The organism is Microvirga sp. P5_D2, from assembly GCF_054049475.1.
The window spans coordinates 1-107,211 of the sequence record NZ_JBFUMH010000006.1 but is presented as its reverse complement, the minus strand read 5'-3'; the positions used below and the strand labels follow the sequence as shown (position 1 = coordinate 107,211).

At 62.6% G+C, this 107,211-nt stretch carries 93 protein-coding genes, 2 other RNA genes and 1 pseudogene; 23 read left to right on the top strand and 73 right to left on the bottom strand.

Translation table 11 applies throughout. The features are described 5' to 3' along the window. The first annotated feature begins 192 nt into the window (after positions 1-192). Together ACXJKO_RS04265 and ACXJKO_RS04260 are read left to right on the top strand one after the other, a co-directional pair. Entirely contained in the window at positions 193-348 is a 156-nt protein-coding gene (locus tag ACXJKO_RS04265) for a hypothetical protein (RefSeq protein WP_457089837.1), read from the top strand. A gap of 94 nt (positions 349-442) precedes the next feature. After that, positions 443-796, top strand: a complete 354-nt coding sequence (locus ACXJKO_RS04260; protein WP_457089836.1) for a hypothetical protein — start codon at positions 443-445, stop codon at positions 794-796. A 75-nt stretch (positions 797-871) separates the two neighbouring features. On the opposite strand, the gene ilvC is transcribed toward ACXJKO_RS04260, so the two are convergent. Then, positions 872-1,891: a ketol-acid reductoisomerase gene (ilvC, locus tag ACXJKO_RS04255; protein WP_457089835.1), complete on the bottom strand. Its 1,020-nt coding sequence runs from the start codon at positions 1,889-1,891 to the stop codon at positions 872-874. A 271-nt stretch (positions 1,892-2,162) separates the two neighbouring features. Here ilvC and ACXJKO_RS04250 point away from each other — a divergent pair, with 271 nt between their 5' ends. Then, a complete protein-coding gene (locus ACXJKO_RS04250; RefSeq protein ID WP_457089834.1) occupies positions 2,163-2,708 on the top strand; it encodes a DUF924 family protein in 546 nt (181 codons plus the stop codon). Here the strand turns inward: ACXJKO_RS04250 and ilvN are convergent, their stop codons facing one another. From ilvN to ACXJKO_RS04230, 4 genes are read right to left on the bottom strand one after another with little or no spacing between them, the layout of a single operon-like run. After that, positions 2,709-3,251 carry an acetolactate synthase small subunit gene (gene ilvN, locus ACXJKO_RS04245; RefSeq protein ID WP_457089833.1) on the bottom strand — a complete coding sequence of 181 codons (543 nt, stop codon included), beginning with the start codon at positions 3,249-3,251 and terminating at the stop codon, positions 2,709-2,711. A 27-nt stretch (positions 3,252-3,278) separates the two neighbouring features. Continuing rightward, a complete protein-coding gene (locus ACXJKO_RS04240; RefSeq protein WP_457089832.1) occupies positions 3,279-3,959 on the bottom strand; it encodes a glutathione S-transferase family protein in 681 nt (226 codons plus the stop codon). Positions 3,960-3,961: 2 nt separating this feature from the next. Further along, positions 3,962-4,360 (bottom strand): endonuclease domain-containing protein, encoded by a 399-nt coding sequence (locus ACXJKO_RS04235; RefSeq protein WP_457089831.1) that lies wholly within the window; start codon positions 4,358-4,360, stop codon positions 3,962-3,964. Between the two features lie 56 nt (positions 4,361-4,416). Next, positions 4,417-6,189: an acetolactate synthase 3 large subunit gene (locus ACXJKO_RS04230; protein ID WP_457089830.1), complete on the bottom strand. Its 1,773-nt coding sequence runs from the start codon at positions 6,187-6,189 to the stop codon at positions 4,417-4,419. A gap of 288 nt (positions 6,190-6,477) precedes the next feature. On the opposite strand from ACXJKO_RS04230, the gene ACXJKO_RS04225 reads away from it, so the two are divergent. Beyond that, on the top strand, positions 6,478-7,305 hold the full coding sequence (locus tag ACXJKO_RS04225; protein WP_457089829.1) for an RMD1 family protein: 828 nt from the start codon (positions 6,478-6,480) through the stop codon (positions 7,303-7,305). Here ACXJKO_RS04225 and miaA read toward each other — a convergent pair. Beyond that, complete coding sequence (gene miaA / locus ACXJKO_RS04220; RefSeq protein ID WP_457089828.1) at positions 7,283-8,215, bottom strand: tRNA (adenosine(37)-N6)-dimethylallyltransferase MiaA; 933 nt, start codon at positions 8,213-8,215, stop codon at positions 7,283-7,285. The genes ACXJKO_RS04225 and miaA overlap by 23 nt on opposite strands. 14 nt (positions 8,216-8,229) lie before the next feature. On the opposite strand from miaA, the gene serB reads away from it, so the two are divergent. Further along, positions 8,230-9,135: a phosphoserine phosphatase SerB gene (gene serB / locus ACXJKO_RS04215; RefSeq protein ID WP_457089827.1), complete on the top strand. Its 906-nt coding sequence runs from the start codon at positions 8,230-8,232 to the stop codon at positions 9,133-9,135. Here the strand turns inward: serB and acs are convergent. The 9 genes from acs to ACXJKO_RS04170 form a co-directional block, all read right to left on the bottom strand. Next, a complete protein-coding gene (gene acs, locus ACXJKO_RS04210; protein WP_457089826.1) occupies positions 9,125-11,071 on the bottom strand; it encodes an acetate--CoA ligase in 1,947 nt (648 codons plus the stop codon). The genes serB and acs overlap by 11 nt on opposite strands. Positions 11,072-11,245: 174 nt before the next feature. Then, positions 11,246-12,757 carry a DegQ family serine endoprotease gene (locus ACXJKO_RS04205; protein ID WP_457089825.1) on the bottom strand — a complete coding sequence of 504 codons (1,512 nt, stop codon included), beginning with the start codon at positions 12,755-12,757 and terminating at the stop codon, positions 11,246-11,248. 87 nt (positions 12,758-12,844) lie between these two features. Then, complete coding sequence (locus ACXJKO_RS04200; protein WP_457089824.1) at positions 12,845-13,036, bottom strand: DUF2065 domain-containing protein; 192 nt, start codon at positions 13,034-13,036, stop codon at positions 12,845-12,847. Between the two features lie 6 nt (positions 13,037-13,042). Next, a complete protein-coding gene (gene hflC, locus ACXJKO_RS04195) occupies positions 13,043-13,966 on the bottom strand; it encodes a protease modulator HflC (RefSeq protein WP_457089823.1) in 924 nt (307 codons plus the stop codon). Further along, complete coding sequence (gene hflK / locus ACXJKO_RS04190) at positions 13,963-15,105, bottom strand: FtsH protease activity modulator HflK (RefSeq protein WP_457089822.1); 1,143 nt, start codon at positions 15,103-15,105, stop codon at positions 13,963-13,965. Before hflK ends, hflC begins: the two co-directional genes overlap by 4 nt. Positions 15,106-15,243: 138 nt before the next feature. Further along, the gene (locus ACXJKO_RS04185; protein ID WP_457089821.1) at positions 15,244-15,753 is read right to left on the bottom strand and encodes a dihydrofolate reductase; all 510 of its coding nucleotides are present in this window, start codon (positions 15,751-15,753) and stop codon (positions 15,244-15,246) included. After that, positions 15,750-16,232: an N-acetyltransferase family protein gene (locus tag ACXJKO_RS04180; RefSeq protein WP_457089820.1), complete on the bottom strand. Its 483-nt coding sequence runs from the start codon at positions 16,230-16,232 to the stop codon at positions 15,750-15,752. Before ACXJKO_RS04180 ends, ACXJKO_RS04185 begins: the two co-directional genes overlap by 4 nt. Before the next feature lie 37 nt (positions 16,233-16,269). Further along, positions 16,270-16,575 carry a DUF2293 domain-containing protein gene (locus ACXJKO_RS04175; protein ID WP_457089819.1) on the bottom strand — a complete coding sequence of 102 codons (306 nt, stop codon included), beginning with the start codon at positions 16,573-16,575 and terminating at the stop codon, positions 16,270-16,272. 5 nt (positions 16,576-16,580) lie between these two features. Continuing rightward, a complete protein-coding gene (locus tag ACXJKO_RS04170) occupies positions 16,581-17,375 on the bottom strand; it encodes a thymidylate synthase (protein WP_457089818.1) in 795 nt (264 codons plus the stop codon). 77 nt (positions 17,376-17,452) lie between these two features. Between ACXJKO_RS04170 and ssrA the strand changes: the two genes are divergently transcribed. Next, positions 17,453-17,808, top strand: a transfer-messenger RNA (tmRNA) gene (gene ssrA / locus ACXJKO_RS04165). Between the two features lie 23 nt (positions 17,809-17,831). After that, positions 17,832-18,449 carry an SspB family protein gene (locus ACXJKO_RS04160; protein ID WP_457089817.1) on the top strand — a complete coding sequence of 206 codons (618 nt, stop codon included), beginning with the start codon at positions 17,832-17,834 and terminating at the stop codon, positions 18,447-18,449. A gap of 17 nt (positions 18,450-18,466) precedes the next feature. Here ACXJKO_RS04160 and ACXJKO_RS04155 read toward each other — a convergent pair whose 3' ends face one another. After that, entirely contained in the window at positions 18,467-19,858 is a 1,392-nt protein-coding gene (locus tag ACXJKO_RS04155) for a cytochrome P450 (RefSeq protein ID WP_457089816.1), read from the bottom strand. A gap of 88 nt (positions 19,859-19,946) precedes the next feature. Between ACXJKO_RS04155 and fumC the strand changes: the two genes are divergently transcribed. From fumC to ACXJKO_RS04140, 3 genes are read left to right on the top strand one after another with little or no spacing between them, the layout of a single operon-like run. Then, complete coding sequence (gene fumC / locus ACXJKO_RS04150; RefSeq protein ID WP_457089815.1) at positions 19,947-21,335, top strand: class II fumarate hydratase; 1,389 nt, start codon at positions 19,947-19,949, stop codon at positions 21,333-21,335. A 17-nt stretch (positions 21,336-21,352) separates the two neighbouring features. Next, positions 21,353-21,541 carry a DUF4169 family protein gene (locus tag ACXJKO_RS04145; RefSeq protein ID WP_457089814.1) on the top strand — a complete coding sequence of 63 codons (189 nt, stop codon included), beginning with the start codon at positions 21,353-21,355 and terminating at the stop codon, positions 21,539-21,541. A 1-nt stretch (position 21,542) separates the two neighbouring features. Next, positions 21,543-21,773, top strand: coding sequence for a ribbon-helix-helix domain-containing protein (locus tag ACXJKO_RS04140; protein ID WP_457089813.1), 231 nt, complete (start codon positions 21,543-21,545; stop codon positions 21,771-21,773). Between the two features lie 97 nt (positions 21,774-21,870). Here ACXJKO_RS04140 and ACXJKO_RS04135 read toward each other — a convergent pair whose 3' ends face one another. Both ACXJKO_RS04135 and ACXJKO_RS04130 read right to left on the bottom strand, forming a co-directional pair. Then, positions 21,871-25,434, bottom strand: coding sequence for an AsmA family protein (locus ACXJKO_RS04135; RefSeq protein ID WP_457089812.1), 3,564 nt, complete (start codon positions 25,432-25,434; stop codon positions 21,871-21,873). Between the two features lie 83 nt (positions 25,435-25,517). After that, complete coding sequence (locus tag ACXJKO_RS04130) at positions 25,518-26,933, bottom strand: FAD-binding oxidoreductase (protein WP_457089811.1); 1,416 nt, start codon at positions 26,931-26,933, stop codon at positions 25,518-25,520. A 192-nt stretch (positions 26,934-27,125) separates the two neighbouring features. Between ACXJKO_RS04130 and ACXJKO_RS04125 the strand changes: the two genes are divergently transcribed. After that, positions 27,126-27,668, top strand: a complete 543-nt coding sequence (locus ACXJKO_RS04125; protein ID WP_457089810.1) for a thioesterase family protein — start codon at positions 27,126-27,128, stop codon at positions 27,666-27,668. On the opposite strand, the gene ACXJKO_RS04120 is transcribed toward ACXJKO_RS04125, so the two are convergent. Continuing rightward, a complete protein-coding gene (locus tag ACXJKO_RS04120; protein ID WP_457089809.1) occupies positions 27,665-27,937 on the bottom strand; it encodes a hypothetical protein in 273 nt (90 codons plus the stop codon). The two genes, ACXJKO_RS04125 and ACXJKO_RS04120, sit on opposite strands and share 4 nt — an antisense overlap. 148 nt (positions 27,938-28,085) lie before the next feature. Between ACXJKO_RS04120 and ACXJKO_RS04115 the strand changes: the two genes are divergently transcribed. From ACXJKO_RS04115 to ACXJKO_RS04100, 4 genes are all read left to right on the top strand, one after another. Then, entirely contained in the window at positions 28,086-30,461 is a 2,376-nt protein-coding gene (locus ACXJKO_RS04115) for an ATP-dependent helicase (RefSeq protein ID WP_457089808.1), read from the top strand. A gap of 235 nt (positions 30,462-30,696) precedes the next feature. Next, positions 30,697-31,971 carry a class I SAM-dependent methyltransferase gene (locus ACXJKO_RS04110; protein WP_457089807.1) on the top strand — a complete coding sequence of 425 codons (1,275 nt, stop codon included), beginning with the start codon at positions 30,697-30,699 and terminating at the stop codon, positions 31,969-31,971. 214 nt (positions 31,972-32,185) lie between these two features. Continuing rightward, a complete protein-coding gene (locus ACXJKO_RS04105; RefSeq protein WP_457089806.1) occupies positions 32,186-33,868 on the top strand; it encodes a sensor domain-containing diguanylate cyclase in 1,683 nt (560 codons plus the stop codon). Between the two features lie 43 nt (positions 33,869-33,911). Next, positions 33,912-34,835, top strand: coding sequence for a 50S ribosomal protein L11 methyltransferase (locus ACXJKO_RS04100; protein WP_457089805.1), 924 nt, complete (start codon positions 33,912-33,914; stop codon positions 34,833-34,835). 178 nt (positions 34,836-35,013) lie between these two features. On the opposite strand, the gene ACXJKO_RS04095 is transcribed toward ACXJKO_RS04100, so the two are convergent. Beyond that, positions 35,014-35,238: a hypothetical protein gene (locus tag ACXJKO_RS04095; protein ID WP_457089804.1), complete on the bottom strand. Its 225-nt coding sequence runs from the start codon at positions 35,236-35,238 to the stop codon at positions 35,014-35,016. Between the two features lie 299 nt (positions 35,239-35,537). Here ACXJKO_RS04095 and ACXJKO_RS04090 point away from each other — a divergent pair, with 299 nt between their 5' ends. After that, positions 35,538-37,355 (top strand): aminopeptidase P family protein, encoded by a 1,818-nt coding sequence (locus tag ACXJKO_RS04090; RefSeq protein ID WP_457089803.1) that lies wholly within the window; start codon positions 35,538-35,540, stop codon positions 37,353-37,355. Between the two features lie 129 nt (positions 37,356-37,484). Here the strand turns inward: ACXJKO_RS04090 and ACXJKO_RS04085 are convergent, their stop codons facing one another. From ACXJKO_RS04085 to ACXJKO_RS03965, 25 genes are all read right to left on the bottom strand, one after another. Then, positions 37,485-37,784, bottom strand: coding sequence for an AzlD family protein (locus ACXJKO_RS04085; RefSeq protein WP_457089802.1), 300 nt, complete (start codon positions 37,782-37,784; stop codon positions 37,485-37,487). After that, positions 37,781-38,491, bottom strand: coding sequence for an AzlC family ABC transporter permease (locus ACXJKO_RS04080; RefSeq protein WP_457089801.1), 711 nt, complete (start codon positions 38,489-38,491; stop codon positions 37,781-37,783). The genes ACXJKO_RS04085 and ACXJKO_RS04080 overlap by 4 nt, the downstream gene beginning before the upstream one ends. 64 nt (positions 38,492-38,555) lie before the next feature. Then, complete coding sequence (locus tag ACXJKO_RS04075) at positions 38,556-39,422, bottom strand: AraC family ligand binding domain-containing protein (protein WP_457089800.1); 867 nt, start codon at positions 39,420-39,422, stop codon at positions 38,556-38,558. 47 nt (positions 39,423-39,469) lie between these two features. Further along, on the bottom strand, positions 39,470-41,629 hold the full coding sequence (ligA, locus tag ACXJKO_RS04070) for an NAD-dependent DNA ligase LigA (RefSeq protein WP_457089799.1): 2,160 nt from the start codon (positions 41,627-41,629) through the stop codon (positions 39,470-39,472). Between the two features lie 69 nt (positions 41,630-41,698). Next, positions 41,699-43,375: a DNA repair protein RecN gene (recN, locus tag ACXJKO_RS04065; RefSeq protein WP_457089798.1), complete on the bottom strand. Its 1,677-nt coding sequence runs from the start codon at positions 43,373-43,375 to the stop codon at positions 41,699-41,701. Between the two features lie 12 nt (positions 43,376-43,387). After that, positions 43,388-44,284 carry an outer membrane protein assembly factor BamD gene (locus ACXJKO_RS04060; protein WP_457089797.1) on the bottom strand — a complete coding sequence of 299 codons (897 nt, stop codon included), beginning with the start codon at positions 44,282-44,284 and terminating at the stop codon, positions 43,388-43,390. A 246-nt stretch (positions 44,285-44,530) separates the two neighbouring features. Further along, positions 44,531-45,475, bottom strand: a complete 945-nt coding sequence (lpxC, locus tag ACXJKO_RS04055; RefSeq protein ID WP_457089796.1) for a UDP-3-O-acyl-N-acetylglucosamine deacetylase — start codon at positions 45,473-45,475, stop codon at positions 44,531-44,533. 282 nt (positions 45,476-45,757) lie between these two features. Next, positions 45,758-47,437: a cell division protein FtsZ gene (ftsZ, locus tag ACXJKO_RS04050; protein ID WP_457089795.1), complete on the bottom strand. Its 1,680-nt coding sequence runs from the start codon at positions 47,435-47,437 to the stop codon at positions 45,758-45,760. A 103-nt stretch (positions 47,438-47,540) separates the two neighbouring features. Then, on the bottom strand, positions 47,541-48,863 hold the full coding sequence (gene ftsA / locus ACXJKO_RS04045) for a cell division protein FtsA (RefSeq protein WP_457089794.1): 1,323 nt from the start codon (positions 48,861-48,863) through the stop codon (positions 47,541-47,543). After that, positions 48,860-49,828, bottom strand: coding sequence for a cell division protein FtsQ/DivIB (locus ACXJKO_RS04040; protein WP_457089793.1), 969 nt, complete (start codon positions 49,826-49,828; stop codon positions 48,860-48,862). The genes ftsA and ACXJKO_RS04040 overlap by 4 nt, the downstream gene beginning before the upstream one ends. After that, positions 49,795-50,718, bottom strand: a complete 924-nt coding sequence (locus ACXJKO_RS04035) for a D-alanine--D-alanine ligase (protein ID WP_457089792.1) — start codon at positions 50,716-50,718, stop codon at positions 49,795-49,797. Before ACXJKO_RS04035 ends, ACXJKO_RS04040 begins: the two co-directional genes overlap by 34 nt. A gap of 70 nt (positions 50,719-50,788) precedes the next feature. Continuing rightward, on the bottom strand, positions 50,789-51,709 hold the full coding sequence (gene murB / locus ACXJKO_RS04030) for a UDP-N-acetylmuramate dehydrogenase (protein WP_457089791.1): 921 nt from the start codon (positions 51,707-51,709) through the stop codon (positions 50,789-50,791). A gap of 159 nt (positions 51,710-51,868) precedes the next feature. After that, positions 51,869-53,284, bottom strand: coding sequence for a UDP-N-acetylmuramate--L-alanine ligase (gene murC / locus ACXJKO_RS04025; protein WP_457089790.1), 1,416 nt, complete (start codon positions 53,282-53,284; stop codon positions 51,869-51,871). Beyond that, entirely contained in the window at positions 53,281-54,399 is a 1,119-nt protein-coding gene (gene murG, locus ACXJKO_RS04020; protein ID WP_457089789.1) for an undecaprenyldiphospho-muramoylpentapeptide beta-N-acetylglucosaminyltransferase, read from the bottom strand. Before murG ends, murC begins: the two co-directional genes overlap by 4 nt. Further along, positions 54,396-55,541: an FtsW/RodA/SpoVE family cell cycle protein gene (locus tag ACXJKO_RS04015; protein ID WP_457089788.1), complete on the bottom strand. Its 1,146-nt coding sequence runs from the start codon at positions 55,539-55,541 to the stop codon at positions 54,396-54,398. Before ACXJKO_RS04015 ends, murG begins: the two co-directional genes overlap by 4 nt. Before the next feature lie 4 nt (positions 55,542-55,545). Beyond that, positions 55,546-56,937 carry a UDP-N-acetylmuramoyl-L-alanine--D-glutamate ligase gene (murD, locus tag ACXJKO_RS04010; protein ID WP_457089787.1) on the bottom strand — a complete coding sequence of 464 codons (1,392 nt, stop codon included), beginning with the start codon at positions 56,935-56,937 and terminating at the stop codon, positions 55,546-55,548. Between the two features lie 4 nt (positions 56,938-56,941). Next, entirely contained in the window at positions 56,942-58,027 is a 1,086-nt protein-coding gene (gene mraY / locus ACXJKO_RS04005; RefSeq protein WP_441983733.1) for a phospho-N-acetylmuramoyl-pentapeptide-transferase, read from the bottom strand. Positions 58,028-58,033: 6 nt separating this feature from the next. Further along, complete coding sequence (locus tag ACXJKO_RS04000) at positions 58,034-59,464, bottom strand: UDP-N-acetylmuramoylalanyl-D-glutamyl-2,6-diaminopimelate--D-alanyl-D-alanine ligase (protein WP_457089786.1); 1,431 nt, start codon at positions 59,462-59,464, stop codon at positions 58,034-58,036. Then, the gene (locus ACXJKO_RS03995; protein WP_457089840.1) at positions 59,461-60,924 is read right to left on the bottom strand and encodes a UDP-N-acetylmuramoyl-L-alanyl-D-glutamate--2,6-diaminopimelate ligase; all 1,464 of its coding nucleotides are present in this window, start codon (positions 60,922-60,924) and stop codon (positions 59,461-59,463) included. Before ACXJKO_RS03995 ends, ACXJKO_RS04000 begins: the two co-directional genes overlap by 4 nt. Beyond that, complete coding sequence (locus ACXJKO_RS03990) at positions 60,924-62,672, bottom strand: peptidoglycan D,D-transpeptidase FtsI family protein (RefSeq protein WP_457089839.1); 1,749 nt, start codon at positions 62,670-62,672, stop codon at positions 60,924-60,926. Before ACXJKO_RS03990 ends, ACXJKO_RS03995 begins: the two co-directional genes overlap by 1 nt. 23 nt (positions 62,673-62,695) lie before the next feature. After that, positions 62,696-63,091 (bottom strand): cell division protein FtsL, encoded by a 396-nt coding sequence (ftsL, locus tag ACXJKO_RS03985; RefSeq protein WP_457089785.1) that lies wholly within the window; start codon positions 63,089-63,091, stop codon positions 62,696-62,698. After that, positions 63,088-64,137, bottom strand: coding sequence for a 16S rRNA (cytosine(1402)-N(4))-methyltransferase RsmH (rsmH, locus tag ACXJKO_RS03980; RefSeq protein WP_457089784.1), 1,050 nt, complete (start codon positions 64,135-64,137; stop codon positions 63,088-63,090). Before rsmH ends, ftsL begins: the two co-directional genes overlap by 4 nt. Beyond that, positions 64,134-64,631, bottom strand: coding sequence for a division/cell wall cluster transcriptional repressor MraZ (gene mraZ, locus ACXJKO_RS03975; RefSeq protein ID WP_457089783.1), 498 nt, complete (start codon positions 64,629-64,631; stop codon positions 64,134-64,136). Before mraZ ends, rsmH begins: the two co-directional genes overlap by 4 nt. A 310-nt stretch (positions 64,632-64,941) precedes the next feature. Beyond that, positions 64,942-65,321: RNase P RNA component class A (rnpB, locus tag ACXJKO_RS03970), an RNA gene on the bottom strand. Positions 65,322-65,368: 47 nt separating this feature from the next. Next, positions 65,369-66,160: a transglycosylase SLT domain-containing protein gene (locus ACXJKO_RS03965; RefSeq protein ID WP_457089782.1), complete on the bottom strand. Its 792-nt coding sequence runs from the start codon at positions 66,158-66,160 to the stop codon at positions 65,369-65,371. A 290-nt stretch (positions 66,161-66,450) separates the two neighbouring features. Here ACXJKO_RS03965 and ACXJKO_RS03960 point away from each other — a divergent pair, with 290 nt between their 5' ends. The 6 genes from ACXJKO_RS03960 to ACXJKO_RS03935 all read left to right on the top strand — a co-directional run bounded on the left by ACXJKO_RS03960 (position 66,451) and on the right by ACXJKO_RS03935 (position 71,796). Next, complete coding sequence (locus ACXJKO_RS03960) at positions 66,451-66,729, top strand: hypothetical protein (protein WP_441983726.1); 279 nt, start codon at positions 66,451-66,453, stop codon at positions 66,727-66,729. A 106-nt stretch (positions 66,730-66,835) separates the two neighbouring features. Further along, the gene (locus ACXJKO_RS03955) at positions 66,836-67,561 is read left to right on the top strand and encodes a TerB family tellurite resistance protein (protein ID WP_457089781.1); all 726 of its coding nucleotides are present in this window, start codon (positions 66,836-66,838) and stop codon (positions 67,559-67,561) included. A gap of 4 nt (positions 67,562-67,565) precedes the next feature. Then, positions 67,566-68,333 carry an N-acetylmuramoyl-L-alanine amidase gene (locus ACXJKO_RS03950; protein ID WP_457089780.1) on the top strand — a complete coding sequence of 256 codons (768 nt, stop codon included), beginning with the start codon at positions 67,566-67,568 and terminating at the stop codon, positions 68,331-68,333. 81 nt (positions 68,334-68,414) lie between these two features. Further along, on the top strand, positions 68,415-69,830 hold the full coding sequence (locus tag ACXJKO_RS03945; RefSeq protein ID WP_457089779.1) for an efflux RND transporter periplasmic adaptor subunit: 1,416 nt from the start codon (positions 68,415-68,417) through the stop codon (positions 69,828-69,830). An 11-nt stretch (positions 69,831-69,841) separates the two neighbouring features. Beyond that, the gene (locus ACXJKO_RS03940) at positions 69,842-70,567 is read left to right on the top strand and encodes an ABC transporter ATP-binding protein (RefSeq protein ID WP_457089778.1); all 726 of its coding nucleotides are present in this window, start codon (positions 69,842-69,844) and stop codon (positions 70,565-70,567) included. Beyond that, positions 70,564-71,796 (top strand): ABC transporter permease, encoded by a 1,233-nt coding sequence (locus ACXJKO_RS03935; protein WP_457089777.1) that lies wholly within the window; start codon positions 70,564-70,566, stop codon positions 71,794-71,796. Before ACXJKO_RS03940 ends, ACXJKO_RS03935 begins: the two co-directional genes overlap by 4 nt. A gap of 55 nt (positions 71,797-71,851) precedes the next feature. Here the strand turns inward: ACXJKO_RS03935 and metH are convergent, their stop codons facing one another. The 6 genes from metH to ettA form a co-directional block, all read right to left on the bottom strand. Further along, positions 71,852-75,607 (bottom strand): methionine synthase, encoded by a 3,756-nt coding sequence (gene metH / locus ACXJKO_RS03930; RefSeq protein WP_457089776.1) that lies wholly within the window; start codon positions 75,605-75,607, stop codon positions 71,852-71,854. Positions 75,608-75,706: 99 nt separating this feature from the next. Beyond that, complete coding sequence (gene metF / locus ACXJKO_RS03925) at positions 75,707-76,612, bottom strand: methylenetetrahydrofolate reductase [NAD(P)H] (protein WP_457089775.1); 906 nt, start codon at positions 76,610-76,612, stop codon at positions 75,707-75,709. Next, a complete protein-coding gene (locus ACXJKO_RS03920) occupies positions 76,612-77,625 on the bottom strand; it encodes an ArsR/SmtB family transcription factor (protein ID WP_457089774.1) in 1,014 nt (337 codons plus the stop codon). The genes metF and ACXJKO_RS03920 overlap by 1 nt, the downstream gene beginning before the upstream one ends. Positions 77,626-77,692: 67 nt before the next feature. Continuing rightward, a complete protein-coding gene (locus ACXJKO_RS03915) occupies positions 77,693-78,574 on the bottom strand; it encodes a DMT family transporter (protein WP_457089773.1) in 882 nt (293 codons plus the stop codon). A gap of 11 nt (positions 78,575-78,585) precedes the next feature. Further along, positions 78,586-80,064: an AMP nucleosidase gene (locus tag ACXJKO_RS03910; RefSeq protein ID WP_457089772.1), complete on the bottom strand. Its 1,479-nt coding sequence runs from the start codon at positions 80,062-80,064 to the stop codon at positions 78,586-78,588. Between the two features lie 165 nt (positions 80,065-80,229). Then, entirely contained in the window at positions 80,230-81,882 is a 1,653-nt protein-coding gene (ettA, locus tag ACXJKO_RS03905) for an energy-dependent translational throttle protein EttA (RefSeq protein WP_457089771.1), read from the bottom strand. 651 nt (positions 81,883-82,533) lie between these two features. On the opposite strand from ettA, the gene ACXJKO_RS03900 reads away from it, so the two are divergent. After that, the gene (locus tag ACXJKO_RS03900) at positions 82,534-82,824 is read left to right on the top strand and encodes a GIY-YIG nuclease family protein (protein WP_457089770.1); all 291 of its coding nucleotides are present in this window, start codon (positions 82,534-82,536) and stop codon (positions 82,822-82,824) included. A 146-nt stretch (positions 82,825-82,970) separates the two neighbouring features. Here the strand turns inward: ACXJKO_RS03900 and ACXJKO_RS03895 are convergent, their stop codons facing one another. From ACXJKO_RS03895 to ACXJKO_RS03790, 22 genes and pseudogenes are all read right to left on the bottom strand, one after another. Next, positions 82,971-84,314, bottom strand: coding sequence for an erythromycin esterase family protein (locus ACXJKO_RS03895; RefSeq protein ID WP_457089769.1), 1,344 nt, complete (start codon positions 84,312-84,314; stop codon positions 82,971-82,973). Positions 84,315-84,380: 66 nt separating this feature from the next. Next, complete coding sequence (locus ACXJKO_RS03890; protein WP_457089768.1) at positions 84,381-86,129, bottom strand: M14 family zinc carboxypeptidase; 1,749 nt, start codon at positions 86,127-86,129, stop codon at positions 84,381-84,383. Beyond that, complete coding sequence (locus tag ACXJKO_RS03885) at positions 86,126-86,983, bottom strand: ABC transporter permease (RefSeq protein ID WP_457089767.1); 858 nt, start codon at positions 86,981-86,983, stop codon at positions 86,126-86,128. The genes ACXJKO_RS03890 and ACXJKO_RS03885 overlap by 4 nt, the downstream gene beginning before the upstream one ends. Positions 86,984-86,988: 5 nt before the next feature. Continuing rightward, positions 86,989-87,909: an ABC transporter permease gene (locus ACXJKO_RS03880; RefSeq protein ID WP_457089766.1), complete on the bottom strand. Its 921-nt coding sequence runs from the start codon at positions 87,907-87,909 to the stop codon at positions 86,989-86,991. 95 nt (positions 87,910-88,004) lie between these two features. Next, complete coding sequence (locus ACXJKO_RS03875) at positions 88,005-89,531, bottom strand: ABC transporter substrate-binding protein (RefSeq protein ID WP_457089765.1); 1,527 nt, start codon at positions 89,529-89,531, stop codon at positions 88,005-88,007. Positions 89,532-89,557: 26 nt separating this feature from the next. Further along, positions 89,558-91,441 carry an ABC transporter ATP-binding protein gene (locus tag ACXJKO_RS03870; protein ID WP_457089764.1) on the bottom strand — a complete coding sequence of 628 codons (1,884 nt, stop codon included), beginning with the start codon at positions 91,439-91,441 and terminating at the stop codon, positions 89,558-89,560. 169 nt (positions 91,442-91,610) lie between these two features. Continuing rightward, on the bottom strand, positions 91,611-92,876 hold the full coding sequence (locus ACXJKO_RS03865; protein WP_457089763.1) for an aminopeptidase: 1,266 nt from the start codon (positions 92,874-92,876) through the stop codon (positions 91,611-91,613). Positions 92,877-92,945: 69 nt separating this feature from the next. Continuing rightward, the gene (gene modC, locus ACXJKO_RS03860) at positions 92,946-94,052 is read right to left on the bottom strand and encodes a molybdenum ABC transporter ATP-binding protein (protein ID WP_457089838.1); all 1,107 of its coding nucleotides are present in this window, start codon (positions 94,050-94,052) and stop codon (positions 92,946-92,948) included. Then, the gene (modB, locus tag ACXJKO_RS03855; RefSeq protein ID WP_457089762.1) at positions 94,049-94,747 is read right to left on the bottom strand and encodes a molybdate ABC transporter permease subunit; all 699 of its coding nucleotides are present in this window, start codon (positions 94,745-94,747) and stop codon (positions 94,049-94,051) included. Before modB ends, modC begins: the two co-directional genes overlap by 4 nt. After that, positions 94,744-95,556: a molybdate ABC transporter substrate-binding protein gene (gene modA / locus ACXJKO_RS03850; protein WP_457089761.1), complete on the bottom strand. Its 813-nt coding sequence runs from the start codon at positions 95,554-95,556 to the stop codon at positions 94,744-94,746. Before modA ends, modB begins: the two co-directional genes overlap by 4 nt. A 57-nt stretch (positions 95,557-95,613) precedes the next feature. Beyond that, positions 95,614-96,258 carry a protein-methionine-sulfoxide reductase heme-binding subunit MsrQ gene (msrQ, locus tag ACXJKO_RS03845; protein WP_457089760.1) on the bottom strand — a complete coding sequence of 215 codons (645 nt, stop codon included), beginning with the start codon at positions 96,256-96,258 and terminating at the stop codon, positions 95,614-95,616. Next, complete coding sequence (msrP, locus tag ACXJKO_RS03840; RefSeq protein WP_457089759.1) at positions 96,258-97,202, bottom strand: protein-methionine-sulfoxide reductase catalytic subunit MsrP; 945 nt, start codon at positions 97,200-97,202, stop codon at positions 96,258-96,260. Before msrP ends, msrQ begins: the two co-directional genes overlap by 1 nt. 87 nt (positions 97,203-97,289) lie before the next feature. After that, positions 97,290-98,360, bottom strand: a complete 1,071-nt coding sequence (locus ACXJKO_RS03835; RefSeq protein WP_457089758.1) for an ABC transporter ATP-binding protein — start codon at positions 98,358-98,360, stop codon at positions 97,290-97,292. Between the two features lie 49 nt (positions 98,361-98,409). Then, positions 98,410-99,090: an N-acetylmannosamine-6-phosphate 2-epimerase gene (locus ACXJKO_RS03830; RefSeq protein WP_457089757.1), complete on the bottom strand. Its 681-nt coding sequence runs from the start codon at positions 99,088-99,090 to the stop codon at positions 98,410-98,412. 1 nt (position 99,091) lies between these two features. After that, positions 99,092-99,943, bottom strand: coding sequence for a carbohydrate ABC transporter permease (locus ACXJKO_RS03825; protein WP_457089756.1), 852 nt, complete (start codon positions 99,941-99,943; stop codon positions 99,092-99,094). Then, positions 99,940-100,872: a carbohydrate ABC transporter permease gene (locus ACXJKO_RS03820; protein ID WP_457089755.1), complete on the bottom strand. Its 933-nt coding sequence runs from the start codon at positions 100,870-100,872 to the stop codon at positions 99,940-99,942. The genes ACXJKO_RS03825 and ACXJKO_RS03820 overlap by 4 nt, the downstream gene beginning before the upstream one ends. Before the next feature lie 59 nt (positions 100,873-100,931). Further along, complete coding sequence (locus ACXJKO_RS03815; RefSeq protein ID WP_457089754.1) at positions 100,932-102,182, bottom strand: extracellular solute-binding protein; 1,251 nt, start codon at positions 102,180-102,182, stop codon at positions 100,932-100,934. Positions 102,183-102,266: 84 nt separating this feature from the next. Continuing rightward, the gene (locus ACXJKO_RS03810; protein WP_457089753.1) at positions 102,267-103,136 is read right to left on the bottom strand and encodes a hypothetical protein; all 870 of its coding nucleotides are present in this window, start codon (positions 103,134-103,136) and stop codon (positions 102,267-102,269) included. 83 nt (positions 103,137-103,219) lie between these two features. Next, positions 103,220-104,389, bottom strand: coding sequence for a 4-hydroxybenzoate 3-monooxygenase (gene pobA / locus ACXJKO_RS03805; RefSeq protein ID WP_457089752.1), 1,170 nt, complete (start codon positions 104,387-104,389; stop codon positions 103,220-103,222). A 297-nt stretch (positions 104,390-104,686) separates the two neighbouring features. Continuing rightward, positions 104,687-105,751: a 3-carboxy-cis,cis-muconate cycloisomerase gene (locus tag ACXJKO_RS03800; protein WP_457089751.1), complete on the bottom strand. Its 1,065-nt coding sequence runs from the start codon at positions 105,749-105,751 to the stop codon at positions 104,687-104,689. A gap of 11 nt (positions 105,752-105,762) precedes the next feature. Beyond that, positions 105,763-106,968 (bottom strand): 3-oxoadipyl-CoA thiolase, encoded by a 1,206-nt coding sequence (pcaF, locus tag ACXJKO_RS03795; protein ID WP_457089750.1) that lies wholly within the window; start codon positions 106,966-106,968, stop codon positions 105,763-105,765. Between the two features lies 1 nt (position 106,969). Next, positions 106,970-107,211: pseudogene (locus ACXJKO_RS03790) on the bottom strand (CoA-transferase subunit beta); the annotation flags it as partial.

Here is a 107,211-nt window from a genome sequence, read left to right as displayed (position 1 = left end):
ACTTCCGCTGATCGCCGGCATCTTCGTAATGCCGCGCATCGTCTTCCAGGCCGCCAACATGGCCTCGGCCTCGGTCTGGGCCTTCGCCCTGCTCGCCCCCGGTGCGGGGCTGGCGCATTACCTGATCTGGTAATTTGATCGGAACCGCTTCCGCGAGGGGTCATTGACTCCCATCAACGAAGGAGATCCCCCATGGGCAAAGGCAAGATGAACGGCGACAATTCCGGTGAAAGCAAGAAGCATCCCGACGATCATGTCCGAGGCTCGGGCGGCACGATGAAGAACCGCGTAAATCCGGGCAAGCAGGACAACAACAAGGCCCAAAATACGAAGGATAATCAGCAATAATCCTACGTCTCGGCCACCCTTCCTCCCCGTTTCCATAGGTGGCAACCAGCATCCGTAATGTTATGGTCAAGATATAACATTACGGATGCGAATTATGCCGCAGAATTCCCGGCGGTCTTACGCCTATTTCGACACGGACGATTCCCTCGACGAGCAGGTCCCAAGGGACCCCACCATGGCCGGCTTGCCCGAAACCTGGCGCCACTATGGCTGGACGGCCGCGGCCATTCTCTTCGCGGGCCTTTGGATCCTCGAAAGCCTGACATCGGGCGCCAGGCTCAATGGTGCGATGGGCCTCAACCATGTCGCCAAGGGGATCTGGGTGTTACTGGTCGTGCTTACGGCTTGCATCGGCCTTTTCCACTTCTGGAATCGCCGCAAGCCCAGGCTGGGCCACTCCCTGTGCTTCCTGATCGCCTTAACTGCCCTGCTGAACTACACATCCTGAAGGCTACTTCGCTAGTCGAACCACAACAAAAAAGGGGCGGAATGATCCGCCCCTTTTAGCTGTCTGCTGTCAGGCTCAGTTCCGGCTCTTGTCGACCAGCGCCTTTTCCTTGATCCACGGCATCATGTCGCGAAGGCGGGCGCCGACATCCTCGATGGGGTGCGCGGCGTTGCGGGCGCGGGTTGCCTTGAAGGAGGTCTGATTGACCTTATTCTCGAGCATCCAGTCGCGGGTGAACTTGCCGGACTGGATGTCTTCCAGAACGCGCTTCATCTCGGCCTTGGTCTCGGGCGTGATGATGCGCGGGCCGGTGACGTACTCGCCGAACTCGGCGGTGTTCGAGATCGAGTAGTTCATGTTGGCGATGCCGCCCTCGTAGATGAGGTCGACGATGAGCTTCACTTCGTGCAGGCACTCGAAATAGGCCATCTCGGGAGCGTAGCCTGCTTCGGTCAGGGTCTCGAAGCCGGCCTTGATGAGCTCGACCAGACCGCCGCAGAGCACGACCTGCTCGCCGAAGAGATCGGTCTCGCACTCTTCCTTGAAGGTGGTCTCGATGATGCCGGCGCGGCCGCCGCCGTTGGCGGAGGCGTAGGACAGCGCGATGTCATGGGCGTTGCCCGTGGCGTCCTGGTGGATCGCGATCAAGGTCGGCACGCCGCCGCCGCGCTGGTACTCGGAGCGCACCGTGTGGCCGGGACCCTTGGGGGCAACCATGAGCACGTCGAGATCCTTGCGGGGCTCGATGAGATTGAAATGCACGTTGAGGCCGTGGGCGAAGAGCAGTGCCGCGCCCTGCTTCATGTTATCATGAAGATCGGTGCGGTAGATGTCGGCCTGCAGCTCGTCCGGGGTCAGCATCATGACCACGTCGGCCCACTTGGCGGCCTCGGCCACTTCCATGACCTTGATGCCGGCCTTCTCGGCCTTGGCTGCGGAGGGCGAGCCCTTGCGCAGGGCCACGACAATGTCCTTCACGCCGGAATCGTTAAGGTTCAGCGTATGGGCATGGCCCTGGCTGCCATAGCCGACGATGGCGACCTTCTTGCCCTTGATCAGATTGATATCGGCGTCGCGATCGTAATATACGCGCATGATGCTCTAGTCCCTTATGTCTGAGGGCTCCCGCCCCGTCTTCGTTGGCGTTGCGGTACAGCTTGGGGCCTTTTCGCAACATTCATTTTGCCTAGCGCCGCTTTTAGCGAACAAAACTGCGCTGACAAGTCGTTGTTTGTAGGAAAAGTACGAACTACGCCGAAATGGCTTTGTTCTCCCCTCCTCCAAACACTCCGAGCCTAGAGAGTGCAAATCGCTCTCCACAGCCCTAGATTGGCTTCAAACAATCCCTTCCCGAGAGACAAGCCGTATGGAACGCCTCGCCACTGCCGATGAAGTCCTTGCCTTCTGGCGGGATGCTGGACCCGAGAAGTGGTTCTCGAAGGATGAAACCTTCGACCAAACCTGCCGGGACCGTTTCCTGCCGACCTACGAGGCCGCCGCGAGGGGCGATCTCAACGAATGGGAACTCACCCCGGAAGGCGCGCTCGCCGTTATTCTTCTTCTCGACCAGCTCCCGCGAAACATGTTCCGGGGACAGCGCGAGACCTACAAGACCGATCCCGTCGCCCTGATGGTCGCGGACCGCGCCATCGAGAGAGGGTTCGACCACAAGGTGGAACCGGAGTTCCGCCGTTTCTTCTACCTGCCCTTCATGCATTCCGAGTCCTTGCGGCATCAGGAACGCTCGGTGACTCTCAACGAAACTCTCAACGAGGATTCCGCCAAGTGGGCGCGCCACCATCATGAGATCGTCGCCCGTTTCGGCCGTTTCCCTCACCGCAATGCCATTCTCAAGAGAGAGACGACGCCGGAGGAGGAAGCTTTCCTCAAAGAGAACGACTTTAGGGGCTGATCACACTCCCTCGGCGCCACGCGCCATGGCAGCGACACCGGTGCGCGAAACCTCGACGAGGCCGACCGCCGTCATCAACTTGATGAAGCGCTCGACCTCATCCGTCGTGCCGGTGAGTTCGTAGACGAACGAGGTGAGCGTCGCATCCAGCGTGCGCGCGCCGAAAGCGGAGGCGAGGCGCATCGCTTCGACGCGATGATCGGCCTTGCCGACCACTTTCACGAGGCACAACTCGCGCTCCACCGCTTCGCCGGTGAGCGTAAGATCCACGACGCGGTGCACGGGCACGAGGCGTTCCAGCTGGCTCTTGATCTGCTGGATGATGCTGTCCGTTCCCGTGGTCACGACGGTAATGCGGGAAATATGCGCCTCATGCTCCGTCTCTGTGACGGTGAGGCTTTCGATGTTGTAGCCGCGACCAGAGAACAGGCCCGCGATGCGGGCGAGCACGCCGGGTTCATTATCGACGATGATGGCAAGGGTGTGCCGGTTGACGGGCTCGACGCGGGTGGCATCGGGGTAATGGGTTTTCATCTGCAGCATGGTGTTGTTCCCGGATGATCCTTGGCCTCAAGGAGCCTTGCGATAGTTTTCGATTGCGTCCTCATCGACCTCGTCGGCAGCGACGATCCAGCTTTCCTCAAGTGCTGCGGCACGCCATTCCCAGAAGGCCGGAAGCGTGAGGATCGTGTCCACGTAGGCTTGCGTGGTTGCATCGAGTTCGATGGAATAGGTATCGAGCCGCGTTACGAGCGGAGCGAACATGGCATCCGCCGCCGAGAAGCGGCCGAACAGGAAGGGACCGCCTGCGCCGAAGCGCTCACGCGCCTGACGCACGATTTCGGAGAAGCGCGCCACGTCGCGCGCGACAGCCTCGCCACGATCCTTGCGCGTATACTTCTTGCCGAGATTCATCGGGCAGGCACTGCGCAATCCTTGAAAGCTCGAATGCATCTCCGCCGCGACCGAACGCGCCATGGCCCGCGCCTTGGGATCCTGCGGCCAGACATTCTTGCTTAAGCCATCGCCCACATATTCCATGATCGCGATGCTTTCCCACACCGTCACGTCGCCGTCGATGAGGATCGGCACCTTGCCGGCGGGCGAGTGTTTCAGCACCTTCTCCCTGGTGTCGGGAAGATCGAGTGGAATCGTGATCTCATCGAAAGCGACACCGAGCTGCTTCAGCAGCAGCCAGGGGCGCAGCGACCAGGACGAGTAGCACTTGTTGGCGATGACGAGGGTTAACATAGCTAGGCGCTTTCCCCCTCTCTCATATGGGAGAGGGGCCAGGGGTGAGGGAATGCAGGTGCAGGAGGCACAACGGCCTCTGCAATCCTGATCAGAACAGAATCCAAATCGTTCATCACATCACCATTCATGACTCGAATGATCGCAAAGCCATGGCTCTCGATCTCTTCCGTTCGGCGAGCATCATATTCTGCGTACCAATCGTGCTGCTTTCCATCGACCTCGACGATCAGTTTCCGTTCCACGCAGAGAAAATCGACAGTATAATTCAGCAGCGGCACTTGGCGTTTGAACTTGAGGCCTTGGAAGCGCCGTCCACGAAGAGCCTGCCACAGCACGTCTTCCGCAGACGTGGACGTCTTGCGAAGGCTGCGTGCGAATTGGCGCGGCTCTTTAATCATGAAGCGGCATTCCCTCACCCCGGCCCCTCWCCCACTCGGGAGAGGGGTTCTCCTTTTTAAACCAGCATCTTGCCCTTCTCGTCGATCACGGAGCCGATATCGGCTCCGGTCTCGCCGAGATAGTCATTGAGCAACATCTCGTTATGCGCCTTGCCCGACGGGATCATCGGGAAGCAGTTCTCGGTCTTGTCGACGAGGCAGTCGAAGATCACCGGACGGTTCACGTTGATCATCTCAAGGATCTTCGCGTCGAGGTCACCGGGATTATCACAGCGGATGCCGACACCACCGTAAGCCTCCGCGAGCTTCACGAAATCGGGCAGCGATTCCGAGTAGCTTTGCGAATAGCGCCCGCCATGCAGAAGCTCCTGCCACTGGCGTACCATGCCCATGTATTCGTTGTTGAGGATGAATACCTTGATCGGCAGTCCGTATTGCAGGGCCGTCGACATTTCCTGCAGCATCATCTGGATCGAGGCTTCGCCGGCGATGTCGATCACCAGCGCGTCGGGATGCGCGAGCTGCGCACCCACGGCGGCCGGCAGGCCGTAGCCCATGGTGCCGTGGCCGCCGGAAGTCATCCAGCGGTTCGGCTCATCGAACCTGTAATACTGGGCCGCCCACATCTGGTGCTGGCCGACTTCGGTCGTGATATAGGTCTCGCGATCCTTGGTGAGTTCGTAGAGGCGCTGGATCGCGTGCTGCGGCTTGATGGTCTCTGTCGAGTTGCGGAATGCGAGGCAGTTGCGCGAACGCCAACCCTCGATCTTGTCCCACCACTCCTTCAGCTCGACCTTGTCCGCCTGCTTCGCGCCCTGACGCCACAGGCGCACCATGTCCTCCAGCACATGCGCGCAATCGCCGACGATCGGAATGTCCACCTTCACGGTCTTGTTGATGGAGGACGGATCGATATCCACGTGGATGCGCTTGGAATACGGCGAGAAGGCATCGAGACGTCCCGTGATGCGGTCGTCGAAACGCGCACCGATATTGATCATCACGTCGCATTCATGCATCGCGAGATTGGCCTCGTAGGTGCCGTGCATGCCCAGCATGCCGAGCCAATGCTTGCCCGAGGCCGGATAAGCACCGAGGCCCATCAGGGTGGAGGTGATCGGGAAGTTCGTGAGCTGCACCAATTCGCGCAGCAGCGCCGCGGCATTGGGGCCGGAATTGACGACGCCGCCGCCCGTGTAGAACACGGGACGCTTGGCATTAGCCATCAGCTCGATGGCGGCGCGGATGTGATCCATGTCGCCTTTCACGGTCGGGCGATACGTCTTGTGCTGGTTGCTGAGCGGGCGCGCGTAAGTTCCGGTCTTGAACTGGATATCCTTTGGAAGATCCACGACCACTGGGCCTGGACGTCCATTCTGCGCCACATAGAAGGCCTCGTGCAGCACGCGCGGCAGGTCCTCGATGGATTTGACCAGATAGTTATGCTTCGTGCAGTGGCGCGTGATGCCGACCGTGTCGCACTCCTGGAACGCGTCCGAGCCGATGAGATGGGTCGGCACCTGACCGGTGATGCAGACCAGCGGGATCGAGTCCATCATGGCATCGGCCAGACCCGTTATCGCGTTCGTCGCACCCGGACCCGAGGTCACCAGCACCACGCCGGGCTTGCCGGAGGAGCGGGCATAGCCTTCCGCCGCGTGAACCGCGCCCTGCTCATGGCGAACGAGGACGTGGCGCACTTTCTCCTGGTGGAAGAGCGCATCGTAGATCGGAAGCACCGCGCCGCCGGGATAACCAAAGATATGCTCGACTCCCTGGTCATGCAGGGCTTGGATCACCATTTCGGCGCCGGTCATCGTCTCGCTCATGGTCTTCGCTCCGTCGGGTCTTTAAGTGCTTTTGTCTGCGTTGTTCTGGTAATTTGGGCAATAAAAAAGGCCCCTGAGGGGGCCTGTGCGCCATCGCCGGACCTGCGGGGATCAATCCCGCTCCGTCGATGGCGTTCGTACTACGAGAATAAGCTTGCGCATTTTGGCGGTTCTCGGTTCAAAAGTTGCGCAGACGCTATATGATCCATTTCATTCGGTCAAGCGGGGTCTAGTTGGCAGAATGCAGCTTAGCTTCTAAGGTGCGCACCCTATTTTAGTCGCATGGCCATGACCGATACGCTCTCCTCGACCGGCACTCCGATGCAAAACCAGCGCTTGACCGCCCGCGCCCTTCTTCTGGGCGACCGCCTCGAACTGGCCGGTCTGGAGCGCAGCGACGTTCTGTCCACCACTCCCCTCGCCTTCCGGGCGGGCCAGGACGGGTTCGTGGCCCTGTTCCGCTATGGCGTGGCGGTTCTGGTCGGCCTGACGCCGCTCGAAGAGGATGAGGTCATCCGAGGCCTGCGCCAGCGCATCAAGGGCGAATTCGCGCGGCACGAGGAAGAGACCGCGATCATCGAGATCTCGCCCGAGAGGGACGATCAGATCCCGCCGGGCGGGCCGATTTACGTGAAAATGCTCTCAACCGAGCGACTGATCGTGATTGCCGACGCCCTCTCGAAAAGCGCGACGCTGGCCCGCGACGAGCGCGAGGCGACCGCTGCCTTCGAGCTAGTGGAACCCTCCGTCCAGCACCTAGCCGAAAGAGGCCGCCGTCCGCGCGACCGGCGCAAGATCCTCAAGCAGGTCGGCCAAGCCCTGCTCGTGCGCCAGCGCATGTCCGGCGGCGTCGCCGTGGAGGAAAAGCCCGACGTGCTGTGGGATCGCCACGATCTCGAGCGCCTCTATGCGCGCCTCGAGGACGAATACGAATTGAAGGAGCGCGCCGCCGCCCTTCACCGCAAGCTCGAGGTGCTGGGCGACACGGCCCAGGCGCTCACCGACATCATCGATACGGAGCGTTCGCTTCGCCTCGAACTGATCATCGTGTTGCTAATCGTGTTCGAGATCTTCATCACTTTCTACCAGATGTTCACGGGCGCCCCAGGGCATTAAGCCCAGCCATCGCAGCCTCGAAACCCCGTTCCGGTTCCACCCATTCCCAATCCGGCAACTGGTGGCGGAACCAAGTGAACTGGCGCTTGGCATAACGGCGCGTGTCGCCCTGCCCCTTGGCAATCGCTTCATCCAGCGAAATCTCGTCCCTCAAATGAGCGAGCAGGCCGGGCACGCCGTGCGCCCGCATGGCAGGCAGCATCGGGTCAAGATGGCGCTCGCCGAGGCTACGCACCTCGTCTAGGGCGCCCTGCTCCATCATGGCAAGAAAGCGATTGTCGATGCGGCGGCGCAGCTCATCGCGCTCGGGAGCGAGGAAGAGTTTGATCAATCGCTTGTCGTTCAAAGGCCCCGGCTGGCGGCTTCCGTGGAAGGAAACCAGGGGCTGCCCGGTCGCGGCGAAGATCTCCAGGGCGCGCTGGATGCGTAGGCGGTCGGAGGGACGAAGCGTCCGGGCGGTTTCCGGGTCGCGCTCCTCCAGCATCCGGTGAAGCTCGGGCGTTTCCAGCCCCTCGCTCTCGCGGCGAACCTGATCACGCACCTCATCCGGTACGGCGGGCATATCGGAGAGCCCTTCGGTCAGCGCCTTGAAATAGAGGCCCGTCCCGCCGACGAAAATTGGCAGCTTGTGCCCCTGGATCTCGTTCAGGAGGGCAACGGCATCGGCCATGTAGCGCCCGACGGAGAAGTTCACGGCGGCGTCCACATGGCCATAGAGCCGATGGGGAGCCTGAGTTTCCTCATCGGGCGTGGGGCGGGCGGTGATGACGCGAAGGTCCCGGTAGACCTGCATGGAATCGGCATTGATCACCACGCCGTTCAAGGCCTGCGCCAGTTTGATGCCCAATGCGGACTTGCCTGAAGCGGTCGGTCCTGCAATGAGAACCGCACCGATCTCAACCTCATTCACAGGCCGGTCTCCCCATGGCGTCCTCCCCCAATCTTCTCGTTGCGACCCTCGTTGCGAACCCGGATATCGGGCTCGACTCGGCAAGGGTGGATCTTGCCGCAACGCTGCTGGGACCAGAGACAAAACGCTCCGTCCTGGCAAGCGGAATCGCAGAGGACCTGATCTTCCCCGATCCGGGCTCCATCAAGGGTGTCTACAACCTGCTTGAAGCGCCCCTGGGAGATCAACAAGTCGATATCGTGGTGCAATCCCTGGCCCATCGGCGCAAGCGCCTGTTCCTGGCGGACATGGATTCCACCATGATCGGGCAGGAATGCATCGACGAGCTCGCCGATTACGTAGGTCTGAAGGCCGATGTGGCGGAGATCACCGAGCGCGCCATGCGCGGCGAGATCGCCTTCGAGCCGGCGCTTCGCGAGCGCGTTGCTCTGTTGAAGAACCTGCCGGTCAATGTGGTGGATGAGATCATCGCTAAGCGCATCACGCTCACCGAGGGCGGCCGGGAGCTGGTGCAGACCATCCGTGCCAATGGCGGCTATGCATGCCTTGTCTCCGGCGGCTTCACACTGTTCACCGGCCCCATTGGCACCATGATCGGCTTCAACGAAAACCGCGCCAACCGCCTGCTCATCGAGGGTGAAAAATTCTCAGGCCTCGTCGAGGAGCCAATTCTCGGCCGCGAAGCGAAGCGCGCTACCTTGATCGAGCTGCGCGAGAAGCTCGGCCTCGCCGCGCACGACACCATGGCCGTGGGCGATGGCGCCAACGATCTCGCCATGCTCGGCGAAGCAGGCCTCGGCGTCGCCTACCGCGCCAAGCCTGCGGTTGCAGCGGCGGCCCATGCCAAGATCGAGCACACCGACCTGTTCACGCTGCTTTACGCCCAGGGGTATCGGGACGACGAGATCGTCAGGTCCTAGCTTCGGCCTGAATGCGCCTGACGATCTCCGCCACCACCGCCGGGTCGGCGACGGTGGATGTGTCGCCGTGGTTCTCGTAGTCGCCGGCGGCGATGCGGGTGAGGATGCGGCGCAGGATTTTTCCTGAGCGGTTCTTCGGCAGTTGCGGCGCCCATTCGATGCGGTCGGGCGTGGCGATGGGGCCGATGCGGGTGCGCACGACCTGGATGAGCGCGCGACGCAGTTCCTCCGTTTCGGCGACGCCTTCCTTCAGTGTCACGAAAGCGAAGATGCCCTGTCCCTTGATCTCGTGCGGAAAGCCTACGACCGCAGCTTCTGCGACGGATGAATGCGAGGCGATTGCCGCCTCGACTTCCACCGTGCCGAGACGGTGACCAGAAACGTTGATGACGTCATCGAGACGGCCCGTGATCCAGTAATAGCCATCCTCGTCGCGGCGTGCGCCGTCGCCGGTGAAGTAGTAGCCGGGGAACGTGCTGAAATAGGTTTTGAGGAAGCGCTCACGATCTCCCAGAATGGTGCGCGCCTGACCGGGCCATGAATCGGCAAAGCACAGATTGCCCTTGCCCTCGCCTTCCACCACCGTGCCGTCGCTTTCGAGCAATGCCGGACGCACGCCGAAGAAGGGCTTCGTTGCGGAGCCGGGCTTGAGATTCACCGCGCCGGGCAGCGGGCACAGAAGCACGGCGCCGGTTTCCGTCTGCCAATAGGTATCGACGATGGGGCAGCGTCCGCCGCCGACGACATCATGATACCAGAGCCAGGCTTCCGGATTGATCGGCTCGCCTACTGAGCCCAGGACGCGCAGGCTCGACAGGTCGTGCTTGCGCACGGGCGCTTCGCCATCGCGCATCAGCGAGCGGATGGCGGTGGGTGCGGTGTAGAAGATGTTGACCTTGTAATGCTCAATGATCTGCCACCAGCGCGACACGTCGGGCCATGTGGGCACGCCTTCGAACAGCACGATGGTCGCGCCGTTCGCGAGCGGGCCGTAGATCAGGTAGGTGTGGGCTGTGACCCAACCCACATCCGCCGTGCAGAAATGGATGTCGCCCGGGCGGTAATCGAACATCGCGCGAAAGCTCGCCGCCGCATGCACAAGATAGCCGCCCGTGGTGTGGAGCATGCCCTTCGGCTTGCCGGTGGAGCCGGAGGTGTAGAGCACGAAGAGCGGATCTTCCGCACCGACCGCGACGGGCTCGCAATCAGCATCAACCTCGGCCAGGGCTTCGTGATACCAGCGATCTCGTCCTTCCGTCATCGGAACGTCGGCGCCGGTGCGACGCACGACGAGCACATGCTCGATAAAGGGCAGGCTCTCGAGCGCGGCATCCGCGTTCTTTTTGAGCGGCACATGCTTGCCAGCGCGCAATCCCTCATCGGCGGTGATGAGAACCCGCGAGCGGCAATCCTCGATGCGTCCGGCAAGCGCTTCCGACGAGAAGCCGCTGAACACCACTGAGTGCACCGCGCCGATGCGCGCGCAGGCGAGCATCGCGGCAATGGATTCATGAATGACCGGCAGATAAACGCTGACGAAGTCGCCCTTCTTCACGCCGAGTTTCTTGAGCGCATTGGCAAGCCTCGACACCTCGGCGTGAAGCTCTTTCCAGGTGATGCGCTTGCGATCTCCGGGAGTATCCCCCTCCCACAGGATCGCCGCATCATTGCCGCGCTCGGCTGCGTGACGGTCGAGACAGTTGTAGGAAGCGTTCAGCTTGCCGTCCGCGAACCACTCGATGGTGACATCGTCGGGCGAGTAACGCGTGTTCTTCACCGTCGTGAACGGCTGCGCCCAGTCCAGGATTGAGGCCTGTTCGCGCCAGAAGCCCTCCGGGTCATCGATGGAATGCCGGTACAGCTGCTCATAGGTCTCGGCATTCACACGAGCTGAGGATTTCAGGGCGTCCGGAACGGGAAAGACAAGCTGCGACATGATGATCCGCGAGAATGCGCGAGGCCTTGGCTCAAGCCCCGCTCAGGCAATGATCATCCCAATGCCGAACAGATACCTTTATGTCAACCAAAACGTTCTTTATTTAGAACGATGCCACGCCAACAAAAAAGGCGGCCCGAAAGCCGCCTCTCCTGATTGGCTGTAGAAAAGCCCTTACTCGATCGTCAGGGCAACGAAGCGCACTTCACCCTGCGGGTTGGAGACCAGCAACAGGGCGGACTTGCGGCCTTGCGACTTTAGGTCCTCGATCCGCTTGGTCACATCGGCGGGGCTTGTCACCGGTTCCTGATTGACCTCGACGATCACCTCACCGGCCTGGATCCGCTTGTCGGAGGCCGTGGAGTTGGGATCGACGCGGGTAATCACCACGCCCTTTAGATCGTCCTTGAGGCTGTAGCGGCGGCGAAGTTCGTCCGTCATTCCGGACATGTTGAGGCCGAGCGCTTGGCGGGTCACGGTGGGAGCTTCCGCCGGAGGTTGCTGCAGGCTGGCCTGCTTCTCGCCATCCTCGAGGCGGCCCAGGGTGACCTGCTTGGTCAAGGACTGGCCTTTACGGACGATCGCGACATCGACAGCCTTGCCGACCGGCGAGGACGCCACGATGCGTGGCAGGTCGCGAGAGTCCTTCACATCCTTGCCGTCGAACTTGACAATCACGTCGCCAACCTCAAGGCCTGCAGGCTTGGCAGGACCCTTATCGTCGATACCGGCGATGAGCGCGCCACGGGCCGTTCCGAGGCTCAGGGCCTCGGCGGTGGCGTCATCCACGTTCTGAATGCGGACGCCGAGCCAGCCGCGACGGGTCTCGCCGAACTCGCGGAGCTGCTCGATGACCGGCACGGCCGTGGAGGCCGGGACGGCGAAGCCGATGCCCACCGAACCGCCCGTGGGCGACAGGATGGCTGTGTTGATGCCGATCACCTCGCCGTTCATGTTGAACAGCGGGCCGCCGGAATTGCCTTTATTGATGGAGGCGTCGGTCTGGATGTAGTTGTCGTAGGGACCGGACTCGATGTTGCGGCCACGGGCCGAGACGATGCCCGCCGTGACGGAGCCGCCGAGGCCGAAGGGGTTGCCGATGGCCATGACCCAGTCACCGGCGCGCAGGGCATCCGAGTCGCCGAACTTCACCGCCTTGAGGGGCTTGTCGGACTTCACCCGCAGAACCGCCAGATCCACCTTGGAATCCTTGCCGACGATCTCGGCTTTGAGGCGGGTGCCGTCGGAGAAGATCACGCTGATGTCATTGGCGTCACCAATCACGTGATTGTTGGTGACTACGATACCGGACGGATCGATGACGAAGCCTGAGCCGAGTGAGTTCGAACTGCGTGGACGGGAGGGCGCATTCTCGCCGTTTCCGCCTTGGCCGCGACGGTTGAAGAACTCCTCGAACAGGTCCTCGAAGGGGGTGCCTGGGGGAAGCTGAGGCAGGGTCCGGTTCCGTGCCTCAACGGTGGTCGATGCCGAAATGTTGACCACGGCGCCGGTTACCTCATCCGCCAGATCGGCGAAGGATTCCGGAGCCGAACGGGCAAAAGCGGGCAGCGGCAGCGCCGTTGCGACAATCGTGATGACCGCAAAACAGGATGCGGCCAGTCGGCGCAAGGGACGCAGAGACGGTGCCGTCCCGGAAAGCGCCAGCGCGTTCGTGGCTTGATTCATCGAAAATCCTCTCTTGGAGAATGGAATATAGATTGTCGCTCTCGTCCGCCATTCAAGCGCCGAATGCGGCGGAAGCGGGGCCTTGCATCAGTTGAGCCAGCGCACGAGCCAGATGATACCCACGCCGATCAGCGCGGAAATGAGGCCCACAACCCGCATGCGATCGCTCGGGCTATGGGCGGCCTCGTACATGGCGCGCCGCATCCCGTCGGGGAAGGCTGCAAACAAAATGCCCTCGACCGCGAGAGCGAGGCCGAGGGCTGCGATCAAATCCAACATCAGGTCTTACTGTGCAGGAGCCGGCCGGGGGGCCGGGGTTGATGGGGCTCCCCCATTGGGCGTGCTTGAGGACCCGTTGAAGTAGCGGAAGAATTCGGAATCCGGGCTGRTAACCAGGCGGGTTCCTGTTCCCTTCAGGCCGGCTTCATAGGCCTGCATGGAGCGGTAGAAGGCGAAGAACTCGGGGTCCTTCCCGAAAGCTTCCGCCAGGATGCGGTTACGATCGGCATCCCCCTGACCGCGCAGCTCTTCGGCCTTGCGATTCGCCTCGGCGCGGATGATCGTCGCTTCGCGCTCGGCGCGGGCGCGGATTGTCTGCGCCTGCTGGTTGCCGTTCGCGCGAAGGTCCGCCGCCTCGCGCTCACGCTCGCTTCGCATGCGCTGGTAGACCGCCTGGCTGTTGGCGTTGGGCAGATCGACGCGGGTCAGGCGGACGTCGATCATTTCAATGCCGAGGCTCTGGGCCTGACGGTTCACGTCTTCTTGAATGCGGTTCATCAGGTCCGAACGCTCGGTGCGGACGATGGCATCGCGCGAGGCGCTGGCGAGCACGTTACGCATGGCCGAGTTCGTGAAGCTCGAGAGCCTCTGGTTGGCCAAGGCAACGTTGCCAACAGCTTGATAGAACCGGAGCGGATCGATGATCCGGTAGCGCGTGAAGGCGTCCACCTCGAGGTTCTGACGGTCAGCGGACAGGAGCGTCTGGACCGGCAGATCGAGATCGAGCACGCGCTTCTCGAAATAGGTGACGTTGTCGACGAGCGGCAGCTTGAATTTCAGGCCGGGCTCGGAGATCGCCGATTGCACCGCGCCGAACCGCAGCACCAGCGCATACTGGGTCTGCTGCACGATGAAGATCGATGCATAGAGAACGATGGCGACGAGCCCCACGAGGATCAGGAGGCCGGTGCGAAGGGTCGTGCCGTTCATCGCGTGGCTCCCTGAGTGTTGGTATTCGCCTGGGGCTGATTGGGCTGGTTGGGCTGGCCGAGCGGCAGGAAAGGCACCACTCCCTGGCCCTTCTGGTCCACGATGATCTTGTCGGTCCCGCCGAACACGCGCTCCATGGTCTCGAGGAAGATACGCTCGCGGCTGATGTCTGGCGCCTTGCGGTATTCCTCGTAAACCTGGCTGAAACGCGCGGCCTGACCGGAGGCATCCGCCACCGACTGCTCACGGTATCCTTCCGCCTGCTGGACGGTACGGGCCGCTTCACCACGGGCTTCGGGCACGACGCGGCTGGCGAAGGCGCCGGCCTCGTTCTGCACGCGCACCGCGTCCTGCTGGGCCGCGTTCACGTCGAAGAAGGCCTGACGGACCTCGGACGGCGGCTGAACCGCCTGGAGCTGGACCACATTGATGAGGATGCCGGCGCCATAGCCATCGAGCGCTTCCTGCATGATCTGGCGCACTTCCTGGGCGATGCTGGCCTGCTCGGTGGTCAGGATGGCCTGAATGTTGCGGCGGCCGACGACCTCGCGCATGGCGCTCTCGGCCACGGACTTGATGGTGCCGTCGGGATTCTGAAGGTTGAAGACGTAATCCTGCGGACGCGCGGGATTGATCTGCCACACCGCATCGAAATCGATATCGACGATGTTCTCGTCGGCGGTGAGCATCAGGCTCTCCTCGATCACGTCGCGGGCCCGGCCCTGGCCGGTCGCCGTGGAACGGTAGCCGACCTCGACGCGCTGCTGCGCCGTGACGTTGGGCTTGAGCACCCGACCGATCGGGTAAGGATAGTTGTAGCGAAGGCCTTCGCCGCTGGTGCTGGCATACCTGCCGAATACCATGTTGATGCCGACCTCGTTGGGCCGCACGGTGTAGAAGCCGGTCAGAAGCCACACGGCGATGACGCCGAGCACGAGAATGATCAGGCCCTTGCCGCCCATGGAGCCGCCGGGGATGAAATCCTTCAGGCGATCCTGGCTGCGGCGCAGGATGTCTTCCAGATCCGGGGGCGTTCCATTGCCCTGTGGGCCGCCCGAGCCCCAAGGACTCTTGCCGCCACCCGATCCGCCGCGTTGCCCCCAGGGGCCACCGCCGCCGCTTTGGTTACTCCAAGGCATAGGACGCCTTTCCTTAACTATGAAAGCCCGGCCAGAAAAGCCGATATGAATTCAAGACGGTTGTGGGTTGCGCCTCTTCCGCCTGTCAAGCCTGCGAATTGGGGATTCGAAGAGCTTTCGTCAAGCTTAAGCGGACGATCAACGCCTTTCGAGATCAATAAAGGTAAATGCGTGCTCGTCATCCGCGCTCTTGTCATGGTCCACTCGCGACTTTTCTCGAAAAAGTGAACGGTCGACGGAGGGAAATACTGCATCGCCTTCGGGCGCCGCATGAACTTGCGTTAGGTAGATCTTCTGCACATGCGGAAGCGCCATCCGGTAAATCTCGGCTCCTCCCACAACGGCCACCGCATCGGCCTTCATGGGGCCGGCCAACTCCTCACCCTTCGCCACAGCCTCATCCCAGCTGTGGACAACATGGACGCCCGGCGCCGCATAGGAGGTATCACGCGTGATCACGATGGTCTCGCGCCCCGGCAGGGGCTTGCCGATCGATTCATGGGTCTTTCGCCCCATGATCATGGGCTTAGCCATGGTCAGCTCGCGAAAGCGCTTCAGGTCCGTCCTGATCCGCCAGAGAAGTTGATTGTCCCGTCCGATCACGCCGTTCTCTGCGACGGCGACGACGAGGATGAGAGGAAGGGTCATGGGGCCTCCGCGAGTTTATTAAGGGCTTCACCCGTCACACGCTGGACGGTCCATTCGTCCATCGGAACGGCGCCGATGGAACGATAGAACTTCAACGCCGGCTCGTTCCAGTCCAGCACCCACCATTCGAGACGGGATAACCCCTCTGCGACGCAGCGCTTCGCCAAATACTGCAGCAGCGCCTTGCCGAGCCCTTTCGAGCGAAATTCAGGGCGAACGAACAGGTCTTCCAGATAGATGCCGTGGCGGCCCCGGAAGGTGGAAAAATTGTAGAACCATAGGGCAAAGCCCGCAGGCTCGCCGTTCCATTCGGCAATATCGGCGAAGACGCGGGGCTGCGGGCCAAAGAGAGCTTTGGCGATGTCGGCCTCGGAGGCATCGACCTCATGGGCTAGGCGCTCATACTCGGCGAGTTCGCGGATGAAGGAATGGACCAGAGCGGCATCGCGCTCTTCGGCTTTGCGGATGGAGAGTGTCATGGATCGCTTGTGACCGAACCGCGAGGGCCTGTCGAGTTCACTCCGCCTCTTCCTCGGCCTCGATGCGACGCGGCGAGCCCCATTCCTCAAGGATGGCATTCATGTCTTCGAGAACGAAGAAACGGGCGCTGTCCACATCGTAGCCCTCGTCGAGCAGGCTGTCGTAATCGGTCAGCCGGTGCCGGATATAGGCCGTGATCGAAAGCCATGAGGCGGCTTCGGGAGAGGCCATGTGAAGCCCCCGGCTTCCCAGGGCGTGATCGATGACGGACTCGAACTCGTGGCGCGGAATGCGCGGAGCGAGGATCCGGACGGCGCTCTCGATAGCCTCACGCCTGTTCATGAAGGCTACACCGCGACAGGGGCCTTGATAGCGGGGTGCGGATCATAATCCTCGATGGTGATGTCGTCGTAGGTGAAATCGAACAGCGACCGCACAGTGGGATTGAGCCGCAACTTCGGCAGCGCGCGCGGCTCCCGCGAGAGCTGCAGGCGCGTCTGCTCCAGATGGTTCAGGTAGAGATGCGCATCACCGAAGGAATGCACGAAATCGCCCGGCTGAAGCCCCGTGGCCTGTGCCATCATGTGGGTCAAAAGAGCGTAGGACGCGATGTTGAAGGGGACCCCTAAGAACACATCCGCCGAGCGCTGGTAGAGCTGGCAGGAGAGCCTGCCCTCGGCGACGTAGAACTGGAACAGGCAATGGCAGGGCGCGAGCGCCATCTTGTCCAGTTCCGCCGGGTTCCAGGCGGAGACGACGAGGCGGCGGGAATCGGGATTGCGGCGGATTTCGTCGAGCACCCATTTGATCTGGTCCACGGTGCCGCCGTCGGGCTTCGCCCAGGAGCGCCACTGTTTACCGTAGACGGGCCCGAGATCGCCGTTCTCGTCGGCCCATTCGTCCCAGATGGTGACGCCGTTTTCCTTGAGGTAGCGGATATTGGTGTCGCCCTTAAGGAACCAGAGCAGCTCATGGATGATGGAGCGCAGATGCAGCTTCTTCGTCGTCACCATCGGGAAGCCCTGGCTCAGGTCGAACCGCATCTGGTGGCCGAAGACGGAAATCGTGCCGGTTCCGGTCCGGTCGTCCTTGCGGACGCCCTCGTCCATGATGCGGCGAAGAAGGTCGTGATAGGCTTGCATGGGGTGCTCCTAGTTTAATTATAGGTCAGTGGTTCCCCCTCTCCGAGTCGGAATTAACCCTGGCCGAGGTTATCCCCGCTCTTTCAAATTCGATCTGTGCCGCTTATATTGAAGGTGCTGGTCGCAAGGCCGGCTATGGCGATAAACGGCTATCGGAATAAACCTTTCGGACCCGGGGGCGGTACCCGGCGCCTCCACCAAAGCCCAAGCCCAGCTTGGGTTTCGGCGGGGGCGAAATAGGATCGACGAGGGTGTAAAGGGTAGGCTTTTGCTCGGCATGGTTCCGCCGATATCGGGCCATTCTATAGTTGCCAACGACAACTATGCTCCGGTTGCAGTGGCTGCGTAAGCGGTCCCTAACACCGACTCAAAGTCCTGGCGGGTAGCACTGTCAGGCGGGGTCCGGAGGCACCTGGCAACAGAAGCCTCCACTTTTGTTTCTGCAAGGGCTCGCATATGGCCGGTAAAGACCTAATCCGTTACGATCTTCTGGTGCAGGAGGCGCTCAAGGGCGTCGTGCGCAAGGTATTGATCGACTGCAAAGACGGGTTGCCCGGCGAGCACCATTTCTACATCTCCTTCCAGACGGATTTTCCCGGCGTTCGCCTCTCGAACCGCCTGCGCGAGAAATACCCTCAGGAGATGACGATCGTTCTCCAGCACCAATTCTGGGATATGAACGTTACCGAGCACACCTTCGAGGTCGGCCTCTCGTTCTCGGGCGTGCCCGAGCGGCTGCTGATCCCGTTCGATGCACTCACCGGCTTCTTCGACCCTTCCGTCCAGTTCGGCCTCAAGTTCGACGGACAGGAGGACGACGAAGAGGACGATATGATCGAGGCTCCGCAGGCCCCGCAGCCGCTCCGCGGCAGCTCCGAGCCCGTGGAACTGAAGCAGCCGCGCAAGACCGCGCCGGCCGAGAAGAAACCCGCTCCCGAGAAGATCCCTGCCCCGGCAGCGGAAAAGCCCGAGATGGAAATCTCCGACGATTCCGATCCTGAGGATGAGGAAGAATCCGGCACGGCCGGCAGCGCCGAAGTCGTCAGCCTCGACGCGTTCCGCAAGAAGAACTGAGGCTTCTCGTTACCGCCCTACCTGCGACTGCTTACACGCATCGGAATCCCCGTCTCCGGCCGCAGGGTGATCCTGTGCAGGGGCCGTACCTCGTGTCCTTCCTTCAGATCGAGCCGGACCGCGCGGACGATGCTTGCGAGCACAATCACGGCCTCCTGAATCGCGAAGCTCGCGCCGATGCAGACGCGTGGGCCTGCTCCGAAAGGTAGATAGGCGAAGCGGTCGATCCGCGCTTTCTCCTCGGGCAGGAAGCGCTCGGGCCTGAAGGCGTCCGGCTCGTCCCACAAGGTATGGTGGCGGTGGAGCACATAGGGAGCGATGGTCACCATGGTCCCGGCCGTGATGTCGAGCTTGCCGATCCGGTCGTCCTTGATCGCCGCGCGGCTTAAGAATGGCGCTGGTGGGTAGAGCCGCATGGCCTCGTCGAGAACGGCCCTCGTATAGACGAGGCGGTCCAGATGTTGCGGCTCGATGGGCCTGTCGCCCAGAACCTCGTCCACTTCCCGCTCAATCCTGGCGCGTGCCCTTTCGTCCTGCGACAGAAGATAGATCGACCAGGATAGGGCATTGGCCGTGGTCTCGTGGCCGGCTCCGATGAAGGTCACGATATTGGCGCCGACTTCGTGATCGCTCAGGCCCTTCCCTGTCTCGGGATCGGACGCCTCCAGCAGAAGCGTCAGGAGATCGCGCGGGGCAGGCTCGCCCCGACTCAGCAGGTCCTTGCGGTTGCGGATAAGCTCGCTCACCAGATCCTCGAAGAACCGGATGGCGGGCCTTGCCCGCCAGCGTCCGATCCGGGGAATCCAGTTGGGCAACCCGAAGATATCGACCGGATCGACCCGGCCCAAGCCTTCGAAATAGCGGGTGATGGCGCGGCCCATGGCGTCAGGGTCGCGGGCCACGCCTTGCGTGAAGATCGTCTGTTCCAGCACGTCCAGGGTGACGCGGGTCATCTCCAGCGAGATATCGACCTCGCGCCCCTCGGGCCGCCTCTGCCAGCGCCGGACAAGGCGATCCGCCGCATCGACCATGGCAGGAAAGAAGCCGGCGACCGTGCGGGGCGTGAACAGGGGTGCGATGGTGCGGCGCTGGAGACGCCATTCCTCCCCTTCCGCCGTCAGCAGGCCTCTGCCTAAGCCGGGGGCGAGAACCCGGAGCTGGAGGTCGTCCTTCCGGTAATTGGTGGCATTGTCGAGGAGCACGTGGCGGATCACTGTCGGATCGCTCACGACCATTATGCGTCCGAGCACCCCGTCACCCTCGATGACGGACTCGCTGAAATGGCGCTCCGTCCAGGTGGTCAGGGGGTTCCGGCGCAGCGCGAGGAAAAAGGCGAAAAGGCCGGGAGGCTCCTGCAAAGGCTTGGGAACAGGGGGGCGAAACAATGGAGCATCGAGAAGGTCGCCCATCCGATTTTACATAGCCTCCATGCGCCTTCGCTGTTGCGAGCGCCATCATTTGAGATAAGAACACCCAACTCCATCGAAAGAGGTCAGGATGTCGCCCACCCGCACCGAAACAGATACCTTCGGCCCCATCGAAGTCGCCTCCGAGAAGCTCTGGGGCGCCCAGACGCAGCGCTCCCTCCAGAATTTCCGCATTGGCACTGACCGGATGCCGCTCCCCCTCGTCCACGCGCTGGCCATCGTGAAGCAGGCCGCGGCTCTCGTGAACAAGGATCTGGGCAAGCTGGACGCGAAGCTGGCTGAGGCCATCTCCGCCGCCGCCGCCGATGTGGTGCAGGGCAAGCACAACGAAGAATTCCCGTTGGTGGTCTACCAGACGGGTTCGGGCACCCAGTCCAACATGAACATCAACGAGGTTCTCTCCAACCTCGCCATCGAGCGCCTGGGCGGCGAGCGCGGCAGCAAGAAGCCGGTTCACCCCAACGACCACGTGAACATGGGCCAGTCGTCCAACGACGTCTTCCCGACCGCTATGCACATCGCCGTAGCGCGTGAGATCAACGCCCGACTGGTTCCGGCCCTCAAGCACCTGCTGAAGGCGCTCGAAGCGAAGTCCGAGGAGTTCAAGGACATCGTGAAGATCGGCCGCACGCACCTTCAGGATGCGACGCCCGTGACCCTCGGCCAGGAATTCTCTGGCTATGCCGCGCAGGTCCGCCTCGGCATCGCGCGTATCGAGCAGACGCTGCCCGGCATCTATGCGCTGGCTCAGGGCGGCACCGCCGTCGGCACGGGCCTCAACGCCCATCCGGAATTCGCCGATCGCTTCGCCGCGAAGGTGGTTGAGCTGACCGCTCTTCCCTTCACCTCCGCCGCCAACAAGTTTGAGGCGCTCGCCTCCAACGACGCCCTCGTCTACACGCACGGCGCGCTGGCTGCTCTTTCCGCCGGCCTGTTCAAGATCGCCAACGACATCCGCCTCATGGGCTCCGGCCCGCGCTCGGGCATCGGCGAGATTTCGCTGCCTGAGAACGAGCCTGGCTCGTCGATCATGCCCGGCAAGGTGAACCCCACCCAGGCCGAGGCCATGACCATGCTGTGCTGCCAGGTGGCAGGCAACCAGACCACGGTGACCTTCGCCGGCAGCCAGGGCCATTTCGAACTCAACGTGTTCAAGCCGGTGATCGTGAACGCCGTGCTGCAATCGATCCGCCTGCTCGCGGACGGCGCGATCAGCTTCACGGACAACTGCGTCGTCGGCATCGAGCCGAACCGCGAGCGTCTGCAGGATCTGATGGGCCGCTCGCTCATGCTCGTGACGGCGCTCGCGCCCACCATCGGCTACGACAAGGCGGCCCACATTGCCAAGACCGCGCACAAGAACGGCACGACGCTGAAGGAAGAAGCTCTCAAGGCCGGCGTGTCGTCGGAAGACTTCGACGCCATCGTTCGTCCCGAGACGATGCTTCAGCCGGGCTGATCTGTTACACTCGCGCCATGGCTGAGATCATCAATCTGCGCCAGGCGCGCAAGCACAAGGCGCGGGCCGACAAAGAGGCCCGCGCCGACCAGAACCGGGTCACCTTCGGCCGCACCAAGGCGGAGAAGGACCTGACGAAAGCCGAGCGCGGCATGGCCGAACGCCGCCTCGACGCTCACAAGCGCGACGATAGCGAGAAATCCTGACATGGGCGCCGGCATCGTCAAACGCTCCGTCTCGATTGCCGGCCACCGGACCAGCATTTCCCTCGAAGAACCGTTCTGGGAAAGCGTCCGCAGCATCGCCGAACGCGAAAAGATTTCCCTTCAATCCCTGATCGGGCGCATCGACAGCGAGCGTGGCGAGCAGAACCTCTCGTCCGCCATTCGCGTCTTCGTGCTCATGGATGCGCGCGACCGCCAGCAGAGCGGCGTCTAAGCTCTGGAGCTGTTTCCACTTGCGTGGAACCATCTCTCTTCTTTGTTGAGCCGCATTTTTTTGACGGCGAACCGGATCCACTTCGCCGAAAAATGCTCTAGCGCTCGGGCACGCCCGTCGCCGAGGGCGGCGTCATGTTGAAGGGTGGGAGCGTGGACGGCACGGTGTCCGGCGCGGGCGTTTCTTCCGGTTCGTCCGGCGTTCTCTGCTGCTCCGATTGAAGCCGCTCCGCATCACGGCGGGCACGGTCGGCCTCGGCCTGCGCGCGGGCCTGCCGCGCTGCTTCTTCGGCGGCGGCTTTGGCGCGCTGGCGTTCCGCATCCTGCTGCGCCTGGATCTGGCGCTGGCGCTCGGCGGCTGCCCGCTCGAAGGCCTCGATCTTTTCAAGTTCGCGCTYGAGCACGATGGCGGCAAGGCCGTTGCGGAAAGGCCCCGCATCCACCTCACGCACCGGAGCGGCGAGCGAGCCACGCCAGTTCAGGCCGATGGAGGGCGGCGCCCCGGTCCAACCCTGGGGAGAGGTTTTGGCCACGAGGAACCCACGGGCATCGAGCTGAAGCGTCTTGAGGTCATAGGCGACCGCCCCCTGCCAAGTGGCTGGACCGCCTTCCACGACGAAGGGCGAGAGTCTCAAGAGGCCGCCGACGAGTGCCGCCGAGGTGTTGACCGTCGCTGCTGCAAGCGACGCCTTTCCGAGCTCAGTTCCGACGATCGTTTCCGCCTTGCCCTCGATGAGGGGCTCGTTCTCAGCCAAGGCGCGCTTGAGCGCCCTGTCGAACACGGAAGGGTCCGCCGACGGAACACGCAGTCTCGTCACGCGCCAATCGCCGGCACCGCCCAGGGCTGAGACCAGCTCCGAGACGTTCGCGCCCGCCGAGCCGAACCTGAGTGAACCCGATAATGTCGCCTCGAACGGCGAGGCCCCGCCGAGCGCCCAGAGCGGCACATCCTGCAAGGCGCCCTCGCCCACCACCGTGGCCATCTCGCCCTGACGGGTGATGGTCGTGGAGCCCGTCATGCGGCCGTTGCCGATGCCGGTCTCGAGATTGCGGATCGAGATGCCGTCCGATTGAGCCTCAAGGGTAAAGCTCGCCCGCGTGCCCTGAAGGCCGCGTCCAAGATCGAGCGTTCCGGCGCGGAACACCACCTGCCCGCCGCTCACAAGGCGACCGCTCTGGCCGAACTTGGCCGTTGACCAGATCGATGTGGCAGTGGGGTCGCCGGGAACGTTGAGGGCAAGCGCCGCCGTCAGCCACGGCAGGGACAGCTTGTCGACGGAGATTTCGCCGCCGATCTCGGACCGCGAGCGCGCATTGAGCTGCGCCTGCACATCGTTGCCGGCGATCTTGCCCGTGACGTTGAAGGAGCTCGAATCCCGCAAGCGCCCCAACGCCACGCGGGCATTGACGGGCACCGGCGGCTTGACGCCCGCGCCGTCGCCGAGCAACAGCAGGAAGGGCGTGATGTCGGCGGTGTTGATCTCAGCCTCGCCGCTATCCACCACTTCATCGCTCTCGCTGAGTGCAAAAGGCCGCTGGGTGGTGAGCTGAACGCCGGCAACGTCGCCCGTCACGGTGACGTTGAACAGCCCCGAGCCGACGCGCGTGCCACGAAGGGTCACGTTGGATGGCTGGTTCAGGCCCGTCACATTGGGCCTGTTGACCCAGCGCCCCGTCGTGGGGGTCGCGAGCATCAGGTCGAGGTTCTGCGTGCGCCCATCCACGGAATCGACGCTGCCATCGATGGAGCCGCCTGCGGCCATTCCCTTGGCCGTGGTGCGCAGGCGAACCTCGGAGGAGCCGGGCGGCGGGGCGACGCGTTCGGTCGCCACCTGCACATCGAGCGCGCCTTCCCGCAGGAAATACGGAACGAGCTTGGACACGCCGCCGATCCAGACGCTTCCGATGAGATCGACGAGGGGCGCTGCGCGCTGGGCCGTGACCTTGCCGGTGATGCGGCCCGAACCATCCGGCGCGATGCGGCCGCTCACGCGGGCATTGGCGCCGGCAAGGTCCACGATATCGAGGGCTTCGACCAGGAGGGCCGGACCATCCGAAAGGACGCGGGCCGAGATCCGGCCTGTCTGCCGGCTTTTACCGGCACTGACGCCGCGCGCTTCGAGAATGAAGCCGACATCCACATTCTGCGTAGCCTCGAAGACGCTGGAGAGGTGCGGCAGCTGATCGAGATTGAGGTTCTGGATCGCCACCTGCGCTTCGAGCTTGCCGCGCTCGTTGCCCTCCGGCGCGGTATAGCGCGCATTGCCGGTGGTGACGGCATCCCCGAGTTTCAGGCGCATCCGGCTCAAAGAGAGGATCGGATTGTTGAAGGCGATATCCGACGAGATCTCGACCGGGCGCCCGTCCAGCACCGAGAGGAAGGGCGAGCGGATGTTGATGCGGTTGAGATAGCGCGCCAGCCGGTCGGATGCGTTGGAGGCGAGAGCCACTTTGCCCTCGATGCCGCCCTGCGTGGTCAGGCCGAGTTCACCCTCCAGTCCCACCCGCGTCTCGCCGGGGGCGTTGAATTCAATGCGCTCCAGCCGCGCCTTGCCGCGCTCCAGCGACAGGTGGAGATTGGCGTTGGTCAGGTCCTCTTGCCCTAAGCCGATGCTGTCGAGCCTGAGATCGAGATCGATGGGAACGGAAATTGGTGGAAGAGACCATGCCTGAAGGCGGGATTTGAAGTCTTGCCCGTTCGAGGACAGGATGAAGCTGTCCGCATCGAGCCGCCGTCCCTCCAGCTTCAGGGCGATGCGCGGCACGTCGAGGCCAATGCTGCCCTCGCCCGTCATGCGCAGGCTCGCCCCGCCCTCGCCCGCCTCGACGCTGACCGGGGACAGCGCCACCGCGCCGGCCTGCGTCTTGAAATCGGTCTCGACCGTTATGGGAATCGGGATGCCTGCCGCCGCGATCTGAGCTGGCGGGCCGAACAGCACCTTGGCCTTGCCTGAAATGGCCGGCATGGTCGTGCCGCTGCTGACCTCATCGAGAGCAAGCCGGGCATCGATGTCGAAACGCGGATAGATATCGCCGCCGCCCGAGAGCTTGACCTGAACCTTCTTGTCCTCGGTCAGCTCGCCGGTGACGAGGCGAAAGGGGACACCGGACGTGGTGCCCTCCACGCGCCAGGGTCCGATCAGCCTCTGCCCCTCGATATGCACGTTCTCGGCAAAGGCCTGGTTGGTGCGGCCCGTATCGGCGCTCTGGGTGGTGACGAGAAGCTGCCCGACATTCAGGCTCTCGATGGCCCATTCACGGCTGCGCCCGCTGCCGGACACGAGATCAGGAGGCAGTCGCCAGCTGCCGCTGCCGGAGACCGGAACGCGAATGTCCGCGCGGCCGATCCGTGCTTCCTTAAACCGTACATCGCCGCTCATGAGTGGCGACAGGGCGATTTCGGCATGGACATTATCGGCCGTCAGCGTCGGAGAATCCGCCGTCTTGCCGCCGAGCCTGAGCCGATCCAGCAGGATCCGCGGCTCGGGCAGAAGCCGGATGCCGATGGCACCCTCGGTCCGCGCCTCGGTGCCCGACGCGCGCGAGATCATCCCGTCGATCGTCTCGCGGTGATCCTCCCAGCTGATGAGCGGAGGAGCCGCGATGGCGGTCGCCAGGATGAGGATCACAATGGCTGCGATGATCGTCAGGATATCGCGCAAGAGGCTTATTGTCTCCGATTCACTAAGGGCTCTTTAGACCATGACTCATGGGATCGGGAGCGTCCCGGACGCTCCGTCCACCATCAAAGTGCAACGATCTTGCCGGGATTCATGATGTTGTGCGGATCGATGGCCTGTTTCAAGACGCGCATCAGGCCAAGGGCCGCCGGCCCATGCTCGACTTCCAGATACTTCATCTTCTTCTGGCCAACCCCATGTTCGCCCGTGCAGGTGCCTTCCATGGCAACGGCGCGGCGGACGAGGCGATCCACGAAAGCCTCGCAGGCGGCGATCTCGGCCGGGTCATCCGTATTCACAAGCGGTTGAACATGGAAGTTGCCGTCACCCACATGGCCGACGATGGGAGCGATGAGGCCGCTTTCCAGAATATCCCGCTTCGTCTCGTCCACGCATTCCGCAAGGCGCGAAATCGGCACGCACACATCGGTCGCGACCGATTGCGCGCCGGGACGCAAGCCACGAGCAGCCCAATAGGCGTCGTGACGGGCCTGCCAGAGGCGCGAGCGCTCCTCGGGCTTTGTCGCCCATTCGAACGGCCCACCCTCGAACTCGACGGCGATCTCGCCGAAGCGCTCAGCCTGCTCCTGAACTCCGGCATCTGTGCCGTGAAATTCCACTAGCAGCAGCGGGCTTTCCGGCAGCGCGAGCTTGGAGTGCAGGTTCACCGCCCTCACCTGCACCTCGTCGAGCAACTCGATGCGCGCGACCGGAATGCCGGACTGGATCGTCATGATCACCGCGTCGCAAGCGGCCTTCACGCTGGGGAACGGGCAGATGCCTGCGGAGATGGCCTCAGGAATGCCGTTCAGCTTCAGGGTGATCTCGGTGATGATGCCGAGCGTGCCCTCGGATCCGATCATGAGGCGGGTGAGGTCATAGCCGGCCGAGCTCTTCTTGGCCCGGCTCGCGGTTTTCACGATCTCGCCGTTGGGCAGCACCACCGTGAGCGCCAGCACCACGTCCTTCATGGTTCCGTAGCGCACCGCATTGGTGCCCGACGCACGGGTGGCCACCATGCCACCGATGGAGGCATCGGCGCCTGGATCGATGGGGAAGAACAGGCCCTTGTCGCGCAAGGATTCGTTGAGCTCCTTGCGTGTCACGCCCGCCTCGACGACGCAGTCCAGATCCTCCTCATGCACGGCGATGATGCGCTTCATGATGCTCAGGTCGATGGAAACTCCGCCGAAGGGCGCGTTGATGTGGCCCTCGAGCGACGTGCCGGTGCCGAAGGCGATGACCGGGACGTCCTGTGCGGCGCAAAGCTTGACGATGTCGGAAACCTCCTGCGTCGTCCTGGCATAGACTACGAGATCCGGCGGCTGGTTCTTCACCCAGGTCAGGGTGTGGCCATGCTGCTCGCGCACCGCGGCGGAGGTCACGACCCGATCCCCGAAACGTTGGGAAAGCTCAGACGACAAGGCGGCGATGGCGGCTTCCGTGGCTCGAGGACGGCCGGAAGCGAGAGGGGCGTTCATATTGGCTTCAGTTCCGATTGTGATGCTCGTTATCCATACCTACCAAAACCTGCCTGAACGCAATACTCTGGATGATAGATCAGGCAATAACGCGATTTACGGCGCTGAAGAACGTGCTAACGTTCTGCCTTCAGGCCAGGATGAGGCAGAGATGAGGATCGTCGTGACCACGGCTGAGAGACAGAGCTGACCATGGAGAAGCGGGCTCCCGTGTTTTTTTTCGCCCCCTTCGTGTCGTCCACGATGAGGGTGGAGCCGGCCTGGATCGATTTCAACGGCCATCTGAACATGGCCTACTACCATGTGCTCTTCGACCGGGCCCTGGATGAAGGCTTTGGCCTCCTCGGCATCGGACCGGATTATGTGGAGAAGCGGAAGGGCTCCTTCTTCACCGCCGAGGTTCACACCGTCTACAAGCGCGAGCTGAAGCTGCACGACCCGGTGCGCGTCACCGTCCAGCTCGTCGATTACGACGAGAAGCGCCTTCACTATTATCTCGAAATCCGCCACGCGACGGAAGGCTGGGTGTCCGCCACCATGGAGGGCCTCTCCCTCCACGTGAACATGGAAACCCGCAAGGTCGCCCCCTTCCCCGACGATATCGGCGCAAATCTCGCTGTCATGAAGGCAGCCCATGGCCGTCTCGCCAAGCCGCAGGCCCTGAGCCGGGTCATCGGCATTCCTCGGAAGTCGGAAGCACCTGAAGCCCTGCTTGCCTCGGGCACGCGGCACTAGCAGCCAATCGCACTCGGCGGGCATCTGGGCCTGAAGGTCGAGGGCGAATTATCAAACGTCCTCTGCCGGTCGATGTTCTGCCGGATCTGGTTGTTATCCGTCTGAATCTGCTGTTCGATTCCCCGCACGCGCTGCTCCTGCTGCAGGTTGCGGTTGATATCGTCCACCTGCCGTTCCGACCGGGTCGTGCGCGGCAGGCGCGTCTGGGCCTCCGCTAGGGACGCCATGACGAAGCTTAAGCAGAGAGCGGCCGTCAACACTCGGAGCATGGGACATTTCCTTTGCGGCTCACCATACCCATATGGGCTTGAGACCCTTTCCCGACAACGCCGGCAGGTTGAAGCCATTGCCCAATGAGCCCTTTGGCAGGCATTTACGGGCTCGACGCCGTTCGCCTTTTGATCCATGGTCGCGCCGATGAATCAGCCTGACAACAGCCCCGATCCCAACGACGATCTGGCGCACCAGCCCTCCGCCGGTTCCTTGAGCGCCCGCGCCCGGGCGGCGGTGGCGCCGCAGACGCCTTATCTGAACGGCCTGAACCCAGAACAGCGCGCCGCCGTGGAAGCCACGGAAGGCCCCGTTCTCGTGCTGGCCGGCGCAGGCACCGGCAAGACCCGCGTTCTCACCACCCGCATCGCCCACTTGATCGCCACCAGCAAAGCCTGGCCGTCGCAGATCCTGGCCGTGACCTTCACCAACAAGGCCGCCCGCGAGATGCGCGAGCGCATCGGCCGCGCCATCGGCGAGGTGGCCGAGGGCATGCAGTGGCTCGGCACCTTCCACTCCATCGGCACCAAGATCCTACGCCGCCACGCGGAGCTCGTGGGCCTGCGCTCCGACTTCACCATTCTCGGCACCGACGACCAGCTGCGCCTGATGAAGCAGGTGATCGAGGCCGAGGGCATCGACGAGAAGCGCTGGCCCGCGCGCCAATTGGCCGGCCTCATCGACGGTTGGAAGAACCGCGGCCTCGGCCCTGATCAGGTCGCCGCCGGCGAGGCGGGCGCTTACGCGAACGGCAAGGGCGGCAAGCTCTACCGCGCCTATCAGGAGCGCCTGAAAGTTCTCAACGCAGTCGATTTCGGCGATCTGCTGCTCGAATGCCTGCGTCTCTGGCGCGAACATCCGGATATTCTGGAGAGCTATCAGGAACGCTTCCGCTACATGCTCGTGGACGAGTATCAGGACACGAACGTCGCGCAGTACCTCTGGCTGCGTCTGCTTGCGCAGAAGCGCAAGAACCTGTGCTGCGTCGGCGACGACGACCAGTCGATCTATGGCTGGCGCGGCGCGGAGGTGGACAACATCCTGCGCTTCGAACACGACTTCCCCGGCGCGACGGTGATCAGGCTGGAGCGTAACTACCGCTCGACGGGTCACATCCTGTCCGCAGCTTCCGTGCTTATCGCGAAGAACCAGGGCCGTCTCGGCAAGACGCTTCGCACCGAGGACGAACTCGGCGAGAAGGTGTCGATCACCGGCGCATGGGATTCCGAGGATGAGGCGCGCCTCATCGGCGAGGAGATCGAGGCGCTGCATTCCAAGCAGCATCCGCTCTCCGAGGTCGCAATTCTCGTGCGCATTTCCGCACAGATGCGCGAGATCGAAGATCGCCTCGTGCAGCTCGGCGTTCCCTATCGCGTCATCGGCGGCCCGCGCTTCTACGAGCGCGCGGAAATTCGCGATGCGCTGGCATACCTGCGCGTCGTCAACCAGCCCGCCGACGATCTCGCTTTCGAGCGCATCGTGAATGTGCCCAAGCGCGGGCTCGGCGATGCCACAATCCAGGTATTGCACAACCATTCGCGCGCAGCCCGCGTGCCGCTGATGGAAGCCGCACGCTTCATCGTCGAGACCGACGAGCTGAAGCCGAAGCCGCGCGGGACCTTGCGTGATCTGCTGATTTCATTCGGTCGCTGGGCGAAGCTCTCCGAGACCATGTCGCAATCCGAAGTCGCGCAGACGGTGCTGGAGGAATCCGGCTACACCGACATGTGGCAGAAGGACAAATCCGCCGACGCTGCGGGCCGCCTCGAAAACCTGAAGGAACTCGTGCGCTCCATGGAGGAGTTCCCGGATCTTCAGAGCTTCCTCGAACATGTCTCGCTCGTGATGGAAGCGAACGAGAGCGACACGACCGAGCGCGTGAGCCTGATGACGCTGCACGCGGCGAAGGGACTGGAGTTCAACACGGTGTTCCTGCCCGGTTGGGAGGAAGGCCTGTTCCCCAATCAGCGCGCGCTAGATGAAAGCGGACGCGCGGGTCTGGAAGAAGAACGCCGCCTCGCCCATGTGGGCCTCACCCGTGCGCGCCGCAGCGCGAAGATCTATTTCGCCTCCAACCGCCGCATTCACGGCCTCTGGAATTCGACGGTGCCGAGCCGGTTCATCGACGATCTTCCCGAAGCCAATGTGGAGATCGTGGAAGCGCCGGCAAACTTCTCCTATGGCGGCGGCTACGGCGGCTCACGTTTCGACCGCATGCAGCCCTTCAGCGGCTCATCGTATCAAACCCCCGGCTGGCAGCGCGCACAGGCGCATCGCGCCAGCACGGATGACGGCGGCTATTCCGCGCGCCGTTCCGGCGACAGGCGCGGACCGATGATGATCGAAGGCGAGTTGGTAGCGAAGTCCACCGGCAGCTCCGGCTTTGCCGTCGGCGGGCGCGTGCTGCACACGAAATTCGGCCCCGGCACCATCGAGGCGGTGGACGGCAACAAGCTCACCGTCGAATTCGACAAGGCCGGACGCAAAATGGTGCTCGACAGTTTTGTGGAAGCGTTGGGTTAAGCACGTATCAATTCAAACAAGCCTCATCCTAAAGCCTGACTGATGAAGCGTTGACAGCCCTCACGTCATCGCCGGCCTTGTGCCGGTGATCCCGTTTGGAAGAGCACGGCGCTTTTCGGATCGGGATGGCCGGGACAGGCCCGGCCATGACGGCAAGGGAGACACCTGCCCACTAGCCATATGCCTGCAACTGTGGAACCATCCGCCGCAAATCGCTTAAGCTTGAGAGGCTGCCATGTTCCCCCTGTCCCACATGCTGAAATCCTTTATCCGTTCGGGCACGTTGAAGGTGATCGATGCCGAGGGTGGCGTGCATGTGTTCGGCGGGGAGAAGCCCGGACCCAGTGTAACAATGCGGCTGACGGACAAGTCGCTTTATCACAAGCTCGTCCTGAACCCTGAGCTGCATGCCGGCGAAGCCTATATGGACGGGCGCATGAGCTTCGAGGATGGCTCGGGCCTGCGCGACTTCCTGAACCTATTCTCGATGAACCGCTCGACGCTGGCGAATTATCCGTTGCAGAGCGTGCTCAAGCGCATCTCGCGCACCGTGAAGCGCTTCCAGCAGGCGAACCCTGTCGGCAAGGCGCAACAGAACGTGGCGCATCACTACGATCTGGGCAACGATTTCTACAAGCTCTTTCTCGACAAGGGCATGCAGTATTCCTGCGCTTATTTCATCAACGATGACGATACCCTCGAAGAGGCGCAGCAGAACAAGCTGCGCCTCGTCGCATCGAAGGCGCAGCTCAAGCCGGGACTGAAGATCCTCGACATCGGCAGCGGCTGGGGCGATCTCGCGCTTTATCTCGCCTCGATGGAAGACGTGGACGTTACCGGCGTCACGCTCTCCAAGGAGCAGTACGAGTTATCGAACGAGAAGGCGCGACGAGCAGGGCTTTCCCATCGCGTGCGTTTCGAGCTGCTCGATTACCGCAAGATGGACAGGCGCTTCGACCGCATCGTGTCTGTCGGCATGTTCGAGCATGTGGGCGTGCATCATTACGGCGAGTTCTTCGCCAAGGTGAACGCGCTGCTCGACGATGACGGATTGATGGTGCTGCACTCCATCGGCAAGATGAGCCCGCCCGGCACCGCAAGCCCGTGGCTGCGCAAGTACATCTTCCCCGGCGCCTATTCTCCGGCATTGTCGGAGGTGTTCCCCGTCGTCGAGCAGAACCAGCTCTGGGTGACGGATCTCGAATTCTTGCGCCTGCATTACGCCAAGACACTCAACCACTGGCACCGCCGCTTCGAGGCGAACCGCGAGAAGATCGCGGCCATGTACGACGAGCGCTTCTGCCGCATGTTCGAGTTCTACCTGATCAGCGCGGAGACCATGTTCACCACGGGCAGCCAGCTCGTGTTCCACATGCAGCTCGCCCGCAAGCGCGATGCAGCCCCCATCGTGCGCGACTACATCACGGATACGCAGCGCGCTTATAAGGAAAAGGAAGCGGAGAAGCTTCAGGCTCTCAAGGCTGCAGAGGCGGAAGTGCAGGCTCTCTGAACCGGATGGACTTGGGCCGGCCCCGCGCATATCCGGAAGGTATCCCTCGTCCAGCCGTCAAGCTTGGCCTTTAGTGGCCTCTTCTCAGCGTGAACGTTGTTCTGTAAGAGTTTAAAGAAATCGCGGTTGCGATCAGTGTCGGTGTGCAGGCGTCCGAGCAAAGAAATGCCGCACCGCATGGGAATGGGGCCTTCCGACGATGATGAAGACTGGAATGCGGCGTCTGTCTTTGCAGAAGCAGATATCGATTCTGGTAGGCCTTTTGTGCCTCGGCCTCGTCTGCGGAGCCGCCATCGGCGCGGCCTATATCGCCCAGCAGCGCATTCGCGAGGCAGTGATGTCGGATGCGGCCCGCACGGCGGCGACCATGGCCTCCCTGCTCGACCGCGGTATGTTCGAGCGCTTCCGCGAAGCCCGCAACATCGCTTCCTTCGAGGCCCTGCGTGACATCTGGGCAGGCGACCCCGCCCAGATCCGGCAGGTCATCGACCAGCTTCAGAAGTCGTTCCCCGACTATGCCTGGATCGGTTTCGCCACCACCGACGGAAATGTGAAGGCCGCGACGCAGGGAATGCTCGAAGGCATGTCCGTTCAGACGAGGCCCTGGTTCCAGCATGGCCTGAAAGGACCCACCGTCGAGGACGTGCATGAGGCCAAGCTTCTCGCCGGGCTTCTCGGCGCCGCGCCGAACAACGAGCCGTTCCGTTTCGTGGACGTCGCGACCTCTGTGCGGGATGCGAACGGGCAGATCATCGGCGTGCTCGGAGCGCACTTGAGCTGGACTTGGGCAGATGAGGCGCGACAGACCCTTCTCGACCACTCCAACCGACAAGAAGAGTCGCTCTGGATCCTCGCCAGCGACGGAACCATGCTGCTCGGTCCCCAGGTTGGCCAGAAGCCGTTCTCAGATGAGCAGATCAAGCGGATGCGCGAGACCAAGCAGGGAGCGTTCGAGGACGATTCCGCGCCGGACCAGTTCCTCACCGGCTTTGCCGTCGCCTCGGGCTATCGGGATTATCCCGGCTTCAACTGGATCATCATTTCCCGGCAACCCGACAGCGTTGCCTTCGCCGCCGCTTACGGCATTGTCTGGACGATCCTGGGCTTTGGTCTGGCAGTGGCCCTCGCCGGCCTCATCTGCGCCTTCTTCATCGCGCGGGGCATCGCGCGTCCCCTGCATACGATCACGGAAGCAGCCGACCGGATCGGGCGCGACCCGAACATGACCCTCCTCCCCCGCGTGGAAGGATCGGCGGAGATCGCGCGTCTGTCGGCCGCCCTGCGCTCGCTCCTGCGTCGCGCCGGCGCAGCGGAGCAGCGAGTGGTCGATGCCTCCACCCAGCACGAGAAGAACATGTCCGCCCTGCGCCATTTGGCGGAGACCGATGCCCTGTCCGGCCTCCTCAACCGGCGCGGCTTCGACGCCATGGGCAACGAGGCCTTCCACCAGTTCCGGCAATACGGACGCGTTTTTGCCGTGCTCGTGATCGACATCGACTTCTTCAAGAAGGTGAACGACACCTACGGCCATGCGGCCGGTGACGAAGTAATCCGCGCCGTCGGCGCGACCATGACCAAGGTTCTGCGCTCCAGCGACACCATCGCCCGTTTCGGCGGCGAGGAGTTCATCGTTCTCCTGCGCGAGATCGGCCATGACGTGATCATGGGTGTGGCCCAGGATCTTCGCCGCGCCGTCGAGGTTGCGGCAATCTCCCACCAAGGACAGGCCCTGCCCGTGACCGTGAGCATCGGCGGTGCCCATGCGCGCGACAGCGACCGGGATATCCAGGATCTGATCGAGCGGGCCGACACTGCCCTCTACAGGGCGAAGTCATCGGGAAGAAACCGCGTCTCCATCGACGGCCTACACCTCCAGCTCGCAGCGGCTGCGGCGTAACAAGGCGCGTGACCTCCGGCGCACGATGCGCTAAGGCGGTTCCATGCTTGAAGGTCTGCACCCCAATCGCCCCACCCACGTCTTCCGGATCACCACCGACGAGCGCTCCGCGCGCGTGATGACGGATCTGATCGGAGAAATCTTCGACCCTGCTGAGACGGCCGTTGCCGCTTTCGAGACGGTGGAGGACGGCCCCTGGCTGCTGGAGGCCTATTTCGCCCACGAGCCGAACGAAGCCGCGATCCGCGACCTGGTGCGCCCGATCGTCGGGGCCGAAGCGGATAAGGGCGTGTTCCTGCCCCTCGAGCAGAAGGATTGGGTGAAGTCCTCACTGGAAGGCCTCAAGCCCGTTCGCGCGGGCCGCGTTCTCGTGCATGGCTCGCATGACCGGGACGATCGCCGGACCAACGACATTGCCATCGAGATCGAGGCAGGCCTTGCCTTCGGCACGGGCCATCACGGCACCACGCTGGGATGCCTTCGCGCTTTCGTGGATGAGTTGAAGATCCGCACGCCGCGTCATGTTCTGGATGTGGGCACTGGCACCGGCATCCTGGCCTTTGCGGCGGCTAAGGTTCTGAAGCGGACGGTGATCGCGGGAGATATCGACCCCGAAGCGGTGCGGGTGGCGAAGGAGAATGCGCGCCTCAACGGCATCGCGCCCTGGATGAGGCTTTATGTCGGCCCTGGCACGCGCCATGCGGATGCCGACCGTCCCGGTCATTTCGACCTGATCTTCGCCAACATCCTGGCAAAGCCCTTGCGGATCCTTGCACCCTCGCTGGCGCGGGTGGCAGCTAATGATGGAACGCTCATTCTGTCGGGCCTTCTGGCCCATGACGTTCCCGGCGTGCTCTCAGCCTATGCGCATCAGGGCTGGTATCTCCAGCGCCGGTACGATCTGGAAGGCTGGGCGGCGCTTGTGCTGAAGCGGGGCAGCACACGTCCGCAACCCCACCAGCATTGAACAATTCTCTTTCGCGCTCGGCGCGAAAGAGCAGGCTTACTCGGCCATCACGCCCGGGTAGCGCTTTGCCAGCTCGCGGCGGAGCTTGACGGCTTCGACGAAGATTTCACGGGCGGCCTTGAGGGCGACGACGATGATCATGATTTTTGCTTTCTCTTAAGCGGTAAAAAACAGGTTCTTAGACTTTGAACGGCAGGGATTTATCCTGCATCAAGAAGACCGGGGAGTGCTCCTGCCGGCGATCCAGATCACGGAGGAAGGCCTCGTGACGGCGCAGCTCGCGCGCAGCGGTACGGACGCGGCTCTCGATGAGCGCATTCAGGAATCTCGACATCCAGCCTGAAGACTTGGACGGGGCATTGTCGGCATTGACGAAGGTGGAAGCAAAAACGGCTGTGGTCATTGGTTCATCTCCAACAGATCGGTGGCGAGACCCTTCGGCTCAGCGTTCCTCTGTTTTCTTGTTATGTTGGATATAAGCGACCATCGACTTTAGTAGTAGACAGGGCTGTCGCATGCGAGCCATGCATATTTTGCAGCGCATCGTCACTAAGCGTTAATGATTAGGCGCAGGATGCATAACAAGCGGGCAACAGGGTTTCTTTCTAGGCAGGTTTTCAGCGCTTGATCGCAGTTGCAGGCTGCATCGCTCCGTTTTAGCGTGCTGCCAATCTTCCAACCTGATGATCGGTGCTGCCTCGGATGGCCCAGTTTCAATTCTTCGATGACACGACCACTCCTTCCCAGGGTCCGGCCCATATCGCCAAGCTGCGGGCCGAGCTGAGCCGTAGGGGCTTCGATGGCTTCATCGTTCCCCGCTCCGACGAGCACCAGGGCGAGTATGTGCCGAAAAGCGCCGAGCGCCTGTCCTGGCTCACGGGCTTTACCGGTTCCGCCGGCATGGCCGTCATTCTCAAGGACAAGGCGGCCCTCATGGTGGACGGRCGCTATACGGTCCAGGCCGCCGAGCAGGTGGATACGTCCGTCATCGCCCCCGTCCAATTGGCGGATCTGTCGCCGGAAGATTGGATCGCCGTGAACCTGCCGGAGGGCGGCATCCTGGCCTATGACCCCTGGCTGCACACCAGTGACGGTCTCAAGCGCCTGGAACAGGCTGTCCAGCGCGCGGGCGGCAAGCTGGCTCCCGTGGACATCAACCTCGTCGATGTGATCTGGATGGACCGCCCTGCCCCGCCGCAGGCTCCCGTACGGCCTCATCCCCTCGACTATGCGGGCGAGACCTCCGAGACGAAGCTGGAGCGCATCCGCAAGAAGATGGCCTCGGCCAAGATCGATGCCCTCGTGATCTCCGATCCTCACAACCTCGCCTGGGCCTTCAACCTGCGCGGCGGCGATGTGGGGCACACGCCCCTGCCTCTCGGCTATGCGGTGCTGCCGAAGAATGGCCGCGCGACCCTGTTCTTTGATCCGGTGAAAATCACCAACGAGGCGGGCGACGCGGTGGGCGACCTCGCCGAGTTCGCGCCGATCGGCACCTTCCAGAGCGCGCTCGATGCGCTGGGACAGAAGGGCGGCAAGGTTCGCATCGATTCCGGCACGGGCGCCGTCGCCTTGATCCGCCGCATCGAGGCGGCGGGTGGCACGGTGGATGTGGGAGCAGACCCCATCGCGCTCATGAAGGCCGTGAAGAACGAGGCCGAGATCGCAGGATCGCGCGCGGCCCACCTGCGTGACGGCGTGGCGGTTGCGCGTTTCCTCGCCTGGCTCGATCGCGAGGCTCCAAAGGGACAGCTGACAGAGATCGACGTCGTCGAGGCTTTGGAAGCCAGCCGCGTCGAGACGGGCGCTCTCAAGAACGTCTCGTTCCCGAGCATCTCGGGCGCCGGCCCCAACGCCGCCCTGCCCCATTACCGGGTCACGAGTTCGAGCAACCGAAAGCTTGAACTCAACCAGATCTTCCTCATCGATTCCGGCGCGCAATACGAGGACGGCACCACCGACATCACGCGCACGATCATCGTCGGCGAGCCGACGCCCGAGATGAAGGATCGCTTCACCCGCGTGCTCAAGGGCCATATCGCCATTGCGCAAGCAGTGTTCCCGAAAGGCACGACCGGCGCCCAGATCGACGCCTTCGCGCGCAAGCCCCTATGGGAAGCGGGCCTCGATTTCGATCATGGCACCGGCCACGGCATCGGCAGCTATCTCTCCGTGCACGAGGGGCCGCAGCGCATCGCCAAGACCGGGCACACACCGCTCGAAGTGGGCATGATGCTGTCGAACGAGCCGGGGTTCTACAAGGCAGGCGATTACGGCATCCGCATCGAGAACCTGATTCTCGTGGAACCGCGCGAGATCCCTGGCGGCGACCGCGAAATGTTCGGCTTCGAGACCCTCACCTTCACGCCCATCGACCTGCGTCTGGTGGAACCCGCCATCATGAATGCGGACGAGATCGCGTGGCTCAATGCCTATCACGCAGCCGTGCGCGAAAAAATCTCGCCGCATCTCGATGGCGATACGCGTGCCTGGCTCGAGAATGCGACACGGGCGATCTGAGCGAGCATCGCAATCTTTTTGCTCTCATCTCACACATAAAAACCTCATCCTGAGGAGCCCACTCCATGGGCTCCTCAGGATGAGGCGGTGGAACGGAAACGTGTCTAAGCAAGAGCTGCGTGCAAGCGCCTATAACACGTTCCGCAACACCACGACCGACACCACACCGACGGCGATTGTCGCCAGCAGCGGCAAGCGAAAAGCGACGAAGGCCGTGATGGCCGCGGCCAGTGCCTCCGCCCATCCCGTCGTCAATGCAGTCGGCGCAATCACCGAAACGAGCACGGCAGGCGGAATGGCATCAAACGCTGCTTTCGCGCGGCCCGTCAGCACAAGGCGGTCCGCAACGAAGAGACCCGCGACACGCGTGAAGTAAGTCACCACAGCCATGGCGATGATGGCGAGAAGCGTCGTCATGTCGAGGCTCATGGCTGTACCTCCTTCGGAGCCGCGAGATAAGCCGCCGCGATGCCGGCCAAAGCGCCGGAGGCCACATGCCACGGCGCACCGATGAAGTAATGCACAAGCGCCGCGACACCTGCACTGACGCCGACCGTTATCAATGTCACGCGGCTTCGTCCGAACCCTGCGACAAGCCCGATGAAAAGCGCCGTGAAGGCGAAGTCCGCGCCGATGCGCGCCGGATCGCCGAGGAAGGAACCGAGCACCGCGCCGAGGGTCGTGGACAAGGTCCAGTTCGCCCACAGCACGACGGCCATTGCGGCCCAATACGCACCTGTTACCGGGCGTTCGAGCGCGCGGCGCTCCGACAAAGCCCAGGCCTCGTCGGTCAGGAAGAAGAAAGCGAGAAACTCCTGTGCCCGCGACATCTGCACCTTGGGCGACAGGGATGCACCCATGAGCACATGGCGAGCATTGATGAGCAGTGTCGCGAAGGCCAACGCCGCGATGGGTGCCGGATGAGCCCAGGCTTCAATGGCCGCGAACTGCGCGCCGCCCGCGAAGACCAGGGCGGACATGAGCATGACCTCCAGCGCCGAGATGCCTTTCGAGGCGGCAACGGCCCCGAAGAGCATCCCGATGGGAAGGGCAGCGACCGCCACGGGTGCGATATCGCGCAGGCCCGCCCTGACTTCACGCCGGCGGGTGGAGATGAAGGGGTTGGCTTGGTCCATGACGCTCCTCATTGCGCCTTCTCATGAGGCAGAATGAGCATTCCGTCTTGGATAAAAGTGCGGTTTAGGCGGTCCGATAAGCGCCGGGCGTCACGCCCATGCGGGCCTTGAACACCCGGTTCAGGTGGCTCTGATCGAAAAATCCGCAGGCGGCCGCCACATCGCCCGGGGCCCCACCTTTCATGAGCAGGCGGCTTGCGGCCCTGAAGCGCCTGTCCAGGAGATACGCGTGCGGGGTCAGCCCCGTATCCTTGGTAAAGGCGCGAATGAAGTGGCTGCGCGAGAGCCCCGCAAGCTTGGCGAGTTCCGCAAGCTCGACCTCGCGATCAAGATGCGCATCGAGATAGGCGCTCACCCGTGCAACACCCCGCGACCCGAATTGAACGGGCGGCAGGCCATCGAGATCCGCCCACCGGGCAATCAGGGTAGTGAGAAAACCGATCAGGCGCGTGTCCTGCTCAAACTCGCTGGCGGGCATGCCCTCTCGTGAAAGACAGGCCATGAGCCGGGCCAGCGTGAAGGCAAGTTCGGGATCTTCGACCACCGAACGGCGGAACCATGGCGGGCGCGCCAATGGCCGCCCGGCCATATCCTCCGCGATCTCCTGCATCAGCTCGGGCGATGGATAGATCGTGCGGTACTCGAAGCTCTCGCCATAGGGCTCGCCGTCATGGATCTCGTCCGGACAAACGATGGCGATGCTGCCCTTGCCCGCATAATGCTGCTCGCCCCGGTGGAAGAACGTCTCGCACCCGTCGAGAATGGCCGCAATGGCATAGGTTTCATGCGTATGGCGGGCATAGGAATGACGCCGGAACGTCGCGCGCAGGCAGTCGAGGCCGCGATACCGCTGCACCCGCCAGAAATGCGTCACGTCGCCCGCCGCCATTTGGCCGGCATCGAGCGAGACTTCAGGAGTCACCAACCTCATGGCGCACACCATGCCATAGCGGCAGCCTTATGTCTTGGATGGAAGTCTCAGCTCCGCCCGACGAGCGCAAACCATCCATCCTCGTCCATGACCTGAAGGCCAAGCTCGGCCGCTTTCGCAAGCTTCGAGCCCGCTCCGGGCCCCGCGACCACGATATCGGTTTTCTTGGAGACGGAGCCCGCAACCTTGGCGCCCAGCCGCTCGGCCATGGCCTTGGCTTCCTCGCGGGTCATCTGTTCGAGCGAACCGGTGAAAACCACCGTCTTGCCGGCGACGGGCGAATGCGTGGTGGCGGGCACTTCCATCGGCTCAGGCTTCACCTGGGCTAGCAGCGCATCGAGCATCTCCTCGTTGTGCGCTTCCTTGAAAAACTCGACGACGGCCTCCGCCACTACAGGCCCGATGCCGCCGATGGAGGTGATGTCCGCATGTTCTTCCGACGCAGGATCGGCTGCGGCCTTCGCCGCCTCACGCAGTGCCTCGAAGGTGCCGAAATGGCGCGCGAGCAGACGCGCCGAGGTCTCGCCGATATGCGGAATGCCGAGTGCGAAGATGAGGCGGTTGAGCGAAATCGAACGGCGCGCCTCGATGGCGGCGAACAGATTCTTGACGCTGGTCTCGCCCCACCCTTCGCGGTTTTCGAGCCGCTTGAGGCTGCGCGCATTGCGCTCGGCTAATGTGAAGATGTCCTGCGGACGCTGCACCAATCCTTCTTCATAGAATTCGTCGATGCGCTGATCGCCCATGCCTTCGATGTCGAAGGCGTTGCGCGAGACGAAATGCTTCAGGCGCTCACGCGCCTGCGCCGGGCAGATGAGGCCGCCGGTGCAGCGGCGCACCGCATCCTCCTTGCCCGTGCGCGGATTGACCTCGCGCACCGCATGGCTGCCGCAGGCCGGACATTGTGTGGGAAACTCGTAAGGTTTCGCATCGGTCGGGCGCTTCTCCAGCACCACATCGAGCACCTTCGGGATCACGTCGCCCGCGCGGTTGATGATAACCGTGTCGCCGATGCGGATATCGACGCCGTTGCGGATCTTCTCGCCGTTTCCGCCGATGCCTTTGATGTAATCCTCGTTGTGCAGCGTCGCGTTCGACACGACGACCCCACCTACAGTTACCGGACGCAACCGCGCGATCGGATTGAGCGAACCCGTGCGCCCCACATTGATCTCGATGCCTTCCAGCACCGTCACCGCCTTCTGCGCGGGGAACTTGTGCGCCAGCGCCCAGCGCGGCGAACGCGAAACGAAGCCGAGGCGTTGCTGAAGACCAAGATCATCGACCTTGTAGACGACGCCATCGATATCGTAGCCGAGATTGGCGCGATCCGTCTCAATAGCGTGGTAATGCTCGAGCATCTCGGCGATGCTGGCACAGCGGCGCGTGAGTTTGTTGACATGGAAGCCGAAGCCGCGAAGTGCTTCCATCATGCCGGATTGCGTATCCGCCGGCATGGCGCTCACCTCGCCCCAGGCATAGGCGAAGAAGCACAAGGGACGCGATGCGGTGATCTTGGGATCGAGCTGGCGCAGGCTGCCCGCCGCCGCGTTGCGTGGATTGGCGAAGACCGGTTTGCCCGCCGCTTCCTGCCGCTCGTTGATCGCCGCAAAATCCTTGTGCGAGAGATAGACCTCACCCCTGACCTCGAAGACATCGGGGATATTCGCACCTTTTAGCACATGCGGAATATCGTCCACGGTACGCGCATTGTTTGTGACGTCTTCGCCTAAAGCGCCATCGCCGCGCGTGGCCGCCGTGACGAGCTTGCCCTTCTCGTAGCGCAGGCTGAGCGAGAGGCCATCGATCTTGGGTTCGGCGGTGAAGAACAGCGGCGCATCGGCCTTCCATTGCAGGAAGCGGCGGATGCGCTCGACGAATTCCTCCACCTCCTCGTCCGTGAAGCCGTTCGCGAGCGAGAGCATCGGCACCCGATGCCGGATCTTGGCGAATTTCTCGGATGCCTTGGAGCCGACCTTCTGCGTCAGGCTCTCGGTGGTCTTTAGCTCGGGGAACAGCCCCTCCAGCGCTTCATAGCGTTGGCGCAAGCCATCGTATTCCGCGTCCGAGACGGTCGGCGCGTCCTCTTCGTAATAGCGCCGGTCATGCTCCGCGATTTCGGCGCCCAGCGCCTCATGCTCGGCACGCGCCTCGGCGGGCGTCAGTTCATCGACAGGCTTCAGGGAGGGAGCGTTTTTTGCTGGCATGTTCGAATCGAGGATAAGATCGATTGAACCATAGCGCTCCTCACGGGAGTCTCCAGTGCGGAGATTGGTTTAATGCGCCGCCGCTTCCAGAAGGCGCGCGGCAGCGGCTCTTGCCTCTTCGGTGATCGTGGCGCCGGCAAGCATCCGAGCGATCTCCTCGCGGCGCGGAGCGGCTTCGAGGGGCACGACACGGGTCGCGACCCGGTCCTCGGCTCCGCGAACGCCTTCCTTGGCGATGAGGAAATGGGTTTGGGCGCGGGCAGCCACCTGCGGGGCGTGGGTAACGGCCATGACCTGTACGCGGCGCGACAAACGCGCGAGACGCTGGCCGATGGCATCCGCCACCGCGCCGCCGACACCGGTATCGATTTCGTCGAAGACCAGGGTCGGAGCCGAGCCCTTATCCGCGAGCACCACCTTCAGGGCCAGCATGAAGCGGGAGAGCTCGCCGCCGGACGCCACCTTCATGAGCGGGCCGGGACGGGTGCCCGGATTGGTCTGGGCCCAGAACTCGACGCGCTCGAAGCCCGCCGGGTCGCGGCTGGCCTCATCCGTGTTGATCTCGGTGATGAACTTGGCCCGCTCCAGCTTCAGGGGCGGCAGCTCGGCCTGAACAGCTGAATTGAGAGCCTGGGCGGCCTTCTTGCGGCCGGCTGAAAGCTTTTGCGCCGCGGCAAGATAAGCCTGATCGGCCTCCTTGAGCGTCTTTTCCAGGCCGATCAGCTGTTCCTCGCCCGCATCGATGGCAACCACATCGCCCTCGAACCGCTGGCGCAGGGCCGCCAGCTCGTCGGCGGACACATCGTATTTGCGGGCGGCGGCGCGAAGAGCAAAGAGGCGCTCCTCCGTCTGCTCCAACTCGCGGGGATCGTATTCCGTCGCGCGGATGGCCTCTTCCAAAGCCGCACGAGCCTCGTCGATGGCAATGAGGGCGGCATCGAGGGCACGCACGCTGGATTCCACGAGCGTCGGCGCCTGGGCACTGCGCCGTTCGAGCTTGCGCACGGCGGCGGAGAGTTCTGGAACGGGCGAGGACGTGCCGGCGACGGCCTCGAAGGCATCGTTGAGATCCTGAGCAACCTTTTCGGATTGCATCATGATGACGCGACGCTCGGCCAAAGCCTCTTCCTCACCGGCCAGTGGATTGAGCTTCGTCAGTTCCCCCACCGCATGGCGCAGGAAATCGGCCTCCTTGCGGGCCTTTTCGATGCGGCTGCGGTGTTCCTGCAAAGCAGTTCGCGCATCGCGCACCCGGCGCGACGCATTGCTGACGGCCTGAAGCTCTTCGCTCAGGCCCCCGAAGGCATCGAGAATGGCACGATGGGTTACGGGATCGACAAGGGCGCGATCATCGTGCTGGCCGTGGATTTCGACCAGGGCCGAGCCGATGGCTTTCAGCACCTGAACGCTAACGGGCTGGTCGTTCACGAAAGCGCGGGTGCGTCCGTCCGCCACCTGAACACGGCGGAGGATCAGGTCGCCATCTATATCGATATCGGACTCATAGGCGATCCGGCGAGCCGGATGGTCCATGGGGCAGTCGAAGACAGCCGTGACCTGTCCCTGAGACTCACCGTGGCGGACAAGGCTGCCGTCGCCGCGTCCGCCAAGGGCCAATGCAAAAGCATCGAGCAGGATGGATTTACCAGCACCGGTTTCACCCGTGAGGACGCTAAGGCCCTCATGAAAATGAAGCTCAAGCCTGTCGATGAGGACGATGTCGCGTATCGCCAGCTGGATCAGCATGTGTGGTGAGGCTTACCCCGCCCGCTGACCGACCTGGGGAACGCCACGGAACGCCTTGCTGATCCAGGACYGGGAGTCCTCGCGCGGCTCAACGCCGCCCTTGGTCAGCAGGGCATAGGCGTCCTTGTACCAAGGACTGTCAGGGAAGTTGTGTCCGAGAACGGCGGCTGCGGTCTGCGCCTCATTGACGATGCCCATGGCCATGTAGGCCTCGGTGAGACGCTCGAGAGCCTCTTCCGTGTGGCGGGTCGTCTGATAGCGCGAAACCACGACGCGGAAGCGGTTGATGGCGCCGGAATAATTGCGCTTCTGCAGGTAGAAGCGTCCGACTTCCATTTCCTTGCCGGCGAGCTGGTCGCTCGCTACCTGGATCTTCTTCTTGGCGTCGGCCACGTATTCGGAGCTGGGATAGCGCTGGACCAGTTCCTGCAGCGCGAGAATGGCGCGCTCGGATTTCTCCTGGTCGCGGGTGATATCCGGGATTTGATCGTAATAGGACGACGCCATCAGGTACTGCGCATAGGCCGCATCTGGCGTGTTTGGATGCTGCTGGAGGTAGCGCTTCGAAGCGGTGATGGATTCCTCATACATGCCGCCTTCATAGGTGGCATAGGCTTCCATGATTAGCCCTTTGCGCGCCCACTCGGAATAGGGGTACTGGCGGTCCAGGCTGTTGAACTTCTTGGCGGCGCCTTCGAAATCCCGGTTCTGAATGCGGGCAAGGCCGTCATTGTAGACCTGTTCAGCCGGAACGTCGGCGACGACCTCCGGCTTGTAGGTTTCGCTCTTGTCGAACGGGTTGATCGAAGAAAGGGTGTCGCAGCCAGCAAGCGCCAAGCCGCAGGCGCCGACCAGCAGCGCACGCCCCGCAGCGGCTCTCAAGCTCAAGTAAACCTTCGCGAAAGACATGGCTTCGCGGTCCTCCAAAATCCGTGCTCGACGATTTTTAAACGATGCACCAGAGGTTCTTTAACCTATGCAGGGGTCAAGAGCCAACCCCATCGCGACGGCTTTACCCAATGTGATCGATTCAGGCCGCAAGAAAGACTGCGGCCAATGGGCGCTAGAGCATCGGACCCAAAAGTGGATTTGCACTTTTGGGATCAATCCGATGCACCACTTTATGGAATGGTGACGCCAGAGGGAAGAAAAACCTTAGTGGACTTCTTGAGCGAAGGCCGTCATGGCCGCGCTGCCGACTTCCGCATAGCCCGTCTCGCGCCGGGGAGCGGCGTCCACGATGGCGTAGTTGGAGCGGCTGGAGAACAGGGCCTCAAGCACGGAGAAGTTCAGGCGGTGGCCGCCGCAATAGGAGCGGTAGGTGCCTAGCAGCGGAAGGCCCGCGAGGGACAGGTCGCCGACTGCGTCCAGAAGCTTGTGGCGCACGAACTCGTCGGCATAGCGCAGGCCTTCCGGGTTCATGATCCCGTCCTCGCCAATGGCGACGGTGTTCTCGAGCGATGCGCCCAGAGCGAAACCGGCGCTCCATAGCTTTTCCACATCGCGCATGAACCCGAAGGTGCGGGCGCGGGAGATATCGCGACGGAACACGGAGGGGCTGAGGTCAATGACCTTGCGCTGGCGACCGATCACGGCCGTGGGGAAGTCGATTTCCACATCGAGGCGGAAGGCGCGCTCGTTGGGGATCAGCTCGGCGAATGCCCTGCCCTGCTCGACGCGGACGGGCTTGAGAACCTTGAGGTAACGGCGGGCCGCGCCCTGGACGGCAATGCCGACCTGATCGACCGCGTCGATGAAGGGAGCTGAGCTGCCGTCGAGAATCGGCACTTCCGGCCCATCGATCTCGATGAGCACGTTGTCGATGCCGAGGCCCGTGAGAGCGGCCATGAGGTGCTCGATGGTGGCCACGGCGCCGCTCTCGCGATCGCCGATCACGGTGCAGAGCTCGGTGGCGGTCACAGCCAGGTGGCGGGCATCGATGAGACGGTCCAGGCCGCCCGGAAGGCCGGTGCGCAGGAAGGCAATGCCGTGGTTCACCTCCGCGGGGTGGAGGATCATCTTCACCTCATCTCCCGAATGGACGCCGATTCCGACCAGGGTAACGGCAGCGCGGAGTGTGGTTTGATGGCTTTGCTTCATTATCTCTGAACCTCGAACAACATCGCTGCTTGCTGGATATCCCCTCAGGCGGCGGCCGGCGTTCGCTGTAGTAAAATCACTGATTGACGGGCTGGGATTAAAGCTCCTGCCCTTTTGGATAGGGGCAACATAGTCGGCCGGTCAGGCTAGGCCAAATCACGCTTTCTTACGTTCTGTTACAGAGTGGATAAGTCTTAACCATTTGTTAATAAACGGCTTTAAAAGCAAAGCCCCCGGTCGCATCGCGACCGGGGGCTAATCTTGTAACAATTCCGGTTAAGCTTAGTTCGCTTGACGGCGAAGGAAGGCCGGAATCTCCAGTTGATCGTCTTCCATGCTCCGCTGACCGGGAGCCTGCGCCGGACGCTGCGCCTGGGGAACCGGGCGACGGGCGTATTCGGCGTGAACCGGAGACATCTGCTGGCGCGGAGCCTCCTGGCGGGGAGCCTGCTCGACCGGAGCGTGCTGCGGCTCCTCACGACGTCCGAAGCCCATGGTGGCCAGACGCTGGATCAGGGACGGCTTGTGCTCGTGGGCTGGGTCCATTTCGCCACGGCTAGCGCGGATCTGGTTCTGGGCCGGGATCGGCAGCTCGTCGATCCGAGGCATGCGGGCGGGGCGCATGGCGCGCTCGGCCTGCGGCGGGATGAAAGCATCCTGCTGCATCGGCTCGTCGTAGACGGGCTGCTGCGGGGCCGGAGCCTCATAAGCCATGGCCTGACGGGGCTGGGCGGGGGTGAGGATCACGTCGTCCCGAACCACCGGCTGCGGAGTGGGTTCCATGGGCTGAGCCATGGCAACCGGGGCCGGAGCGAGAACCGGAGAACCTTCCGTCAGGATCTGAGCAGCTCTCAACGACTCAGCCTGGGGGGTGGCGCGAAAGGTCGGCACGGCCTGGGTGTGCGTGGCACGAGCCCGGGCCTCGGCACGCAGGCGCTCGGCCACCTCGGAGATCCGCTGCTCGGTGGCAGTCAGGTCGCCGCCGTTTTCCATGATCGCATGGTCGATGCCGGTCGCCACGACGGAGACGCGGATGATGCCTTCCAGGCTCTCGTCGAAAGTTGCGCCGAGGATGATGTTGGCATCCTGATCCACTTCCTCGCGGATGCGGGTGGCGGCTTCGTCGAGTTCGTAGAGGGTCAGGTCGTTGCCGCCGGTGATCGAGATCAACAGGCCGCGAGCGCCCTTCATCGACACGTCGTCGAGGAGCGGGTTGGCAATGGCGGCCTCGGCGGCGCGGATCGCGCGCTTCTCGCCGGATGCCTCGCCCGTGCCCATCATGGCCTTGCCCATGCCGCGCATGACGGAGCGCACGTCGGCGAAGTCGAGGTTGATGAGGCCTTCCTTGACCATCAGGTCGGTGATGCAGGCAACGCCCGAGTAGAGCACCTGGTCGGCCATGGAGAAGGCGTCCGCGAAGGTCGTCTTTTCCGTGGCGACGCGGAACAGGTTCTGGTTCGGGATGACGATGAGGGTATCGACCGCCTGCTGCAGCTCGGCAATGCCGGACTCGGCAAGCTTCATGCGGCGCACGCCTTCGAACTGGAACGGCTTCGTGACGACGCCGACCGTCAGTATACCGAGTTCGCGGGCAGCGCGTGCCACGACCGGAGCAGCGCCGGTGCCGGTGCCGCCGCCCATGCCGGCGGTGATGAACACCATGTGGGAGCCTGCGAGCTGATCGCGGATCTCGTCGATCACCTCTTCAGCGGCGGCGCGGCCGACTTCCGGCTGCGAGCCTGCGCCCAGGCCTTCGGTGACCTGAATGCCCATCTGGATCACGCGCGGAGCCTTCGAGGAGGCCAGCGCCTGCGCATCGGTGTTCGACACCACGAACTCGACGCCCTCCAGACCGGACTCGATCATGTTATTCACAGCGTTGCCGCCGGCGCCGCCGACGCCGAAGACGGTGATGTGCGGCTTGAGTTCCCGGATGTCCGGAGCTTGCAGATTGATTGCCATGACCTGTGCCTCTTTGGCCTTTTTCACTGACAGCGTTTGGCCGACGCTTACTTTTGTTGACTTGGAACTCCCGCGATGACCCGCCGCGTCATCGCGTTACGCTTTAAAAACTATCGCGAATCCACCGGCCCACCCGCGAGAAGTAGCCGTCGGTTCCCGTACTCTGAAACAAGCCGCTCGAACGCGGCTCGAAATACTCGATATGCGCCACCTGGGGGTAGACCAGGAGGCCGACCACCGCCGAAAAGGCGGGGCCCTTCGCCGCTTCCGGCAGGCCCTTGATGCCGAGCGGACGCCCGACACGAACCTGACCCTGCAGAATGCGGCGTGCCGTTTCCGGCAGCCCGACGAGCTGGCTTGCGCCGCCCGTCAGCACCACGCGCCGTCCGGCTTGGGCTGCGAAGCCCGCGCTCTTCAGGCGGTCGCGCACGAGTTCGAGGATTTCCTCGACCCGCGGCTTGATGATGCGAACGAGGTGTGACTTGGGCAGATGATTCGGAACGTCACGTTCGTCCTCATCGACCTGCGGCACCGCGATCATGTCCCGGTCATCCGCGCTCGAAGAGATCGCGGAGCCGTAGAGGGTTTTCAGCCGCTCGGCTGCGGACACGCGGGTCGTGAGACCGCGCGCGATGTCCATGGTCACGTGGTGACCGCCGACGGCGACGGCATCGGTGTGAACCAGATGCCCGTTGGAGAAGATGCCCACGCTCGTGGTGCCGGCACCCATGTCGACAACCGCGCAGCCCATATCGGCTTCGTCATCGACCAGTGCCGAGAGGCCTGCCGCATAGGGAGAGGCGATCACGGCCTCGACGCCGAGATGGCAGCGCTCGACAGCGAGCATGAGATTGCGTGCAGCCGCGGACTCCGACGTCACCACATGCAGGTCCACGCCGAGACGCTCACCGATCATGCCGGCGGGATCCACGATGTGGTTCTGCTGATCGAGCGAGAAGCCCGTCGGCAGCGCATGAAGAACCGCCCTGCCCCGGCGCAGATCGTAAGCGGATGCGGCATCGAGAACCCGATGCACATCGCCTTCGCCGACCGCGCCGCGTACCGGCACATGCGCATCGAAATGCTCGGAAGCGAGACGACCGCCGGTGAGGTTGACGATCACCGACTGAATCTCGACCTTCGCCATCCGCTCGGCGGCGTGAACCGCTTGGCGGATCGCGGTCTCGGCCGCTTCGAGATCGACGATGACGCCGCCCTTGAGGCCGGCCGAGCGCTGATGACCGATGCCGAGAATGCGCGCCACGTGGGTACGGCTGCGCAGCGATTCCACTTCGTCCGCCGGCTTCAGCTCGGCGACCACGCACACCACCTTGCTGGTCCCGATATCGAGAACAGAGAGGATGGCTCTCTTGTTCGCCGAGAGCGGCTTCAGACGCGGTGTCAGGCCGTGACCCGAGAGACTCATGTGTCGATCCCCTTGCCGCGCATTGGCTTCTTCTTGAGCGACTCGGCGCGAGCCACTGCCGCTTCTTCCGACAGACGAACCACGACTCGATCCGCCATGCGCAGATCGACCGCCAGAACGTCCTTTTCCAAAATCTTCTGCTCTTCCTCGAGCTTCACGAGCCGCGCCATCGCCTGGGCGGCGCCGAGTTCCGGCAGGCGCACGTCCATGCCGTTGTCCATCTTGAGCGTCCAGCGGCGACCGGCGACGAGCGTGCCGGCGCGAACGCGGTTCTTGAGAGGACCGGCTGATTCGAGCAGTGCCAGATAATCCTTGCTGCGCACATTCGCGTTCTCGCCCACCACGAAAGGCAGATCGACGAAGCGCTCGTCCTGCATGAGATCGATCACGGTGCCGTCGGCGGCGATGATGAACAGCTCGCCGTTGTTCTGCCAGAGAGCATGGGGCTCACGCTCAGTGAGGCCGATCACCAGCTCGTTGGGATAGAGCTTGCGCACGGTCGCGCTCTTGATCAGCGGCACGTGCTCGAGGCGCTCACGCAGATCGTTCACGTCGAGGAAGGCCAGCGACAGCTTGGAATTGATGCCGGCGGCAGCCAGAACCTCGTTCTCGCGGATCTGCGAGATGCCGGAAATGGTGACCTGCTCCAAGCCGAGGCCGACGGCGCGGGCCAGTGCATGATGCGGCTGGCCGTTGTCGCGGATGAAGCTGTCGAGGTGGCCGCCTTGCCAGAGGCCGAGGGTCACGACGCCGGTGAAGAAGCCGAGGGCGAGATAGGTGCCGAGGAAGCGCGGAACGCGCTGCTCGATGGGAACGCCGGAAGACCGCCGGCGAACGCTCTTGGAGGAGCCAAAGAATTTCTTGATTCGGGGAGCTGGCCTCCGGCCTCCGGAGGCAGCATGCGCAACCGTACGTCCGGCCGGGTAGGCCGTCATCGGTTGCAGGTAGCGTCCTCCACCATCCATTGCACAAGCTCGCCAAACGTATAGCCCGCATGGGCTGCCAGTTCTGGCACCAAGCTCGTCTCGGTCATGCCGGGTTGGGTGTTAACCTCCAGGACAACGAGTTCCCCCGTTCCCCCGGGAGTATCATCGTACCGTAAGTCGGCACGGCTGATTCCCCGACAGCCGAGCGCTTGATGCGCCGTTAATGCCAACTCTTGGACCTTTTGGTAAATATTCGGTTTAATTTCTGCCGGGAGGACGTGAATGGAGCCGCCCTTCACATACTTTGCATCATAATCGTAGAAGACCCCGGTCGCAGGGCGGATATCGATGACCCCGAGGGCCTTGTCGCCCATGACGGCGCAAGTCAGTTCGCGGCCCGCAACATATGATTCTACAAGGACTTCATCCCCGAAAGCCCAGTCCTCGCGTAGCAGTTCCTGCGGCGGATGGGAGCGGTCCTCGCGCACGATGATAACACCTTTCGAGGAGCCCTCGTTCATCGGTTTGACGACGTAGGGAGCCGGCAGAACGTGACTTTTCGCCGCCTCCATCCGGTTAACGACCACGCCTTTTGGAACCGATACGCCGGCGGCGGCCATGATGACCTTCGCCTTGTCCTTCTGCATGGCGAGGGCGGAAGCCAGAACGCCCGAATGCGTATAGGGAATCCTTAAGACTTCCAGCAGTCCTTGGATGGTGCCGTCCTCTCCCACTGGTCCATGAAGCGCATTGAACACCACATCCGGCGCGGTGGCCTGGAGTACGGTGGCGATATCGGGCTGTACGTCGATGGGAGTGACCTTGTAGCCCTGCTCTTCCAAGGCCTTGCAGCAGGACCGGCCCGTGCTGAGGCTGACTTCGCGCTCCGCCGACCAGCCGCCATAGAGGACGGCAACGTGCTTGGCCATGATCTGCTCCTTGGATTGGCACCCAGCTCAATGAAGCAGCCGGGCGTTAACAAAGTGATTCGGGGTGTGTTTACGCCTGAACGCGACCGACGCGCTTGATCTCCCATTCGAGCTCGACGCCCAACATCTCGCGGACCCGGCGGCGAACTTCCTCGCCCAGTCCCTCGATCTCGGCGGCAGTGGCGGAGCCGTGGTTGATCAGGAAGTTGCAGTGCATCTCGGAGACCTGCGCATCGCCGATTCGCAGCCCCCGGCATCCGGCCGCGTCGACAAGCTCCCAGGCCTTCTTGCCCGGCGGGTTCTTGAAGGTCGAGCCGCCTGTCCGCGTATTGACGGGCTGAGTGGAGGAACGCGCCTCGGTGATCGCATTCATCTCGGCGAGGATCTCTTCCGGATTGCCCGAACGTCCCTCGAACAGGGCTTCGGTGAAGATCACATCGTCCGGCACGCTCGAATGCCGATAGGTAAAGCCCATCTGCGCATTGGTGAAGGAGACCGGCTCGCCTGTGCGGGTGATGCCCTTGGCCTCGACGACCACATCCTTCGTCTCGCCGCCATAGGCTCCGCCATTCATGCGAAGCGCGCCGCCGATGGCTCCCGGAATGCCGCGCAGGAAGGACAACCCGGCAATACCGGCCTCCGCGGCAGCGCGGGCCACCTTCACGTCGGGAGCACCGGCACCGGCCCGAACGCGCAGGCCCGGCTCGACAGAGACCTCGGCAAAGCCTTTGCCCAATCGAATGATCACACCCTCCCATCCGCCATCGCGGATGAGCAGGTTCGAGCCGAGGCCGACCACGAGGACGGGAATGCTTCGATCAAGGCGTCGCAGGAAGTAAGCGAGATCATCCGCATCGGCCGGCGTGAGCAGCACCTGCGCCGGCCCGCCCGTGCGAAACCACGACAACGGTGCTGTCGGCGCATTCGCTTCCAGCTTGCCGCGCAGTTCGGGCATGGCTGCTTTGAGTTCAGGAACGAGATCAGGAAACATCAACCACTCCACAGGCCTCATCCTGAGGAGCGAGCATGGCTCGCGTCTCAAAGGACGAGGGCGTCTCCAGAGAACACTGGAAGTGGTTTCCTCGTCCTTCGAGACGAGCGCAATGCGCTCCCCTCAGGATGAGGAAACCTTGGGCTGTGCCACAAATTATCAAGCCGCTTTCTCGCCAAGCGCCTCGAGCTCGCCCGGAAGCGCATAGGCCCATTGCGTGATGTTGCCTGCGCCGAGGCAGATCACGTAATCGCCCGGCTTAGCAACGCCCTTGATGAGGCCTGCCAGCTCTTCCGACTTTTCCAGAGCCATCACGTTGCGATGTCCGCGTGCCTTGAGACCAGACACGAGACCGTCGCGGTCGGCACCCGGGATCGGCTGCTCGCCTGCCGCATAGACCGGAGCAACGATCACAGCATCCGCATCGTTGAAGCAGGTGCAGAATTGATCGAAGAGCGAGTGCAGGCGCGAGTAGCGATGCGGCTGCACCACAGCGATCACCTGACCATCCGTCGAGGCTCGCGCGGCTTTCAGCACCGCCGCGATTTCGATGGGGTGATGACCGTAATCGTCGAACACGGTGACGCCGTTCCACTCGCCCGTGCGGGTGAAGCGCCGCTTCACRCCGCCGAAGCCGCCAAGCGCCTTGCGGATCGCATCCGGCGAGACGCCGAGCTCATGCGCAACCGCAATCGCCGCCGTGGCGTTGAGGGCGTTGTGTGCGCCGGGCATCGGCAGCACAAGGTCTTCGAGCTCGAGACGGAAGCCGGGGCGACGGTCGCGGATCATGACGCGGAACTTGGTCTGTCCGCCACGCGGATCGATATCCATGATGCGCACATCGGCCTGCGGGTTTTCGCCGTAGGTGATGATGCGGCGATCCTCGATGCGGCCCACGAGATCCTGAACCGTCGGATGATCGATGCACATAACCGCGAAGCCGTAGAACGGGATCGAGTTGATGAAGGAATGGAAGGCTTCCTTGATCGCATCGAACGTGCCGAAATGGTCGAGATGCTCGGCGTCGATATTGGTGACGATGGCGACGTCGGCGGGAAGCTTCAGGAAGGTGCCGTCGGACTCGTCTGCCTCCACCACCATCCACTGGCCGTCGCCCATGCGGGCGTTGGTGCCATAGGCATTGATGATGCCGCCATTGATGACGGTSGGRTCGAGWYCRCCSGCATCGAGCAGCGYYGCGACSAKCGASGTCGTCGTGGTCTTGCCRTGGGTGCCGGCSAYMGCGACGCAGSACTTGARGCGCATSAGYTCGGCGAGCATCTCGGCGCGGCGCACGACAGGCAGGCGCTTCTCGCGCGCCACGATCAGTTCCGGGTTGTCGCGCTTGATCGCGGTGGAGACAACGACGATCTCGGCATTCTCCACATTCTCGGCCTTGTGTCCGATGAAGGTCTTGATGCCTTTGTCTTCGAGGCGCTTCACGTTGTAATTGTCGGCGGCGTCAGAACCCTGAACGTTGTAGCCCAGATTATGCATGACTTCGGCGATGCCCGACATGCCGATGCCACCGATGCCGATGAAGTGAATGGGACCAAGCTTCGGCGGCAGTTTCATGAAATCATTCCGTTCTTGTTATCAGGTATCAGTTGGAGCACGGCCTGAGCGAGGCGCTCGGCTGCGTCCGTGATGCTGGCGCTATGTGCAGCGGAAGCGGCTTTGGTCAAGCGGTCAGGCGCTTGAAAAGTGGAGCGGATTTCCGCCGCCAGGCGCTCAGGAGTGAACTCCGATTGCGGGAGAACGATGGCAGCGCCAAGGTCTCCAAGGGTTTTCGCGTTCGCCGCTTGGTCCTGATCGAGCGAGCCCGGCAGGGGCACGAGGATCGAGGGACGGCCRATCACCGCAAGCTCCGCCACCGTCGAAGCGCCCGAGCGCGAGACGACCAGATGCGCCTTCGCAAGGCGCTGCGGCAGATCCTGGAAGAAGGGCTCGGCCTCGAATTCCACGCCAAGGCGCTGGTAGTGCGCGCGCACGCGCTCCAGATCCTCTCCCCTCGCCTGCTGGGTGATGGAAAGACGCGAGCGCAGCTCCTGCGGCAGAAGCTCAATAGCGGGCGGCACGACATCGCTCATCACGCGGGCGCCCTGGCTGCCGCCCACGACGAGAAGCCGCAGCTTCCCATCAGATGTAAGCGGAGAATAAGCCTGCTTCGCCGCTTCCAGAACAGCCGGGCGGATGGGGTTGCCGGTTTGGAAGACCCTGCCCGGCACATTGGCCGGAATGCCCTTGGTATCGGCAAAACCCGTCGCGATGGCGGAAGCGCGCCGGGCAAGCAGCCGGTTCGCACGGCCCATGACGCCGTTCGCCTCGTGAATGACGGTCGGCACTTTCAAAAGCGATGCGGCGATCACGGGCGGCACGGTGGGATAGCCGCCGAAGCCCACGACCACGGCGGGCTTCATGCGGCGGATCACGGAAGTCGCCTTGAGCGTGCCTTGCGCAAGCATAAGCGCCGCCTTCGCGATCTGCGGCACGGAACGACCCGATGGCGTAGCGGACGGAATCTCAACGATCTCATCCGCCGGGAAGGAGCCCGCATAGGCATTGGCGCGCTTGTCGGTGGCAAGCGCCACGCGCAGGCCCTGCGCTTTCAGCGCATTCGCCAAGGCTTCGGCGGGGAACAGATGCCCACCTGTTCCACCGGCGGTCAGGAGAATGAGGGGAGCATTCATCCGCGCGGCCAATCCTGATTGAAGTTCTCCATCATTTCGGCGCGCGGGCGGCGGCGCGTGAGCGCGATGAGGAAGCCCATTCCCAGCGCCAACGACAGCAGCGAGGATCCGCCATAGGAGATGAAAGGCAACGTCATGCCCTTTGCCGGCATGAGGTGAACGTTCACCATCATGTTGATGCAGGCCTGGAGGCCGAACATGAGGACAAGGCCCGTTGCCGCCAGACGGCAGAACGTGTCCTCGCTGCGCTTGGCGAGCATGAGGCCGCGCAAGACGATGAAGGCGAAGAGCATCAACAGGCACAGGCACACGATGATGCCGAATTCCTCCGCCGTAACTGCGAAGATGAAGTCGGTATGCGCGTCGGGAAGGATGCGCTTGACGGTGCCCTCGCCCGGACCACGCCCGAGCCAGCCGCCGCGGGAGAAGGATTCCATCGCGGTGTCTACCTGGAACGTATCGCCGGATTCCTTGTCGAGAAAGCGCTCGAAACGGGCCCGCACGTGCGGCAGGAATTCATAGGCCGCGACGATGCCTAGCAGGCCCGCGCCGCCAAGGCCCATCACCCAGAACCAGTGCAGACCGGCGACGAAGAAGAGCCCGCACCACACGATGGTGACAAGCATGGTCTGGCCGAAATCCGGCTGAAGGATGAGCGGGACGATCGTGGCGGGCAGAAGCATCAGCGCGAGCAGCGCACCCGGCATATCCTTGCGCCGCGCACCCTCCGAGAAGGCCCAGGCGGCGAGCACGACGAAGGCGGGCTTCACGAACTCGGACGGCTGGATGCCGAGTGGGCCGATCACGATCCACCGATGCGCGCCCTTGATCTCGGGGCCGAACTGGAACGCCAGCATGATCAACGCCATGCCGCCAATATAGACCAGCAGCGCGAGCCGCCGGATGTGGCGCAGGGACAGGAACGAGACCGGCAGCATGATGAGCAGCGCCGGCAGAAGGAACATCGCCTGGCGGTTCACGAAGTGGAATGTCGAGAGCCCCAACCGCTCCGCGACGGGCGGGCCGCCGGCCATGAGAAAGACGAGGCCGGCGAGCACGAGGATCGCGAGCGCCGCCAGTAGCAGCCGGTCGACCGTCCACCACCAATCGCTGAAAGCCGAGCGTTCCGCGCGCGACACCATCTCTTTAGGCCCCCTTGGCCTCAATACCGGGCAATGCCCGGACCAATTCGCGGAACCGATTTCCGCGCACTTCGAAATTTGGAAACTGATCGTAGGACGCGCAGGCGGGCGACAGGAGAACGACCGACGGGCCGTTCATAGTCTGGGCATCCGAAGCTGCCTGTTCGACGGCCTTGTCGAGTGTTTCGCTGCGGACATAGGGCACATCGTTGCCGAGCGTCCTGGCAAAACCTTCCGCAGCCGTACCGATCAGGTATGCCTTGCGGATTTTCGGGAAATATTCACGCAACGGCTCGATGCCGCCTTCCTTCGCCTTGCCGCCGAGAATCCAAAGGATGTCGTTGAAGGACTTGAGCGCCTTCTCCGTCGAATCGGCATTGGTGGCCTTGGAATCATTGATGAAAAGCGACCCGCCGATGTGCCCGACCTCTTCCATGCGATGGGGTAGACCTGGAAAGGTGCGAAGGGCGAGCTGGATAGTCTGAGGATCGATGCCGCTGAGGAGAACGACGGCAACCGCCGCCGCAGCGTTCTGCGCATTGTGATCGCCGCGCAGAGAACCGATACCAGCAAGATCCGCGACGGATCTGGCCTCGAAATTCGTCACGTGGATCAACATTGCGCGATCCACAAAGACGCCCTTGGCCCCTATCGGCATGAGCGAGAGGCGTGAAACGCTTACACCCTCTGCAGCACATCTGTCCGCAATCATGCAGCTCAGCTCATCATCAATGCCGATGACGGCCTGTTGTGCATTCGCCACCAGCCGTTCCTTGATCGCCGCGTAACTCTCCATCGTCCCATGCCGGTCGAGATGATCCGGCGACAGGTTGAGAAGGACGCCGATGGTCGGGTTAAGCGAGGGTGCGAGATCGATCTGGAACGAGGAGCATTCGATCACGTGAATGCGGTTGTCGGCGGGCGGTTCAAGCGAAAGGATCGCCGTACCGATATTACCGCCCATCTGAACGTCCCGGCCGGCTTCGCGCAGGATATGCGTGATGAGCGCCGTCGTAGTGGACTTGCCGTTTGTCCCAGTGATCGCGATGAACGGCGCGTTCGGCGCAATCTTGGCGCGCTCGCGGCAGAACAATTCGATATCGCCGACGATCTCGACGCCGACTTCCTTTGCCAACTTCGCGGACCAATGCGGCTCGGGATGAGTAAGCGGAACGCCGGGCGAGAGAACGAGCGCCGACACCTTCGACCAGTCGATCTGGCGCAGATCGCCAGTCTCGATGCCCTGCCCTTCAGCCTCCGCCATCTTCGCCGGATTGTMGTCGCAGGCAATCACGTGCGCCCCGCCCTCTTTCAGGGCGAGCGCCGTCGCGAGCCCCGAACCGCCGAGGCCGAAGAGTGCAAGAGTTTTGCCAGCAAAGGTCGTGACGGGCGTCATCGGCTCACCGCAGCTTGAGGGTCGAGAGGCCGACGAGAGCCAACACCACGGCGATGATCCAGAAGCGGATGACCACCTGCGGCTCGGTCCAGCCGAGTTGCTCGAAGTGATGGTGAATCGGCGCCATCTTGAAGACACGTTTGCCCGTGAGCTTGAACGAGGCGACCTGGATGATCACGGACATAATCTCCAGCACGAACAAGCCGCCGACGATGGCGAGCACGATCTCGTGCTTGGTAGCGACAGCGATCGTGCCGAGCAGACCGCCGAGCGCGAGCGATCCCGTATCGCCCATGAAGATCTGGGCGGGAGGCGCGTTGAACCAGAGGAAGCCGATGCCCGCACCAATGAGCGCGCCGCAGATAACCGCAAGCTCGCCCGTGCCGGGCACGAAATGAATCTGCAGGTAATTGGCGAAGACGGCATTACCCGCGAGATAGGCGATGAAGCCGAAGGTGCCCGCTGCGATCATCACCGGCACGATGGCGAGGCCATCGAGACCATCGGTGATGTTCACGGCATTGCCCGCGCCGACGATGACGAAGCCCGCGAAGACGATGTAGAACCAGCCGAGATTGAAGATCAGTTCTTTTGAGAAGGGCAGCACCAGCTTGTTGGCGAGGCCGGGCGCTTCCACATAGGAAATTGCGATGCAGGCAATCGCCGCGATGGCAGCTTCGATGGCGAGACGCGAGCGGCCGGAGAAGCCCTTGTGCGACTGCTTCGTGACTTTGAGATAATCGTCATAAAAGCCGATGCCGCCAAAGCCAACGGTGACGAAAATCACGATCCAGACATAAGGATTGGCGAGGTTCGCCCAGAGCAGTGCGGAGACCAGCACGCCCGCCATGATCATCAGGCCGCCCATGGTGGGCGTGCCGCGCTTGGTGAGCAGATGCGATTGCGGGCCATCCTCGCGGATCGGCTGTCCCTTGCCCTGCTTCAGGCGCAGGAGCGAGATGATCGCCGGTCCGAACAGGAACACGAAGAGCAAAGCCGTCGCCGTCGCGCCGCCGGTGCGGAACGTGATGTAGCGAAAGATGTTCAGGGGGCTGAAGTAAGGGCTGAATTCAGCCAACCAGGTCAACATGGGTACTCATCCTTTCAGCGCGTGCGCAACTTGGCCCGCGCCGTAACGTTCTTTCAGGGCCTTGACGATCAAGGCCATCTTCATGCTGAGCGACCCCTTCACCATCACCGCATCGCCGGGGCGGACAACAGCACAGACCGCGTCCACGAGCTCGGCCGAAGTCTCGGTATGGAGCGCAACTTTCGCCTTCGGAAGCTTGTCCACGAGGTTCTTCATGAGAGGGCCTGCCGCGAACACCAGATCAATGGCGTTGCCTTCGACGGCTTCCATGAGACGTTCATGCAGGCCAGGACCTTTTTCTCCGAGTTCCTTCATATCGCCCAGCACGGCAATGCGCTTAGCTTGACGATCAAGCTCCACCGCGCCGAGATTGGACAAGGCCGCGCGCATGGAGGCAGGATTGGCATTGTAGCTCTCGTCGATCAGGAGCGCCTCCCCATCACCGATGGAAAGCATGGTCCGCTCACCGCGCCCGATGGGCGGCTTCAACTCGGTGAAAGACAGAGCGACCAGAGCGAGATCGGCGCCAAGGGCGTGGGAGGCCGCAAGCACGCTTAAGGAATTCAGCGCGATATGCCGACCGGCCGTGCCGATCTTATAGGTCAGGGGCTGACCGAACACGGTAGCTTCGACGATGGATTGATCGGGCCTCACGAGAATCCGCTCGGCGCGAATATCGGCCGTCTCATGCTCGCCGAAGCTCACCACGCGGCCCGCAGCGGACGCAAAGGCATGTGCCTTCATGCGCTCGAAATACGGGCTGTCGCGGTTGATCACCGCCGCACCACCGGGCTCGACGCTTGAGAAAATTTCCCCTTTGGCATCCGCGATACCCCAGAGCGAGGGAAAGAATTCAATATGCACCGGCTCGATGGTGGTGATCACCGCCACATGCGGACGGACCATGCCGGTAAGCGGCAGGATCTCGTAGGCATGGTTCATGCCGATTTCGAAGACTCCAAATTCGGTTTCGCGCGGCATGCGCGCGAGAGTGAGCGGAACGCCCCAATGATTGTTGTAGGAAGCAACCGATGCATGGGTCGCACCCTGGCGCGAGAGCGCAAGGCGCATGGCCTCCTTCGTCCCGGTCTTGCCGACAGAACCGGTGATGGCGACAATGCGGGCATTCGTTCGCCTGCGGGCAGCCTCACCCATCCGGCGCATGGCATCGAGCACATCCGGCACCACGATGAGCTTATCGGAGGAAAAGGAAGCTGCCTTCTCTTCCGACACGACAGCGGCGGATGCGCCCTTCTCCAGCGCGGCAGGAACAAAGTCGTGCCCATCATGCACATCGCCCTTGATGGCGAAGTAGAGATCACCCGGCTCCAGCGTGCGTGTGTCGATGGACGCACCGGTCGCATGCGTGAAGCCGCCGCCGATGCAGGCACCGGTGGCGGCAACGATCTCATCCTTGGTCCAAAGGGGTGAACTCATCCCTGCCTCTCCGCAATGGCCGCCCGGACTTCATCGTGATCCGAGAACGGCAGGGTCCGGTCGCCGATGATTTGGCCCGTTTCATGGCCTTTGCCGGCTACGACGAGAATATCGCCTCTTTGCAACTCCTTCACCGCCGTGTGGATGGCAAGCGAACGGTCGCCGATCTCGCGGGCACCCACGGCGCCTTGCATGACTTCGGCGCGGATCGCAACTGGGTCTTCCGAGCGAGGATTATCGTCCGTGACGATGACCTCATCCGCCTTCTCGACGGCGATGCGGCCCATGAGCGGACGCTTGCCCTTGTCGCGATCACCGCCGCAGCCGACGATGCAGACGAGCCTGCTCTTGGCGAAGGGACGCAGGGCATCGAGCACATGCGCCAGGGCATCGGGCTTGTGCGCGTAATCGACGATGCAGATCGCGCCATCGACCTCGCCCACCTGCTCCAGACGGCCGGAGACGCCTTTGAGATTCTTGAAACCGTCGAGGATCGCGGCGAGCTTCTCCTCGCCTTCGACGGCAAGGACGAGGCCTGCGGCGACCAGCGCATTTTCTACCTGGAATGCACCGAGAAGCGGCAACGCGGTGCGGTAAGTTTTCCCGAACGCCTCGATGGTGAGAGCCTGCGAGAATCCTTCCGACTTCACGTCGACGAGGCGCAGGGTCTCGCCTGCGCTGCCGGTGGTGATGAGCGGCAGGCCGCGGTTCTTCACGCCCTGTAGGAATACATCCGCATAAGGACCGTCGGCATTGATGATCGCTGGGGCGTCGCTCGGCAGAAGCGTATCGAACAAGCGCAGCTTCGCGGCCGCATAGGCTTCCGTGGTGTTGTGATAATCCAGATGATCGCGGCCGAGATTGGTGAAGCCTGCGGCGCTCAGAGCAACACCGTCGAGCCGGCGCTGATCGATACCGTGAGACGAAGCTTCCATGGCAAGACGCGTGACACCGTCGCCAGTGAGGCGGTCGAGAGTTTCGTGCAGGGAAATCGGATCGGGCGTCGTCAGGGAGCCATAAGCTGCGCCATCCGAGGTGATGACGCCGAGTGTGCCGAGGCTTGCCGACTTATGACCGAGATGCGCGAAAAGCTGACGCGTAAAGTCGGCCACTGAGCTTTTGCCGCTGGTTCCGGTGACGGCAACCGTCTTCTCAGGCTGGCGCGAATAGAAGCGCGACGCGGCATGAGAGAGAGCCTCACGCACATCGCCGACGCGGATATAGGCCACATTCGCTGCAAGATCGGACGGGCGCTCCGCCTCGCCCACGATGGCCGTGGCACCAGCGGCCACAGCCTGCGGCACGAAGCTCATGCCGTCTACCTTTGTACCCGGCACCGCGAAGAAGATCGTATTGCGCTCGACCTTGCGGCTGTCTGAGGCAAGCTTGGAAATAGAGACCGAGGCTTGCGAAAGCGCCTGTGCCTCGTTGAGCAGATCTCCGAGCTTCATGGTCCGCATCATGGCTTGCTGCCCCATGCACCGAGGCGCGACATCAGGGGGAACGGCTGCGCCGGTGCTTCGAAGCGCGGCGGCACGCCGAGGAGCGGCGCAACGCGCTCGATGATGTTGCCGGTGGTCGGCGCGGCGTTCCAGCCTGCGGTCGAAAAGCCATAAGTGCCTTCAACCGCCTGCGGCTCGTCCATGATGGTCAGGAAAACATATTTCGGCTTGTCGGAAGGCAAAACCGCCGTGAAGGTCGTAAAATTCTTGTTCTTGGCATAGCGGCCGTTGATCACCTTTTCCGCCGTGCCGGTCTTGCCACCCACGAAGAATCCGGCGATCGCCGCGTTGGAGGCAGAGCCTTCCGGATGCGTCGCGTTCAGACGCATCACATAGCGCATCGCCTCGCTCGTTTCGGGCTTGAGCACCTGCATGGCATTCTTGCGGGCTTCCGCCGCGTCGCGCTTCAAGAAGGTCGGCTTGATCATCACGCCGCCATTGACGAGCGAACCCACAGCCATAAGCGCCTGGAGCGGCGCGACGGCGAGGCCGTGCCCGAAGGCGATCGTCATGGTGTTCAGCTCGCCCCAGCGCGGCGGAACGATCGGCGCGGCATTCTCGGGCAACTCGGTTTCGAGACGCGTGAGCTGGCCCATCTTGCGCAGGAAAGCCTTGTGGCCCTCAACGCCGATGCCGAGACCCATGCGCGCGGTGCCGATGTTGGAGGAGTGCACGAACACTTCGGGCGTGGTCAGCACGCGATGTGTCGCGTGATAATCGCCAATGGTGAACTTTCCATAGCGCAGGCCCGAGCGCGCATCGAAGGTGGAGTTGATGTTGTACTTCCCGGAATCGAGCGCCATGGCTACCGTGAGGGCCTTGAAGGTCGAGCCCATCTCGAACACGCCGACATTGATGCGGTTGATCTTGTCGTCCGCCAGCGCATCGACCGGGTTGTTGGGATCGTAGTCCGGCAGGGACACGAGCGCGATGATCTCGCCCGTGTTCACATCCAGGATCGCGCCCGCCGTCGCCTTGGCCTTGAACTTGGCCATGCCTTTTGCCAGCTCATCACGCAGCGCATGCTGCACACGCAGGTCGATGGAGAGCTGAATGGGCTTGAGGTCGGCGGCGGAGATATTGAAGCCCGCGCCGTTGAGGTCCTGCAACCCCATGCTGTCGATATATTTCTCGATACCGGCAATGCCGACGTTGTCCACGTTGGCGAAGCCGAGCACGTGGGCAGCAGCCTCGGCGTTCGGATAGACGCGTTTGTTTTCGGGCAGGAAGCCGACGCCGGGAATGCCGAGGCGATGCACTTCCGCCTGCTGGCGTGGTGTGATCTCGCGCTTGACCCACACGAAACCCTTCTTGGTTCCGAGCTTGTTGCGCAGGTCCGTGGCATCGAGATCGGGCAGGACGGCAGTGAGCAGCTCGACTGCCTCGTCCTTGTCGATGATGTTGCGCGGCTCCGCGAAGACGGAGACCATCTTCACATCCGTGGCGAGAACCTCGCCGTTGCGGTCCACGATGTCGGGGCGTGCGGCTGAAATTTCGGAGGATGCGGCGCGGCGCACCTCGCTCGTGTTCTCGCTCGTCACCGCAAGATGCACGAGGCGTCCGCCGATCACGGTGAAAAGGCCCATGAAGCAGAAGGCCGCAAGCCCTACGCGCGACGTGCTCTTGTCGAGGCGCAAGCGAAACAGCTCGCGGGCATGGGAGAGAATGCCACGCTTCCGGGGAAGGCTCTTACCCTGCGGTTCGATATGAGGCTCTTGCAGCACGGGCGTTACCGTCTTGGGGTTTGGGTCGAGGGAGTACGGGCGACGCTGGTCCTATCCTTCGGCGTCGCCGTCGGTTCAAGCAGGCCGAGCGCCTCGAGCTTGCGGCCGATCTCGTCACCACGGTCGGGACGGTTCGGCAGGTCGGAGAGACGGGCGAGCTGCTGGATCTTCAACGCTTGAAGGTCGAGATGCTGGTCCGCTGCAGCCTGAAGGCGGTCGGGACGGTCGAGATATTGCCATTCCGCCTGCAGCACCGCGATAGCCTCGCGCTCGCGCTGCGCCTTCGACTTCAGCTTTGCCACCTGCTCGGAATAGAACAGCGTGTCGTACTTGACCGAATAGGCATAGCCCGCCGATCCGATCAGGGCGGAAATCGCAACGATGTGGAGCAGCTTGCTCATCGCCGCCCTCCCTTTTTCTCAGCTGTCTGCGGCAGCTCGGCCAACATGGTGATGGCGCTCAGAGGTTCCTGTGCCGGCGTCTCGGTGCGCGCGCCTGCCCGCAGCTTCGCGGAACGGGCGCGCGGGTTGCGCGCCATCTCCTGCTCGCTTGGGCCCACAGGCCCGCGCGTGATCGCATCGAATGTCGACTCGGCGGTGGCCTGCATCGGCATGTGGCGTGAGCCGCTCGGCGTGCGTCCCGTGCGGGCGGCGAAGAACTGCTTCACGATACGGTCTTCGAGCGAGTGGAATGTCACGACGACGAGGCGCCCGCCGGGTTTCAGAATGCGCTCGGCCGCATGCAGCGCACGCACCAGTTCGCCCAACTCGTCGTTGACGGCGATGCGAAGCCCCTGGAACACACGCGTTGCCGGATGAATGCCGCCCGGCTCCTGCCAGATGAGGGATGCGACGAGATCGGCAAGCTGCCGTGTCGTCTGGAAAGGTTCGCGGCGCCGCATCTCGATGATGGCGCGCGCAACCGCGCGGGCGCGGCGCTCCTCGCCATAATGATAGAAGATATCCGCGAGTTCGGCCTCGGAGGATTCATTGATGAGATCGGCAGCGCTCGGCCCATTCTGTTCCATGCGCATGTCGAGCGGGCCATCGTTGCGGAACGAGAATCCGCGCTCGGCCTGATCGAGCTGCATGGAGGACACGCCGATATCGAGCACGACGCCATCGACATTCTCGAAGCCCTGCTCGCGCGCAAGCTCATCGAGATCGCCGAAGCGTCCCGACACCAGCATCAGCCGCTTCTTGAATTTTGCCGTGAGAGATGCGCCGCCCGTAATCGCATCGGGATCGCGGTCGATCGCGATCACCTTGTTCTGAGGGTGTGCATCGAGAACGGCGCGCGTGTATCCGCCTGCGCCAAAGGTGCCATCGATAAARAGGCCACCGCGCTTCACATCGAGCGCATCGCACACCTCCGCCAGGAGCACGGGAACGTGACGGGTCGGTCCGCCAGCGGCTCCGGCTTCTGGGCCGTCGCCGCGTCCCATCATTGCTCCCGCACTCCTGGTGAGGTGTTCTGCACTATTCGTGGCTCCACGATCCGGTTTCCGAGAGATTTCTTCAGGTCCCTGACCTTCGTGCGCGCCTCCTCCAAGTGCGCACGGAAACGCTCCGGCTCCCAAATCTGGAACTTGTGACCGAGTCCGACGAACGTCACCGTATCGCCAATCCCGGCATGTACTTTCACTGAGTCCGTCAGGATGACACGCCCCTCCGGATCGACTTTGAGAATCTCGCTGGTACCGAACAATGCCGTCGACAGCTGGTCTCTCTCGTCCGAATAAGGCGACAGCGTCGACAAGAACGCATCGATTTCGTTCAGAAGCGTGTTGCCACCTGCGTCCAAAGCCTGCGCATCGAGCGCGGGATGAACGTAGAGACCCTCGAATCCATCCCTGGCCAGAACGGCCCGGAAGGATGCGGGGATCGAGACGCGACCCTTCGAATCCAACTTGTTGGTGAAATTGGACACGAAGCGGTTCATTGGCCGCAGCTCGCAAGCTCCCGATTGTCAGCCCCCCGACAGGCTTTGTCTGCCTGCCACCCGTTGTCGGCGAAAACGCTTCAGTCCGAAGCAGGATGTCAGCGCTTTTTGAGCGCTTCACGTCCCCTTCGGAGAACACCGTCGACGGGATGGTTTGGGATAACATGGGATATTATGGGCGTCAACGGAACGGGACTGGGACGCGAGCCTTCTGACCCGCATCTCCCATCAGACGCATTTAGGGTTAATGAATCGTAAGCAGACCAACGGTTTGGTCCGCTTTGTCGCAGAATTGAGCCTGTGGAAAGATGGGGTCAGCTGGCCTGTAAGCCGGGTTCTGTAGGGCCCAAAGTCTAAGACTTCGGACGTGGCGGCCATTCCTCTGGGACGGTCATTGCTGACCGCCTCGAGCAACCAACCCGGACGACCAGCCTGGAAGCGGGCTTGGCGCGAGCGCCTGTCGTCCCTATTCGGTTTTGCTCCTGGTGGGGTTTACCGTGCCGTCCGCATTACTGCGTCCGCGGTGCGCTCTTACCGCACCCTTTCACCCTTACCCCGTATACGGGGCGGTCTGCTTTCTGTGGCACTATCCCTGGGGTCACCCCCGCCGGACGTTATCCGGCACCTTGCTTCCATGGAGCCCGGACTTTCCTCCCCGAGCGAACTCGAAGCGGCCGCCCGGCCAGCTGACGGATGGGATGTGGTGCGAAAGGCAGGCCCGCGTCAAGGCCGCCTGATCATTCGGCAGCGGCGGTGAGCACTTTCACCTTCGCGCAATAGACCCGCGAAGCGCCGGTCATGGTCGTCGTGCGATGGCCGAACTGATAGCGCAGGATCGTGCCGCAGGTGTCGCCGCTGGCGAGCTTGTAAGCCTGCGCAAGATATTTCAGGCCGTAGCGCAGATTGGTCTCGGCATCGAAGAGGCCGGCCGCATCGCCTTTGTAGCCAAGGGATTGAGCCGTGCGGAAGTTGATCTGGGTCAGACCAAGATTCGGGCCGTTGCGGGCGCCCGTATTGTAGCGGCTCTCCAGACGCACCACCGCATCGGCCAGCTCATACGGAATCCCATGCTCGGACGCATATTGCGCGATCAGGGGCTTCAGGGCGCTGGAACGGGCCTCATCGGCCCTGCCGCGCGGAATCGCAAGCTTCTGGACAGTGGGAAGCGACGCAGTCTCCTCGGCCTTGCCTTCGTCGGCCTTCGTTTCGACCGCCTTGGCCTGAGTCGCGGGCTTTACAGCCTCGGGAGAAGTCGCGGCAGAAACGGCGGCTTCCTTCGTCTTTTTCTTATCGGCGGATTTGGCGGACTTGCCCTTCTTGTCAGACTCCCCCGCCTTGGCGATCTCCGCTTCCTGAGCGGCAAGCTCTGCCTCGAAAGCAGCCTTTTCCTCGGCCTGGGCCTTCACGAGGATTTCAGCTTCCTGGGGAGAAATGAGATTACTTTCCGCACGTGCATGGGAGGCAAGAGCCAGTGCCGAAGCACCGAGGAGAGCAACCATCAGGGTCCTCAGAAAATGCTGCCAAGTCATTATTGAACTCCTGATGGCATACGCTACGGGGGCGCGGTCGGTGAATGCCAAATAAGGCGAAGATGTGACAATGCAAGTCGAAACTTTGTTCGCCCAATGCTGGCTTTCCAAGGGGCAATGCTCAGAAAATGCGGCAATTCCGGTTATTTTTAGCCTAAAACCAGCCAAAATTTTTCGACATATTATCCACCTTACAAGGAACTTCTTCTTTGTCGGGGAGTTGGCGACAGCGTAAGGTCAAGCTAAGTAGGGCTGGGCAGCCTACAGCCCGATAGAACAGGGAAGCCTCCATGAAGAAGATTATTACAGCAATTGCGGCGGGTGCTCTCACCCTCTCAATGGCAGCTTGCAACACTCCTGGTGAGCGCGCCGTCGGCGGCGCTGCCATCGGCGGCCTCGCTGGCGCTGCTATCGGTGGTGCGGCTACCGGTACTGCGGGTGGCGCCTTGGCTGGTGCTGCCATCGGTGGTGCAGGTGGCGCAATTGTCGGGGCTGGCACGGCTCCGCGCGGCCCGGCCTGCCCCTACGGAACCTATCAGGACGTGTACGGCAACGTTTACTGCCGTTAATCGCCATCCTCACATTGAATTTAAGGGGCCGAGACGTTCTCGGTCCCTTTTTCTTTTAGCCGGCCCTTTTCTTTTTTAAGGACTTGAGCGTACCACTGATACCAAGATGATTCAGTCGATTTGGGGTAAGCTGGGAGGTGCCGGTCTTGGCCTGGCATTGGGAGGGCCGATTGGCGCCCTCCTGGGCGGCGTCGCCGGACACATGCTCATTGATCGTGAAGGCGCCCCGTTCGGGAAGCCGCCGCGCGATGTCCTTTTCACCATGGGGCTCGTGGCCTTGGCCGCGAAGATGGCTAAGGCCGACGGCGTCGTGGTCGATGTGGAGGTCAAGGCCTTCGAACAGCTCATCGACGTGCCGGAAGGCGAGCACAACAGAGTCCAGAGCCTGTTCGAACTCGCCATGCAGACCTCCGACGGCTTCGAGGCTTATGCCCGCCAGATCGGCGAAGCCTTCAAGGATGAGCCCGCCCTCCTCGAAGACGTGATCGACGGCCTGTTCCACATCGCCAAAGCAGACGAGGCGGTGCATGAAGCCGAATATGCCTATCTGCGCGACGTGGCGACGATCTTCGGGTTCTTGCAGACGGACTTCGAGCGCATCGCCGCGCGCCATGTCAGGCGCTCCGACGATCCCTACTTCATCCTCAAGGCCGACCGCAGCATGAGCGACGACGAACTGAAGCGGCATTACCGCAAGCTCGTGGCCGAGAACCACCCCGACCGGGAGATCGCCCGCGGCCTGCCGCCGGAAGCGATCAAGATCGCGACTGAGCGCGTGGCCGTCATCAATGCCGCCTGGGAGCGCATTGCCGCCGAGCGGAATCTCAGGTGAACCGATGAGCGCCCCCCTGTCCCCCGAGAGCTCTATTGCCGCGAAGGTTTTCCCCTCGCCCAATCATGGGGAGCGCAAGGACGGCCAGCGTCCGAACATGGTGATCCTCCACTACACGGGCATGCCCGATGAGGGCGAAGCCTTGATGTGGCTGTGCAATCCGGTCTCGCAGGTTTCCGCGCATTACTTCGTGTTCGGCGACGGGCGCGTGCTGCAGCTTGTGCCGGAAGCCCGCCGCGCCTGGCATGCGGGCGCCTCCTCCTGGGATGGGGAGATCGACATCAACTCCTGCTCCATCGGTATCGAGATCGCCAATCCTGGCCACCCCGGCGGGCTCCCGCCCTTCCCGGATGCGCAGATCGAGAGCGTCGCGGCGCTTACCAAGGACATCGTCACTCGCTGGCGTATTCCCGCCACCCGCGTGCTTGGGCACTCCGATGTAGCGCCCGGCCGCAAGGTCGATCCCGGCGAGATCTTTCCCTGGAAGCGCCTGCATGAAGCCGGTGTCGGCCATTGGGTGCCTTCCGCTTCCATGAGCGACGGCCGCTTCTTCTCGCGGGGCGACCAGGGCATGCCCATCGAGGCATTGCAGGCCATGCTGGTCATGTATGGCTACACCTTACGGATCAACGGCGCCTTCGATGAGGACACGGAGAAGGTCGTCACCGCCTTCCAGCGCCATTTCCGCCCGGAGCGCGTTGATGGCGTGGCCGATGCGTCCACGATCATGACCCTGCGCGATTTGATCGCGAAGCGACCGGCCGGCGCATGACAAAGAGTTAACTCGAAACATTTTGGGAAATCGGCCACAATCGCCGCTCATGAACATCTTCGTCGTGAAGAGGGTTTTAACGTGCGGCGTTTCCGAGTTTGGTTGATCATTGCCGTGCTTGCGGCAGGCCTAGGCAGCTTTGCCTTATGGGGCACGGGCGGCGGCAAGGCATCGGACCAGGCTTACCGCCTCGGCACCGTCGAGCGCGGCTCCATCACCGCCAGCGTTCGCGCAACCGGCACGCTCAATCCCGTCACGACTGTCCTTGTCGGCTCCCAGCTCTCGGGCCAGGTGGTCGAGATCCTCGCCGACTACAACACGCCGGTGAAGGAAGGCCAGGTTGTCGCCCGCCTCTATTCCGAACAGATCAAATCCCGCCGCGATGCCGCGCTGGCCGACCTTGCGCAGGCGAGAGCCGACCTAGACACCAAGCGCGCGCAGATCGACAAGGCGCGCTCGACCTTGCAGCGCGCCGAAGCGCAGGCCACCGACCTGAATGCGCAGCGCGATCGTACCCAGGCGCAGCTTGCGGATGCCCAGCGCACGCTGGAGCGCCAGCAGGAACTGACCACGCGCGCGGTCGGCACGCAGACCGCGCTGGAGCAGGCCGGGACGCAGGTTGATGTCCAGAAAGCAAACATCGCTTCCGCACTCGCCCAAATCGATTCCAACCGCGCGGAGATGGAAGGTCTAAAGGCGGATATCGCACTCGCCGAAGCGGGCCTTGCATCCGCGAATGCGGTGATTCTTCAGCGTCAGGCCAAGCTGCGCGACATCGAGATCGATCTGGCGCGAACCGACATCAAATCGCCTGTCGAAGGTGTGGTCGTGAAGCGCGACATCGAGCTTGGCCAGACGGTCGCCGCTTCGCTCTCCGCACCGATCCTGTTCACCATCGCGCAGGATCTGCGCGAGATCGACATCTACGCCAATATCGACGAAGCTGATGTGGGCCGCCTCAAGGCCGGGCAGAAGGTGTCCTTCACCGTCAACGCCTATCCGAACCGCACTTTTGCGGGCAGCGTGCGAATGGTGCGCCTCAGCGCGCAGACCGTGCAGAACGTGGTGACCTACACCGCGGTGATCACCGTCAAGAACCAGGATCTGTCTCTTCTGCCCGGCATGACGGCGAACCTGCAGATCATCACGGATGAGCGGGAAGATGTGCTGCGCATTCCGAACGCTGCTCTGCGCTTCCGTCCTACCGTGGCGGTGGCAGCCATGACGGAAACACAGACACGCCAGCGCCGTCCGCGCGGCGACGTGCAGGATCAGGATGAAGGCAGCTTCGGACGCATCTACCGGATCGGAGCCGACGGCAATCCGCAAGTCATTCCCGTGCGTCTTGGCGTGACCGATGGAAGTTACACAGAGATCGTCCGTGGCGACGTGCAGGAGGGTGCCGCCGTCATTACCGGGGCGCAGCGCGGTGGGAATGCGGAAGAGGGGAGCGGCCCAGCCCCGAACCGCCGGCCCCGTCCACCGCGCATGTTCTAAGAGGATACGCCATGGCCCTGATCGAAACGCACGATCTTCGGCGGATCTACGATCTCGATGCAGGCCGCGTCGTGGCGTTGGATGGCGTCTCGCTCAACATCGACAAGGGGGACTTCGTCGCCGTGATGGGCCCCTCCGGTTCGGGCAAATCGACTTTCATGAATCTCATCGGCTGCCTCGACAAGCCGACGAGCGGGCACTACCGGCTGGCCGGAACGGAGGTTGAAACGCTCGATGCCGATGGACTCGCGCGCCTGCGCAACCGCGAAATCGGCTTCGTGTTCCAACAGTTTAATCTGCTGCCCCGCATCGACGCTCTCAGCAATGTGGAACTGCCAATGGTCTATGCGGGCATGGACCGCAAGACGCGTCGTGAACGCGCCCTGAATGCGCTCGACCGCGTAGGCCTTGCGGAGCGCGCCCACCATCGCCCCATGCAGCTCTCCGGCGGGCAGCAGCAACGTGTCGCGATTGCGCGAGCGCTCGTGAACAGCCCAAGCCTTCTTCTCGCGGACGAACCGACAGGCGCGCTCGACAGCCGCACGGCCAACGAGATCCTGAGCCTCTTTCAGGAACTCAACCGCGAGGGCGTCACCATCGTGCTCGTGACGCACGATGCCGAAGTGGGCCGCCATGCTCGCCGCCTCGTGCGCTTCAAGGACGGCAAGGTCATCGAGGATCACCGGCAGGAGCCGGTCGATGCGCGGCGTGAACTTGCCGAGGAGATTGCGCGATGAGGCTGATGGAAGCGATCCGCTCCGCCCTCTCCGCAATCATGGCGAATGCGCTGCGCAGTCTCCTCACCATGCTCGGCATCGTCATCGGTGTGGCCGCCGTCATCGCCATGGTGGCCATCGGCTCCGGCGCGCGCAACCTCGTCGACCAGCAAATCCGTTCGCTCGGTGCGAACCTTGCCATCGTCACGCCGGGAAACGTGACGCAGGGCGGCGCGCGCCTTGGCGCGGGGGCCGCCTCCTCGCTCACGGATGAGGATGCGCATGCTATCCGCACAGAGGTCGACGGCGTGGTTGCCGCCGCTCCCTTCGTGCAAGGATCAACCCAGGTCGTTGCCGGCGGCAGCAACTGGGGCACGCGCATTTACGGCATCGATCTCGACTGGTTTTCCGCCCGCGAATGGGATGTCGCGACCGGACGCGGTTTCGACCCTGAAGAGATCCGCCGCGGCGACATCGTCATCCTTCTCGGACAGACGGTTGCCCGCAACCTCTTCGGCGAGGACGATCCCATCGATCAGGTCGTGCGCGTGCGCAACGTGCCCTTCCGCGTGATCGGCGTGATGGCTCCGAAAGGCCAATCCGCCTTCGGTCAAGATCAGGACGATGTGGTCTTCGTTCCGCTCGATGCGGGCCGCCGCCGCGTGATCGGCCGCAACTACGCCAAGGACGGGTCGGTAGGTTCGATCTTCGTGAAATTCGCGAACGAGGAGGATATCGAGCCGGGCATCGAGACCATGAACCAATTGCTCCGCCAGCGCCATCGCATCACCGGCGAGCAGGAGGACGATTTCTCCATCCGCAACCTGACCGAGATCGCCAACACAGCCTCGGCTTCAGCCAACACGCTCTCCATGCTGCTCGCAGCCGTCGCCGCCGTGTCGCTGCTCGTCGGTGGAATCGGTATCATGAACATCATGCTGGTTTCGGTCACCGAGCGCACCCGCGAAATCGGCCTGCGCCTGGCGGTMGGCGCACGCCCACGCGATATCCTGAGCCAGTTCCTGATCGAGGCAACCACGCTCTCCACCATCGGCGGAGCTATCGGCATCGCCCTCGGTGCAGGAACCGCCTACGCAGTCGCCCAACTCGCCGGCTGGCCCTCGCTGGTTTCCACCAACGCCATCATCATCGCCGTCGGCTTCTCGGCGCTCGTCGGCATCTTCTTCGGATTTTACCCGGCGCAGAGAGCCGCGAAACTTGATCCCATTGAGGCGCTACGGCGGGAATAGAAATGCGTCATTCCGGATCGACTTCGCCGTCCGGAATGACAGTTCTGTCTGATGCCTACTCCGCCGCCATCGGCCGGTAATTTGCCGGATCGTAGTTGAGGATCGGCGCGAGCCAGCGCTCGACTTCCATCACGCTCATGCCCTTGCGGTCGGCGTAATCCTCCGCCTGATCACGTTCCACCTTGGCGACGCCGAAGTAATAGGCTTCCGGATGCGCCAAATAGAGGCCGGAGACGGACGAGCCCGGCCACATCGCGTAGGATTCCGTCAGCGTCACGCCGATGCTCTTCTCAGCATTGAGCAGGCTGAAGATCGTCGCCTTTTCCGTGTGGTCGGGCTGCGCGGGATAGCCTGGGGCCGGGCGGATGCCGTTGTACTCCTCGCGGATCAGATCTTCGTTGGTGAGATTCTCCTCCGGCGCATAAGCCCAGAACTCCTTGCGCACGCGCTCATGCATGCGCTCGGCGAAGGCCTCCGCCAGACGATCCGCAAGCGCCTTCACGAGAATGGAACGGTAATCATCGTTCGCGCGCTCGAACTTTTCCGCGATCCGTACTTCCTCGATGCCGGATGTYACCACGAAGGCCCCGACCCAATCGGACTTGCCGCTTTCGGCGGGCGCGACAAAATCGGAGATGCAGACATTGGGCTTGCCGTCGCGCTTCGAGAGTTGCTGGCGCAGGCCGTGGAAAGTGGCGAGCGTCTCGCTGCGGCTCTCGCCTTTATAGAGGCGAATATCGTCTCCCACCGCGTTCGCCGGCCAGAAGCCGATGACCGCCTTCGGATTGAACCAGCGCTCCTCGACCAGCTGCTTGAGCATGGCTTGCGCATCGTCCCACAACTGGCGGGCGGCCGCGCCCTGCTTCTCGTCTTCAAGGATCGCAGGATAGCGGCCCTTGAGCTCCCAAGTCTGGAAGAACGGCGTCCAGTCGATATAGGGGACAAGCTCACCCACATCGTAGCTGCGGAACACGCGTGCGCCGGTAAAGGTTGGCTTGGCCGCCCGGTACGAGTCCCAATCAAGTTTCATCCGGTTGGCACGCGCCTTCTCGATCGGCAGGCGCTGCTTGTCGACTTCCGAGCGGGCATGGGCGTCAGCCACCTTGCGGTATTCGCCGCGCAGGGTCTCCACGTAGTTATCGCGCATGTCGGGTGACAGCAGGGATGAGACCACGCCCACCGCGCGGCTTGCATCCGTCACGTAGACGGCCTGTCCCTTGTTGTAGTTCGGATGGATCTTCACCGCCGTATGCACGCGGCTTGTGGTGGCGCCGCCGATGAGGAGCGGAATGTCGAAGCCCTCACGCTCCATCTCGCTCGCCACATGCACCATCTCGTCCAGCGACGGCGTGATGAGGCCGGACAGGCCGATCACATCCACCTTCTCCTTGCGCGCGGTCTCCAGAATTTTCTGGGCTGACACCATGACGCCGAGATCGATGACCTCGTAGTTGTTGCAGGCCAGAACTACGCCGACGATGTTCTTGCCGATATCGTGCACGTCGCCCTTCACAGTCGCCATCAGCACCTTGCCAGCGGCGGAACGCGCCTCGACGCCCGAGATTCGCTTCTCTTCCTCCATGAATGGCATGAGATAGGCGACCGCCTGCTTCATGACGCGGGCAGACTTCACCACCTGCGGCAGGAACATCTTGCCTGCGCCGAAGAGATCGCCCACCACGTTCATGCCGGCCATGAGCGGGCCTTCGATCACGTGCAGCGGGCGCTCGGCCCCCTGGCGCGCTTCTTCCGTATCCTGCTCGATATATTCCGTAATGCCGTTGACAAGCGCGTGCTCGATGCGCTTCTCGACGGGCCAGGAACGCCATTCGAGGTCGGCCGCCTTCACAGTGCCGGTGCCATCGCCCTTGAAGCGGGGAGCAACTTCCAGCAGGCGCTCCGTCGCGTCGGGACGACGATTGAGAACGACATCCTCGCAGAGCTCACGCAGTTCAGGATCGATCTGTTCATAGACCGCGAGCTGGCCCGCATTCACGATGCCCATATCCATGCCGACCTTGATGGCATGGAAGAGGAACACGGAGTGCATCGCCTCACGCACCGGCTCGTTGCCGCGGAAGGAGAACGAGAGGTTCGACACACCGCCAGAAATGTGAGCGTGGGGCAGCGTCTCGCGGATGATGCGCGTCGCCTCGATGAAATCGACGCCGTAGCCGTTATGCTCCTCGATGCCAGTAGCGACCGCGAACACGTTCGGATCGAAGATGATATCTTCCGGCGGGAAGCCGACCTGCTCGGTGAGGATATTGTAGGCGCGCGTACAGATCTCGACCTTGCGCTCTCGCGTGTCGGCCTGTCCTTGCTCATCGAAAGCCATAACCACGACGGCAGCGCCGTAGGATCGGCAGATACGCGCATGCTCGATGAACGCCTCCTCGCCCTCCTTCATGGAGATCGAATTGACGATGGCCTTGCCCTGGATGCACTTGAGACCGGACTCGATCACGTGGAATTTCGAGGAATCCACCATCACCGGAACGCGAGCGATATCGGGCTCGGCAGCGACGAGGTTGAGGAACTCCACCATCGCCTTCTCGGAATCGAGCAGGCCCTCGTCCATGTTGATGTCGATAATCTGCGCGCCGTTGGCCACCTGATCGCGGGCCACATCGAGCGCGGCTGCATAATCGCCGCTGGTGATGAGCTTGCGGAACTTGGCGGAGCCGGTGACGTTCGTGCGCTCGCCAACGTTTACGAACGGAATCTCGGAGGTCAATGTGAAAGGCTCGAGGCCCGCCAGATGCATGAGCGGCGCCGGTTTCGGCACCTTGCGCGGAGTCTTTCCGGCAACGGCTTCAGCGATGGCGCGAATGTGCGCGGGCGTGGTGCCGCAGCAGCCGCCGACCACGTTGACGAGGCCAGCATCGGCGAAATCCGCGAGCATATGCGCCGTCGCCTCAGGGCTTTCGTCATACATGCCGAATTCATTCGGCAGACCGGCATTGGGGTAGGCGCAGACGAGGGTATCGGCGACCTTGCCGATCTCCTGGATATGGGCGCGCATCTCGCGCGCGCCGAGAGCGCAGTTGAGGCCGATGGAGAACGGCTCGGCGTGGCGCACGGAGTACCAAAAGGCGGAAGGCGTCTGGCCCGAAAGCGTGCGGCCGGACAGATCCGTGATCGTGCCGGAGATCATAATGGGCAGCTTCACGCCCTTTTCGGCAAAGACCTGCTGGGTGGCCACAATCGCAGCCTTGGCGTTGAGCGTATCAAAAATGGTCTCGATGAGGATGATCTCGGAGCCGCCGTCGATAAGTCCCCTCACCTGCTCGGCATAGGCATCGCGGACCTGATCGAAGGTCACGGCGCGATAACCTGGGTTGTTCACGTCGGGAGAAATGGAGAGCGTGCGGTTCGTCGGTCCGATGGCGCCGGCCACGAAGCGGCGACGTCCGTCTTCCTTCTGCGCAATCGACGCGGCCTCGCGGGCAAGGCGTGAGCCGTGGAAGTTGAGATCGTAGACGATCTCCTCCATGCCATAATCGGCCTGGGCGATGGAGGTGCCGGAGAAAGTGTTGGTCTCGACGATATCCGCGCCCGCTCGGAAGTAATCGAGGTGGACATTGCGCACCGCATCGGGCTGCGTGAGAATGAGAAGATCGTTGTTGCCCTTGACGTCGTGGCTCCAGTCTTTGAACCGCTCGCCACGGAAATCCTCTTCCGAGAAGCGCGAGCGCTGGAGTTCCGTTCCCATCGCGCCGTCGAGCACGAGAATGCGCTTGGAGGCTGCTTCGCGAAGCGCCCTCAGGATGTCAGCGCCATTGGCGGGAGCGGGAGTGAACGCGGTCATTATTCTGTTCTCTTCTCATCAGCCGAATCCGCTTCGGCCATTCGTGTCTCTCGACACGTCGTCAAGGCAAGTGCCCGGCTGAACCGGGCATCAGGATTGTCAGGCAGCAGCCTTCACGCTCTGATCGCGAAGCCCCAGCAGGTGACAGATGGCATAGACGAGATCGGCGCGGTTCATGGTGTAGAAGTGGAACTCGTTCACGCCGCGATCGACGAGATCGATAACCTGCTCGGCAGCAACGGCGGCAGCCACGAGCTTGCGGGTATCCACATCGTTGTCCAGCCCCTCGAAGCGGGCGGCCAGCCATTCGGGAACACTTGCACCTGTCTTGGACGCAAAGTTCGCGGTCTGCTTGAAGTTCTGCACAGGCACGATGCCGGGAACGATGGGAATATCGATGCCGCGTGCGCGGACACGGTCAAGGAAGCGGAAGTAATGATCGTTATCGAAAAAGAACTGCGTGATCGCGCGATCCGCGCCACAATCGACCTTGGCCTTCAGCGCATCGATATCGGCATCGAGCGATGCGGCTTCCGGGTGCTTTTCCGGATAGGCGGAAACGGACACCTCGAAATCGCCGATGGCCTTGATTCCGGCAACCAGATCGCAGGTCTGGTGATAGCCGCCAGGATGCGGCTCGTAAGCCGTGCCAATACCGGCGACGGGATCGCCGCGCAGGGCCACGATGTGGCGCACGCCCGCATCCCAATAGGATCGCACGACCTCGTTCACTTCATCCTTGGTCGCTGCCACGCAGGTCAGGTGTGCGGCAGGCTTGAGGTGCGTTTCCTGCACGAGGCGCGACACGGTGGAATGCGTGCGCTCGCGGGTGGAGCCGCCCGCGCCGTAGGTCACGGATACGAATTGCGGGTTGAGAGGGGCGAGACGCTGGATCGAGGCCCAGAGGGTCGCTTCCATCTCTGGGGTCTTCGGCGGGAAGAACTCGAAGGACACTTTGATAGGCTGAGCAGGCTGCCGGCTGGGGCGCAGAGTGAGCGGGGACATCAGGCGACCTCTCTATCGGGTTCACTCAAAGGCCAATCCGTCACGACACGGCGATCCTGGCCAAGCCAAAGGGAAACGGTCAATTGCTCCTCGCCCTTCTTGGGCGGAGCGATCTCCCGGGTCAGGGTACAGTCGAGGCCGGCTTCATCGAGCCAGCCTGCAACTTGAGACGGCGCGAAGCCAAGGCGGCGGTGAGCCTGTGCCTCGCGCAGGAATTCCAATTTGTGAGGCGCGAAATCCACCACGAGGATGCGCCCGCCCGGGGCCACAAGACGCGCAGCCTCGCGGATCGCCCGTGCGGGATCGTCGAGGTAATGCAGCACCTGATGGATGATCACGAGGTCAAAAGTGTCGCGGGTGAAGGGCGGCGCGTAGATATCGCCCTGCCGCAGCTCGATGCCGCGCAGGCCGGCCTTTTCGAGGTTCGAGCGGGCAACTGAGAGCATCGCGTGGCTGGCATCGAGCCCGACGGTGCGTGCAGCGCGAGGTGCAAGGAGTTGCAGCATGCGGCCGGTACCGGTGCCGAGATCGACGAGATTGCGGATCGGCTTCGATCCAAGCACATCCAGAGCTGCCGCCTCCACCACCGCTTCCGGCGCATGAAGAGACCGTATGCGGTCCCATTCGGGCGCGAGGCGCGAGAAATAGGCCTGGGCTACCTGGGAGCGCTGAGCGCGGACGCCCTCAAGCCGCGTGCGATCCTCCAGCAACTGCGGGTCGGAGCGGTCGAGGCTGTCCAGAGTCGGTCGGATGATCTGCAGGGCTACACCCCGGTCGGTCAGGCGGAAGAAGGCCSAGGCGCCCTCGCGGTGGCGTTCGACAAGACCGGCCTCGACGAGCAGCTTGAGATGGCGAGAAATGCGTGGCTGGGACTGGCCGAGGATGTCGGTCAGATCGGACACCGACAACTCTCCTTCAGCTAGGAGAGCCAGGATGCGAAGGCGCGTCTCCTCGGCGGCCGCCCGAAGGACGTCCAGCGTTAGGTCCAGCGATGGAGCTTCTTTTTCGGCCATGAGTCCAACTCGGTCCTACATATAAACATATATTTATATGTACTTTGAACCGAGAGCAAGCGAAGGCTTAGGGCCTGGATTGGCGAACCTTGGCCTTATTGGCAGCGATCACGAGCACAAGCACGGCACCCGCGACGAACCAGGCTGGAAGGCCGATCGTTTCCCTGTTCAGAAGGGCAGCGAACAGGAGCGTAATGAATGTCTGAAGTAGTTGGACCTGACTGACATGGGCGATACCGCCGAGAGCCAAACCGGCATTCCAGGCGAAAAAGCCGAGATACTGGCTCATGAGAGCCACATAGATGAAGCCGATCCAGCTCCAAGCGGGAATAGACCCAGGTTCATCCGGTATGGCCCATAGGGCCAGGGGCACAGTAACCGGCAGCGCGATCACCAGAACCCAGGAGATCACCTCCCACCCTGCCATGCCTGAGCGCACGAGCTTGCCGGAGAGCACATAGCCGAGGGCCGAGGACAAGGCGGCTGCAAGCAGGAACAGATCCCCCTGCCCCAGCGCCCCGCCGCCTTCATAGAGCGTGAAACCGATGACGAGGCCCGCGCCGGCCAAGGCTGCCAGCCAAAAGGCGGCGCTGGGACGCTCGCCCGCAATCAAGGTGCTGATCGCAGAAGTGGCGAGCGGCAGGATACCGAGCACAACGCCGCCATGTGAGGCCGGAACCCTCTTCATGGCGAGCGCCGTGAAACCCGGAAAGCCTCCGACGAGACAAAGGGCGACAAGCGCCATAGTGACCGCAAGCCGAGGCTTCGGCCATGGCTTGCGCAAGATGAGCAATGTCGAGAGAGCGAGAAGCCCCGCGACCGCCGCGCGCCCTGTGGTGACGAAGAGCGGGCTCAAATGCTCGACCGCGATATGCGTGAACGGCAGYGTGCCGGCGAACACGCACACGCCGACAAAGCCCAGCAGGAGGCCTAGGGTTTCACGGGGCATCCGTGCGCAGCTTACCGGAACGGCGGTTCGTCGAAGCTGCGCAACTTGCGCGAATGCAGCGACGAGCGTTGTTCGCGCAGGATGTCGATGGCGGAGAGGCCGATCATGAGATGCTCGCTCACGGCCCGCTCGTAGAAAGCGTTCGCCGCGCCCGGCAGCTTGATCTCGCCATGGAGCGGCTTGTCGGAGACGCAGAGCAGAGTGCCGTAGGGAACACGCAGGCGGTAGCCCTGTGCCGCGATGGTGCCGCTTTCCATGTCTACCGCGATGGCGCGGGACAGGTTGATCTGGCGGCGCTCCTGGCTCCAGCGGAGTTCCCAGTTGCGGTCGTCATAAGTCACGACCGTGCCGGTGCGCAGGCGCCGCTTCAGCTCCTCGCCGCGCTCGCCGGTGACCTTCACCGCCGCATCCTGAAGAGCGACCTGGATTTCTGCGAGAGCCGGCACCGGAATGTCCGGCGGCACCGCCGCGTCGAGAATGCGGTCGCGGCGCAGATAGCCGTGAGCGAGCACATAATCGCCGATGGATTGCGACTGCCGCAGGCCTCCGCAATGGCCGACCATGAGCCAGCAATGGGGACGCAGAACCGCGAGATGGTCGGTGATGTTCTTGGCGTTGGACGGGCCGACACCGATATTCACCAGCGTGATGCCCTGCCCGTCTTTGCGGAACAGGTGATAGGCCGGCATCTGGAACCGGTGCCAAGGCGATGATGCGATCAACTCCTCGACAGCGGCCTCATTGAGACCGCGTTCGATGGTGATGCCGCCGGGCAGGATAAGCTTGCTGAAGGGGCTTTTCTCGTCCGCCAATTCCTTGGCGGCCCAGCGGATGAACTGGTCCACATAGCGGTGATAGTTGGTAAGCAGAATCCACGGCTGCGCCGAGCGCCAGTCGCTGCCGGTGTAATGGATCAGTCGACGCAGGGAATAATCCACCCGCGCGGCATCGAAGAGAGACAGCGGACGCGGCTCATTCTCGTGGAAGACCCAGGTGCCGTCGGCGATCTCGTCACCCACCTTGGTAAGAAGTGGTGTCGGAAAATGCTGCGCCAGTTCGGCGGCGGAATGAGCGCCGCGCCCCAGCTCGTCGCCACGCTCGAAGATATACGGATAAGGAATTTCCTGGTCGCTCACACCCACCTGGAGTGTCGCACCGTAGTCGCGCACGAGGTAGTTGAGCTGTTCCAGCAGGTAGTTCTTGAAGAAGGCCGGTTGCGTGATGGTGGTCGCGTAGACGCCGGGCCCCTGGAATTTGGCATAGGCCCGCTGCTTGACCGGTGGCACCGAAGTCGCCCGATAATCAACCCGCAGCTCCRGATAACGGAAGCGGGACCGCTCGAGCGGCGTAGGAGGCGTTCGGGTGGCGAAGAAATGCTCCAGGGCATGGCGCTGCGCCTCGATGGCGCTGTCGTGGAGCGTGACAAGCCGCTCAACGGCTTCTTCGGGCGTTGCAACGGATTCGAAGGCGAGGGAGTGATCAGCTGGCACGGGATAAGTCTCTTCTTATGTTCGTGCCTCAAGGGTCATACACTGTTTCGTGGAAGAACCCAACTCCCTTGATGAATTTGCCGAGCAACACCGCCAAAAAGAAAAGGCGGAGCGGCTTGTAAAAACCGTCTCCGCCAATGCTAGGGCAGGCCAAATCCCGCCGGATTACCGCGAGAACTTCTTGTACTTGATCCGGTGCGGGATCGTGGAATCCGTTCCGAGGCGGCGCTTCTTGTCCTCCTCGTAATCGGCGAAGTTACCCTCGAACCATTCCACGTGGCTATCACCCTCGAAAGCGAGGATATGCGTGGCGATACGGTCGAGGAACCAGCGATCGTGCGAGATGATGACGGCGCAGCCCGCGTAATCCTCCAGCGCCTCTTCGAGCGCACGGAGCGTATCCACGTCGAGGTCGTTGGTCGGCTCGTCGAGGAGCAGGACGTTCGCGCCGGACTTGAGGATCTTGGCGAGATGCACGCGGTTGCGCTCACCGCCCGAGAGCACGCCCACCTTCTTCTGCTGGTCGGAGCCCTTGAAGTTGAAGGCGCCGCAATAGGCGCGGGCATTGATCTCGCGCTTGCCGAGATAAAGGATCTCGTTGCCACCGGAGATCTCCTCATAGAGCGTCTTGTTGGGGTCAAGCGAGTCGCGGCTCTGGTCCACATAGCCGAGCTTCACGCTCTCGCCGATGGTGATCGAACCCTCGTCCGGCTGCTCCTGGCCCGTGATCATGCGGAACAGGGTGGTCTTGCCGGCGCCGTTCGGCCCGATGATGCCCACGATGCCGCCCGGCGGCAGCTTGAACGACAGGCCGTCGATGAGCAGCTTGTCCTCGAAAGCCTTCTTCAGGCCGTCGAACTCGATGACGTTGTTGCCCAGGCGTTCCGCAATCGGAATGATGATCTGAGCCGTTGTCGGGCCCTTCTCGTTGGCCTTCGCCACGAGATCCTCATAGCGCTGGATACGCGCCTTCGACTTGGCCTGGCGGGCCTTCGGCGAAGCGGAGACCCATTCGCGCTCGCGCTCGATGGTGCGCTGGTGAGCCGCGTCCTCGCGGCCCTCCTGCTCGAGGCGCTTCTGCTTCTGCTCGAGCCAGGACGAGTAATTGCCCTCGTAGGGAATGCCCCGGCCACGATCGAGTTCGAGAATCCAGCCCGTCACGTTGTCGAGGAAGTAGCGGTCGTGGGTCACGATCAGGATCGCGCCCGGATAATTGCGCAGGTGGCCTTCAAGCCAACCCGTCGTCTCGGCGTCCAGGTGGTTGGTCGGCTCGTCGAGCAGCAGCAGTTCCGGCTGTTCCAGAAGCAGCTTGCAGAGCGCCACGCGGCGGCGCTCACCGCCGGAGAGCTTGTCCACCGCCCAATCGTCCGGCGGGCAGCGAAGCGCGTCCATGGCCTGATCGACCTGGGAATCGAGATCCCACAGGCCCTTGGCCTCGATCTCGTCCTGAAGACGGGTCATCTCGTCCGCCGTCTCGTCCGAGTAGTTCATGGCGATCTCGTTATAGCGGTCGAGCAGCGCCTTCTTGGCGGCCACGCCCTCCATGACGTTCTCGCGGACGTTCTTGGTCGGATCGAGCTGCGGCTCCTGCGGCAGGTAGCCGACGCGGGCGCCCTCGGCCACCCAGCCCTCGCCGTTCCAGTCGGTATCGGTGCCGGCCATGATGCGCAKGAGGGTCGACTTACCAGCGCCGTTGACGCCGAGCACGCCGATCTTGGCATCCGGGTAGAAGGAGAGATGGATATTGTCCAAGACCTTCTTGCCGCCCGAATAGGTCTTGGTAAGGCCACGCATGTGGTAGATGAATTGACGGGACACGGGAAAAAGTCCTGTTGCTGACGATCGGTTGAAAGGGGTTGGCTGTCAGTTAGCAGGGGCAGCCTGCCGGGGCAAGGCGAAGAGCGCGGCCCATGAAGCCGAACGGCATGCACCTTTGTCCTCGGCGCTTTTCGGCGTCCGAGGGTGACAATCGAGGAGGCGCGAGGAGCGGTCCGGCTCGATGATGATGGTGAGGGAAGAGCAGGACTGCCCCTCGCGCACGGCTTCTTTAGGCGGACAGGCGCGACTTGGCCCATGCACTGCCCGAGGCGGACACCGTCTGAAGTTACGGGCGGCCTCGGACCAGAACTGAACCCAGCCTCTCGCCTGGGCCTCCCGTCACGGAGGATTGCGTCCCCTCCGCACGAGACCGTGCCCGATCCCACAATCACGACGCCTCGCGAGCGCGCCCCTCGGTGGGCCGGGACACCCCAGCTATAGCCAAGGTTAGGACCAAAGTCAAGAACAAATGCAGAACATAGCATTGCGCTTCCCACCCCCTCTCACGTCATCACCGGCCTTGTGCCGGTGATCCCGATTGTTTGAAACGCCGCGTTCTTCCGATCGGGATGGCCGGGCTTGTCCCGGCCATGACGGCGGAGGATGCATGATCCGCTTGTGCTTGCCTTGTGAAAGGCTCACTCTCGCATTATGAAACTGTACTACGTCTACATCCTCGCGAGCCGACCCAGTGGCGCGCTTTACGTGGGCGTCACCAACAATCTGTCCCGGCGTGTCTGGGAACATAAGACTGGGCGTGGTGGCGAGCACACACGACGTTATCAGATCGACCGGCTTGTTTATTACGAAAGCTACCCGAGCATCGCTGATGCCATTCAGCGAGAGACGTCGATCAAGCGATGGTCGCGGGCATGGAAGACGAATCTCATCCTCGGCATGAATCCGACTTGGCGCGATCTTTATGACGAGTTGAACGCCTGAGCGCCTTGGCTTCCTCCTGTCGTCACCGGCCTCGTGCCGGTGATCCCGATCCGTCAAGCGCCGCACTTCTCAGAATCGGGATGGCCGGGACAAGCCCGGCCATGACGTGAGAGGTTTAAGCCACGCCTCCCGTGTGCCCTCCTACCTCACAACCCGAACGGATACGTCTCCGGCATTCCCTTCCCATGGGCATGCGTCAGCGGCTTCACCGCCCTCGTCTCATCGAACCACACCAAGGCATCGAACTGGTCGGCCAGGACGGCCTCGAAATAATGGCTGTAGAGTTCGGTATCGGGCCGGTAGATCACCCCGATGGCCCGCTCCAGGCGGGGACGGGACAGGGCCGCGACGAGATCGGCCTGGCCGTTCTCGCGCCAGTCGGTGAGGAAGCAGCCGAGGCTGGCATCGCGGAAGATCCGCTCGTGGCTGTCGGGCCGCGCCGACAGGACATTCTTGACCTGCATCGGCTCGTCCCAATCGTCTGCGGCGGCCACGGTGCCGCGATCCGTACTGAAGCCGATGAGAACGGCCTCGCTCTTATAAGCCGTCCGACACAACTCTCCGATATTGAACTCGCCCTGCCAGCCCATGGCGGTCGCGGAGGCGTTGCCGATATGGGAGTTATGCGCCCAGACGACAGCCTTGGCGTTGTCACGGCGCGCGAGCAGGCTCTGAAGCGTTTCGAACATGTGCCGGTCGCGCAGGTTCCACGACTCGGTCGCGCCCTCGTACATGATGCGATAGTAATGCTCGGCCGCGTGAACGATCTTGGCGTTCTGGACCGCATCGAAGAACGCCTCGCCGCCATCGGCCTGGAGATAGTCCATGCGCTTGTCGAGGATGCTCTGAAGCTGACGAAGCAGCGCCTCGTCGCAGGGCTTCTTCTGCCCGGTTAGAACCGCGCGGCCATAGCGGGCGGGTTCCGACTGCCAGGGGCTTAGGCAGCCATAGCGCCCCCTCGCCTCCTTCGCCGCATCGGGGTCGACCTTGTCGAGATAATCGAGCACGGAACGGATGGATGAGTTGAGGCTGTAGACATCGAGCCCACGAAACTCGGCGCGATCCTTTTCCTGATGCTGCTTGTTGTAGTCGCGCATCCAGTTGACGAAGTCATAGACCTCCTCGTTGCGCCACATCCACGTGGGAAAGCGCTCGAAGGCCTCATCGTCCGTGTCGGGAACATGGCGGTGACGCACATAGGCATCGATGCGCGCGGCATCCGGCCAATCCGCCTCGACGGCCACGATGTTGAAGCCGTGCTTCTCGATCAAGCGCCGCGTGATAGCCGCGCGAGCACGATAGAATTCCGACGTGCCGTGGGTGGCCTCGCCGAGCAGCACGACCTTGGCATCCGCGAACCGGTCGAACATGGCGCCGAACGCGGCCTCATCGCCAATGGGCGGCAGGGGCTCGCCATGCTCACGCACGATGCTGATAGCCTCCTTGATCGAGGCGTCGTTCTCGTTCTGCTTCCAGGATAGCCGGGCCATTGTCGCACCTCATTACTCGGGGAGGTGTTTCACTAACGATGGCTGGTGTTTCCTGTTCCTGCGATGTCAGGCACTCGCTTCCATGAGCGTGGCAAAGGCTTCCTCGGCAGCGATGACGGTGGCCATCTGCACCGTATGGGCGAGGCGATAAGCTTCGCCATAGATGGTCTCGTCGGGGTATTCCGTGATGAGGGTCAACGGAACCGGATGGCGTGTTTCCGCCGTGATGAGGCAGGGTATGCCGTTGATGATCTCATAGGGCGTGCCGCCGGAATGAATCGAGCAGATCTCGATCTGGCGCCGGTTGAACTCGATCAGCCCCGGCACCACGGACAAGCCTTTCGTCACCGCCTCGACAAGTGCCCGTGCGGTCTGCGCCCATTCGGGGTGATGGCGCATGATGAGGAAGAAGCCTTTAGGGATCGACCAGAGTTCGAAGCCGCGCGGGAGATAACCCGTGAACGGCCGCGTCCATTCATGCGCGGGATAACCGTGCAGATTCACATGAAGTTGTGCACCGGACATCGCCAGCGCCTGCTGACGCGCGCCGATTTCGTAAGGCGCATCCTCACGGCCATATTCGAGATCGTTGCCGAGGGATGTGTAGCGCGCCGCATGATGCATGTGGCGCGGATTGCCCTCGCAGAGAAACCCGTGCAGGGCATAGCCATCGGGGTTTTCGACCGGGATATAGGCGATGTTGCTCTCGGGCTTTGCCAGGAGCCTGCGCATGGCGCGCAGCGAGCCGACCGGCGCGGAGGTTTCGTTCGCATGCTGCCCGCTCGTGACCAGAACCGCAGGACGCGAACCGGGGCGATACAGCCCGTGTATGGGACGGCCCTCGCGAGAACGGCCTTCGAAAGTCTCACCGGGAAGCGTCGTGAGCTCCCGGCGGATCTGCGCGAGGYCGGGCGCCGCATCGGCCGTTTCGATATCCTGCTCGCTTCGCGCAGGGTCCTTCAGCCAGCCGTAAGGACGAAGCGTGACGCGCACATGCGCGTCACCGTCGGCAGCGCGGATATCCGGCACGATCTGCCCCGGCTGCAGGCCGCGATCCTCTGGTGCTCGGCCTGATTTGTGCTTGAAGAATTCGAGCAGCGAAAAATAGAAGTCCTCGTGCAGCGCCTCGCGGCTGCTGATCACCTCGTCGCCGTAGGACAGGGCGCGTTCGATGCCGGGAATCGACACGTCGATGGCGAGCGTTTCCATGAAAGGCTCTTGCGCCGGCCATTCATGCGCTGTGACGGATGCCATGACCCGATGGAAAACCTGCTCGATCTCCGTCTCCAGAGGTTCGTCGATATCGTCTGATCCATCGGGAAGATCGCTCGCCTTCAACCAGCCGGTCGGATTGAGATCGACCTCACCGAGATGGTTCGACCGCAGATGATTGGGAACGAAGACCGCATGCTCGACGACACGCCCATCCTCGTATTCCGCCGAGACCCGGTAGCTTAAAGTCTCGTCCCCGGCCTCGAAAACTGTCTCGACGCCATCGAGCAAGGCTGCAAGCGGATAGGCCTCCGACAGGAACCGAATGGGGCTGGCCTGCGGGTGCACGGGATAGCGCACAATGACGCGCGCCAGGCCCGCAAGCTCGATCTCTTCATGGAACGCATGAACGAGGGGCTTATAGGCGCTGCGAAGGCGCGCCGTGACGCCGGCTTGCGCCAATGTGAGTTCAGCGTCGCGCCGCGCGCCTTCGTCCTCGAAAAGCCAAGCTTCGATACGCGCTCCGCGCCTGCTCCCCTGCGTCCAATCGCTGACGAGCCTGTCGAGGGTGCGCGGAATGATCTCGTTGAGCAGTTCGGTCATTTCGATGTCTGTCCTGTCGGATCGAGGTAATCGCGCAGCCAATCGCCCAGAAGGTTGAGACCGAGCACGGTGAACATGATGGCAAGGCCGGGGAACACGCTGACCCACCAGGCCGTCTGGAGATAAGTCCGCCCATCCGCCAGCATGCCGCCCCAGCTCGGAATGAGAGGATCGACGCCTAGGCCCAGGAAGGTCAGGCTGCTCTCCAGCAGAATGTTGTTGGCCACGTAGAGCGTCATCAGGATGACAATGGGACCTAGAACGTTGGGCAGAATGTGGGTCAGAATGATGCGCCCGCTGCCGACACCGATGGCGTGAGCGGAAACGATGAACTCCCGCTCGCGCAATGCCAGCACGGAGCCGCGCACCACACGGGCATATTGCACCCATTGCGTCGCGATCATCACGAAAATGACCTTGTCGATGCCTGCGCCTAAGATGGCGAGAAACATGATCGCGACCAGAATGAACGGCAGTGCGAGCTGAATGTCGACGAAGCGCATCAGCAGCATCTCCGGGATGCCGCGATAATAGCCTGCGACAAGCCCGACGAGAGTCCCCAGGACAACGCCGCCAAGGACTGAGAGAATGCCGACCAACAGCGAGATCCTGCCGCCCACGATGACGCGGGCCAGCACGTCGCGACCGAGCGGGTCGGTGCCGAGGATATGGTTCCAATCCTGAAACGGCGGGATGAGGCGAGCCATGAGATCCATGCTCTCGCCGCCATCCGGGAAGAGGATGGGCGAGAGCAGCGCCGCCAGCGAAATGCTGCCCGTGAACAGGATGCCGAGAACGAGTTCCATCGATCGGAAGCGCGAACGCGACGAGGAGACAGCCTGAGCCGCAGCCATGAAGGTCACTCCGTGCGGATGCGCGGATCGATCAGCCCATAGGCGATATCGACCGCAAGATTGATCAGGACGATGAAGAGGGCCAGCACCGCAATCGTCGCCTGCAGCACRGGATAATCCCGGTTCGAGACGGCGTCGAAAGCGAGTGTTCCCATGCCGGGCCAGTTGAACACCCGCTCCACGATGACGATGCTGCCGATCAGGTTGCCGAACTGCACACCGATATAGGTGACGAGCGGAATGGCCGAGTTGCGCAAAGCGTGCTTGTAGAGCACGACCCGGTCTCGAAGCCCCTTGGAGCGCGCGACCATGATGAATTGCTGCGAAAGCGTCTCCAGCATCGCCGTGCGCACGAGGCGGACATTGGTGGCCGTGAGAATGATCGCCATGGTCAGCGCCGGCATGATGAAGCTTTCCGGTCCCTCCATTCCGCTCGGCGGCAGCAGGCCGAGGAAGATGGAGAACAGGAGCACCAGCATGATGGCGAGCCAGAAATTCGGAAACGACAGGCCCAACAGCGACAGGATGCGGATGAGCTGGTCGGGCCAGCGCCCGCGATGCACCGCGGCATAAATGCCGAGCGGCACGGACAGGATGATCGAGATGATCAGGGATGTGAAGGCGAGCAGCAGCGTGGCCGGAAGAGCCTGGGCGATCATGGCGGAAACCGACGCATTGCCGATGAAGCTGCGGCCGAAATCGCCCACCAGGATGCCCTGGAGAAAGCCGAGATACTGAACGTAGAACGGACGGTCGAGGCCCAGCGCCTGACGGATATTCTGGAGGTCCCGCTCGGTCACATTGCCGCCGCCCATCAGCATGATGGCCGGATCTCCAGAAAGCCGGATCGCGAAGGAAACGACGAGCGTTACGGCGAGAACGACGAAGATTGCCTGCAGCAATCGTTTGATGATGAAACCTGCCATGTCGTGGTCCTGTCCGCCGCAACGCTCTTCTTGTTTTTGGAAGAGGCCCCACTTTCGCGGGGCCTGCTCGATGTCATAGGGTTCGAACGTTCCGCTTATTCCACCGACGTGTTGGAGAAGCGGAAGCGCCGGTCGGCGGGGGCGTCGAAATCCTTGACCCGCTTGTTCACGCCATAGATCGTGTTCTGGTTGTAGAGCGGGAGTTCAAGCGCCTGATCAGCCACGTAGCGCGCGATCTCCTGCAGGATCTTCTCGCGCTCCTTGACGTCATAAATCAAACGCTGCTTCTCGAGCATCTCGTTCAGCTTGGCGTCGTTGTAGTAAGGGTTCCACTTCTCGCCCGAGTGATACATCAGGTAGGCGTTGTTGTCGTAGTCGAAGGTCCAGCCGCCCCAGGATTGGTGCCAGGCCTCGCCAGTCTTGCCGTTCGGAATGATGTCGTTGAGCAGAACCGGAGGCTCGTGGGGCTGAAGCGAGGGCTTCAAGCCGAGAGCCTGGAGGTAGCCGGCCGTCGCCTGAGCCACTTCGCGGAAGGTGGCGTCGTTGCCGCGGAAGTCGATCCGCACCGGCGCACCTGCGGGAACCTTGGCCTGCTGGAGCATCTGCTTCGCCTTGGCGAGGTCGAACGGCAACGGCTTCAGTGTCGGATCGTTGCCGAAGGACAGCTCCGACTGGAAGCTCGCGATGGGCTTGCCGTGTCCGAGCAGCACCGCCTTGATGATGGCGTCACGGTCGACACCCATGATGAGCGCCTTGCGGACATCCGCATCCTTCGTGATGCCTTCCTTGGTATTGAAGCGCAGCGAGACCACCGTCGGCCCGGTGACGCTGAGAAGGCTCAGGTTCTGGCTTTTCTCGATGGTCGGCGCGAGGCCGAACGGGATGAGGGTCGCCACATCGATGCGGCCCGCCTGAAGTTCGGCAACTTGCGTGTTCGCCTCGGAGATGAAGCGGATCACCACCTTGTCGAGCTTCGGCGCGCCGCCCCAATGATCAGGATTGGCTTCGAGAACAAGGTTCACCTTCGGATTGTATTCGGCGAACTTGAACGGCCCGGTACCCACCGGGTGCGTGTTGAAGTAGTCGTCACCCTTCTCCTGGACGTATTTCGGCGGCACGATCATCGCGCCATAGCCTGCGAGCTTCGTGAGCAGCACGGGGTCGGCCTGCTTCATCACGAAGTCGACCGTGTTGGCGTCGACCACTTCCACATGATCGATGGAGGTGTAGTTCGATTGCTGCGGACCCTTCTTGCCTTCGTCGCCGAGCAGGCGGTCGAAGGTGAATTTCACTGCCTGCGCATCGAAGGGCTCGCCGTTATGGAACTTCACGTTCTCGCGCAGCTTGAAGCGGATGCGCTTGCCGTCGTCGAGATACTCCCAGGACGTTGCGAGGCCCGGCTTGAGCTTCATGTCCGCGCCGCGGGCGGTAAGGCCGTCATAGATGTTGTTGGCGGCGGACGACCAGTCGACCAGGAAGGTATCGATCGGGTCCCAGCTGGCCGGATCGATGGCGACGGCGGCCGTCAGGGTTCCGGCGGCCTGCGCGCCGGACGCCATGAGAGGCGTCAAGGCCACTGCGGCCGTCAAGCCGAGCGCCTTCATTGTCTTTGAAAACTTCATCTTGGTTTCCCTCTTTCTTGAACTTGTTATGCTGCACCGAGAAGCGCATCGGCTTCCACGGCGACCCAATGTCCCGGCTCCACCTCGCGCATGCGATGAATGGCAGGCTCACGCCCGACCGGGCGAACAGGACTTGGAATTTCTCCCTCGATCCGCATCTTGGCGCGCTCCCGCTGCGGATCGGCAATCGGCACGGCCGACAATAGCTTGCGGGTATAGGAGTGCTGCGGATTTTCGAATATCGCCTGGCGTGTTCCCAACTCGACGATCTGGCCGAGATACATCACAGCGACACGATGGCTGATCTTCTCCACCACCGCCATGTCGTGGGTGATGAACAGATAGGACAGATGCCGCTTTTCCTGGAGCTCCATGAGCAGGTTGACGATCTGCGCCTGGATCGAAACATCGAGCGCGGACACGGATTCATCCGCGATGATGAGCCTGGGATTGCTGGCGAGCGCCCGAGCGATGCACACGCGCTGACGCTGGCCGCCGGAGAACTCATGCGGATAGCGCTTGGCGTGCTGTGGCTGCAAGCCCACCTGCTCCAGCAGTTCCTGCACGCGCCGCTCGATGGCCTTGCGGTCCTTGATGAGGCCATGCACCACGATAGGCTCGGCGATGCTGTAGCCCACCGTGTGGCGCGGATCGAGCGATGCAAAGGGATCCTGGAAGATGTACTGGATTTCCTGCCGCAGGCGACGGCGCTCACCGCTGCTCATGGCGGCCATGTCGCGCCCTTCGAACCGTACCGTGCCGGAAGTGGGCTCCACGAGCTGCTGCAACGTGCGCCCTATGGTGGATTTTCCGCTGCCGGATTCACCCACCAGTGCCAGGGTCTCGCCGGGATAGATATCGAAACTCACCTCTTCCACGGCATGGACGCGATGCGTCACGCGGCCGAAGAACGTCTTGCCCACATCGAAGCGCGTGGTCAGCTTATCCACTTGGAGAATGGGCTTCGTGTAGTTGGCAGTGTTCTGCACATGCGTTTCGCCGATCAGCTTTGGCTCGCTGCCGTCCATCACGATGACGGGCGTGCGCTTCGGCAGAGGCTGGCCTGTCAGGCTGCCTAAGCGCGGTACGGCGGACAGAAGGGCGCGCGTATAGGGATGCTGCGGCGCGGCGAAGATATCGCGCACGGGCGCCTGCTCCACCTTCTCGCCCTTCCACATCACCACCACGTCGTCGGCCATCTCGGCCACCACGCCCATGTCGTGCGTGATGAAGATGACGGCGGTTCCCATTTCCTGCTGCAGATCGCGGATGATGTTGAGGATCTGGGCCTGAATCGTGACATCGAGCGCGGTAGTCGGCTCGTCGGCGATGAGAAGCTTAGGGTTACAGGCCAGCGCCATGGCAATCATCACGCGCTGCCTCATGCCGCCTGAAAGCTGGTGCGGGTAGCGGTCGAGAAGCTTGTCGGCGTCGGGCAGGCGCACTTTCTGCAGCAGCTCTTTCGCCCGCGACCGCGCATCGCGCCCGTTCAAGCCTTCATGCAGGATCAGCGTTTCGGCAATCTGGTTGCCGATGGTGAAAACCGGATTGAGCGATGTCATCGGCTCCTGGAATATCATCGCTATATCGTTGCCGCGAATGCTCCGGAGCGTATCGTCGGATGCTTTGACGAGATCGAGCGTTTTTCCAGCGGAAGGCCTGAACAGCACCTCGCCGCCAGAGATGCGTCCGCCTGTGTAATCGGTGAGACGCATGATGGCGAGGGACGTGACGGATTTGCCGGAGCCCGATTCGCCTACAACGGCCAGGGTTCTCCCAGGCTGCACATCGAAGCTGACATCCTTGACCGCCCTGAAAGCCCCCTGACTCGTCCCAAAATCCACCGACAAGGACCGAACGGACAGAAGAGGCTCGCTGGCGGCCTTGGGATTCGCTGTGTGATCCGACATCATTCCTACTCACAGAGAGGCATTAGCCTTGGATTCCCAAGGCCGATTACCTCTTTAATACCTGTGCTAGATCACAGCCGCGAGCCCGGAACGTCAAGCCCTGTTTGCAGGCTATGGATGGGACAACGGCAAAAGACCACTGACTTAACGTAATTGGAGTCCCGCTCTTTCATGCGGAGATCCACTCGCCGCCGCGCATGAGCGGCTCAGGCCTGCCGTCCTGGGTAATCCCGTCCACATCCACCTGATCGGAGCCGATCATCCAGTCGATATGGATGAGGCTCTTGTTCGAGCCACGGGATGCCAGCTCGTCCTCGCTCATCGTGCCGCCGTCGCGGATGCACTTGCTGTAGGCCTGGCCGAGCGCGATGTGGCTCGAGGCGTTCTCGTCGAAGAGCGTGTTGAGGAACAGAAGGCCGCTCTGCGAGATCGGCGAGGAATTCGGCACGAGCGCCACTTCACCCAGGCGACGCGCGCCCTCATCCGTTTCGAGCACCTTGTTCAGCACCTCTTCGCCGGTGCGGGCTTTTGCCTCGATGATCCTGCCGCCCTCGAACTTCACCTGAATGTCCTGGATGAGCGTGCCGTTGTAGGAAAGCGGCTTCGTGCTGCGCACAGTGCCATCCACACGATCCTTGTGCGGCGTGGTGAAGACTTCCTCGGTGGGAATGTTGGCGTTGCAGACCACGCCGTTCTTCGCCTTGGTCGATCCGCCGTTCCATTCGTGGCCTTCGGCGAGGCCGACGCGCAGGTCCGTGCCCGGCCCGCGAAAATGCAGCGCGGCGTAGTTCTTCTCGTTCAGCATGCGCGTGCGCGTTTGCAGCCCGGCATTGTGAGCTTCCCAAGCCGCAATCGGATCGGGCGTATCCACGCGCGAGGCTGCGAAGATTGCGCTCCACAGCTTGGAGACGGCCACATCCTCAGGATCGTCCGGGAACACCGCCTTGGCCCAGGAGGGCGTTGCGGCGGCGACGATGGTCCAGTTGATGTCGAAACCGGCGATGAGACCGAGCGCAGGCATATAAGCCTTCGAGCGGGCGCGGTTGGTGCGGGAGACTTTCTCGGGATCTTCCTTGGCGAGAAGGGACGGGTCCTCGCCGACGATCGCGAGGCGCGCCGCGCCGTTCTTGTAGGCCGCCGCCATGCCCTCATAGAGCCAGGCGGAAGCGGTGTCGAAGCCTTCATCCCGGCTATGCCGATAGCGCAGAAGAGTCGATTCCTCGTCCGAGAAGAAGGTCGAGACCAGGGAGGCACCGGCCTTGTAGGCGTGTTCCGTGATGCGGCGCACGAGGCCGAGCGCCTCGAGCGGTGCCGTCACGACCAGTTCCTGCCCCGGCTTGAGGCCAAGCCCGACCCGCACGGCAACTTCCGCCAGTCGGTCGAGGAGCACGTCATGCGATTGCGCGTCTGGCGGGGTGCGGAATTGTTCGTTCATGATCGCATCTCTCGAAAGAAAAAGTTGGCGGGCAGGCTACACGCCTCGGTCCTGCGCGCAAGACCTCGTTCACATATGCTCAAGCCGCCCCCTGCCAAGGGCCTCGGGGTCGAAAGCGATGCTCTTGATGACGGCATGCACGGACAAGCCCGGCCGCAAGCTGAGCCGTTCCAGGGATTTGCGGGTAATGCGCGCGACAATGCTGTCGCCGCCGCAATCGAGCTCCACATCGATGCTGGCGCCCTGCGCCTCCCCGATGGCGGTGATGGTCCCGGGCAGGATATTGAGCGCGCTGGAGTCCGTTGGCGGCACAAGCGAAAGTATGATGTCGCGGGCGCGAAGGCGCACCCGCACGCGCGTGCCCGGCGGCAGATCGAGGCGGGGCACCATGAGTGTGCCGGCCTTCGCTTGCAGCACCGTGAGCGCATATTCGTCTTCGTGCCGGAGCACTTCCGTTTCGATCAGCGCGCCCGTCTCCGCCGGACCCGATTGGGGAAACAGKTTGGTATGCCGAAGTATCTCCGAGGCAGGTCCCGATGCCGTGACACGGCCGTTTGCGAGCACCACGACGGAAGTGGCGAGCCTTGCGATCTCGGCGACCGAGTGGCTGACGAGCACGATCGGCACCGCGCCCTCGTCGCGAAGCCGCTCGATGTAAGGATAGATCTCGGCCTTGCGGGCATCATCGAGGGAGGCCAGCGGCTCGTCCATCAGCAGCAATTGCGGATCGGCCAGCAACGCGCGCCCGATGGCGACCCGCTGCTTCTCGCCGCCCGACAACGTGGATGGCGAACGGTCGAGAAGATGACCGATCCCGAGCAGTTCCACGACCTTGTCGAAAGTGGCTTTACGTTCGCTGCTTGGTGTGAACCAGCGGCCGAACAGAAGGTTGTGGCGCACATTCAGGTGCGGGAAGAGGCGATCTTCCTGAAACACGTAGCCGATGCGCCGCTTATGTTTAGGAACGAGGATGTCTCGGTCCGTATCGACGAGAACACGGTCCTTCACCGCAATGCGTGCATGAGTTGGCCGCAGCAGGCCGCCGATTGCTTTGACGATGGTGGTCTTGCCGGAGCCGGATGGGCCGAACAAAGCCGTCAAGCCACGTTCCGACTGGAAGCGCGCATCGACAGTGAAGTTGCCGATGCTGTGCCTGATATCCACGTCGAGGATCATCGCGCGGGACCCTTGAACCTGACGCGACGCGCCATCCATTCGGACATCCAGAGTGCCGCGACGGAAATTACGATGGACACCAATGTCAGCCGCAACGCGCCGCTCTCGCCTCCCGGCACCTGCGTGAAAGTGTAGATGGCGGTTGGCAGGGTTTGCGTTTCACCGGGGATGTTGGACACGAAAGTGATCGTCGCGCCGAACTCGCCCATGGCCTTGGCAAAGGAGAGAACCATGCCCGCGATGATGCCGGGCGCGATCAGCGGCAGCGTGACCACGAGAAACACCCAGGCCGGATGCGCGCCCAAGGTGCCCGCCGCATCCTCGAGCCTGCGGTCCACCGCTTCGATGGACAGGCGGATGGCGCGAACGAGCAAGGGAAATCCCATGATCGCGCAGGCGAGCGCCGCACCCGTCCATCGGAACGACAGCACGATACCGAATTGCTCGGCGAGGAACGCGCCGATAGGCCCGCGCCGCCCGAAACCGAGCAGCAGAAAATAGCCCACCACGACAGGCGGCAGAACCAAGGGGAGATGCACGATCACATCGAGTGCCTGCCTGCCCCAAAAGCGTCCGCGTTCCAGAAGAAACGCGATGGCGATGCCGGGAACGAGGCTTGCCGCCATCGCGGTGAGAGCGACCTTGAKGCTGAGGCGAACGGCTGTCCATTCCTCGGGAGAAAGCCAGTCGATCACGAGGCGGAGCCGGGCTTATCCGTGAAGCCGAATCCCTGACCCTCGAAAAACGGCTTCGCCTTCACGGAGCGCATGAAGGCAAGAAACTCCGTGGCATCAGCACTCGTTGCATCCTTGGTCAGGGCAACGGGATATACGATGGGCGGGTGGCTTTCTTCCGGGAAGCTCGCGACGACCTTCACGTTGGAATCGGACACCGCATCGGTCTTGTAGACGATGCCGAGGGGCGCCTCGCCGCGCGACACGAGCAGCAACGCCGCGCGTACGTTATCGGCCTGTGCGACCTTGTCCTTCACGCCATCCCAAGCGCGCAGATGCTTGAGCCCGGCCTTGCCGTATTTGCCCGCAGGCACCGCATCCACATTGCCCATGGCAAGACGGCCGGAGCCGAGAATGACTGCGAGATCGACGCCCGGCTGCAAGGAGACCTGAACGTTTGAATCCTTTGGCGCAACGAGAACCAGGGAATTCGCGAGAAGATGAACGCGGCTCTTGGGATCGATCAGGTTCTTGGATGCCACATAATCCATCCAATCGAGATCGGCGGAGAAGAAGACATCCGCAGGTGCACCGGCCTCGATCTGCTTGGCGAGCACGTTGCTGGCTGCATAGGAGATCACAGTCTTCTTGCCGGTCTCGCGCGTCCATGCGGCGGCGACATCGTCGAGAGCATTCTTCAGGCTGGCCGCTGCAAAGACCGTGACGTCCTTCGCCTGCGCGGCCATTCCTGACAGGGAGCCAAGGCTCAAAACCAGACCGAAAGCAAAGGCGCGCATGACGGATCCGCGCTGGGGGATTGCTGCGTGCATGGGGCCTGACCTCAAGATTCCACGTGGTTCGCCATCGTACTCAAGCCCACGCGCCGTTCAAGCAAGCCTTTGACGGGATGATGGCTTTTTCATCATGGAACGGACCAGCCGGTAGCCGAGAAGAACCGCAATGATGGCCGCATAGACCATGGGCTCCATGGGCCAGGACTTCACCACCAGAATGAAATGGAGCGCCGCCCCGATGGCCGCGATATAGACCAGACGATGCAGCTTCGCCCAGGCCTGCCCGCCCAGACGTCGGATGGAGGCGTTATTGGAGGTGATTGCCAGCGGAACGAGCACCACGAAGGTCGCCATGCCGATGGTGATGTAGGGCCGCTTGATGATATCGGCGATGATGAGCCCGAAATCGAGCCCCTGATCGAGCACCAGATAGGTCGTCAGATGCAGGAGCGCGTAGTAGAACGCGAGAAGGCCGATGGCCCGCCGGTAGCGCAGCAGGTTGATGCCGACGAGCTGGCGCAAAGGCGTGACGGTCAGCGTCGCGATGAGGAAGCGCAGCGCCCACAAGCCCAGCGCCTGCTCCAGATAGCGCATGGGGTCCGCGCCGAGTTGATCCATGATGCCGGCATAGAACAGCCACACGGCCGGGATGAAACCGACCATATAGACCAGAATTTTCGGCACCTGAGGCAGAGCGAAACTCTTCTTCGCGCCCTCGACGGAAGCTCTGCTTGCCATCAGTAGGATTTCCGCAGATCCATGCCGGAATAGAGGCTTGCGACCTGCTCCGCATAGCCGTTGAACATGAGTGTCGGACGCCGCTTCACGAACAGCCCGCCCTCGCCGATCCGCCGCTCGGTGGCCTGACTCCAGCGCGGGTGATCCACACTGGGATTCACGTTGGCGTAGAACCCGTATTCGTTGGGAGCCTGCTTGTTCCAGGCCGTCGCGGGCTGCTTCTCGACGAAGCTGATCCGCGTGATCGACTTGATGCCCTTGAAGCCGTATTTCCACGGCACCACAAGGCGGATCGGCGCGCCGTTCTGGTTCGGCAGGGTTTCGCCATAAAGCCCGACCGCGAGAATGGCGAGGGGATGCATAGCCTCGTCCAGACGTAGGCCTTCCGTATAGGGCCAGTCGAGGACCGGGAATACGGACCTGACGCCCGGCATCTCCTCCTCCCGATAAGCCGTCTCGAACGCCACATACTTGGCTGTTCCCAAAGGCTCCGCCCGTTTGATGATATCAGCCAGCGGAATGCCGACCCAGGGGATCACCATGGACCAGCCCTCGACGCAGCGCATGCGATAGATGCGCTCCTCCAGAGCCGAGGACTTGATAAGGTCCTCGATGCCGATCTCCTGCGGCTTTGACACCAGACCGTCGATCTTGACCGTCCAGGGAGAGGCTTTGAGCGTGTGTGCGTGCTTCGACGGGTCGGACTTATCGACGCCGAACTCGTAGTAGTTGTTGTAGCTGGTCACGTCCTCGCGGCTCGTGAGCTTCTCGTCCGTGGAGAAAGTGCTCTTGCCCGCATTGAGGGGCGCGGCCTGCAAAGCTCCTGGAAAAGCTGCCACAAGGGCAAGGCCGGCGGCGCCCGTCATCCATTGACGACGGTTGAGATAAACATCCCGAGGGGTAATCTCGGACGGCAGGATATCGGTGGGGCGACGGATCAGCACGGCGGCACCTCGAAAAAGCCCATGGTAATGGGTACACCCGAGAACGCCACGGGTGGTTTCACGTTTCCGTTATAACGCCAGTTTGCCTCAGGCAGAAGCGATGCGCTTGCCTTGTTCATCGAAAAGATGAGCCTGATGGGCGGCGGGCTTCAGGGCCACGGCCTCGCCCGGCTTCAGGGCAACCCGGTCCCGCAGGACAACGGTCATGCCGCCGCCTTCGGCCTTCACGAGCAAGGTGGTGTCCGATCCGGTCGGCTCCAGCACTGAAACCGTGGCCGGGATGGCGCCGGGAGTGCCGGCAGGGGCGAGCTGAAGATGCTCGGGACGGATGCCGTAGGTGAGCTTGGCACCGTTCGAGAGGTTGGGGCGCGTCTCCAGCGGAAGAACAGCCCCGCTCGGCAGAACGAAGCCGCCCTCGCCCAATTGCCCATCGATGAAGTTCATGGACGGCGAGCCGATGAAGCCTGCCACGAAGCGGTTGGCCGGGCGGTCGTAGAGTTCGAGCGGCGCGCCGATCTGCTCCACGATGCCGTCATGCATGACGACAATCTTGTCGGCCATGGTCATGGCCTCGATCTGGTCGTGCGTCACGTAGATCGTCGTGGTCTTGAGCCGTTGGTGGAGTTCCTTGATCTCGGCCCGCATGGCGACGCGCAGCTTGGCGTCGAGATTGGAGAGCGGCTCGTCGAAGAGAAACACCTGCGGATCGCGCACGATGGCGCGGCCCATGGCGACACGCTGGCGCTGGCCGCCGGAGAGCTGTCGCGGATAGCGGTCGAGAAGAGGCGTCAGCCCAAGCGAAGCCGCCGCATCGCCCACGCGCTTCTTCTGCTCAGCCTGCGGCACGCCCTTGAGCTTGAGCGAGAACGCCATGTTTTCGGCAACGGTCATATGCGGATAAAGCGCGTAGGACTGGAACACCATGGCGATGTCGCGATCCTTCGGCGGCACGTCGTTGACGACGCGCGATCCGATGCTGATGTTGCCGCCACTGATATCCTCAAGCCCCGCGATCATACGCAGAAGGGTCGATTTTCCGCAGCCCGACGGGCCGACGAGAATGACGAACTCGCCGTCCTGAATGTCGATATCGACACCCTTGATGATCGAGACCTGTCCGAAGGATTTCCGGATATCGCGGATTGCTACATTCGCCATCATACACTCCCCGTGTCAGGCAGGCCCGCAAGGAGCGCCTCACATGATTTCAAGCTGCCCATGGCTTTGTCGCCTGGACGAATTTTTTGGTGATCTCGCGCGGATTGGTGATCGAGGTTCCGACCACCACCGCATGCGCGCCGCGTTTGAAGGCTTCCGCCACGAGGTCCGGCGTGTCGAAGCGCCCTTCCGCGACAACCGGCACTGGGACGGCGGCGACAAGAGCGGAGAGCAATTCGAGATCAGGGCCATCGCCTTTGCGCGAGGCGGTCTCTTCCGTGTATCCGGCCAGCGTCGTGGCCACATAGGTCGCGCCGGCGGCGTGAGCGGCCCTGCCCTCGTCCAGCGTCGAGATGTCGGCGAAGACTTCCCGCCCAAGTTCCGCGCGGATGCGGCCGATCAGACGCTCGACCGGATCGCCGTTGCGCGGACGCGGCGTCGCGTCGATGCCGATGATATCGGCTCCGGCCTTCGCAATCCGCACGGCATCGTCGAAGCCAGGCGTGATGTAGACCGGAAAACGGTCGTCCCACACCTTCGCGATGCCGATGATCGGAAGCTTTGTGACAGCGCGGATCGCCGCGATGTCCTCAACCCCGTTCGCGCGAATGCCCAACGCACCCCCGGCCTCGGCCGCCAGCGCCATGGCGGACATGTAAACCGGCCCATGGAGCGGATTGTCCGCCCTGGCCTGGCAGGAAACGACGAGCGCGCCTTTCGGGATCAGCATGTTACTTCACCGCGCCAGCCGTCATGCCCTGAATGAACTGGCGTGACAGGGCGATGTAGAGAAGCGTGATGGGCGCGGCAGCAATAGTGAGGCCCGCGAACAGCATGCCCCAATCGGTGGTGTATTCACCCATGAAGGTGGTGAGGCCCTGCGGCAGGGTTTTGTACGCATCGGTCTGAATGAACACGAGCGGGAAGAAGAAGTCGTTCCAGATCGGCACCGCGTTCTGAATCGCCGCAATCGCCATGGGTGGACGCGCCAGCGGCAGCATGACGGACCACATGATGCGCGGCTCCGACGCGCCGTCGATGCGCGCCGCATCCTCAAGCTCCGCAGGCAGCGAGCGCAGGAACCCAGCCATGATGAACACCGCCGAGGGCAGGCCGATGGCCGTGTAGGTGACGATGAGGCTCCAGCGGCTGTCGAGCAATCCTAAATCACGCAGCAGGATGAAGAGCGGAATGACCGCGAGCTTCAGCGGCAGCATGAGACCCGCGAGAAAGAACAGCAGGATGAAGGTATTGGTGCGCGACTCGTAACGCGCCACCGCGTAGCCCGCCATGGTGCCGAGCACGAGGATCAGCAGGATCGACGTGCTCGTCACGAGGATCGAGTTCATGAAATAGGTCGGCATCGCCGTTTCGCCGAGAACCTTCGTGAAGTTTCCGACTTGCGTGAAGTCGGGCAGCGCGAAGGGATGCTCGAAGATCTCGCCCGTTGTCTTGAAGGCCGACAGCACCATCACCACGACGGGGTAGAGCATGATGAAGGAATTCGCGATCAGGATGACCTGCGCGAGGAACGCAAAGGACATCGGCTGGCGCGACGAGGGGGAAATGGCCTTGGCGATCAAAACTGAATCTCCCGACGGCGCAGCCACAGGGTCAGGGCCGATGCGAAGACGACGATGAAGAGGAAAATGAGCGTGGCAAGCGCGGACCCTAAGCCGAAGTTCTGGATGCTGGCGCTCTGGTTGCCGAAGGCCGTGCGGTAGAAGACGAGGCCCAGCACGTCGGTCGTGCCGAAGGGCGAGCCGTCGAGACCGACCATCACGTAAGGAATCTCGAACCAGTTGAAGGCGCCGATGAAGAGCAGCGTGAACAGAATGGTCGTGCTAGGTGCCACCAGCGGCCACACGATGTTCTTCAAAAGCTGCCACTCGCTCGTGCCGTCGAGCCGCGCCGCCTCGATGATCTCTGACGGAATGCGCTGCATGCCGGCGAGATAGACGAGCGCCGGGAAGCCGACGAAGTGCCAGGCATTGGCGAGGATCAGCGCGCCGAGCGCGGTCGATGAATCCCCTAACCAGGGCTTGGCCCAGGAATCGAGACCGAGGGTATAGAGTGCCTGATTGATGATGCCGAAATTCGGGTTCAGGAACAGCTTCCAGAGAAAGCCGACAATGATCGTGGACAAAACCACCGGCACGAATACCGCGACGCGATGGAAGCGGAAGCCGAAAGGCTCCTTGTAGAGCAGCCATGCGAGAAGGAACCCGCCGCCGTTCTGGACGATCATGAGCGCTACGAGCGCATAAACATTGTGCAGGAAGGCGTTCCACACGGTGGGCGCCATAGTGGCGCCGAACAGCACTTCCTTGAAATTGGCAAMGCCCACGAACTCCCCACGCGCCAGCCCGCGCCATTCATAGAAGGCGTAAGCGAAGGCCGACAGGATCGGATAGACCACGAACAGCGACATGAAGACGATCGGCGGGACGACGAGAAACGCCACCCAGCTGCGATGCTTCAGCGTGCGGGCCTGTTTGGGCGAGACGGGCATGGGAAGATCTTTCGGGAAAGGCGGCGGATGTTTCACCCGCCGCCTTCATGTCTAAAGACTTACTTCTGGAACGGCTTGTAGTAGGTCGCGATGCCCTTGTTGATCTCGGCAGCGGCCTGCTCAGGCGTCTGCTGACCGGCGAGCATCTTCTGCACGTTCGACTGCAGCAGCACCGAGCCGCTCGGTTCCTGATAGCGGAAGCGCACGAGCATCAGGTAGGACATGGAGTTCTCGGCGAGCTTCGCCACCTCCTGCGTGATCGCGTCCTCGATCTTGATGCCCTTGATCGGCGACAGGTTCTTCAGCGTGTTGGTGAAGGCCGTGCCGTATTCGGGCGTTGCGAGGAAGCGCAGGAACTTGAGCGCGGCGTCCTTCTTTTCGGACTTCGCGTTCACCGCATAACCACCGTCGTAATAGGTGGCGATGAGAGCCTGATCGCCCGACTTCAGGACGGGAGCCGGGAACACGCCGAGATCGAGCGTGGGGTTCTGGTTCTTGAAGTTCGCAACCTCATAGGAACCGCCGGCGAACATGGCCGCGCGGCCAGCCACGAAGAACTGCTGCGAGGACGGATAATCGACGCCGGTGAAGTTCGGCGAGAAGTACTGGCTCACATCCTTCAGCTTGGTGAGTGCGTTCACGAAACGCGGATCGGTGAAGTTCGCCTTGCCGGACACGATGTCGGCTTCGAACTCCTTGGTCAGCATGGACGAGAGCAGGCCGCCGACGATGGTCTCGTTCTGCCAGGCAGTCGCCGTGCCGTTTCCGAACGGCGTGATATTCTTGGCCTTCAGGGCCTGGGCCAGCGTCATCAGCTCGTCCCAGGTCTTCGGCGGGTTCAGGCCGTTATCCTTGAAGATCTTCTTGTTGTAGACCACGAGCTGGGCCTGCATGGCGAAAGGCACCGCATAGACCTTGCCGTCGGAGCGCAGCGTCTCGGCGGCGAGAGCGGCTTCGGGGAAGTTCGCCAGCTCCGGCATGTTGCTCTTGTCGAGCGCGAGAAGGTAGCCGGGGGTCGCGATGGTTTCCAGATTGCCATAGGCGCGAACCTGGATCACGTCCGGGCCGCGGCCGGCGGCGAGCGCCGTGGAGAGAATGGTCTGGTAGTTCTCGGGCGCGTAGGTCTCGAACTTGATCGAGATATTCGGCTCCTTCGCCTGGAACTTCTTAATTGCGTCCTGGTAGAAGGCGCGGTCTTCCTGGCGCCAGCTCCAGAAAGTCAGCTCGGTCTGCTGGGCCATGGCGGCTCCGGCCGAAAGCAGGAAGCTGCCGGCGGCAGCGCCCATCACAATGCGTCTGGTCAGTTTCATTTTAAGTTCCCTCATTGTTGAAGTCCTGTTCCTCCCACCGCAAGGCCGCCTTTTAAGGCTCGCCTTACGGAATTCGTTTTAGCCTCATAGTTCGGCTGCGATCACGAGTACCGTCGCGTCATCGTGGGTTTTAACACGAGGATAAGCGCCTGCCATGAGGTCGCCCCGCTCCAGCTCCCGCAACTCCTGAATCAGCGCCGCTCCCCTGCCCGCAGCGAGTGCGGCATGGAGAGTCGCGTCGGAATATTTTTCGAAAACATCGACGAGCCGCATGAAGCCGTCTGTCGCCAGCACGACCGGCTGGCCTGCCTCGATGGGCACCTCGAAACGCAGTTCCTGCCCGGCCCAAGGGCGGCGCGGGCTCACCACCCAATAGCCGTCGGGCCGGTTGAGCATGCCCCGGTTCTCACGGATCTGCGCCCAGACAGCCTCCGGAATATGACCGGGTTCGCGCGCCTGGGTCCCGAGCATCGCCAGCGTCTTTTGCTCCAAGGGCTCCAGCCGCTCATCGGTCCAGCGGACAATGCCTTCCTCCGAGGGCACTAGGGCGACCACATCGCCCAGGAAGGCTCCCTCCAAAACGAGCCCATCCTCGCCCCGCCTCAAGGCAACGAGGCCGAGGCAGGCGGAAGGGGCCTGGTTGTCGTGAAGGGTTTCGATATGGGCTGTGGCATCGCCGAAGGTGCCCTGGAGGCCTGCCTCAAGGCGGCCCAGGAGGCGGTCCAGCTTCCCATCCCTGCCCGTCAGCTCGGCGAGCTTTTCCCCCATCTGCCCGGCAAGCCATGCGGCGTCGGTGGGCCCCGGCGTCATCGGCTCGCTGGAGAGGCCCGTCGCCCCGTCGATGATCCAGGCAAAGCGGCCACGATGGCCCAACCCGTCTTCGTTGAAGCGAGAGCCGGGGGCCGATTCCTGGAACAGCGATTGAAAGCGGGGTGTAAGGCCAGTCGGGTTCACGCCCTAACTGGTCTCATATTGGTCGCCTTCTGTCCATACTGGTCTTAACAGGTTTTCACACCGTTTCGCGGGCATCCATGGCCCTAAAACGGAAGCCCCGTATAGTTTTCAGCCAGGGACCGGGCTGCCGCATCGGAACTGACCAGATAGTCGAACTCCGCCCGCTGGAGCCGCCGGGCGAAGGTGTCCGTATCCGGGAACGTGTGGAGGATCGAGGTCATCCACCAGGAGAACCGTTCCGCCTTCCAGACCCGCCCAAGCACGCGGGCCGAGTAATGATCGATCCCGGCGGAGGACTTTTCGCCATAATATTCGACCAGGGCCTCGGCGAGGCAGCCCACATCGCTGGCAGCCAGATTCAGTCCCTTGGCGCCGGTGGGCGGCACGATATGCGCCGCATCGCCCGCCAGGAACAGGTGCCCGAACCGCAGGGGCTCGGCCACGAAGCTTCTTAAAGGTGCGATGGATTTCTCAATGGAGGGGCCAGTGACCAGATGTTCGGCGGTCTCCCGGTCCACCCGCCGTCGCAGCTCGTCCCAGAAGCGGTCATCGGACCAGTCCTCGACCTTCTCATCGGTCGAGACCTGCACATAATAGCGGCTGCGGGTGGGCGAACGCATGGAGCAGAGCGCGAAGCCCCGCTCGTGATGGGCATAAACCAGTTCCTCCGCCGCCGGCGGCTTGTCCACGAGAACGCCGAGCCACCCGAAAGGATAAACCCGTTCGAAGATTTTCAGCGCGTCCTGCGGGACACTGGCGCGCGACACGCCATGATAGCCGTCGCAGCCCGCGATGAAGTCACACGCGATCTCCTGCGCGACGCCATCCTTGACGAAACGCACCTTGGGGCTCTCGCCGTCGAAATCGTGGAGCGAGACATCCCCCGCCTCATAGATCGTCAATGCGCCGGAAGCCCCTCGCGCCTGCATGAGGTCGCGTGTCACCTCAGTCTGGCCATAGACCATCACCGTCCGGCTGATCAGCTCGCGGAAATCGATGCGGTGCTTGTCGCCGTCGAAACACAGCTCGACGCCGTCATGGACGAGGCCTTCCGCATGCATGCGCTCGCTGACGCCCGCCTTTTCCAAAAGCTCAACGGTGCCCTGCTCGAGCACGCCCGCGCGGATGCGCCCGAGCACGTAATCGGCGCTGCGCCGTTCGATGATGATGGTGTCGATCCCCTGGCGCTCCAGCAAGCGACCCAACAGAAGCCCGGCTGGCCCGGCGCCGATGATTGCGACCTTGGTGCGCATTCCTGAACCTTCCCTTCAGCGGCTCATGCCGCTCCCCAAAGGCGCAATCGCCTGGTTTTCGCTCCAAGGGCCGAACCGCTACGATGCCTCCGCGTTCTTCTGTGAGGGAGACGTTCAATGACTGACAAAGAACGGAAGAACCCGGGTGATGAAGATGCCCCTGGTGCCAAGCAAACTGGAGAAGATATCTGCCCGACCTGTAACGGGTCCGGAAATCTGCAAGGCAGGTCCTGTCCAGATTGCGGAGGCAGCGGCAGGATCACGGTCATTGTCGGTGATGCTTGAGGCATGCCTCTTCTATTCTCCCGTAGCAGAGGATACGAAGCTGATCTGCCCGAGAAGGATCTCGGCCTTCTTCAATCCTGCTGCCGTGGCGATCACCATCTGCGGCAGCACGAGCCATTCGAGAGTCCAAGCTGCGCCTGATCGTTCGTTCTCATGCACGAGCGCCTGATGAAGCGTGCCCAGCAGGCCTGCATTGAAGCGCGAGAGCGTGACGAGCACCTCGGCCGGAACCGGATTCGACTTATGCGGCATGGCGGATGAGCCGCCGCCGCTGGCAAGGCGCACCTCGGCGACTTCGTTCTGGGCCATCAGCGCGATATCCTGCCCGAGCTTTCCAAGCGTTCCCGAGAGAAGCGAGAGGAATGAGGAGAACTCACCGATACGATCACGCTGCGAATGCCAGGACGGCGCATAGCCAAGGCCGAGCCGCTCTGCCATGGCGTCGGCCACCGCATCGCCGCGACCCTGGAGTTCGCCACGGGTTCCCACAGGACCACCAAGCTGCACGACGAGCAAGCGCGGCGCGAGAGACTGCAAGGCTTCCCTATGCCGCTCCAGAGGCTGCATCCATGTGTCGATCTTGTCGGCTACCGTGAAAGGCAGCGCCTGCTGCATCCTCGTATGCGCCATCAGCGGCAACGAGCCGTTGCGCGCCTTGATGGCGTGAAGCGTCTCGATCAGGCGGTCGATCCGACTATCGATGATCTCGATAATCGACTTCAGACGCAGGATAAGCGCCGTGTCGATAATGTCCTGACTGGTCGCGCCGAGGTGAACCTCCTTGGCATGCAGCTCGCCGACAGTCGCGCGCAACTGCTTGACGAATTGCGGAACGACAACGCCATCCTGCGCCAATCCTTCCGCAAGCTTCGACCAATCCGGCTTGAAGCTGCCGGACGCTTTCAGGATTTGATTGGCGGCATCCTGCCCGATCAAGCCAATCTCAGCTTGCGCATCCGCCAAGGCGACCTCGACGCGCAGCATGGCGGCAAGCTCCGCCTCGTTCGAGAACAAGGCCCCGACCTCCTCGTCACCGACGAGAGCGTTGAGCAGCGGATATGGAAGCGCCTCAGTCATCTTGCGCCCGATCAAACGGCTTCGAGAGCAACGGAGATGCCCTGCCCGACACCGACGCACATGGTGGCGAGCGCGCGCTTCTTAGCTCTTAGCTTCAGCTCCAGCGCCGCCGTGCCGGTGATGCGCGCGCCCGACATGCCGAGCGGATGGCCGAGCGCGATTGCGCCGCCATTCGGGTTCACATAAGGCGCATCCTCCGGGATCCCCAGTTCGCGCAAAACGGCGATGCCCTGGCTGGCGAAGGCTTCATTCAACTCGACCACGTCGAAATCCGAGGGCTTCAGCCCGAGTCGCGCGCACAGCTTCTTGGTCGAGGGCGCCGGCCCGATGCCCATGATTCGCGGCGGCACGCCCGCCGCCGCACCGCCGACGATGCGGGCAATCGGCTGCAAACCGTATTTGCGCATGGCAGCTTCCGACGCAATGATGAGCGCAGCCGCGCCATCGTTGACGCCGGATGCATTGCCCGCCGTCACCGTGCCGTCCTTGCGAAACGGTGTGGAGAGCTTCGCCAGTTGCTCCAGCGTGGTATCGGCGCGCGGATGCTCGTCGCGATCCACCACGACCGGATCACCCTTGCGTTTCGGGATCGTCACAGGAACGATCTCCTCAGCAAAGCGTCCGCGCTCCTGCGCCGCTCCCGCCTTCTGCTGCGAGCGAACGGCAAAGGCATCCTGATCCGCGCGGGAGACATTGAAATCTGCCGCGACATTCTCGCCCGTCTCGGGCATGGAATCCACGCCGTATTGTTGCTTCATCAGCGGATTGATGAAGCGCCAGCCGATGGTGGTATCGAAGATCTCGGCATTGCGGGAGAAAGCCGTGTCCGCTTTCGGCATGACGAAAGGCGCGCGGGACATCGACTCCACGCCGCCTGCGATCATCAGTTCCGCCTCTCCGGCCTTGATGGCGCGAGCAGCGGCGATGACGGCATCCATGCCGGAACCGCACAGGCGGTTCATGGTAGTGCCCGGAATGGAGCCCGGCAGCCCCGCCAACAGCACGGCCATGCGCGCCACGTTGCGGTTGTCCTCGCCCGCCTGATTGGCGCAGCCATAGATCACGTCATCGACAGCCTCGAAATCAATGCCTGCGTGACGCTCCATGAGAGCTTTCAGCGGAACGGCGGCGAGGTCATCCGTGCGCACACTCGAGAGCGATCCGCCATAGCGGCCAATGGGTGTGCGCACATAAGCGCAGATATAAGCCTCGGTCATATCAGCTTCCCTTCTTGCCGCCATGGGCGCGCTCAGTCCTGGCCTGCAACTCGCGCAGCGTGCCGAGTTCGAGTTCGGTCGGCGGCGGCGTCTCTTCCAGATTGACGGAGAACTTTACCTTCCAGCCGCAGGTTTCCTGAACCTGCTCGCGGGTGACGCCTGGATGCAGCGAGACTACCGTAAATTCCTTCGTCTCAGGATCCGGCTTCCACAAAGCCAGATCCGTGATCAGCAGCGTCGGGC

Coding starts and splice junctions, on each gene's coding strand:
- ftsL (WP_457089785.1), bottom strand. CDS start 63,091: ATGAGCAAGCTGCTCCACATCGTTGCGATTTCCGCCCTGATCGGATCG.
- ACXJKO_RS04110 (WP_457089807.1), top strand. CDS start 30,697: ATGTTCCCCCTGTCCCACATGCTGAAATCCTTTATCCGTTCGGGCACG.
- ACXJKO_RS03965 (WP_457089782.1), bottom strand. CDS start 66,160: ATGACTTGGCAGCATTTTCTGAGGACCCTGATGGTTGCTCTCCTCGGT.
- pobA (WP_457089752.1), bottom strand. CDS start 104,389: ATGCGCACCAAGGTCGCAATCATCGGCGCCGGGCCAGCCGGGCTTCTG.
- ACXJKO_RS04160 (WP_457089817.1), top strand. CDS start 17,832: ATGGCCGGTAAAGACCTAATCCGTTACGATCTTCTGGTGCAGGAGGCG.
- ACXJKO_RS04095 (WP_457089804.1), bottom strand. CDS start 35,238: ATGACCACAGCCGTTTTTGCTTCCACCTTCGTCAATGCCGACAATGCC.
- ACXJKO_RS03830 (WP_457089757.1), bottom strand. CDS start 99,090: ATGCTGATCCCGAAAGGCGCGCTCGTCGTTTCCTGCCAGGCCAGGGCG.
- ACXJKO_RS04085 (WP_457089802.1), bottom strand. CDS start 37,784: ATGAGCCTCGACATGACGACGCTTCTCGCCATCATCGCCATGGCTGTG.
- ligA (WP_457089799.1), bottom strand. CDS start 41,629: ATGCCAGCAAAAAACGCTCCCTCCCTGAAGCCTGTCGATGAACTGACG.
- ACXJKO_RS03885 (WP_457089767.1), bottom strand. CDS start 86,983: ATGGCTGCGGCTCAGGCTGTCTCCTCGTCGCGTTCGCGCTTCCGATCG.
- ACXJKO_RS04130 (WP_457089811.1), bottom strand. CDS start 26,933: ATGAACGCCCCTCTCGCTTCCGGCCGTCCTCGAGCCACGGAAGCCGCC.
- ACXJKO_RS03995 (WP_457089840.1), bottom strand. CDS start 60,924: ATGCGGACCATGAAGCTCGGAGATCTGCTCAACGAGGCACAGGCGCTT.
- ACXJKO_RS04115 (WP_457089808.1), top strand. CDS start 28,086: ATGAATCAGCCTGACAACAGCCCCGATCCCAACGACGATCTGGCGCAC.
- serB (WP_457089827.1), top strand. CDS start 8,230: ATGGCGTCCTCCCCCAATCTTCTCGTTGCGACCCTCGTTGCGAACCCG.
- ACXJKO_RS03950 (WP_457089780.1), top strand. CDS start 67,566: ATGAGCGCCCCCCTGTCCCCCGAGAGCTCTATTGCCGCGAAGGTTTTC.
- ACXJKO_RS04235 (WP_457089831.1), bottom strand. CDS start 4,360: ATGATTAAAGAGCCGCGCCAATTCGCACGCAGCCTTCGCAAGACGTCC.
- ACXJKO_RS04230 (WP_457089830.1), bottom strand. CDS start 6,189: ATGAGCGAGACGATGACCGGCGCCGAAATGGTGATCCAAGCCCTGCAT.
- acs (WP_457089826.1), bottom strand. CDS start 11,071: ATGTCGCAGCTTGTCTTTCCCGTTCCGGACGCCCTGAAATCCTCAGCT.
- ACXJKO_RS03835 (WP_457089758.1), bottom strand. CDS start 98,360: ATGGCGAATGTAGCAATCCGCGATATCCGGAAATCCTTCGGACAGGTC.
- ilvN (WP_457089833.1), bottom strand. CDS start 3,251: ATGCTGCAGATGAAAACCCATTACCCCGATGCCACCCGCGTCGAGCCC.
- metF (WP_457089775.1), bottom strand. CDS start 76,612: ATGTCCCCGCTCACTCTGCGCCCCAGCCGGCAGCCTGCTCAGCCTATC.
- mraZ (WP_457089783.1), bottom strand. CDS start 64,631: ATGAACCGCTTCGTGTCCAATTTCACCAACAAGTTGGATTCGAAGGGT.
- ACXJKO_RS04140 (WP_457089813.1), top strand. CDS start 21,543: ATGGGCGCCGGCATCGTCAAACGCTCCGTCTCGATTGCCGGCCACCGG.
- ACXJKO_RS04080 (WP_457089801.1), bottom strand. CDS start 38,491: ATGGACCAAGCCAACCCCTTCATCTCCACCCGCCGGCGTGAAGTCAGG.
- fumC (WP_457089815.1), top strand. CDS start 19,947: ATGTCGCCCACCCGCACCGAAACAGATACCTTCGGCCCCATCGAAGTC.
- ftsA (WP_457089794.1), bottom strand. CDS start 48,863: ATGAGTCTCTCGGGTCACGGCCTGACACCGCGTCTGAAGCCGCTCTCG.
- ACXJKO_RS04015 (WP_457089788.1), bottom strand. CDS start 55,541: ATGGTGTCGCGCGCGGAACGCTCGGCTTTCAGCGATTGGTGGTGGACG.
- ACXJKO_RS04100 (WP_457089805.1), top strand. CDS start 33,912: ATGCTTGAAGGTCTGCACCCCAATCGCCCCACCCACGTCTTCCGGATC.
- ACXJKO_RS04035 (WP_457089792.1), bottom strand. CDS start 50,718: ATGGCCAAGCACGTTGCCGTCCTCTATGGCGGCTGGTCGGCGGAGCGC.
- ACXJKO_RS04200 (WP_457089824.1), bottom strand. CDS start 13,036: ATGTTGGATTTGATCGCAGCCCTCGGCCTCGCTCTCGCGGTCGAGGGC.
- lpxC (WP_457089796.1), bottom strand. CDS start 45,475: ATGAAGCAAAGCCATCAAACCACACTCCGCGCTGCCGTTACCCTGGTC.
- pcaF (WP_457089750.1), bottom strand. CDS start 106,968: ATGACCGAGGCTTATATCTGCGCTTATGTGCGCACACCCATTGGCCGC.
- ftsZ (WP_457089795.1), bottom strand. CDS start 47,437: ATGGCAATCAATCTGCAAGCTCCGGACATCCGGGAACTCAAGCCGCAC.
- ACXJKO_RS04155 (WP_457089816.1), bottom strand. CDS start 19,858: ATGGGCGACCTTCTCGATGCTCCATTGTTTCGCCCCCCTGTTCCCAAG.
- ACXJKO_RS04105 (WP_457089806.1), top strand. CDS start 32,186: ATGCGGCGTCTGTCTTTGCAGAAGCAGATATCGATTCTGGTAGGCCTT.
- ACXJKO_RS04125 (WP_457089810.1), top strand. CDS start 27,126: ATGGAGAAGCGGGCTCCCGTGTTTTTTTTCGCCCCCTTCGTGTCGTCC.
- ilvC (WP_457089835.1), bottom strand. CDS start 1,891: ATGCGCGTATATTACGATCGCGACGCCGATATCAATCTGATCAAGGGC.
- ACXJKO_RS03955 (WP_457089781.1), top strand. CDS start 66,836: ATGATTCAGTCGATTTGGGGTAAGCTGGGAGGTGCCGGTCTTGGCCTG.
- ACXJKO_RS04265 (WP_457089837.1), top strand. CDS start 193: ATGGGCAAAGGCAAGATGAACGGCGACAATTCCGGTGAAAGCAAGAAG.
- murB (WP_457089791.1), bottom strand. CDS start 51,709: ATGTTTCCTGATCTCGTTCCTGAACTCAAAGCAGCCATGCCCGAACTG.
- ACXJKO_RS03815 (WP_457089754.1), bottom strand. CDS start 102,182: ATGAAACTGACCAGACGCATTGTGATGGGCGCTGCCGCCGGCAGCTTC.
- ACXJKO_RS03800 (WP_457089751.1), bottom strand. CDS start 105,751: ATGACTGAGGCGCTTCCATATCCGCTGCTCAACGCTCTCGTCGGTGAC.
- ACXJKO_RS04260 (WP_457089836.1), top strand. CDS start 443: ATGCCGCAGAATTCCCGGCGGTCTTACGCCTATTTCGACACGGACGAT.
- ACXJKO_RS04075 (WP_457089800.1), bottom strand. CDS start 39,422: ATGAGGTTGGTGACTCCTGAAGTCTCGCTCGATGCCGGCCAAATGGCG.
- ACXJKO_RS04170 (WP_457089818.1), bottom strand. CDS start 17,375: ATGCAAGCCTATCACGACCTTCTTCGCCGCATCATGGACGAGGGCGTC.
- ACXJKO_RS04180 (WP_457089820.1), bottom strand. CDS start 16,232: ATGACACTCTCCATCCGCAAAGCCGAAGAGCGCGATGCCGCTCTGGTC.
- ACXJKO_RS03875 (WP_457089765.1), bottom strand. CDS start 89,531: ATGAAGTTTTCAAAGACAATGAAGGCGCTCGGCTTGACGGCCGCAGTG.
- ACXJKO_RS04175 (WP_457089819.1), bottom strand. CDS start 16,575: ATGAACAGGCGTGAGGCTATCGAGAGCGCCGTCCGGATCCTCGCTCCG.
- ACXJKO_RS03865 (WP_457089763.1), bottom strand. CDS start 92,876: ATGAACGAACAATTCCGCACCCCGCCAGACGCGCAATCGCATGACGTG.
- mraY (WP_441983733.1), bottom strand. CDS start 58,027: ATGTTGACCTGGTTGGCTGAATTCAGCCCTTACTTCAGCCCCCTGAAC.
- ACXJKO_RS03900 (WP_457089770.1), top strand. CDS start 82,534: ATGAAACTGTACTACGTCTACATCCTCGCGAGCCGACCCAGTGGCGCG.
- ACXJKO_RS04040 (WP_457089793.1), bottom strand. CDS start 49,828: ATGGATGGTGGAGGACGCTACCTGCAACCGATGACGGCCTACCCGGCC.
- msrQ (WP_457089760.1), bottom strand. CDS start 96,258: ATGGCAAGCAGAGCTTCCGTCGAGGGCGCGAAGAAGAGTTTCGCTCTG.
- ACXJKO_RS03895 (WP_457089769.1), bottom strand. CDS start 84,314: ATGGCCCGGCTATCCTGGAAGCAGAACGAGAACGACGCCTCGATCAAG.
- ACXJKO_RS04205 (WP_457089825.1), bottom strand. CDS start 12,757: ATGAATCAAGCCACGAACGCGCTGGCGCTTTCCGGGACGGCACCGTCT.
- ACXJKO_RS03960 (WP_441983726.1), top strand. CDS start 66,451: ATGAAGAAGATTATTACAGCAATTGCGGCGGGTGCTCTCACCCTCTCA.
- ACXJKO_RS04185 (WP_457089821.1), bottom strand. CDS start 15,753: ATGACCCTTCCTCTCATCCTCGTCGTCGCCGTCGCAGAGAACGGCGTG.
- modA (WP_457089761.1), bottom strand. CDS start 95,556: ATGCACGCAGCAATCCCCCAGCGCGGATCCGTCATGCGCGCCTTTGCT.
- ACXJKO_RS04240 (WP_457089832.1), bottom strand. CDS start 3,959: ATGTTAACCCTCGTCATCGCCAACAAGTGCTACTCGTCCTGGTCGCTG.
- ACXJKO_RS04145 (WP_457089814.1), top strand. CDS start 21,353: ATGGCTGAGATCATCAATCTGCGCCAGGCGCGCAAGCACAAGGCGCGG.
- hflK (WP_457089822.1), bottom strand. CDS start 15,105: ATGCCTTGGAGTAACCAAAGCGGCGGCGGTGGCCCCTGGGGGCAACGC.
- recN (WP_457089798.1), bottom strand. CDS start 43,375: ATGCTGATCCAGCTGGCGATACGCGACATCGTCCTCATCGACAGGCTT.
- ACXJKO_RS04250 (WP_457089834.1), top strand. CDS start 2,163: ATGGAACGCCTCGCCACTGCCGATGAAGTCCTTGCCTTCTGGCGGGAT.
- ACXJKO_RS04225 (WP_457089829.1), top strand. CDS start 6,478: ATGACCGATACGCTCTCCTCGACCGGCACTCCGATGCAAAACCAGCGC.
- ACXJKO_RS04000 (WP_457089786.1), bottom strand. CDS start 59,464: ATGAGTTCACCCCTTTGGACCAAGGATGAGATCGTTGCCGCCACCGGT.
- ACXJKO_RS03940 (WP_457089778.1), top strand. CDS start 69,842: ATGGCCCTGATCGAAACGCACGATCTTCGGCGGATCTACGATCTCGAT.
- ACXJKO_RS03870 (WP_457089764.1), bottom strand. CDS start 91,441: ATGTCGGATCACACAGCGAATCCCAAGGCCGCCAGCGAGCCTCTTCTG.
- ACXJKO_RS04120 (WP_457089809.1), bottom strand. CDS start 27,937: ATGCTCCGAGTGTTGACGGCCGCTCTCTGCTTAAGCTTCGTCATGGCG.